Consider the following 87,958-nt stretch of genomic DNA (forward strand, 5'->3'; position numbering starts at 1 on the left):
AAGGCGAGCTGTACCCAGGAAGAGGAGAGGCGGGAACCCATGGGCGTCAATGTCTGGCAAGGTCGGTTCCGGGAGCGTCTGGCCACCTTCGGGTTTTTCGTCTTCATGGGGACGGGCACCTCGGCCTGGTTCTCCCGCCTGCCTTCAGTCAAGGAGATGCTGGGGCTGCAACCCTCCTCCCTGGCCCTGATGACCATCCTGGGCGGGTGCGGTGCCCTGGTGGGGATGGTGGTTTCCGGGGTCCTGACCAACCGGCTGGGTGTGCGCCGGTCCATGCTCCTGGCTGCCTCGACCTGGTGTCTGGGTATGATGATCGCTTCGGCGGCCATCTGGAGGCTTTCCCTGCCCGGGGTGGTCCTGGGGCTTCTCTTCAATTCGGCCGGAATCAGTCTCTGGGGAACGGTCAATACCGTTGAAGCCGGGGCGGTGGAACGCAATGCTGAGCATTCGATTATGTCCAGGTTCCACGCCTCCTACAGTCTGGGTATGTTCCTGGCCCTGGGTCTGGGTTCCTTGATTTCCCATCTGGGTATACCGGTGGTGGTCCATCTCTCGGTCAACGCTGCGGTGACCCTGGTCCTGATAATCTGCTGCCTCCTGATCTGCCCCTCCGACCCCCAGGGTGATGATACGGGACCTGCCGGGGACACTGGTAGGGATGGGGCAGGCGACACCCGCAGCCCCATGCGCAAGCAGGTGGCGGCCTGGGGCGATTCCCTGGTGCTGATGCTGGCCCTGATCAACGTTGCCCTGGAGGCCAGCGAGGGGGCCGTCAATGACTGGAGCAGCATCGGTCTGGTCGATTCCTTCAAGGCCCCGGAGTCCATGGCCAATCTGGCGCCCACGGTCTTTGCGGCGGCGATGATCGTCTCCAGGATGCTGGGTCCCTGGGTCATCGAGCGACTGGGCAACATGGCCAGCCTGTATCTGACCCTTCTCGTTTCGGCCCTCGGCATCCTGGTCTACTCCCTTTCGCCCGTCCTCCTGGTCTCCCTGATCGGGACCGGCATCTGGGGAATCGGCGCCGCTCTGGGTGTGCCCATCGTCAACACTCTGGCCACGCGCGATCCCTCCATGGCGGCCCAGCGGGCCTCGGTCATCTCGACCGCCTATTACGGGGTTTCCTGGATCATCCCGCCAGCCATCGGATTCCTGGCCGACCACACCGGCGTTCGCCCGGCCCTCCTGCCCCTGGCCCTGATCCTGGTCCTGGTCACCCTCCTGGTCAGGCCTGTCAACAGGCAGGACTGACCAGGACCGACTGTCATCAGCGCAGTGGTGCGATTGCGACGGTGAAGAGGTTGACGGCGGCCTGGTTGATTCTGAATGGTACGTCCTGTCTGGTCTCGTCCCCTAAGCGTACCGACCATCATGTTGGGTGGCATGCATTACTGCTACTGCACGTCAGGGTCTGATAAGTGGATGATGATGCCCTTATTCCGGAGGTTTTCCAGGCACTCCTCCAGATATGCCGTGGTGTGCTCCGGGTATATCGGCGAGGTGAGTCGTACGGCCTTCAGCTGGTCGTATGATTTGCAGCGCTGCCCCCGATAGAGGGGGTCGCGCCAATCAGGGTCGGGGTGGTATCCTCTGGAGCTCATCTCATCCATGACCAGGATGTGAAACTGGAAGAGCTTGTATGGTGAATGCCTGAAGACATAATCCACAGTGGCATGCTTACGTCCCCACCCAAGCCCCCTCAGGGCCGTGATTTCCCGATGCTGCCCCAGGAGTTGCTGTCTTGGCAGCAACTCGATCAGGCTCTGATGCCACAGTCGCACATCTGCCCCCGATCCTTGGATACTCAAACCCTCGCAGTTTCCCCCAGCATAGCCGCCCATCGGCTTCAGTCCGGCGATTGCCCCACTCGAAGTGGGCAGGGTCAGTCCGAATTCCCGTCTAGCTGATCAAGTGGTTGTAGAGTTCGGTATCCAATGGCCTCTTCAGGTACAGGTCCATTATGGTGACGGGCGTCATCACCTCACCGTTCGTGTCTGGTTTCCGGGTGAGTTGTGGACTTCCCGTTCCGCGGAGGTGACCGATGTAGTAATACCGGCCCTCATTGGATTCCTGCCGGCGCATGATGAAGACCGGTATAAAGTGGGTGTTCTCCCAGTCCTGGGAGTCCGAGCCTTGCTGCATCCAGACGAACTCCCGCGATTTGGGTGTGTGGCGGTTCTTGCTGTACCAGTGAATCTCCTGGTTGTTCAGGAAACGATCGTTATACTGGCTGCTGGCGTACTTGATGAAGATCGGCATGGTGCCGGTTGTCTCGTCCAGAAAATAACCGCCTACGTTCTGCCCGTTTATCTCTTTTTCCCACCCAAGGAGACGTTCCACATCAGCCAGGGTGTACTTCTGTTCATAAACGAAGCCTCGTTCGGGTTCTCTCCCGGACTTGTCAAGGTTGGCAAAAATGTCTCGGCAATTGAGCAGACCGGTGCGTAGGGTGTCGGCAAAAAAGACCCTGAAAGTCCGGTTGGCACTGAGCATTCTCCTGAACGGTTCGTTCAGACCGACCCCTCCATCGTCTGAAGTGGTGACCAGGGGTGTGTTGCCGAAACGGGTGCGGTTGGTTGCGGTGAAGTAGGAGCAGTCCAGGACCCGCACAGCAGAATCCAGTTGGTTCCGATCCAGGTTGGTATGAGGGAAGCGTTGGGCAATCAGGTCGGCCAGCTCACCCCTGGTGGCCGGTTTGGCAGGTTCCCAAGTGCTTGGGTTGTCCTTATTCAGGGTTTCGGTCTCGAATCCGCAAAGTCGGTCCAGTATCACCAGCTCATGGGGGCGTAACCCGGGCAGAAGAAGCACGGTTGCCATCTTCATGATCTGAGTCTCGGTTCTATCAACAGGCTCCATCTGATCCAGGAACGATTCATGAGTGCCCCTGGACAGACTCTGCTCACGCGAATGGACGAAGGTCAGATAGTCGCCTTTCCTGGAAGCCAGGGTCAGGGGGAGGGAGGGGTCATGGTCGTAGACATCCATCAGCATGGGGATGCGACCGAGCTCGAAACGAAGCTGTCTATACTGCTCGCTCAGTTTACGCATCTCAGACCAGTCGGTCATATCCAGAGATCTGAGCACCCGTTTCTTGGCGATGGGGTCAAAGCTGATCGAAGATAGTCCGATGGTATGGCGTTGCAGGTTCTTGCGGGCCCGGTCACGGTCGCCGGTATTGCCATACAAGGCAACGGGGATCAGGTAGTTATTGGTGTAGTTCCCAATGAAATCTATGACAATGACGCTGTCCTTGTGGGGAAACTTGCGTAGGCCTCGTCCCAGCTGCTGGGTGAAGACGATGCTCGACTCAGTATTGCGGAGCATGACGATCTGATTGATCGCCGGAATGTCAATACCCTCGTTGAAGAGGTCGACGGTAAAGATGTAGTCCAGTTCGCCTTTTTGCAGATCCTCAACGGCCTGTTCACGTTCCTTGTGCGGGGTGGAACCAGTTACGGCCTTGGTGCGGTAGTTGCGGTTCTCGGCTTGTTGATTGACCGCTTGGTTGAAGAGTTCGGAAAGCCTCTGGGCCTCTTCCTGCCTGCTGCAGAAGACCAGCCCGGTGACCTGTTGATGGTAGGGACTGTATTTTTGCAGGATATCAATGATGTAACGCACGCGCCCATGAGTGGCCAGCTGACCGATTTCATAGGCAAGCTGGCCGGCCTGGTCTGCAGTCAGTCCGGCTGCGGGAATGATACCGGCATGTTGTTCATGCTCAGTGGTGAATGAATTCGTGGACGAAACCGGTGAATCCTCCTCGTCCTCATCAGAACCAAGGTACTCACTCACACCGTAGTAATGGAAGGGGCACAGCATGTCCTCATCCAGGGCTCGCTGCAATCTGATCTCGTAGGCTACGTTATAGCCGAAGAGTTGGAAGATGTTGATTCCGTCGGTGCGCTCCGGGGTGGCGGTCATGCCAAGCATGAAATCAGCCTGGTCGAAATGGTCGATGATTCGTTGATAACTGCCGGCGCCTGCATGATGCACCTCGTCAATGAGGATGTAGTCGAAAGTGTCCGGCCTGAACTCCTTAAGGACTTCTGTGCGACTCATGGTCTGCACGGTGGCGAATACATACCGCCTGTCGAATTCCTTGCTGTGCCCTGAAAAGAGTCCCAGGTCCGTCTCGTCACATCCGAGTATTTTCCGGAACGATCTCATGGAATTGTTCAGAATCTGTTCCTGATGGGCGATATAGAGCATTCGCTGCGGTCTGGCCTGTTGAACGTCGAATGCCGAGAGATAGGTCTTGCCCGTACCGGTGGCTGAAATGATGATGGCGCGGTGTTCGCCGCGCTCGCGGAGAGTCTGCAGGTTTTTCAGAGCTTCTTTCTGCATGGCATTGGGAATAACGGTTTCGTTTTCGCGAATCGCGATTAATTCCCGACGTGGTGGTGCATACTTCTTGAAGTCCTCTTCATACGCTCTGATCCAATCGTCGGTCAGGGGAATGGACTCTTGTATCTGGGCATCGATTTCTTCTTTAACCTGGTGCACCAATTCGCCGCTGGCCAGTGAAGAGACCTTCAGGTTCCATTCGCGTTGGGTTCCCAGGGCCTGCTGGGTCAGATTGGAGCTGCCTACATAGAGGTTGTAGCAGGTCTGTCCATCACTCATACGCCTGGTGAAGATGTACCCCTTGGGGTGGAAGGGTTGATCCCAGACAGGGTGAGGGTGTGCTTCGGTGCCTACTTCGTCGGATCGCCATATCCGCACGTCCACCCCGGCGATATCCTTGAGCCTGAGCAGATCCCAGAAGGCCTTCGGGTCATTGAAGTAGTTCTTGGTCGAAGTGATGATTCTGCCGTTGCCGTCACCCTTGGAATCAAAGCGGTCCTTGAACTCCTGGAGGAGGGTGCGTATGGCTTCAGCAGATACGAAAGCCACCGAGATGTCAAAGTTGTCGCTCAGACTCAGCTCCTGGCTGAGGGCCATATCCATGGTGTTCCCATGACGGTTGGCAATTAGCTGCGGGGCGTAGGTTCCTAGACCGTCTGTGCTTGTGTTTGTCTGGAGCAGTCCTGGTTCGACCAAGCCTGTCACTACGTCCTCCAGGAGGGAGGTTGAATCAGGGTTCAGGGAGGCTTGCAAGGTTAGATTGGTACCCGGCTGCGTAGTGTCCGATATTGGTGTTTCGGTTTGCTTGATGCCGGCTTGTTCCTGATGACCGTTCGATGGCATGGACGCTTCTCATCCTTCCTGAGTTCTGGAAGCGAGTATGGCTGCTGCCGGGCGGTCTACTGGTGCCCAGTCCAATCCGTTCAGGTCTTCGGGTTCGGTCCAGCGGATCTGCTCATGCTCTGTCAGGTGTGGGTCGCCTCCGATCAGGTGGCAGACGAATGTGCTCAGCTCGATTCTGCCAAATCCGTAGGAGTAACGGGATGTGCATACCCGTTCATGGACCTCGACCCGGCACCTCAGTTCTTCGCTGATTTCTCGTTCCAGAGCCTGACGTGGAGTTTCACCGCGTTCGATCTTGCCTCCCGGGAATTCCCAATATCCTTCCAGAGATCTTCCTGGTCCTCGTTGTGCGCACAGGATTCTGCCACGACGCATGATGGCAGCACCCACCACTCGCGTGCAGCCATGCTTGTCTTCAGCCTTTTCGACCATGAGGATTTACGGCCTTTCCCGGTAGATGAACCGGATCCAGGATACAACCGATCATCTTCCTGATCTCAACCCGGATCAACAGGAGGCCTATACGGGACCATTGCCTCACTCAAAGCGTGTGGGGTGCTTGTTGGCCCAGGCCAGGGGCCATGCGCCCAGGGCCAGGGCGACAATCATGATCATGGCGCTCAGGCCGAAGAGGATCGTGTAACCGTGGGGGAGGTCGACGATCATGCCCCAGAGCAGGGCGGCGAAGGCTGAGGCGAAGGAGCCGGCCATCTGGATCCGTGAGCAGATGTCGGTGTAGTTCCTGGTGCCGAAGATCGACCGGACCAGGAGGGGGGTCTGTACCGTGGGGCAGGCGTATACGAACCCGAATCCGAAGGCGCCCAGCAGGAGGAGGATGGTCATGGAGGGGAAGGACCACATCAGGAAGACGCCCAGAAGGCCACCCCCGATGCCTATTCCCAGGCCCCAGACGATGTTCCTGTCGTTGATAATGCCCAGGAGGATCTTCCCGACGGCCTGGCCCACCATGCAGGAGGAGGCGATCAGACCGGCGTAGGTCGCCATGGAGGGGATGGATGTCGCGTAGGAGGGGAGGAACTGGTAAATGGTCTGGTTCATCGTGATCAGTCCGCAGAATACGGCCATTGACCAGAAGGCCGGTGAGCGCATGGCCTGGGCCGCGGTCATTCCCCGACCCGGCGGCTGGGCTTCCGGTTCCTGGGTCTTGCATTCAGCAGAATCTTTGTTTTCGGCTCCTGCTTCCTCTTCGACCTCCTCGGCCCCATATGGTTTCAGTCCCATATCAGCCGGGCTGGTCCTGACAACGAAGATGGTGAAGGGGAGCGTCGCCACCAGGATGATCAGGCCGAAGACCAGGTATCCGCGCCGCCACCCGTCCGGTGCCGAGCTGATGATTGAATTCCCCAGCTGGTTGAAGATGGCCCCGCCGATGCCGGTGAAGGCCATGCAGAGACCGATGCAGAAGCCGACCCTCTTCGTGAACCAGGCGTTGATCAGGGTGGGCACGGCCAGGTAGATGATGGAGGGCATCCCCATTCCCATGATCACCCCGCAGATGTAGAACTGCCACATCCGGTTGCAGAACGACATGCACAGGCACCCGATTCCGGCCAGGAGGGTGCTGATGGTCAGGACGATCCGGATGTCGAATCGGCTCATCAGCCGGCCGGCGATCGGCAGGAAGACCACCATGGTGATGCTGAAGAGGCTGAAATATCCGGTGAAGGCGGCCTTGGGCACGTGGAAGTAGCGGCTGACAGGGGTGAAGAATATCCCTGCGCAACTGCAGATCAGAGAGACCGTGATGCCGGTGAACATGATGCCCGAAATGACGATCAGATAATGGTAAGGGCTTCCCTTGGGTCTGACTGGCCTGGTGCATGGGGATTGATCGGATGCTGACATGGCTTCTGGGCCTTTCGTGTGGTCCTGTCCGACTGGAAAACTTCCCGGTCATGGTGGCCATCATGACCCGTCTGGAGGTCGATCCTCTTCGGGAGGCGTCGCAGGGAGGAGGGGTTGCCACTCCACTGATACCCCGTTACCTTATCTCTCGCCCGTGTCAGTATCTTCCGCCGATATCCCCGATGAATCTGCGTCCCCGACGTTCCTGATCGGTATGGTGTGCATGGTGGATTCCGGCCGAGTCATCCCCCCCCCCCCCCCCATTCGCATGCAGTCCTCCTATAAGATGGGCTCCGGAACACCGTGGTTTTGGGACCTGCTGAGGTATCGGAAGGTGAGTTTGTCTGCGATTGCCATGGTGCCGACTAGTTCTTTTCAGTGTCCAGCAGTATCGTACCTTGCGGCGGATTGTGATCTATGGCTCCCACGATCGTGTGGGGCATATACGGTTCCTCCATGTAGGTGATTTCTTCGGGTGTGAGCCGAAGGTCCAGTGCCGCCGCCGCATCGTCGAAGTGACCGGCCTTGGTGGCGCCGATGATCGGTGAGGCAACGCCCTTGGCCCATTGCCAGGCGATGGCCACCTGTGACATGGGAACCCCATGGTCGTCCGCGACCTTGGCCACCCGCCGCACTATGGCCATGTCGTTCTCCTCGGCACGGTCGTACTTGCCGCGAGACACATTATCGGTCTCGCTGCGTAGGGTGTCGGTTGTCCATGTGGGTCGTGTCAGATGACCGGCCGCCAATGGGCTGTATGGCATGAGCGATACCCCCATCTGCCGGCATATGGGTATGAGTTCACGCTCGTCTTCGCGATAGAGCAGGTTGTAGTGGTTCTCCATGGCGGAGAACCGGGTCCATCCGTTATCACGGGCTGCTATCTGCATGTTGTGGAACTGGTATCCGTACATGGCCGATGCGCCCAAAGCGCGTACCTTTCCGGACCTGACCAGGTCGTCCAGGGCCTGCAGGGTCTCTTCGATGGGTGTTTCGTAATCGAACCGGTGGATGATGTAGAGGTCCAGGTAATCGGTGCCGAGCCGTTTGAGGGTTCCTTCGATCTCCCTGTGGATGGCCCTGTCGGAGAGTCTGCCCGCATTGAAGTAGACCTTGGAGGCGATGACGACCCTGTCCCGTCTGGTGGTCCTGGCCAGGGCCCTGCCCAGGTACTCCTCGCTGGTGCCCTTGGAGTATCCGTTTGCCGTGTCGAAGAAGTTGATGCCCAGGTCGAGCGCGTGCCTGACCACGGTCTCACTGTCCTCGGCATTCAGTGTCCAGTCGTGCATGGTTCCGGCCTTGCCGAAACTCATGCATCCCACGCAGATCCGTGATATGTCGATGTCGGTCCCGCCCAGTTTGGTGTATTGCATTGTCATGGCTCCTCGTTTCCTCGGTTCGTTCAGGTTTCCCTCATTCTAAAGAGTTCAAGCCGCTGGAAGTAAAGCCACAGATGGAAAACGACAGTGCGCGCGGATATTCAACAGGTGCATTCATGCAGGAAGGGGATTATCCATGATATTGGTGAATATCCGCATCTGTCCGGTTTGGTATTCCCATGGTTTACGGAACGATGAGGGGTCGGTACGATAGGATGTCGTATCTTCGTGATGGGGGACCGTGCACGGCCATGGGTTGGACCGGATGACGCTTAGCCGCTGTCTGTGCCATACCGGTCGTCGGCATATCCGTTTATCGGTCCGTGCCCCCCCCCCCCTCCCCTATTAGCGTGGTATCTGCGTGTCTGGGCGATTCACGATTCAGGTCGTTTCGGCCAGGTCGGCAGCTTCGGAGGCGCTGACCATCCATCAGGAGGGGACCGGGTTGACGCGGATCGTCATCGCCTTCTCGGATCTCGATTCCTCTGCCCGGGCGTGACAGGGATACCCCGCCTTCACGGGAAGGACCATAGAATCAGATGAACAAGAGCCAAGGGAAGTGTGAGATGGATTTCAAGGATCTACGGTGTTTTCTGGCTGTCATCGCAGCGGGCAGCATTACCGATGCAGCAGCTGATCTCCATATGTCCCAGCCTACCTTGTCGCGCAGGATCATCGGCCTGGAAAAGCATTTGGGCGTCAGTCTGTTCGACCGCAGCGGGAAGCAGATGGTGCTCACGGCTTCCGGTTTCGGTTTTGAACGCTATGCCCGTCGGATTCTTCTGGAGTTGGACCGAGCCCGCCAGGAGGTGAGGGTCGACCCGAACGGACTGTCGGGCGAGTTACGCATTGGTTGTGTGGAATCCGCCGTGTCGACCCGTCTCGCACAGTGGCTTGCCATGTTCCAGCGCCGTAACCCGGCCGTCGGATTCTCCGTCATGTCCGGTACGGGACAAGGCATCAAGGATGAGCTGGATAGGGGAGAGCTGGAATTGGGGTTCGTGATAGAGCCGGTTGAGTCGGCGAAATACGAAGCTGTATCGTTGCCGGTCATCGATCGATGGGGAATCGTCATAGCGGCTGACTCCGACCTGGCCGAAAGGTCTTCGGTTGGGGTCGATGACATCCGTGGGATTCCGTTGGTCGGACCAGACCGCGAGATAGTCCGGAACCAACTGAACACATGGTTGGGTTCAGATATGGAACGATTGGACATCCGCGGGAGTGTCGGCCTTCCTCGGAACGCCTGTGAACTTGTGGTCCATGAGGGGTATGGTTTCCTTGCTATTGAGGGGGGCGTCACGCTTTCGGACCCGAAGCGCATGACCTTCGTGCCCTTCTCACCCTGTTGCACCGTGGGGCACAAGATGATTTGGCGGAAGAATATGAATCCCGGGAGAACGGTTGCCGCGTTCCTGGAATTGGTGACCGAACGAATCCATATAGCGGATCGGTCTGCGAATTCGCGTCGTGTTGACCCGTGCTGATCGATCATCTATGCAAAAATTCAATGCACGGTCATTAACCATCGGTATTGTACATACTTTTTTGAGGACCATAGACTAAAGCCGTTCATGTCCGGAATGCCATCATCATGATGTCCACCGGTTGGCAGCCAGGTGTTCCGGTCCATTCAGCCGGTTGTCCAAGGAGTGGGTATGGCTGAGAAACAAACGGCGGGAAGGGACCAACTCGGGGATTTCGCGCCCCGGTTCGCGGCTCTGAATGATGATGTCCTCTTTGGTCAGGTCTGGTCTGACGAAGAAGACCTGTCCGCGCATGATCGGAGTCTGATCACTATCGCCGCACTGATCGCCATGGGCAGCACCGAGCAGTTGGATGCCCATTTGAATATCGGGAAAAGAAACGGCATCACCAAGGAGGAGATAGTGGCGGAGATAACCCATCTGGCTTTCTACGCCGGCTGGCCCAAGGCGTGGTCGGCCTTCAACCGGGCCGGACGGATATGGTCAGAGGATGATGCCGCCAGGAAAGCAGGTGACTGACATGACGACCGCCGTACTGGTGTTCCACCCCCATATGGATTCGTCACGGATCAATGCACGTTTGATGCGCGAGGCCATGGGGCACGAGAGTGAAGGAATCAAGGTTCGGGACGAATACAAGGTCTGCAATGGCGGGCCTATCGATGTGGCCGAGGAGCAGCGTTATGTGGCTTCCTGTGACCGTATCGTCTGGCAGTTTCCCATGTACTGGTACAGTTGCCCTCCCTTGCTGAAGGAATGGGAGGACGAGGTCCTGACCTACGGATGGGCCTATGGTTCCCATGGTGATGCTTTGAGGGGCAAGGATCTCATGCTGGCGGTGTCGGTCGGTTCCGCAGCTGACAATTACCGGCATGATGGACCTTTCGGATACACGGTCGATGACCTGCTGGCCCCTTTTAGAGCCACGGCGAACCTGATCGGTACCGTGTATCGGGAACCCTTCATTCTGACGGGTGTCACATCCGGACTTGGCGATGAGGACCTCACCAGGGCAGCGGAACAATACCTGCTGCGTCTATCGGAAGGCTGAACTGATCAGGTTTCCGCTTCTTCCGCCGGGGTGTCCTCCGCCGCCCTCATCTCGCGGCTTCGCGGCAGTGAGGTCAACGGGGAGGGGTATTCACCCCTTGTGATGTGTCCGCCCCCGTCATGCCGGCAAGGTCCTATGCCCATCTGTTCCCCTAACCTGCATGGGTCGGATTGTTTCCGGACGGCCTTGATCTACTCCCCATCTCTTCGGTCACGTTTATTCCCGGAGTTGACCGGGTATGACCGGTCAGCCTTGTCGAATCAAAAATGACCGGTGGCGAACATCGATGGCGAATAGTGTCTCCTCGAGACGGTGTTTATTCCGGCATCGGCGGGGGGGGGGGGACTGTCCCGGGCGGTTTCTGTGATTCACGGCAGCCGGGCCGGTCGGAAAGCCCCGGGATGGTTATGTCCGCATCTCCCCGTCCATATCCTGTTTCCGATGTATGCGAACTGAACAATCCCGGCTGTCGAGAGGCTACTGCCTATAGGTTATTCCATGAAGGCGGCGCGCCTCTTCGGGTGTATCCACATCGAGTATGAGGGGTCGGCCCGTATCCATGGCGCGGATGGACCGCATGTCGTCATCGTCCAGGGAGAAATCATCAATGTCATGGTTCTCCAGGATGCGTCGACGGTGCGAAGATTTGGGGATGGCGCATATGTGCTGCTGTGTGAGCCACCGAAGAACCACCTGAGCCGGTGTCTTGCCGTAGTGCTTACCGATGCGGGTCAGGGCGGGATCCGCGAAAAGCTGGTTCCTGCCTTCGGCCAAGGGCGCCCAGGCCATTGGCGCAATCCCGTATTCCGAGAGAAGATGTCTGAGACCGGTCTCCTGGGTGAAGGGGTGGAGCTCAATCTGGTCGACCATGGGAGCGATACGCGACGAGAGGATGAGATCCACCAGACGGTCGGGCAGAAAATTGCAGACCCCGATGGCATGCACCAGTCCCTGGTCGTAAAGTTCTTCCATTGCCCTCCATGAACCCTGGTAATCTCCGTACGGCATGTGAATCAGATAGAGATCAAGGTAATCGGTTCGCAGGTTCTGCAGCGTTTTTTCGAATGACCGCATGGTGCCTTGGTGGCCTTCACGCTGTATCCAGACCTTGGAGGAGATGAAGACATCCGTTCGCGGAATACCGGAATCGCGGACTGCGTCTCCCACGGCGCTCTCGTTTCCATAGCAGGCAGCGGTATCGATGAGACGGTAGCCGATGCCCAATGCCTCCTCCACTGCGTTGCGGCACAGGTCCTCGTCGTCAATCTGATAGACGCCATAGCCCAAGTCCGGCAAGGCCATTCCGTTCTGCAGGTGAATTGTGCCCATTTATCGTCGCCTCCTGACGAATTCAATGGCAATCTATCAGAGCCCTCCGGGGAGGAACAATGCATGTTGCTCATGCGTTCCCATACACGGTGTCTATATTGTGTTGCCGCTCGTCCGCCATCAGATGCTCATCGAGGATCCGTATTTCGACTCCACGGGTGTATGACGGGGGAAAGATGTGTGCTCGACCATGCAGGTTATCGCCCGGCATGGATCCAGACGATTCCGTTCGGTGGGGTGATGTCATTCGCCGGGCTGTGGGATGTCTGTCGCCGATACCGTTACGGCGTGCGATGCGCCTGCCGGATCAGTCAGAGAACACCATGAGGTATCTTGAACAACAAGCCATGTTTCCATGGCATGGGCGAGTGTGATTGCCGGTTCCATGGTGGGGCTTCGATCATGACGGGCATTTCGTCCGGGTACCGTTCCTATGGCGTGGGGACGCACATGGCTTCGTATATCGATATTTGCACGTTGAGCGACTTGAGGTTGTAGGATCGCCGATACAAATCGATTCCGAGGGAGGCACGACGATGACGATTGCCGATAAGACCGTGTTGATTACTGGTGCATCATCGGGAATAGGCGAAGCCACGGCTCGTCTCCTGGCGGGGAAGGGAGCCAATGTGGTCTTGGGCGCCCGCCGGGCCGACAGGCTCGAAAAGATCGTCAAGGACATCACGGAAGCCGGAGGTCGGGCGGAATCCAAGGTACTGGACGTGACGAAGCGGCAGTCCAACGAGGACTTTGTTTCCTTCGCCAAGGACAGGTTCGGCCAGGTGGATGTCATGTTTCTGAATGCCGGGTTGATGCCCAACTCGCCCCTTTCCGCACTGCACGTGGATGAATGGGAGAGGACGGTGGATGTCAACCTGAACGGGGTCCTGTATGGGATTGCGGCCGCGCTCCCGGAATTCGTCGAACAGCGGCGAGGCCAGTTCATCGCCACCTCATCGGTCGCAGGACTGAAGGCTTATCCCGGTGGGGCGGTCTATGGTGCCACCAAGTGGGCTCTCCGCGACCTTATGGAGGTGCTGCGTATGGAATCCGCCCAGGAGGGGACGCATGTCCGTACTGCCACCATCTACCCGGCTGCCATTCAGACCGAGCTCTTGGACACCATCTCGGATGAACGGATGCTTGAGGATATGAACCAGACGTATGACCGTTATCAGATCAGTCCCGAACGGGTGGCCAGGGTGGTGTCTTTCGCCATCGATCAGCCCGAGGACACCGATGTTGCGGAATTCACCGTCGGCCCCACCATTCAGCCCTGGTGAATTTCAGGTCAGCCGTTATCGGTTCTGGTCGGAGAGGGTCAGGTGGATGCCGGCTAAGGCCATGGCCTTGCGGGCTTCGATACCTTGGTCCTCGCTGACCGGTACGGTCAGATTCTCGAAGACGGTGACCTTGTAGCCCTGTTTCACGGCGTCGAGGGCGGTTTCTTTGACGCAATGTGATTCGGCGATACCCACTACGTCCACTTGGTCGACCTCGGCGAGCGCCAGAGCTTCCGCCAGGGTGGGACCGGACGATCTGGCCCTGGAGAACTCCTGCCTGCTCTGGATTCGATCGGTGTTGTCCTCGATGCCTTCGAATCCGGAGTATGCGGCCGAATATTGTCCTTTCTTGAAATGATGGGGGATTCCCAGTTCCCGAATCCTGGGGTGCAATTCAGCCCCGGGTGAGCCGGCTATACCATGCTTGGGCCAGCTGTCCACGAAATCCGGGTGGCCGGACCAATGGGCTCCGGGTTCGATGTGCCAGTCCTGGGTGGTGGCCATATAGGCGTAGTCCCCGGCCTGCCTGTGGACGTAGTCGGCGATCCTTTCGGCGACCTCGTTGCCTCCCTCGACCGCCAGTTCGCCTCCTTCGCAAAAGGTCGGCTGGACGTCCACGATTATCAGGGCCTTGGGCATGGTGATCGTCTCCTCCGTCGAAGTTCACGTCAAGAATCGAAAACGACTGGTCTTCTACTCTACCGGCAGTTTTTGGATTGCGGCGGACTCAACGTCATATCCGGATTGTTTCGTTTTGGTCTTCATGCATATGGACGAGTGCGGGGAATGCGACTGGCGGGAAAGAAGATATGGCATGCAAGGGGACGACGAGGGTATTGGGCGGTCGGCCGGATCCCGATGCCATGGTCACATGCGGCTGCAAGGAATGACGGAAGGCCATGGAACAAGGCAGTATTCGGGAATTCTCGCGGTCTTCGTACGTAGGTGTATTACGAATCGGCGACGGCTCTCGACATCCTCTCATGGGGTCCTCCAAGGAGGATATGTTCCCGCTTGTGCCCGTACCTATGGAGATATATGACTGCCGGCAATGGGTATGATGAGAATGCTGATTCCCGGGTTGATCGCCTGACATCCTGAATGTCGAGTCGGGCAGTGCCGTGACTGGTGCCTCCGTCGTCGACCTCCCTTCATTGCTGTTGGTGGAATGAGCATCATGACACGGAAGGAGGATGCGGATATGAGATTCAACGAGTTTGGGCAACCCATTGGCGAGGCTGTGTCGTATACGGGTGCAAGGTTACCGGAGCCTGTGAGCTTGGTAGGCCGGACGGTTCTGGTGGCACCCTTGGATGCTTGGCAGAAACGGGCTTTTTATCGGCGCATCTTCGGTCCTGACTGCGATGAATCCATCATGACCTACAGCAGTCATCATCTCTACCCTGATGAAACCGCCTTCGATTCCGAGTTCAGGTTGATGACGGCAAGTCGGGATCCTCTGTTCTTTGCCATTCTTCGCAAGCCGGATGCTGCCGACCGCCCTGTCGGCCTGCTCTCGGGCGGAGAATCATTGGTTCCACAGGGGTGGGGCTTGGTCCGCGATTCCTCGAACCTGTTGGGCATGTATGCCCTGATGCGGATACGGGCCGATATGGGCAGCGTGGAGATGGGTCATGTTATCTACACCGGTGAGTTGCAGAGAACCCGGCAGGCCACCGAGGCCCAGTATCTGATGGCTCGGCATGTCTTCGAGAACCTGGGCTATCGGCGTTACGAGTGGAAGTGCGACAGCCTTAACGCGCCCTCGAGATCAGCTGCGTTGAGGCTGGGTTTCAAGGCGGAGGGCTGTTTCAGAAACGATATGGTATACAAGGGCCGGAGCCGCGACACGGACTGGTTTTCCATGACGGATCGTGAATGGCCGGCTGTGAAAGAGAGACTGGAAACCTGGTTGGATGAGGCGAATTTTGATCAGAAGGGCAGACAGAAGCGGCGTTTGCAAGACTGTTGAATAGGGGCAACGCCTCTTTGAGTTCATGACCATTCGAAAGATCTGCATCGGGTTGTGCATGTCGTCGGCTGGAATCGGCTCGCGCTGTCTAGGTCCAGTCGATGATTCGTGGGACGGAATTGAGCATGTCCCTGTCCCGCGGTTTCTGTGCATACACATTGGGGAGTGCCGGCAATGACCGCAGGCTCTTGTGGCCTTGCCGGGAAGGACGACAAGGACAATCCGGATCCGGCTGCCTTGTGCGCGGTCATTCCGCTTCCGCCTATGAAGCCCGGAAGGGTGCAAACAACGACGCATCGTCTGTGATTGGTCGGATGGCATATTCCCACCTTGCAGCACTCATGATTTCCGTGTTCCCGGGTCGGAATGATGACCAACTCCGACAGTCGAGCCGAAAAGGGGAGCCGGGCTTATGAAGCCTTTGTGCTTGAGAAGCATGTATGATTCCTGCGACACACAGAACTCTCGATTCGCCAGGAATGCTGGGGAATACGATGTTCCGCGCCTAAAAAACCCGGACCGCGGTCCGGGTTTTCCGGTGGCGGAGGATACGAGATTCGAACTCGTGAGGGCGTGAACCCAACACGCTTTCCAAGCGTGCGCCATAGACCACTAGGCGAATCCTCCAGGCGATTCCTGGCCATGCGCTCAGGGAGCAGGGACGGCTGCGAATCGCAACTTTGCCATAATAACACGAGGGGCGGAAGGGGGCCAGTCAGCGCGGCGTGAAGTCGACGCCTGTCAAGTCCCCGTCCGGTGCGGCCCGGCAATTACCGGATCTGGTCCATGGGGAGACCCAGGGCCTCGGCCACGCGCTGACCGTAGTCAGGGTCGGCCAGGTAGAACTGCCTGGTCTCCAGGACCTTGATCTCCTGGTCATCAACGGAACCCAGGGCCCCCTTGATGGTCTCGATCAGACGGTCCTTCTCCTCCGGGCTCATCAGCCTGTAGAGGCGGCCGGCTGCGGAGTAGTAGTCCGTGTCATAGGGGCGGGAGTACTCGGTCTGCCCCTGGACGGCATCCCCATGCATGCGCGCATCATGGTCCTCCACGGGGCCACCCTTGCTGTTGGGTTCGTAGTTGACCGAACCGTCCTGACCCTGGGCCATGAAACCGTCGCGCTCGTAGTTGTGGACCTCGTTGACGGGGCGGTTGATGGGCAGCTGCTCGTAGTTGGCGCCCAGACGGTAGCGTTCGGCATCCTTGTAGCCGAAGAGGCGACCCTGGAGGAGCTTGTCGGGCGAGGGTTCGATGCCGGGCACGAAGTTTGCGGGCGAGAAGGCCGCCTCCTCCACGTCATCGAAGTAGTTGGCGGGGTTGGTGTCCAGGACGAACTCGCCGATTTCGATGCGGGGGTAATCCTTCTTGGAGACCACCTTGGTCACGTCGAAGATGTCGTCCTTGTAGTCCAGGCCCTCCTGGTAGGGCAGGATCTGCACGCAGACCTTCCACTTGGGGTAGTCGCCCCGGTCGATGGCGTCGTAGAGGTCGTGCAGGAGGTAGTCCGTGTCCTCGGAGGCGGCCTTGGCGGCGGTCTCGTTGGTCATGTTCTCCACGCCCTGCTCGCTCAGGAAGTGGTACTTGACCCAGAACTGCCCACCCTGGGCGTTCACCCACTTGAAGGTGTGGCTCCCGTAGCCGTTCATGGTCCGGTAGCTGGCCGGGTTGCCCCGGTCGCCCATCAGATAGGTCACCTGGTGGACCGTCTCGGGGGAGTGGGACCAGAAGTCCCACTGCATCTCCTGGCTGCGCAGGTGGGTGGCCGGGTCGCGCTTCTGGGAGTGGATGAAGTCGGGGAACTTCAGGGGGTCGTTGACGAAGAAGACGGGGGTGTTGTTGCCCACCACGTCATAGTTGCCCTCCTGGGTGTAGAAGCGCAGGGCGAAGCCGCGCACGTCGCGCAGGGTGTCGGGGTAGCCCGATTCGCCGGCCACCTGGGAGAAGCGCAGGAGGATGGGGGTGGTCTTGCCCGCCCCGTTGAATACGTCGGCCTTGGTGTAGGCGCTCATGTCCTTGGTCAGGGTGAAGGTCCCCTTGGCCCCGGCCCCCTTGGCGTGGACCACCCGCTCGGGTATGCGCTCGCGGTTGAAGTGGGCCAGCTTCTCCAGGAGCTGGTAGTCCTGCAGAAGAACCGGCCCGCGGGTGCCGGCCGTCTGGCTGTGGTTGTTGTCGCCCCAGGGTTGCCCCTCATTGGTGGTGAGTCTATCGTTCATACCTGCTCGATTCCCTTGACGTCCTTGGACGTGGACGATCGATGGATCCCCTCACGGACCGGGTCTGCGACCCCGCTCCAGGTCGACTCGTCGGTCGCTGATGCGGGACTCTTGTGACGTCCCGATGCCATCCACACTATCCGTCAGGGAAAAGGAAATGATGGATATGCACGCTATATAACCGTCGGATATGTCACGATTCGAATAGGTCACATATGAGGATGCGGTTTATCGGGGAACTGGTCGCCTGAAAGTCGCCGGGGCACTGCCTCCATCCGTCAGGGAAGGACGGCAGGCCATTTCAGGGTATCTGCATCATTCAGAGCATCTGCATCAGTTCGCCCACGTCCTGGATGACCAGCTGGAGATTCAGCCCGGTCAGGACCGCCACGATGATCCAGGCGAGGAAGGCCATCCATCGTGGGTTGGCGTACTTCCCCATGATCTTCCGGGAGGAGGTGAACCAGACCAGGGGGACCATGGAGATGGGCAGGGCCACGCAGAGGAAGACCTGGGAATAGACCAGGAGGCTGTCCAGGGCGGATTCCTTTCCACCAAAGGCCATGGTGCAGATAAGGACGGGGATGATGGAGATCACGCGGGTGACCAGGCGGCGCAGCCAGAGGGGGATCCGCATGCGGATGAAGCCCTCCATGACGATCTGCCCGGTCAGGGTGCCGGTGATGGTCGAGTTCTGTCCGGAGGCCAGGAGGGCCACCGCGAACAGGGTGGAGAGGAGGCCGGATGCCACCGGTCCGGCGATGGTCTTGTCGCCCAGGGCGTTGTAGAGGGAGGTGAAGGTGTCCAGCCCCTCGCCGTGGCCGAAGAACATGGCGGCTCCCAGGACCAGGAGGAGGCAGTTGACGATGAAGGCGGCGGTGAGCTGGATGTTGGAATCCCAGGTGGCGAACCGGACCGCCTTGGAGACCTGACTGTCGTCATTCCGGTCGAAATCGCGGGTCTGGACGATGGAGGAATGGAGGTAGAGATTGTGGGGCATGACCGTGGCGCCGACGATGCCCAGGGCCATGGTCAGCTGCCCCCTGCCCAGGATTGCCGGATTGGGGACGAATCCCTCGAACATGGCCGGGACGTTGGGCCGGGCCAGAACCACCTCGTAGACGAAGACCGCCATGATGACCAGGATCAGGGTGGCCACGATGGCTTCGATCCGTCGGAATCCGATTCTGGTCAGCAGGAGGAGGATCAGGACGTCCAGGACGGTCAGGGCCACACCCAGGACCAGAGGGATGCCGAAGAGGAGCTTCAGGGCTATGGCCCCGCCGATCACCTCGGCGATATCGGTGGCCATGACGGCCAGCTCGGTACAGATCCAGAGGAGGAAGCTGAGTTTGCGCCCGGTGTGCAGCCGAGTGGCCTGGGCCAGGTCCAGGCCGGTCACGATGCCCAGCTTGGCCGACATGTATTGGAGCATCATGGCAATCAGACTGGAAATCAGGATGACGCTCATGAGGAGGTAGCCGTACTGGGCCCCTCCGCCTATGGATGTGATCCAGTTGCCTGGGTCCATGTAGCCCACGGCCACCAGGGCTCCGGGGCCTGAGAAGGCGGCCAGATTCCTCCAGAAGGAGGCGCCGGACTTGGGCACCGCCACCGTGGCGTTGATCTCCTCCAGGGAGCGTCCGTTGGCGGTCTCGACGATGGAGTGACCCCGATTGTGGTCGGCCTGCCCGGTGCTTTTATGGGGCAGGGACTCCACTGCCTGTCTTGCCTCTGATTTCAGCATGGCGCCTTCCTTGAGTCTGACCTGTTTACCGATCGACGTAAAACTTCGACCCTTAGAAGTTTAATGCTGTCACATGAATATTTCCATACCTTTGAAGTGACCAAGCTGTGACCCTGCCGACATCGTGGCAGGCCGCCAGCGTTGCCCGGACCGCTTACCTTCCCAAGATTGGTTGCAACCCCATGTGTGTGCATTCCCGGAAGTGGGGTCAGTCCCGCTCGGGCACGCAGACGAAAGGCCATGAATCACCTTGATATACACTATGCAACATGGATGTCACGCAGCTTTCCGCCAATGCCCAGGACTATCTGAAGGTCATCTGGGACCTGCAGGAGTGGGACGACGGCCCGGTCCAGCCAACCGCCGTGGCGGAGCGGACGGGGATGAAGCAGTCGACCGTCTCCGGCGCGCTCTCCCGCCTGGTCGATGCCGGTCTGGTGGAGCACAAGCCATACAGGAAGGTGGGACTGACCCCGGCCGGAAGGCGCTCGGCCGTCACCATGGTCCGCCGACACCGCCTTCTGGAGACCTTCCTGGTGGAGGTGCTTGATTACAGCTGGGACGAGGTGCACGAGGAGGCCGATGCCCTGGAGCACGCCGTCTCCGACAAGATGATCGAGAAGATCGACCGATACCTGCATCATCCCACCCAGGATCCGCACGGCGATGCCATACCGACCGAAGCGGGGACCATCCCCGACATTCCCCGGACGAAACCACTCTCCCAGGTGGAGGAGGGCCGCACCGTCCGGGTCCACCGGGTCAGCGACGAGGATTCCGGGATGCTCAGATACCTGAGTGACCACGGAATCGGGCCGGGGAGCCTGCTCCAGGTGGTCTGCAAGAGGCGCGAGGAGGATCCGGTCATCCTGCGGTTGGTGACCGACTCAGAAGATCGTCCAGATCGAACTGCTCCGGACGGGAGAGACGAATTGAGGTTGGGGTTGGCCCAGGCGGCCTTGATCCAGGTCGGTTCACCTGGCACAGGTCGGGCCTGAATCCCCTTTCGCGGGGCCGGATGCGCCAAGCAGGTAGGGTGTGGGCCTCCTAGGCCTCCACCCGTTCCGGACCGGAATCGAGCTCCGCCTCCTTCTTGGCCACCCGCTTGGAATCGATCCGGTAGTGGGCGTTGAAGATGCCGCCAGCGGTCAGGACGATCACCAGGCCGGCCAGGATCCAGACGTTTTCGACCTCGTACTGCTCCAGGAGCTCGTAGGCGGAGGTAATCATCTTCAGCCAGCCGGCCAGGGCCACGAAGTACCAGGCCGTGGCCTTATCCAGGAAATTGACGGCCTGGCGGCGCTCGTGTTTGGTATCGGCCGCCTCACGGAGGATATTGTTGCCGCGCATACGCTCCTTATGGACCTTGAGGGGCGGAATCAGCCACCACCAGGGGGAGACCGGCTTCCAGCGCTTGCTGATCTGCTCGAATTCCTCCAGCAGTGCCTTGAACTCCCTGAGCTCCATCAGTCCCTGATAGAGCGGGAAGGAAAAGAGCAGCCAGTCGCCGATCAGGGAGATAACCGCAATGAAATTCGACATGCCCATGAACCTTTCAGGTGTGGTTTGTCATTATTCGGTAATCGTATCTCCCCGGATTGCAGGCGCGGTCCTGTCCGGGCGGAGGGTGCCGGGGGGGGGGCGACCTGCGTGTAGTCTCATATGCAGTTGTGGCCCTACAGGAGGATGGATATGACGTCTCGGACAGTCGACGCGGCAGACTCGGCCAAGCCGGTCGGGTTGGGCCTTCCTTCTGATGCCGCTCTCTCCCGCACGACCCGGCCCGGATTCTCCAGGTCCACCTGGATGGTCCCCATGGCCTCTTTGGCCGGGGTGGTCATGGCCCTTGGGCTGGTCATCGCCTGGTTTCCCAAGACCTGGGAGATGTGGAACCTTCCCATCCAGGCGATCGATGCCCCCTCCCACTACTACTTCATCCGCAAACTCCTCAGGGACGGGCTCTCGGTCGCCTTCGAGCTGAACCCCAACGATTCCTTCTATCCACCCCTCTTCCACCTCCTGGTCTGTGGCCTCATCAAGGTGGCCGGTCTTTTTGGTATCTCCGTCAACATCTTCACCGGCCTCAACCTGGTTTGGATCATCACCTCGGGTCTGGTCTTCCCGGCGGGGATGCTGCTCTGGTGCTCCTACTTCTTCTCCGATCTGCCCAGGCCGCAGGTTGCGGGGATGTGCCTCACGGTGCCGATCCTTTCGGTTACATCGGCCGCCTTCCCGTTCTGGTTCTTCGACGCGGGGCCGCTCTTCGCCTATGGGTTGGCCACTTCCCTCCTGCCCTTCTCCCTCTATGCCGGGCTGAGGCTGATCGATGCGATCGCGGATCGGGGGAAGCGGGATCGCGGGGACAGGGGTCTGGGCTTCCGGGTGCCGGTCAACCTGGTGCTGGTCATCCTGATCCTGCTGGCCCACCCGCGGATCGCCTTCACCTATGTGGTGTTGATGGTCTTCTTCATCCTCTTCAGGCTCTCCTGGAAGTTCATCGCCTGTACGGCAGGATGCGGCTGCCTGGCTGCGGCCCTGTTCGCCGCCTATGTCATGTACCGGGATCACGGGAAGAACTACCTGCACCCGTCCACCTGGTTCCATACCTTCCAACCGACCAGGAGCCTGCCGGGTGCCCTGGGTGTCCTCTTCACGGGGAACCTGTCAGGGCCGGCCGGTCTGATCATGGCGGTGTGCGTCTGCCTGGCTCTGGCCGCCTCGCTCCTGCTGAGCGGTCGGCGTTTCCGGGAGGGGCTGTCGCTGGTCCTCTCCTTCCTTCTGGTCGGAGTGATTTATGTGTGCAGCGCTGCGGTTTCCGGCCCCTTGGCCAATATTCTGACCGCCGCCTGGTATCGGGGGGAGACCAGACCCCTGGCCATGCTGCCCCTGGCGATCGTTCCCCTTCTGGTCTTTGGGGCCCGATGCCTTCTGGATCCGCACCCGGTGAGGTGGAGGCGCGCGGAGGGGGCCCAGCCGACGGACGAATCGGCCGTGGCATCGGATGATTCCGGTGAAGCGAATCTGGTTGCAGGGTGGTCCTCTGGCCTGGTCCGGGACCGGCCTTCGAGGGTGCTCGGGGTCGCCGCGCTCTCCCTTGCCCTGGTTGTGGCCGGGAACGTGTCCAACCCCATCAGGGTGGACCTGGCCCGACAGGCCGAGGCCAATGCCGTCCTGGACAGGGACGACCCGCACGCGCAATTGACCAGGGCCAAGTTCAGGGTGCTGACCACCATCAGGGATCGGGTCGGCCAGGATGATGCGGTGATCATTTCCGACCCCATGAACGGGTCCATGTATGGAATGACCCTGTATGGCCTCAACATGCTCTATCCGGTCTACAACCCCATGGACACCAAGAACGGCAAGGTCTTCGGGGAGGTCGAGCTCTCCTTCGACTCCGGCGACTCGGACCGCCTCCTGGCCACGGTCTGCCCGGTGGACCCCAGCTATACCCGGCACGGTCCCGGTGGTGCCGGCAGGGCCCCGAAGTACTTCCTGACCATGGGGCCCCAGGCGCCCGACCTGCAGATGTTCACCTACAAGGCCCAGTACGACCCCTTCCACAAGCAGGAACTGATCGACGGCTATGTCCGCTCGGGGGCCATGCAGAAGGTGGAGGACTTCGGCACACCCGCCGGTGACGGAGAGCCTTGGGCCCTCTACCGGTTCGCCTGCAGGTAAGAGGGCACCGGTCCTCTCCCCGGTCCGCCTGCACAGGGAATACTTGGTGTCCCTGGACCCTTTTTGCAGATAAGACTGGCTACGCCAAGGTGCCGGCCCCTCTGCATGGGGGATGGGAGGGAGCGCAGGCGGATCATGGCGGCCCCCTCTGCCTGGAGGTATGGGTGACATGGTTTGCGAATCTTTCGTTCTCTTCCTTGCTGGGTCGTGGCTTCATGAGGAAGCGCGACTATTCTGAGAACCTGATGAGACGCGACCTGTGAAGGTTTTCGATGGTGGGGTTGCCTCGCCTCATGGGGGCCGATTGGTCGCCGGAACAAGGAGTGTGACTGGTGTCAGAGTCGGGGATGCGGTGGGAAAGGCATCTGGGCAGGGCCTGCGCGGTCGGAACCGCCATGGCCCTCTTGGTCTTCGTACCGTTCACGGGCGTGCATCGGGCCCAGGCGGCCGGGCTGGAAGGCCGGTCGGGTGATCAGACCTATGCCGCCTCATCCGAGACAGGGGACGCCATTCCCCAGGACATGCTCCCCGACTCCATTGATGATTCCATCCCTGAAAACGCCACAGTGGTGGCCAAGAATGTGGCCGTGACCGACCAGGGTGACGTCAAGGACATCAGCACCGGCGAGCCCGTGACCGATAAGACGGTGGTCGGCACCCCGGACCGTCCGGCCGACCCTCTGGCCAAGACCGGGGGGAGGAGCTTCATCCCGGTTCCCGTCAAGGAGGTCAAGGAGCAGCTGGACCAGTCCGCCCGGACCCGGTCAGCCAAACCGGCCGCCGCCCATGAGCAGACCGGCGGGGATCAATCCGCAGCGGTGCACGATGGTGTCTATCACCCGCAGGGCAGGTCCGGGGCCGTGGCGAAGCCCATGGCCTTGGGCAACAACGGATATGGGGCGCACTGGGGTACCTATCAGGGCACCCAGGCCTTCTTTGAAGGCAACGGCACCCTCTTCGCCCAGCAGGCCAAGGGTGTCGTCGACGTGTCACAGTGGCAGGGACGAATCGACTGGACGGCCGCCCGCAATTCAGGTGTCGAGGGGGCCATCATCCGCATCGGATACGGATGGGGGAACGGCTACGACAATACGGCCCTGTACAACATCAAAGAGTGCAAGCGTTTGGGCATCCCCTTTGGCATCTACCTCTACTCCTACGCCTACGACGGCAATACCGGCTGGGCTGAAGGCGATGGCACGGTGGACCTCCTGCGCCGCGCAGGTGTGAGTCCCGGCGATCTGGCCTACCCGGTCTATTACGACCTGGAGAACTGGGTCTGGGCCGGTCATGCGCCGCCGACCTCCCCGGCCGTGTATGACGGCATCGTCAACGCCTGGTACAACCGGCTCCAGTCCGCGGGTTACAACAAGCTCTCGGTCTACTCCTACACCTTTTATCTGAACTCGGCCCTGAACAGCGGCAACATCCGTTCCAAGACCCACTGGGTGGCCAGTTACGGTTCGCGTACGGGTTTCAACTTCCCCGCCAACCAGCGCTGCTGGCAGTACGCGGATGATGGCAGGGTCGGCGGCATCTCCGGAAGGGTGGACCTGAACGCCTGTGGCAACAAGGATGCCGTTACGGGTGGGGTGGTCCTCTCGCCCTCTGACAGGCTGACCGACATCACCGAGGGCGACTACTACATCGGGTCTGCCTTTGCCGACAGGTATCTGGATATCGAAGGCGGCAGCTTGAATGACGGAGCCCAGGCGGTCATCTGGCTGCCAACGAATGGGGCCAACCAGCTGTATCATGTCAAGCCGGTCGGAAACGGTACATACACCATCATCTCCAAGAACTCGGGCAAGTCCCTGGACATCAGGGGCGGATCCATGCAGCGGGGGACCTCAATCATCCAGTATTCCCTGAATTCCGGGGCCAACCAGCGATGGTCCTTCTACAAGACGGCTGATGGGTATGTCTATATCGTCTCCGCCCTGGGCAACGGGAGGAGCCTGGTTCTCGATATCACCTGCGGGAGTTCGTCTCCCGGCTCCAAGCTCGAGATATGGTCTCCGAACGGGGGGAGAAACCAGCGTTTCAGGCTCATGCAGGCAGCCAATATGCCTTCGGGCAAGGCACAGATCTCCAGCACCTTCGCCCGCGGCAACACCATGGATGTGCCGGGGCAGAGCAGGAGACCCGAGACCGCCATGCAGACATGGAGGCCCAACGGTTGCGATAATCAGCGCTTCATCTTGGAGTACCGGGGGAATGGCCGTTATGCCATCAAGAACGTCCTCTCGCAAATGTACGTGGACATTCAGTACGGATACCAGGGTGACGGGGGCAGAATCATCCAGTACCCACGGACGAACGGAGCGAATCAGCTCTGGTACCTGCAGAAGTATCCCCAGGGATATGCCTTGCTCAGCGTCTCCAACAACAAGGCCATCGATATATCGGGTATGAACAACAATCCCGGTGCTCCCCTCATAACCTATACCTTCCTGGGGCAGGGCAACCAGAAGTGGACCATCAGATAAGTCGGTGACCGTAACCATGGAGGCGAAGAATCCCGCGGCTGTGCCATTCATCCGGCTTGTTGTTCCGGCTATCAGAGGAAACAGACGTGTACGGTATGATTTGAACGTGGTGCTGACGGTTCTTGCCGGTCCCTTCCTTCAGGGGCGTTATGGCAGTGGGCAGGGCATGAAAAGGAGTAACGGGCAATGATAAACGAGTCGACGATTTCCTTGGTCATGCCTTGCCGGAATGAAGCAAGGCATCTGGCTGGAATGGTTGCCGATATACCTGATTTCTATGATGAAATAATCTGCGTCAGTAACAAGTCCAGTGATGATACCGTCAAGCTTGGCCGGGAGCTCGAGAAGAAGTATCCGCGTTTTACCATGCTGATTGATGATCGTTCGGCTTCGGGGATCGGTTATGGATACGCCCATATGACCGGTATCGAGCACTCCAAGAGCGATATCGTGGTGTGCGCTGATTCGGATTGCACCTATCCGGTCGAAGATGTTCCGCAGATTCTTCAGACCATGGAGAAGCGCGGCCTGCAATTCGCCTCATGCACCAGATACCCCGACTCGGCCATTCCATTTACCTTGCAGATGGGTGTGAAGGTGCTGAACTTCGAGATGTTCCTCCTGTACGGGGTGACTATTCATGACTCCCTCTCGGGAATGTGGGTTTTCGAGCGAAAAGTGGTCCCCTCCCTCCATCTGACCGAGGGGGATTGGAATCTGTCTCCCCAGATCAAGCTCAACGCCCATAAGTACCTGGGTCGGTGCTTCGGTGAGGTCAAAATCACCCAGAAGATCAGGCAGGGCGAAACCAAGCAGAGTTATCTGAAGACGGGGTTCGGGCACCTGATGTGGATCGCCAAGAATCGTTTTGTGCAGCGGAAGGGTATCCAGCCCGCCGACTGAGACCATCTCAGGCCTTTCTCCTGGACCGTCTTGGCGGAAGCCATGAAGATGCGCTTCACCTGGTGCCTATGAATCCCTGTCTCGATATACTGGAATCGTGCTCGTCGGCATCCGCTTTCGAGGCGCTATGCAGAAGCGTGTGGGCACGTACCCGGGCCGTTCAGATGGGATAGCGATGAAAGATAGAGCCAAGCATAAATCGGTCATGGACTCTGTGCTGAGACCCGAATGGGTCTTCCTTGTCCTTTTCCTCGTGTTTTCGACGGCTGCCACCCTCCTGGTGCCCATGGGAGCGGGCCCGGACGAACCTAGCCATATCGCCAGGGTCGAGCAGATCGCTGATGGGGTTATGGTGACGCCGACCATCGAGGCCTCCCAGGTTGACCGCGACCTTGCGAAAGTGGCGGACACCTCCCAACCGGTTTATGGCGGTTTCCAGGATTACGGTCTGATACATACGGCTGTGCAGAACATGAGGTCCTATCAGGGGCTGATGAGTCTCTATTCCTTCCCGGCCTGGTCGGCGTCCAACCTTGTTACGGGGGATCGGTTCGGTGAACAGCGGGTTGGTTTCGCTTTTTCCAACAGTGCTGTCAATTCGCCACTGGTCTACCTGCCCCAGGTACTGTTCTTCCGCCTGGCGGGGCTCTTCACCCACAGCGCCTGGTGGCTCATCTTTGCGATGCGGATGGGGGGGATTCTGACCCTGGCCCTGGCCATATTCCTTTGCATACGGGCCATCCCGGTCGGCAAGTGGTTCATGGCCGTCTTCGGCATTCTGCCCAGCACGATTCTGACCAACACGGCCTTGACCGCGGATACGATCACCACGGTCTGTTGCCTGGCCCTGATCACCGCCTTCATGGTTGCATGGATGCGTGAAGGACCGGTATCACGGTTGACCTGGGGCGTATTGGCCGTCTCGTCAGTGAGCATGGGGATGGTCAAACTCAGTTACCTGCCCTTGGTGTTCCTGCTTCTCCTCCTCCCTATGGTGCGTCCCGAGCTCAGAACAAGACGAACCTGGACATGGGTGGGTGGCATCGTCCTGGCCTCCCTGGTCATCTTCCTGGTCTGGTATATGCAGATCGGCGGTGTCAATACGGGCGTCCTGTTCGATTCAGCCGTCAAGCCCGCCCAGCAAAAGAAATTCATCCTTGGCCACCCCCTCTTCTATGCCAAGAACGAACTCAGCCTCTTCCTGATGATGGACTTTTTCCAGGTATCCAACTTCGGCATTCTCTCCATGCGAGGGACTTCCCTGGAATGTGGTTGGATCTATCTCATCTTGATGGCCATCGCCCTGTTCGTGCCTGATCCTCGAGAACGGCCTCTGAACGAGGGGAGGAGTGGCATCTGGTGGGTGATTTCTGCTTTCATACTCGAGTACCTGGTCATGTTCGTGCTCATTTCCACGGCGCTCTACCTTCAGTTCACCCCGGTCGGGGCACCCTACATCGCCGGGGTGCAGAATCGTTACTTCATACCAATCATGCCCCTGCTCCTGTTGAGTGTCCTCCTCATGGCCAGGTGGATCCTCGCTCCGCGGATCGACCCTGAACCAGGTGAAGTGCGGCTTGCGGCGGCCGAGAGCCGGGACCGGGTCCTCATCCGGATCCTCTCCTCTGGGATGGCCATATCGATTCTTGTCATGATGCTGAATCTGCTCAGGGTCGTCTATGACAAGGGGATCATCATCCGATGACCATGCGGTGTTTTGGCCCGCGCTCCCTACAAGTGTGAAGACGTCGACTTGCAGTAGCATGGGATGATATGACAGAGAAACTTGCCTTGAAGAACATTATCGTCACTGGTGGCTGTGGTTTCATCGGTTCCAATTTCGTGCGGTACGTGGTCAGGAACCATCCCGAGGTTCACGTCACGGTTATCGATGCCTTGACTTATGCAGGCAACATCGAGAACATCGCAGGGCTTCCAGAGGATCGGGTGGAATTCGTACACGGGAATATCTGTGATGAGGAACTGCTGAACCGGGTGGTTCCCGGGCATGACGCCATCGTGCACTATGCGGCGGAATCTCATAATGACAACTCGATAGCGAATCCGGAACCCTTTGTCCAGACCAATGTGGTCGGGACCTTCCGCCTGATTCAGGCCGCCAGGAAGTTCGACATCCGTTACCATCACGTCAGTACCGACGAGGTATACGGCGACCTGGCCCTGGATGATCCTGCAAGGTTCACGGAGGAGACCCCCTACCACCCCTCCTCCCCTTACTCCTCGACCAAGGCCTCCTCCGATATGCTGGTCAGGGCCTGGTTCAGGACCTTTGGTCTCAAGATGACCATTTCGAACTGCTCCAACAATTATGGTCCATATCAGCATGTTGAGAAGTTCATTCCCCGTCAGATCACCAATATCCTGGAGGGTATCCGACCCAAGCTGTACGGTGACGGACTCAATGTCAGGGACTGGATCAACACCGAGGATCACTCGTCGGCCGTATGGACCATCCTCACCCAGGGCAGGTTGGGTGAGACCTACCTGATCGGTGCCGATGGTGAGCGCGACAACATCACGGTCTTGCGCGACATCCTGCGGGTGATGGGCAAGGACGAGAACGATTTCGACCACGTCAAGGACCGGCCGGGCCATGATCGCCGCTATGCCATCGACTCCTCCAAGCTCCGCAGGGAGCTGGGTTGGACTCCGGCCCACACGGACTTCGAGTCAGGTCTGAGGGAAACAATCGATTGGTATCGCAGTAATCGGCAGTGGTGGGAGCCTGTCAAGGCCGCCACTGAGGCCCGGTACAGCCAGCAGGGGCAGTGAGACTGAACCCCCGGGGCGGTAGAACAGGATGCTGGGAGGGGTCTATGCTCCTACCTGGCTTTCTGATTCACGAGGAAAGGTAATGACGTACATATGCCTATGGAATTCGAAAAGGAACTGAAGGCGCAAACCACCAATATTCCCGGTCTTCTGGTTTTCGACCTGCCGGTGCACGGCGACAACCGAGGGTGGTTCAAGGAAAACTGGCAGCGAGCCAAGATGACCTCCCTGGGTCTGCCTGATTTCGGCCCTGTGCAGAACAACATCAGTTTCAACGCCAAGAAGGGTGTTACCAGAGGGATTCATGCCGAGCCCTGGGACAAGTTCATTTCCATCGGTGCCGGGGAGATTTTCGGAGCCTGGGTGGATCTGCGACCCGGACGGACCTTCGGGCAGGTCTTCACCACCCGCCTGGATCCTTCCAAGGCCATCTACGTGCCCAGGGGTGTGGGCAACAGCTTCCAATCCCTTGTGGACGGCACCGTGTACACCTACCTGGTCAACGCCCACTGGTCCCTGGAGCAGAAGAAGACCTATACTTTTGTCAATCTCGCCGATCCCGACCTGGACATCGACTGGCCCATTCCGCTGGAGCAGAGTGAACGCAGCGAGGCCGACATGAACCACCCCATGCTCAGGGATGTCAGCCCGATGAAGCCCAAGCGCACCCTGGTCACCGGATCCAGGGGTCAGCTCGGTTCAGCCATACAGCGGTACGTCACTGAGCATAATCTGACTGAATTCGAGTTTACCGACATCGACGGGTTCGATTTCTCCGATTCACGGGCCTACGACCGTTTCGACTGGGACCTGTACGGCACCATCATCAACGCCGGCGCCTACACTGCCGTCGACAAGGCTGAGACCGCAGAGGGCAGGAAGGTGGCCTGGAAGGCGAATGCCCTCGGTCCCTCCCTGCTGGCCCAGGTGGCCCAGCGTCATCAGATCACCCTGGTCCATGTGTCCAGTGACTACGTCTTTGACGGAACCCGGGAGGAGCACGGGGAGGACGAGGACTTCTCCCCACTGAATGTCTACGGGCAGACCAAGGCCGCCGGAGACATAGCCGTGGCCGCCGTACCGCGCCACTACATCATCCGTTCAAGCTGGGTGATCGGTCAGGGGAACAACTTTGTCAGGACCATGATGCGGTTGTCCGACAAGGTGGCTGACCCGGATGACACCCTGGACCAGGTCACCGTCGTCAATGACCAGTATGGTCGATTGACTTTCACCGATGACATGGCCGAGGCCATCTTCCACCTCCTGGATGGACAGGCGCCCTATGGCGCCTACAATCTGACAGGGTCCGGCAGGATCCGCTCCTGGGCCGATATCGCCAAGGAGGTCTTCAGACAGACCAATGGAAATGATGACAAGGTGCGGCCGGTGACCACCGAGGAGTACTACGCCGGTGCCGATGCCCCGATCGCCCCCCGGCCCGTTCACAGCGCCCTGAAACTGGACAAGATCAAGCAAACCGGGTTCCGTGTTCCCGACTGGGAAGACTCCATGCAGAGGTACATCGGCCAGGTCAAGTCCTGAGCATAACTGAATGCGGGGGAACGGCAGAGATACATCCCGACCCTTTCCGGTGCCAAGGGTCGGGTACTAGGCTGTTCCCTATTGTGCCTAGTGTCTGTATGAAGTTCGCAAAGGAAGGCAGCAGTCGATGAAAGGCATCATTCTTGCAGGTGGTTCGGGTACCAGGCTTTATCCGCTCACCACCGTCACATCCAAACAGTTGCTACCTGTATACGACAAGCCGATGATCTACTACCCGCTCAGCGTCTTGATGATGGCGGGCATCAAGGACATCCTGCTTATCTCCACACCACAGGACCTGCCCAACTTCAAGCGCCTGCTCGGCTCCGGGAAACAGTTCGGCATCAACCTCTCCTACACTGTGCAGCCCAGTCCTGACGGGCTGGCCCAGGCCTTCATCCTCGGTGAGGACTTCATCGATGGTGAACCCTGCGCCCTGGTTCTGGGCGATAACATCTTCTACGGCAACGGTCTGGGGAATATCCTCAGACAGGCATCCAGAACCATCGATGGTGCTGTGGTCTTCGGCTACTATGTCGATGACCCCCAGCGGTATGGTGTCGTCGAATTCGATGAGCAGAAGAAGGCCGTCTCCATCGTGGAGAAGCCGGAGAACCCTGCCTCCAACTATGCCGTGACCGGTCTGTACTTCTATGACAGCCGGGTCACTGAGCTGGCCAAGCAGGTCAGGCCGTCGGCACGCGGCGAGTTGGAGATCACCGACCTGAACAGGATGTATCTGGAGATGGGCCTCCTGAATGTGATGACCCTGGGGCGCGGATACGCCTGGCTGGATACGGGTACCATGGACTCGCTCTATGAGGCAGGTGAGTTTGTCCGGACCGTTGAAAGGGCCCAGGGTCTGCCGATTTCCTCCTTGGAGGAGATTGCCTTTGAGAACCGTTGGATTTCCCGAGACCAGCTTTTGGAGTCCGCCAAACGTTATGCCAAGTCACCCTACGGCCAGCATCTCATACAGGTTGCGGAAAACAGGGTGATTTCACGGCCGGATGACTGAGATGGAGACCATGCCCAAGTTTTCAGTGGTGATTGCCGCCTGCAATGTCGAACCCTATATTGGTCAGTGCCTGAGAAGCCTGCAGGCCCAGACCTTCGCGGATTTCCAGGCCATAGTAATCAATGATGCCAGCACGGATGGCACCAGGGACGTCATTGAGGGAATCATATCCGACGACTCGCGGTTCGTTCTCGTCGACAAGACGGAACGGGAAGGGTCGCACCTGGCCAGGAAAACCGGAACGGGCTTGGCCGAGGGGGCCTGGACGCTCTTCCTTGATGGTGATGACGAGCTGAAGGAAGACGCCCTGTCCGTCCTTGAGGCCCATCTTTCCTCCCTGCCTGAGAATCAGCAGCCTGACATGCTTCGCTTCGCCCGGTCCGTCCTGCCCGAGAACCCCGAGTTGGTCGAGGAGGCCAAGACCGTTGAGGCCAGCTTCAACGTGCGCACGGATGGCCTGCTCAGGGGTGGGGAGATACTCAAGTCCGTATTCTCGGATGGCGACGGCCACCAGCGGGGTTCCTGGTCGATTATCTCCATGGCCGTCAAGACGGATGTGCTCCAGAAGGCCTTCGGCGCGACGACGCAAGCGAATCTGGGCAGGATCGAAGACGCCTACGAATTCTTCATCCTGGCCGATACCGCCGAAACCTACGCCTACTTTGATTCGGCTCCCCTATATCTGTATCACTGGGGAAGGGGCGTCACCGGTACCGAAAAAATCACACTTGACTGTTTCGAGCACAACCTCAAGGGGATTGCGGCCACGCTCCATGAGATGGAACAGTACTGCCAGCGTTCCGATTCTCAGGACGTGCAGGATTGCTGGACCTGGCTCTGCCGCAACTTCCCCAGGCACATATCCACCGATATGGTCCTGAGGGTCAGCGTCAAGGATGAGCATGATGCTGCGATTGCCTTCGCCAGGACCTGGGGTAGCCAGGTTGCCTGTGGTGAGTTGGCGCGTCTGATCGGCGACAGGGCCAGGCAGGTGCTGAAGGACGGCAAGGCCATCGGCGTCAAGGATGAGTTGTGGAGATTGCTCGGCTTCTATCAGGAGATCGAGGAGGGTCTTACCTGGTCCAGCCTCAATGATGCCCTCTACGGGGAGTACTATGCCGAGATGATTCACGAGGCATCCGACCTGGTGGATCAGGTGCGCAGCACAGCCGGGGTTTCCCCAGCGCTGACCAAGGCCGCTGTCAAGCGGTTGGCCATCTTCTGCTTCTACGATCCCAAGGGCCACGCGTCCTCCTACATCGAAACCCTGTTGACCGATCTGATGCGTAACGTCACGGATCTGATTGTCGTCGCCAACGGGAGCATGGACCAACCCTCACGCGAGCTCTTCCAACGGTTCACCGACAGGATCATCGTTCGGGAGAACATCGGTCTGGATGCCGCCGCATACAAGGAGGTCATGCTGGGCCTGGGCTGGGATGTCCTGACTCAATATGATGAGGTCATCTGCATGAACGACACGGTTCTGGGGCCTGTCTATCCTTTCGCCGAGATGTTCGCCGAGATGGATGCCCGTGATGTGGACTTTTGGGGGATTACCGCCTACCACAGCGAAACCGTCAACAACGAGTTCATCCCCACCCACCTTCAGGCTTACTGGCATGTCTACCGGAAGTCCTTCATCCAGACCCGCGACTTTCAGGAGTACTGGGAGAACCTGCCGGTGTGGCGCACATACGCCGATGTGACCCATAAGCACGAGATTCCCTTCACCGCCCACTTCGTCGATCTGGGGTATTCCTGGTCGGCCTATGTGGACGAGGAGAAGTATAGGGCTGTTTCCTCTTACCCCCTCCTGTATTCTCCCGTGAATCTGGTCAGGGACGACCGGTGCCCGATCTTCAAGAAGCGTTCCTTCTTCGTGGATTATGACACCATTTTCGACCAGACCGCAGGGCAGCCCGCCATGGATCTGTATGACTACCTGCGCGACCATACCACCTACCCGACCGATCAGATCTGGGATGCCATCCTCCCCAATTACAACATTGAGGACATTCGCAAGGCCCTTCATCTGACTTACATCCTGGCCAACGAGTCGAATGGCGCCGTAACCGATTCGGTCATGAAATCGGCCTTCATCTACCATATCTACTTTCTGGATCTGCTTGATGAGACCTACCGGTACATCAGCAGGATTCCTGAAGAGACCGACATCTACGTCACCACGACCAGCGACAAGATCGACAAGGTCGACCAGTATCTCAAGTCCCGTGGCTTCAGGCGGCCGGTGCATTTCATTCCCGTCCAGAACCGCGGTCGGGATGTTTCCGCCCTCCTTGTGGGAGCCAAGTCGGTCATCCTGGACGGGGGGTATGAGGTCGTGGGTTTCGCTCACGACAAGAAGTCCAGCCAGAACCAGGAAACCGGACATCATGGCACCGAAACCCAGGGGTTTGCCTATAAACTCATGGAGAACACCCTGGGTAGCACCCCCTTCATCCGTCGTGTGCTGAACCTCTTTGAACAGAATCCTCGGTTGGGTATGCTCTCGCCCCTGCCGCCGTATCATGCCCTCTATTTTGCGCATACCCTGCCCGCCGATTGGGGGCCCAACTTCCTGAACACCAAGAACCTGCTTGAGCAGCGACTGCACCTGAGTGCCCCCATGGATGAGTCCAAGGCCACCATGTCGGCCATCGGGTCCTGCTACTGGTTCCGGGTGGCTGCCCTGAAGCCGCTGTTCGCGGCCAACTGGCAGTATGAGGACTTCCTTGCCGAGGGTGAGATGGGTGTGGACGGGTCCATATCGCACGCCATCGAACGCGTCAATGGCTACGTGGCTCAATCCCAGGGGTACTACCCCGCCTGGGTGCTGAATGACCGATACGCCAGGTTGGAGGTCGACTCCCTCCTCTACACGACCAATTCCCTGATCCGGGCTATGGGGCCGGCTCGCAACGGCGAGACCCTGCTGGCCAACTGTGATTCACTCAGGCGGAGCATCAAGCCGTCCCGTCGATACTCTCGGGCTTTGAGAAGGAAGGTGCATCGGGGGCTCCGGATTGTGGCCAAGTACACCGTCAGACCCCTGCCTGAGCCGGTCCAGTCGGTCATCTACCGGACGGCATGGTTTCCGCTGATAACCTACCGTCGTCTACGTGACGGTCTGCGCAGGAGGCTTCGGGGCTGACTTATTGGCGGCCCCGGTCAGGGGCGTTGCTGATAGTAGGAACAGGGCTTGTCCAAATCCACCAGGGCGTTGGCGATATGGTGTGAATCGGCCTCGGCCTCATACCTGACCTGGGTCTGCGCATTGGGAACAAAGCCGTACTGGCTGGTCAGGATGTTATCATACCCGATGGGGAGCCGGATGGTGGTGTCCTCGAAGGGCACGGCGGTATAGGAATCCCAGCTTGATTTCAGCGTCTTCCAGAAGTTCCTGCTGCGGTACATGCCGTACCGGGGGAAGGTGACATAGGTCGAATCATCGAAATCGTGCGATTGACGCATGGTCGCCAGCCGGGATGCGTACTGCTTGGCGTAATACTTCAGCGGGTGCATCTGGATCCAGGCATAGGCCAGGGCACGACGGATGCGATTGGGGTACAGCCAGGCTATGGTGTCGGGGTAGAGATAGGTCTTGCCGAACTTCCGTACGAGGTCGTAGCAGTAGAGCTTTTCGACCGTCTTGTACCAGGATCGGCGCTGCTCCAGGGCATCCGGGGCGCCGTCGATCGGTTCTATGTCGATGAAGACCCCGGTATAGCACTCGGGGAAGCGCAGGAGGATGTTCGAAACATAGGTTGTGCGCTTGTCGTGGAGCTTGATGAAATGGTAATCGGCGTGGTCGCTCTCCAGTCCATCCATGATTCCCAACCAGGAGGGCAGGATGGCGGGCGCCTCACGCTTGAATCGCTCGTAATCCGGCCGGGGCATGTTGATGTCCAGATCGTCGTCCCAGGGGATGAATCCCTGGTAAAGCAACGCACCGACTGTGGTGCCGCCCGAGGAGTAGTATCGCAGACCCAGGCTGTCGCAGGCCTTGACGAACTCCTTGTATACGTTCAGAGCAAGGTCTTGTATGCGCTTGATCTCTTCAATGTCAGATTCCATGGGGTCCATCGTGCTTCATGTCGACTGCCGCATATTTCAGCAGGGCGTAATCGGTGCCCTTGGCATCCTCGCGGATGGAGAAGGAGCAGGAATTCTCCTCGTTGGTGAAGGCCACCATGTTGGTGTGGTCCTCATCGGCCGGGTCCTTGACGCGGAGTGAGGCCGTTATCTGGTAGTTCCCGTTGTTGAACATATGCAGGGGGAGGCTGAAGTGCATTTTCTGTCGCCCCTGGCCTCCCACGCCCATCTTCATGGTACCTGAATCGTAGGGGATCCCGCCCCGCCTCGCGTCGAGCATGGACAGGGCCATGAAGAAGGGCTCCTGCTTGGTGAATTCGTACTCCACGTCGAACTCGAATGATTCCTGGCTGGTCAAGACGACCTTGGATTGTGGTACGCACCTGAGCAGGGGAACCGTGTCGTTGAGACCCTTGGGGTGTCCGTTGGTGCCGATCTTCCCCTGCTTGCCGGACTTGCTGTTCAGGCTTTCCAGATTCTCCTGGGTGTAGAGGTTGGCGGCCTCGTCCTTGTCCCCGTTGACGATGATGCGACCGTCACGGATCAGAATCGCCTTGTTGCAGTATTTCTTGACCGACTCCATCGAATGGGTAACCAGGATGACGGTCTTGCTGCGGTCCTTCTTGATTTCATTGAAGAAGTTGTTGCACTTGGTCTGGAAGGCTTCATCGCCGACCGCCAGAACCTCGTCCAGGACCAGGATGTCGCCCTGGGCCTTGATGGCGACCGAAAAGGCCAGCCGGACCTGCATGCCGCTGGAGTAGTTCTTCAACTTTTGGTCCATGAAGTCTTCAAGCTCGGCGAATTCGACGATGTCGTCATACATGGCCTCGACTTCCTTTTCGGAGAAGCCCAGGAGGGCACCATTGAGGAAGACGTTCTCCCGTCCGGTGAGTTCGGGATTGAACCCGACGCCCAACTCGATGAAGGGAACCAGCTTGCCGTGTACCTGGATGCTGCCCGAATTGGGTGTGTAGATGCCGGAGATGAGCTTGAGCAGGGTGGACTTCCCGCTCCCGTTTCTGCCGACGATGCCCAGGAAGTCGCCCTTGTGCACCGTGAAGCTGATGTCCTTGAGGACTTCCTGGTCGCGGTAGCCCTTGATGCCACGGGTCCAGTTGATAACGGCCTGCTTCAGACCGCTGGCCTGCTCGGTCGGAAGTCTGAAGGACTTGCTGACATGATCTACACGAAGGGCGATATCGGAATCTTGATGAGTCATGGTTAGAGAATCTCTGCAAACTTGTAGTTGTACCGACGGAAGAGCGAGAAGCCGATGCCGAAGATGACCACGGTGATCAGAATCGGGATGATCTGGATATACCAGCTGTTGACCATGGTCCAGACGGTGGGCACGTTCTCCGGGGAGATCAGGTTATGACGCACGTCCATGATGGACTGGGCGGCGGGGTTCATCAGCATCAGCTTGGCGATGGTCTTGCCGTGTTCCGGGCTCATCTGCTCGATCATGGTGATGGGGTAGATGATGGGCACCGCATAGAAGAGGGCCTGCAGGACCACCTCCCAGATATGTTGCATATCCCGGAACCATACGTATAGGGTGGCCAGGATCATGGATACGCCAAGCGCCAGCACATAGAGTTCCCCGATGTTCAGGAATACGAAGACGATGCGCCAGGTGAAGTGTGCGTGGGAAAAGAGACCGAAGATGATGACGACGACCATGTTGATGGCCAGGCTGATCAGGGAACCCACGGTTGCCGCCACGACGGTGATGTACTTGGGGAAGTTGATCTTGCGGAGGATATCTCCCTTGGTGACAACCGACTGCATACCCATGGTGGTCGCCTCCGAGAAGAAGTTCCAGAGGCTGATGCCGCACAGCAGGACGATGGGGTAGGTGGGGGTTCCATCGCTGAACTTCAGGAAGCGCACAAAGACCACGTACATGACGGCAAAGAGCATGAGCGGCTTCAGGACCGACCATGCGACACCCAGCCAGGACCCCTCGTATCGCAGCTTGAAGTCCGTCTTTACCAGTTCTTTGAGCAGGATCCAGGAATACCGGTACCTGCTCACCAGTCGTTCTTTTATTTGCTCCACAAAGAGACCAGTGTATCAGCGGTACAGGTTCTGTGGACCGTACGAGAACCCTTGCACAAGACCCCCATCGAAACACATCCCGGTTCAAGGTCCTTGATAGATTGGGAGCTCATCTTGTGTTGGTAATGGAATTCAATTCAAAGGCGGACCGCAAGGGTCTGTCATGAGTTGCGGCGGGAGTACTGTGATGACCGAGATCCGAATGGGCAGGCGGTTCGACAGGCTGTTCCTCGCGGTGGGGCTGGTTGCCTCGTCGCTGGTGGCCGCCCTTTACCTGGAGATGTTCCATGAGGTGGTCAGGACCGAACATACCTCGGTGGGGACAGGTCTCTTCTACAACCAAATCACTTCACGTGTGGTGTTCAGGGTCCTTATCCTCTTCCTGCTGTGCCTTCTGGTGCTTGGTCTGCTCCTCTTTCCAGGCAGGCGTCTGCTGAGGCTGGCCCATCGGTACAGGTGGCCCCTGGCCATCGCGCTGATCGCCCTTCTGACGGTATGCAGGATAAGCGGTTCCTCAGTGGCCTACATGGCCAACTATGTGGGCGGCGAGACCTTCCGTGGCACCCTCTTCGGCATTCCCCGAGCCATCCGGAGTGATGAGTGGAATGTGTTCACCCCCCTCGCTTTTTCCCAGGCCTACAGCGGTTATGCCGCCACCTCGCCCCTCCCGAGGGCCATGCCTACGAATGTGACCATGGTCTACGCCCAGCCGGCATGGGCCTTGGCTACGATTTTCCGGCCCTTCCTCTGGGGTTTCATCGTGCTGGGCAGCGAGATGGGTCTGGCCTTCTTCTGGAGCGCCCGTCTGGTCCTGCTCCTTCTGGTCTCCTATGAATTCGGGCGCTGGTTCACCCATGATGACCGCTGGCTCTCGGCCGCCTACGGCCTGCTCATGGGATTCGCCCCCATCGTTCAGTGGTGGTTCGCCGTCAATGGCATGGCCGACCTCTTCATTTTCGGACAGGGTGCCGTTCTTCTCTTCGCCAGGTACCTGACGACACCCTCCACCCCGATGCGGTGGTTGGTGGGCTTCCTGGCCGCATACTGCCTGGGGGGATTCATCATGGTTCTCTACCCGGCCTCGCAGGTTCCACTTGTCTACGCCTTTGGCGCTATCTGCCTGTGGACACTCATCCACTACTGTCTTGGACAGCGTGCTGCCAAAATCACCGGTAGTGCCGACGGCAGGTCTTTCGTCGCTCAGGCAGCGCCTCTGGTCACCGCCTGCATCGTGGTTGTCGTTTGCGTGCTTGGGGCCCTTTATCAGGCGCGCGATGCCATTCGTTCAGAGAGCTCCACGGTCTATCCGGGCAATCGCCTGAGTACGGGAGGAGGCATCCTTCCTGCCCTGATGGGGTATGGCGCCAGCATATTCTCCCCCCTGGAGGCCCAGAACGTACATCCGAACGCCCCGGAGCAGGCCCTCTTCTTCAGCCTCTTCCCGGTCGGATTGCTTTTGGGCATATACGCGGTCTGGAAGACCAGGGACGGCCTGTTGGCCGCTCTTCTTGCAGCTGATGCCTTCATCTATATCTATGGAATATGTGGCCTGCCCGAGTGGCTCTGCCGCTTGACCCTGATGAGCAGGGCGACCACGGGCAGGATGAAGCTGGCTGTCGGCATGATTGAACTGATTCTCATCTTCCGGTCAGTCACGGAATTGAGATTGGCCAGAGCCAGACGCCAGAGGGAAACCGTGGTGGCTGAGGCGGGGATGAACGCCCCTGCCGAGCACGGGTCGCCGAAGAGGACGTCACTGCTCAGCAGGCCGGTTCCCGCCATGCTCGCCTGCCTGGCCGGCTCCCTCCTGATCGCAATGGGTGCCGGGTTCTCATCCACCTACCATCTCCGGATGCTCTATCTGGTCATGCTCGTCCTGGTCGTCTTCTTCATGTTGGCCGGTCTCTGGGGAGTCGTGTTCGGCCGCGCCTACGCCAGGCAGGTTCTGGTCTCCTCCCTGGTGGTCGTCGTTCTGGCCGGCGGGTGCGTGAACCCCGTCCAGCAGGGCGCCCGAACCCTGGCCAGCAGCCCGGTCATATCGATGGTGCAGAGCAAGACCATCCATCAGGACTCCGGGGAGGGCGGTAAGGTGGCCGTCCTGGCCGATGATTCCGTGATGGGCCAGGCGCTTATCGCCAATGGCGTTCCGGCTCTCAATTCCCTCAACGCCTTCCCCGCACTGGACCGCTGGCACAAAATCGATCCCAACGCCCGAAAGGAACACATCTACAACAGGTATGCCTACGTTGATGCAGAGGTGACCGGGAAGAAGACTTCCACCTTCTGGTATATCGGCGCGGATCACTTCGGCGTCCGTCTGGCCGTCGATGACCTTCCCAAGGTGGGCGTCACCCACATCCTCACCAAGAAGAATCTGGATACACTGGGTTCAGCCAAGGTTCATTTGGAGAAGATGGGCAAAACCGATGAGTGGAACCTCTACAAGGTTGAACAGGCCAATGGGGTGGACTGAGCAGAAGATGGCCGCAGAAGGGGAAGTGGATGCCTCGACCATGTCGGTGGCGGCGGGGATGGTGACCTACAACCCTGATCTTTCAGACTTGGAGACCAACATTCCGTCCATCCTGGATCAGTGCGGCCACCTGGTGATTGTGGACAATGGTTCGGAACGAATCGAAGCGATGGAAGCCTTGTGTGCACGGTATTCCAACCTTGTCCTGATCAGGAACGGGAGGAACCTGGGAATAGCCGCTGCCTTGAACCAGGTCTTTGCCTGGGCCGGGAACCGGGGCTTCCGGTGGGTACTGACCCTGGATGACGATTCTTGTCCGCCCGGTACGATGCTGCAGGAATATCGCGAGTATCTCGCCCACACCACCGGTAAGCGGGTGGGCATCGTGTGTCCTCTTCTGGAAAATCGCCGGGATGGGACGGTCTTTCACAGTAAACGTTCAGAGGATGAGTGCATCACTTCGGGAAGCCTGACCAGTGTTGAGGCTTGGCGGTCATTGGGTGGCTTTGACGAGTGGCTCTTCATCGACGGAGTCGATTTCGACTTCTCCAGGCGCCTGGTCTCCGCAGGGTATTCGATTGAGGAATGTCGGTCCGTGCTCATGCCCCACCAGATAGGTCAGAGTCGCACCATCCACATCCTGGGGAGAAATCCAATCATCTGGAACCACTCGGCCTTCCGCCAGTTTTATATCCAGCGCAATGCCATCTATATCGACTACAAGCTCGGGACCTATTCCCTGGCCTCGTCTCTGCGGAGGTTCCTCAAAGACCTGGTCTTCGTTCTGATCTGGGAAGATGACAAGCGGGCCAAGGTGTCATCCATGGTTCGCGGGTGGAGGGCCGGGATGGCCAAGATTCGCAGGATGAAGCACCCCTCCTGAGGGTGGGTGGAACAGCGGTCAGGCCATGTTCTTGACGCGTTTGTCGTAGACGGCCTTCTCCAGGGTTCTGATTCCTCGCAGGAGCTGGCAGCGAAGTCGTTGAGCGGGGCTGAGTCCCCGCAGGGCCTCTGCTGTTCTTTCCCTGTCCTGGTTCAGTCTCTCCACTGCCACCTGATCCCCTGATTCGGCGATGGCCCACTGTTCGTACCGCAGGTTTCCCATGAGGGTGTAGTAACTGCGTGCCGGTGTCACTCCCGCCCTGCGGCAGATGGCCATGTTTTCCAGGGCGGCCTGGACATGATCGCTGTAGAAGCCGGCATTTTGCCGCCGATGGGTGACGGAATCCGGCCGTTGCAGCCAGTTGTACAGGTTCACATCGATATCGGCAACCCTGTCCATGCGGCTGTAGAGCTGCCCCGCCACGGCGGTGTCCTGGGCAAACCGTCCCTCGGGGAAGCGGATACCCTCCCAGACCCGGGCGCGATACAGCCGGCACCAGTTGGCTTCATTCAGGTATCGTGCCTCCTCATGTCTGCCGACCAGGTCGCCCAGTATTCTCAGACTCCTGCAAAACACATTCTGGTAGGCGGCCAGTGGGTTGCAGAAGACCGTGACCGATGTGGGGTCGGGAGCCCCTGCCCCCGCACTCTGCCTTATCTGATCCATGCGGGACGGACCGAACTGCTGCCATCGCGCCTTGCTCATATCGGCATCCGTGCTCCTCAGGGCGTGGAGGAGGAGCTCGAGATTGCGGCGGTCCAGAATGTCATCATTGTCGACGAAGGCTATGTATTCGCCCCGAGCCAGGTCCAGGCCGGTGTTCTGTGCCCGGGCTATGCCCCCGTTGGGCTGATGCACCACCCTGACCCTTGGGTCCCTGGCAGCATACTCGTCACAGATTGCGGGCGAGGAGTCCTTCGACCCGTCGTCGATCAGGATTGCCTCCAGATTCCCATTGGACTGGGCCAGTACCGAGTCGAGGCAGGCGGGCAGGTAGTCCTCGGCCATGTAGACCGGAATGATTACCGAAACCAGGGCATTCGGTTCATGAATCATGGTGTCTATTCTACGGAGAAACCCTGATGAGGGCGATTGTACCGGTCCCGCCGATGGTGTAGATTGATGAGTTGTCTGTCCGGTACATGCCCATGCGCGTGGGTGCATTACGGACCAGGTGCTACACCCTCCTGTCACGGAAAGTCCGTGACCGTTAGGTCCAAAGGAGGTGGGTGATGTCTGCGCACAAGTACGAAATGATGTTCATCGCTGATCCGAGTCTGGATGAGCGATCCCTGAAGAAGCTGACTGATCAGTATCTCGAGGTGGTCACCAAGGAAGGCGGGTCCGTCGACAATATCGACGTTTGGGGCCGTCGCAAACTGGCCTACGAGATCGACAAGAACAACGAGGGCAACTACGTGGTCGTCGAGTACAGCTGCGAGCCGGCCGTCAGCTCCGAGCTCGACCGTGTCCTCAACCTGAACGAATCCATCATTCGCACAAAGATCCTTCGTAAGGATGCCAAGTAAAGACAGCCATCGGGCGTTGACGGTTCCTGCGGGGCAACCGTCCGTCACGGGCACGGGAACTGCGCGATGGGAGACCATCCAGGATTCCCGGCAAGAGGAAAGGTCGTGATATGGCAGGAGATACAATCGTCACCGTGGTGGGCAACCTCACTGCGGACCCGGAGGTGCGCACCACCTCCAACGGCGGTACGGTGGCCAACATCACCATCGCCTCGACGCCCAGGCAGTTCAACAGGAACTCGGGACAGTGGGAGGATGGCGAGGCGCTCTTCATGCGTTGCTCGGCATGGGACTCCAACTTCAACCCCATGGCCTCCAACATCCAGGCCAGTCTGACCAAGGGCATGCGGGTCATCGCCCAGGGGCGGCTGGTCCAGCGTTCCTACCAGGACCGTGAGGGCAACAACCGCACGGTTGTGGAGATGCGTCTGGATGAGATTGGCCCGGCCCTGTCGAGGAACACCGCACAGGTGACCAGGAATGCCAACACCGGAGCCCCCAACGGGGGCGGCCGCGGTGGGTTCGCGGGTGCCGGCAATGGCGGTTACCAGGGCGGTTCCTCATATCAGGGTGGAGCCGGTGCGGCAGGTGCCGCTCCCATGGCCCAGCCCCAGCAGGCGCCCCAGGCCCCTGCCCGGGATCCTTGGTCATCCACCGGTTCCGGCGATTCCTTCGGATCCTTCGGGTCCTCGGGGGAGTTCGGCGGCGCTGGGGACGAGCCCGAGTTCTGATACCGATAGCCCAAGGCAAGATTTCATCAGTGTAATAAGGAGAATATATGTCACGCAAGAGGCCGCAACCACCGGTCAAGCCCTTCAAGAAGAAGCCGAATCCGCTCAGGGCCGCCAAGATTCACACCATCGATTACAAGGACGTCGCCCTGCTGCGCAAGTTCATTTCGGACCGCGGCAAGATTCGTTCCCGTCGCATCACCGGCGTCACCGTCCAGGAACAGCGCGAGATTTCCACGGCCATCAAGAACGCCCGTGAAATGGCCCTGCTGCCCTACGCCACCACCGGTCGCTGAGGGAGGATACTGACATGGCAAAGGAAACCAAGGTTATTCTCACCGACACCGTGACCGACCTGGGCCACAAGGGCGACGTTGTCGCCGTCAAGCCCGGATACGCCCGCAACTTCCTGATTCCCCAGGGCCTGGCCTTCGCCTGGTCCAAGGGTGCAGCGGCCCAGATCGAGGCCATGCAGCGGGCCCGCCGCGCCAAGTCGCTGGCCACCCGTGAGGATGCGGTCGCAGCCAAGAACGCCATCGAGGGCCAGAGCGTTGAGATCAGCGCCCGCGTCTCCGAGTCCGGCAAGCTCTTCGGCGGTATCTCCAACGAGGCCATCGCCCAGGCCCTCCGGCCCATGGCCGATGTGGACCCCCGGACCATCTCCGTTGAGTCCATCAAGGCCACCGGCGAGTTCCCGGCAACCGTGGCCCTCCATCCGGAAATCACCGCCAGCTTCACCGTCAAGGTGGTTGCCGGCGAGTGAGCCCATCCCGTGATGAGTCCCGGATGAGCATGAAGATGCCCGGACCCAAGGCCGGTACCACCGGCTCCGGCATCAGGGCTTGAGCAGTATGAAAGGGGTCCCAGACACCTGGTAGGTGCCTGGGACCCCTTTGTTTTCCCGCTCCTTACCCTTGCCTGGGTTTTCTGGACCCTGTCTGGGCTATCTGAACCATTAACCCGGCTTTCTGGAACGGATTGGAATTGCCGGACAGCCCACGCTCAGGACAACCCTTGTGCGGGACAAACCCTCGTGCGGGACAAACTCGCGTACGGACCCCACGTTCAGGACAGTCCATGTTTCAGGACAGTCCCGCCCAGGTCAGGCTGGATCAGCTTGGTCCGCCTTTGTGCAGGTTCCGGTGGGGCTGATCAGAAGTTGCTGCCGTTCCAGCCCCAGTCCGTGGTGGCCGTGTAACGGATGTAGATCCGATCCTCGGGGATGGACAGCTCGGTGTCCAGAGCCTCCATGATGGACCTGGTCAGGCTCTCCCAGGCCGACCTGGGAACGTCCGTGCCGAAGACGTTGACCTCCACGTAGGCGGCGGGCTTGGAGTCGTCGCCGGCGAAGTAGATGGGCATGTCGGACTCGAAGGGGCACATAAGCCACCCCTCGGACTTGCCGGGGACGGCGGTGATGGCCTTGCCGTAGGCGGTCTTGATCCGCTCACGCTGCTCTGCGTTGATCGGGGTGCTGACATGGGTGTGAATGACGGGCATGGTGGTTCCTTCCTGACTGGATTCTCGGCGACCACTGAAGGTGGCTGCCGATACCCCCAATACTAGACGGTGCCGGTCAGCCCCGGGCCTCATCCGAGCAGGTCCGCCAGTCATGGGAACAAGGACCATGGCAAGGAACGGGCTTGCCCTCGGAGCGGTTCAGTCCCATCCGAAAGGACGATGTGTCAGGGACCAGGCGCCCAGCCGGTGGGCCATCGAGGTCTCCTTGACCGGCTTCCCGGGGGCCGGGGCGTCCAGGAGCCACTTGCGGATGATGAAGTTCCAGATGGCCACGACCACGGTGGCCACGATCTTGGCCGCGTTGGAATAGAGGACGTACCTGCCGTGCATGGTGTGGATGGCGTCTGCCGGCAGCATGGCCGTTCCCATCCAGAGGATGATCTCGTTGATGCCCAGGCCGATGACCGAGGAGATGAGGAAGACGACCACCTCCATCCACCGCGCCATGTCATCGCGGTGTTTGAAGACGAACTTCATGCTGGCCAGGTAATTGAAGGCCAGGGAGATCAGGAAGGATATGGCCCCGGCCAGCACATTGTTGAAATGGGCCAGGATGATCAGCAGGTTCATGATGCCGATGTCGATGATGAAGGCGATGGCACCCACGATGCCGAATTTGAAAAGCTGCTCGATCAGTCTGCGCATAAGACACCATTGAACCATCCCCCGGCAACCAGGTGGAACCTGCCGGTGAATTGCACGCAGAAACCTTACGACGTCCGTGCCCGGCCAGGTCGCAGCCAGGTCAGGCGGGACTCAGGCCCTGAGCTCCGTCAGGATGGGCTTCTCGGTGCTGTCCCTGATCTGCCTGAACCCGACGAAGGCGATGGCCAGGGAGGTCAGGGCCAGGGCCGTGACCACCCCGAATCCACCCTGGGAGCCGTACCGGTCGATGAACTGGCCGGCGATGGCGGATCCGGCCGAGGACCCGATGGAGTTCATGGCGCTCAGCCAGGCCATTCCCTCGGTGAACCTGACCGGGGGGACCAGATGGAGCATGAGCTGGTTCCCGTTGATCCAGGTCGGTGCCTGGCAGATTCCGATGACCAGGTAGATGAGCATGATGGTCCAGAGGTCCCGGGCGAACAGGAAGGTGCCGATGCCCAGGTTGACCACCAGGAGGCAGAAGTAGAAGCGCTTCCAGAGGGGGATGGTCCAGCTCTTGGCCCCGTAGAGGAGGGCGCCGATCAGGGAGCTGAAGGAGAAGCAGGCGAAGACGAACCCGGTCATCTGCTTCATGCCCTGCTCGGTGGCGAAGGAGATGATTGAAATCGAGGCGGCACTCTGGAAGGCGCCCAGACCGAACCAGGTGACGCAGACGGCGATCATACCGGAACTCCAGAAGGCGCTCTGTCCATCCTGTCCCTGCAACTCGGCCGCCCTGGCGGCCTGCCTGGCCCGGTACTCCTTGCGGGTGATGCCATGGGCCTTGGCCAGACCGGTCTGGGAGGGAGGCTCCGTGGTGGTGACCGAGAGGAACATCCAGGCACCGACCAGGACGCAGACCCCGGTGAAGGAGAAGGCCAGGACCCCGGAAATGACGGCCAGGATGGAGGCCAGGGGGTTCCCGATGACCCACATGGCCTCGTCAAAGACCCCGGAGAGGGAGAGGGCCTGGTCGGTGGCCTTCCTGTTTCCTTTGAGGAGGTTGGTCCACCGGCTACGGCTCATGGCCCCCCAGGGCGGTATGGCCGCCATGAATGGGGTGATGCAGAAGAGCAGCCAGGCCGGTGCGTGCGAGGTGATCGAGGTGATCAGTGCGGCGGCGGCGATCATCCAGACCACCACGGTCGGGATGGAGACCTGGCGCTGGCCGAACTTGTCGACCATCTTGCCCAGAATCGGACTGACCAGGGCCAGGGATATGGCCTGGACTGCGGTCAGGGCCCCCGCCAGGGAGTAACTGCCGTAGTAGTGCTGGACCGAGATGGTGATGGTCATTCCGACCATGGGGAAAGGCATGGAGGCGATGACCGAGCCGACGGCGAAGCGGGCCGTGTGGGGCATACGCAGGAGTTCCGCGTAGCCTCCGAAAATACGATGGCCGACCTGGCTCAGCGCGGCCTTTACCTGTTGTGGCATTGCTGTTCCTACCCTCTTCCCCTGCTTGTATGCCTCATCTATCCAGCCTCGGTCAAGCATGTCATCGGGCGGCATCGATCCAACCCGGACCTGCACGGATGGCGCTGGTCACCTAGGCGAATCCCCGCATGAATCGGCAGGGAGGGGTTGGATTGACGACTGTAGAAGACTGTTAGACTGGTACCGTCCCGGACCGCTGCAACAGGTCTCGGAACTGGTACCAGTCTATCCCGAGCTCTTGTCCTGGAGGACGTCCCGGGGAGTCACCGGGAGGAGGTCACTTGCCTGCAACGACCATTCATTTCGTCCGCCATGGTCAGGTATTCAACCCCGACCACATTCTCTACGAGCGTCTTCCGGGCTTCCATCTGTCCGAGCGTGGGCGGGGAATGGTCCGGGCCACAGGCAGGTTCATGGCTGAGGCACCCGGGTTCAGGGATATCGCAGCCGTCTATTCCTCCCCCCTGGACCGGACCAGGGAGACCACTGCCATCCTCCTGGAGGAGATCAACCCCTCCAGGAAAGCGTGCGGGCTGGAACCCTTGGAACCGAACTACGACAAACGTCTGATCGAGGCCGGCAACGACTTCCGTGGCAAGCGGATCGGCAGGGGGTCGGGGGCGTTCTGGTATCCGTCGAACCTGAAGCTGGTCCTCGACCTGTCCAAACCGAGCTGGGGTGAGAGCTACCGGCAGATAGCACGCCGTGTTTCGGACTTCGTCTACGAAAAAGTGGGGGAGTACCCCGACGCGCAGATCGTGGCCGTCTCCCACGAGTCGCCCATCTGGACCTTCCGCCACCTCCTGGAGACGGGTCGACCCGAGCACAACATGCTACGTCGCGGCACGGCCCTGGCTTCGGTCACCTCCATCACCCTGGACTGCAGGTCCGGGAAGGTGCTGGGTATCACATATGCGGATCCGGCTGCTGGTGTGTAGCGCCTTTCCCGGTGGCATAGGATGGCAGAAGAACCACAGCGCGGATTGGACCGCGACTCAGGTAAAGGAGCGTGATGATTGTGGTCTACGAGCAGGATCTGGTCGAGGAGCTGGCATCCAGACCGTCAATGGGGGAGGCCGTCCAGGCCGGTGTCGATCTGATTGACCTGTGGCCCCTGACCGATGCTTCCCGGCTCAGGAACGACGCCAGGTATGCCGAGACCCTCCAGGTGCGGATCACCAGGATTCTGGCCCGGATCATGACCGGGCAGGATGTGACCATCCCTGATGCCGAATACGTCTATGAGGGGGCGGAGGATATTCCCGGCCGCCCCCAGGATCTGGTTGATGCCCTCTTGGCCGCGAATGATGCATACGAAGGCATGGTCGGCGGGGCCGCCCAGGGGCAGTCGGGCAAACTGGTCCAGGCCGCCCGGACCCTTCAGGCGGGCTGGAGCCAGGAGGAGACCAAGGCCACCTGTGACCTGGTCGATCGGTTTGGCCGGGAGGTCACTCCGGAGGGGGAGGCCCTGGAATCCTCGTCCGAGCAGGCTGAGGTGGGCCGCCGCCTGGCCACCTCCATGGTGGCCCTGGCCCGGTTGGCCAAGGCCCTGCATGCCGATGCCGATCAGGCGGTCAAAATCCTCCCGGTCCTGCTCTACCTGAATGAGCTCAACGAGCGGATGGGCATCCCCAGGGTCTTCCTGACCGATGACCAGATTCGTCGACTCCTGGGTGAGGCTGTGTCCAAGTCGGTTCAAGACCTGGCGGATACCCTGGCCCCCCTGGTGACCGCCGAGTGGAAGAAGCACCTGGATGAGGTGGTCTGGGACCCGGAGGAGGCCAAGCGCAAGGCCAAGGAGGATGACGAGCGTAAGAGCCGCGAGGCCCTCCAGGCCAAGTTCGCCCATGTTCCCGAGGATCCCGACAAGCCTCCGGTGGAGCTCTGAATTCCAGCCCTGCAAGCGCTGCTTACAGGTAAACCCGCCGAGCCCGCAGATTCCCCTGGCCTGTCGATGACCTGTTTGGTATCGGGGGGTCGTATGGCTGGCAGCTGTTGGCCGGGTAGCCATGCTCCTTTCGGTTCCGGGGCATCAGCATGACCGGTCGAACCTGGCGCCTTTCGGGTTGCTGGGCCGGAGCATGAGGATGATCACGGCAACGAGTCCGCCCAGGCCGATGATGCCTCCCGAGAGGAGGAAGGGGGCATAGGGCATGGATGAGCCGAACAGGGTTGAGGCGAAAGCCACGGCTCCCAGAGTCAGAAGTGTGGTGCCTACAAAGGTGGTGCCCAGAAGCAGGAGGCACCAGAAGCCGGACATGTTGCTGTCATGCAGTCTACGTACGGTGACTGCAATATTGGGAACGATGAGGGCCAGCAGGGCCAGGGTCATCAGTGACGAACCGAAGCCACCGAGAAGTGGGGCCAAGGCGCCGATGGCGACAATGACCAGGAACTCCATCAGAAAGGCCCACCAGTATTCCCCTCGGGATGCGCGCCCGGAGAAGGTCGCATACTTGAGGAAGAACCGCTTGCAGGCATTGACGAAGTCGACACCATACCAGGGTGCGTTGATCGGTGGTTCGCCCGTGTAGGCGTACCCGGCCCCGACGGGGTAGGCAGGGGTCTGCGGAATCTGTGGCCTCGCACCGGGCTGGGGGTAAAGGGGTTCCTGATACGCGTTCTGGGGGTATCCCGCCGGCCGACCATAGGGTTGGCCTTGGTAGGCGGGCTGTACAGGAGTCGGTTGGTATGTCGGCCATGCCGCACCGGATTGAGGCGCTCCCGGGATCTGTTGTCCCCGGTAGGCGGGCTGTACAGGGTCCGGCAGCACGGGCGAGGGCTGCTCCAGGCATCCCGATTCGTTCGGATATGACGGGTAGGTGCCGGGCTCTTCCTGGTGTCCCTGGTTGTCCGTCGGGGTCTGTCCTGCCCCGTACGGTTCCTGGGATGCGGGGTCGGGGGTGCTGCCCGCGGACTGGATGGGTTGGCCCTGATCGGACTGCCACCCGGAAATGGGTTGACCACCCTCGTAGGAGTTGTCTGGTTGGTTCATCGATGCTTCCCTTGCATGTTGAGTACGGTATCCCCTCGAATTGTTTTATATAAAAGGTATACAGACACTATCACATGAGCCTTTTGGCTCCTGCATGCCCTTGTACCCTTCGCCGACGATTGACGGTTTTTCCGCTCCGCTCAATCCTCGCCGGGGCCACCCAGGAGGAGGCGCTCCACCAGGGTGATGAGGGCCAGGAGGATGGCCGTCAGGATGATGATGACCAGGGTGGCCGAGAAGATCAGGGATGTCCTGAAGGAGTTGAAGGCCGACTGGAGCCAGATTCCCAGACCGTTCCGGGCACCCAGGTACTCCGATGTGGCTGCGGTGGCGAAGGCGTAGGCGGCGCTGATCCTCAATCCGCCGAAGACCTGGCGGGCCGCCACCCTCAGTTTCACGTGCCAGAGGGCCCAAGCCTTGGTCGCCCCGCAGTTCAGGGCCACGTCCTGGTAGAAAGGCGGCACCGCATCCAGACCTCGGCAGGTCTGTACGACGATGGGAAAGAGGGCGAATACGGCCACGATGATCACCTTGCCCAGGGGTTCGAATCCGAACCAGATCACGAAAAGGGGGGCGATGGTGATCAGGGGGATCATCTGGGCCCCGGCGATCAGGGGGTAGATGGCATCGTGGAGGGTTCGCCAGGCGTGGATGGCCAGGCCGGTCACCAACCCCAGGACGGAGGCCAGGAGGAAACCCAGGAACCCCTCCATCCCGGTGATGGCCGTGGCCGGAGTCAGGTCGTCAAGGTTATCGAAGGTGGCCTGGACGATCTGGCTGGGGGAGGGAAGGACCTGGTCGGGCACCCTGCCCAGACGCACGGCCGCCTCCCAGATGGCCAGGAGGGCCACCAGGGTCAGGGTCGGTGCCAGAAATCGGGTCCACCCCCGCCTTGGTCCGGTCTCCCTCACTGCTTCGCCGCCTCCTTGACGAACCGGTCGGTCCACAGGTCGGCGGCCTGGGGCGCCTTCCTGGGATTCCCCCGCCTGGCGTCCTTGTAGGTGCCCGCCTTGAACTGGAAGTCCAGATAGCTTTGGGCGTCATTCATGTCGATCATGCCGCTGATGGCCTTCTGACCCGGCTGTTCCAGCCAGTACCCCTCCTTGACGATGCTCTCCATGGATTTCCTGGCCAGCTCCGGGTCGATGTTCGATCCCTTGGTCTCCTGGACCAGGATTCTTGCTGCCTCGTCCGGGTGGGCCAGGGCGTAGTTGTAGCCCTTCATGCTGGCGGTGACGAATTTCTGCAGGGCCTTCCGGTGCCCGGGCTGGTCCAGCCAGGAGCTCCTGACCACGAATCCCAGCTGGTCGGGATTGCCCGGCACTCCCCATTCCGACTGGGTGAAGCAGTGCAGGGCCGGGCCCTTCAGCTGGCTCTCCACCCCCTCCCAGTTGGCGTAGAAGCCGGCGAAGTCGCCCTTGCCGCTGGTCAGGGTGGCGAAGGTGTTGGTCCCGCTGGTCACCCGCTTGAAGTCGCCCCTGCCACCCGCGTACCGGATCATCTGTTTGACCACCGCCGTCTGCTCGGCGGACCCGAAGCTGACGAAGGTCTTGCCGTCGAAATCCCTGGGGGTCTGGATGTCGGTCCGGGAGGCCAGGGAGCACCAGCGTGCCACCGAGTGCTGGCCCAGGTTGAAGACCTGTTTCAGGCTGGACCCCTGGGAGTTGAAGGTGGCCAGGTTGCTCAGCTTGGAGAAACCCACATCGGCCACCTTGTTCTGAACCGAGGTCTCGGCCCCGGCCTGGGCGGTGGGCAGGATCCTGACCTCGACCCCGGCCTCCTTGAAGTAGCCCAGGTGCCGGGCCGTGTAGATGCCCACGTGGTTGGTGTTGGGGGTCCAGTCCAGCATGAAGGAGATGTGGGAGTCGTCATCCGCCTCGGCGTTCCTTCCCGCCCCGCAGCCTGCCAGTGACAGCCCCATGACCGTTGCGCTCGCCAGGGCCGTCAGCCTGAAGACCGGTCCCCGGGGCCCTTTTGCCCGGTCCATGCTTGCCTTGGATTCCCTCATTCCTGTCACCTTGCCTTCCCGGCACTCCCTGGTGCCCATGACCGGTGTGCTGTCTTGACGGGAAGGTGAGGAGCCCGCGCGACGTTCACGACCGGTGCTGCCGATCCATATACGAAACGTGTTGTGACACGGTTGCTGCCACCAACCGCGCGAACAAGACCATTGTAGAACCTACCATAAATGCGCAGCGGGGAAAGCCCGCCGTTGCGGATTGCGGGGGAAGGTCCGTGTGCGATCTCAGGTGAAAGGTTTTATCAACTCACCGTATACTGGTGATGCAAGAGGGAGCCTCTGACCCGGAGACATAGGGGGATGGAGGTGGCGAATGATGAGGTCGCTACGGGACCGACCATATCCGGCCGGGCCGAACCTGTGATTCGCGTGGAAGCATCGAGGGCGGTACAAAGGGGTTGGCGGTCATGGCACGTATAACAATCACCGATGTGGCCAGGCGGTCGGGCATGTCCATATCCACGGTCTCCCAGGCCCTGAACGGGACGGGGCGGATCTCCAAGCCGACCAAGCTCCTGGTCAGGAAGGCGGCTGATGAATTGGGGTACATACCCGACAGCCGCGCACGCTCCATGCGTTCCTCCCGATCCAGGGCGGTCGGACTCCTGGTCCCCGACATTCGCAACGCCTACTTCTCCGAACTGGTCTACGCCGTTCAGGACCAGCTCTACCGGAAGGGGTACGCCCCCCTGATCGGGGTCTCCTCCTGCGAGGAGTCACGGGCGGAGGACTTCTACCGGATCCTCCTGTCCAGGCATATGGACGGGGTCATCGTGGTCCCCGACGGGCCGACCTCGCCCATGCTGACCACCCTCCTCGCAAGTGACTTCCCCGTGGTCTTCGCCGACAGGCCGGAGACGAGCGCCCCCGATGCCCCCCTGGTCGATTCCGATCCGACCCTGGGGCTGGTCGGCGCCCTGAATACCTTGGTAGCCAAGGGGTTCGACCGGGTCGTCTTCGTGCCGGGGCCGGAGGAACGCTCCGCCACCTTCAGGGAACGTGAGCAGGCCTTCCTTGATCAGGCGGCCATCCACCCCTCCCTGCAGGGCCGGGTGGCGACTGACGGGTTCGGCTCCCAGGATCAGGCCAGGACCACCATGCTCTCCCTGGTTGATCAGGGGGTCCAGGCCTTCATCTTCGGATACTCGGGCGACGCCATCAGGGCCATCGCCGTCGGCAATGAGATTCGCGCCGACCACGAAGATATCTGTCTGATCTCCTTCGATGACCTGAAGCTCTTCCGTCTGGTTACCCCCCAGGTCTCCGTCATCTCCCAGCAGGTCGATGCCATGGGGAGGTTGAGTGTGGACATCCTTCTCTCCATCATCGACGGGGGTTCGGGTTCGGACCGGTCTCAGGACGGGCCGGCCATACGGAACCTTCGTACCCGCACCGAGACCAGGTTCATTCCCAGGGGGCTCCTGGCCTGACGGGGAGGGGTGCGCTGGCCTTTGCCCGAGCCCGGAAAACAGCGGAATCCGTCCCCGATCCATCTTCTCCGTGTCGGGGGAGGGGGGTAGCTTTTAGCCATGTGGTGCCAGGCGTTCATCATTGGCGAAAAGGAGTGAGTGAAACAAGCACCTGAAGGCGTTTGCTTGGAATGCAACCGGGTATCACACTTCATCAGTGCAATGCAGCATTGAGGTTTTACCTCATTCAAGGAGGTCGTCCAATGAAGTGGCTGTTGAATTATCTAGGTATGTCGCGAAAGAGTTTCGGCATCTTCCTCGTCATCACGCTTTCGACATGTATTTATTGGTTTTCCAGCATTAAGAGTGTTATTTACGAGCCTTTCCGTCAGGCTCTCGGTGTCAGTAACGCCCAGCTGGGCTTCCTGCTTGGTCTCATCGGTTTTGTGCAGATTTTCGGATATGCCCTTCTGGGGTGGCTCCAGGATCTGCTCCCCATCCGTAAGTTGATTGCGGTTGATCTGTGGGGATACGGTACTTTCGCCCTTATCCTGGGTCTGGTTCCCCATTTGCCCTATTGGTTCCTGGTTCTTGCCTTCGTCGCCTTCGGTTTCTTCGGTGATGCCATCTACTGGCCCACCATCCAGAAGTCGACCAAGGGTTTGGCCACAGAGAGGACCCAGGCGGCTGCGTTCAGCACCCAGGAGTGCATACGGTCGGCCATCGGGCTTGTGCTCAACGCCTGCACCCTTGGACTGTTCACCCTGGGTGGTTCGAAGATCTTCGGCGCCCGCATCGCCATGTGCGCCTACCCCATCTTCATGATGCTCTTCTCCTTCGTGGTTCTCCGGTTCATACCGAAGGATTTCCTCCATGAGCAGGGCAGGAGCGAGGGCAGGGCCAAAAACGAGAACGGCTTCAAGATGGTGCTTCAGGCCATGAAGCTCCCGATCGTCTGGACCACAGGGTTCGGCGCTGCAGCCACCTACCTGATCTATGTGGCAGCCAACACGTATTTCCTGCCGTTCGTCCAGGCATCCTTCAAACTGTCGGATGCCGCCGCGGGTCTGTTCGGCATCGTGAATTCCGGTCTGATGGGTCTGATCGCCGCCGCCCTGTCCGGCGTGCTTGCCACCAAGCGTTTCAGCACCACCCCGCAGTGGATGGCCCTGCTGTATGTCATCGTCGGCCTGGTCTGTGTCCTGGTCCTGGTCACTCCGCGCAGTTCCGGATGGATGATACCTGTCGTGGTCCTGTGCTGCCTGGTCACCTTCGTCTGCGTCGCCTTGAGGGCCGTTTATTATGCCCCCATCGGTGAGTACGGTGTGGATTCGGAGATTTCCGCGACAGCCATGTCGATCGCATCCTTCATCGGCTACTGTCCCTCCTTCTTCGCCTACATGCTCTTCGGCGCCATCATCGATGGTTTCGACACCCAAAAGGCCTATAACATCATCTTCGGTATGCTGGCGGCCTTCAGCGTTTTGGGCATTGTTGTCTGCCTCTTGGGCAACAGGGTCATTCTGAACAAGCGCAGGCTTGAGCAGGCCGCCTCTCCGGTCGTATCATGAGGGGCTTTCCAGACGGGATTTTCCAGCAAAGGAGCAAAGAATGAAATTTCAACACTTGGGAACCGCTGCCGCAGAACGTATCCCCGGAATCTTCTGCAAGTGTGACCTCTGCAAGTATGCCCGGAAGGTGGGTGGCAAAGAGATCAGGACCCAATCCCAGGCCCTGGTCGACGATGCCGTCCTTCTGGACTTCCCGGGCGATACCTATTTCCACTTCATCAAGGAGGACTTCGATCTTCCCTCCATTACCCAGCTTTTCATAACCCACTGGCATTCCGACCATTTCTATGGCGAGGATCTGGCATACCGAATGGATTCCTATGCCGATGACAATCCCACCCATATGGATGTCTACGGTTCCGAAACCGTCAAGGGGTTCTATGAGCGGGCCTTCTTCCTGGAGGAGCACTACGACTACAGCAAGCTGACCTACCATGCGCTCCATCCCGGTGACGCGGTCACCGTCACCGCCGGGAACGGGAAGGAGTACACCGTCCATGCCTTTGAGGCCCGGCATGGTCACCACTTCGGCGATTGTCTCTTCTACGGACTGACCGATGGGCGCTCCAGCCTGCTCTATGCGCATGACACGGCCTATTTCTATGACTCGACCTGGAAGGACATGGAGGAGGCGGGGCTCAAGTATGATTATGTGTCCCTGGACTGCACCCACGGCCTGACCGCGATGAATTCCGACGTGCATATGAACTTCGCCGACAATCTCCGTGTCCGTGACCGGATGGTCGGGAAGGGGCTGGCGGACTCGGACACCATATTCGTGTCCAACCATTTCTCCCATCACGGTGATGCCAGCTATGAGCAGATGCAGGCGGCCGCCGTCAAGGAGGGGTTCATCAGTTCCTATGACGGTATGGTGACCGAAATCTAGGTCCGTCGGGGGTATCGGAATCGGTCGTGCCATGGCTGGTGCGACCGATTTCCTTTGCCGCCGACAGAGGGGTGGGATGGACAAAAACCTGGGCGTGTTGTTGGGTGGCATGACATCAAGTGAGGGGTGCCCCTCGATTTTTCCCGATATGCCGCGGCTTTGTGCCTGGACGGGTTTTCCAGGATATGTGATTCAAGTCACAATCTTCATTGTTACACTATATCTAGTGCTCCTTTTTCGGTTCTCCACTAGATATTGGGGCACGAGGTGGTAGAGTGGTCTTGTCATCGCAGATGACAAGGATGTAGTTCGCGCCCTTGAAGGGTTGTGCGGACGTCGGTTTTTTAGCAATGCGAGGAGTGGCGATGAATACGCAGGTGGTGGCAAGCCGTGCAGAGGAGGAGGGCATCTCCGAGCATGACTCGGTCAATGGCATTCTGGTCGAGAAGCGTGACGGCCGAATCGTCGATTTCGACCCCGTCAACATCATGAATGCCATCGAGGCCGCCTTCAAGGACGTCATGGATGAGGTCGGTCCCGACGACCGCCAGGGGATCCGCAGGATGGCCCTGACCGTCCAGTCGGAGATCCACGACCGGTACACCAACCCGGTCAAGATCGAGGACATCCAGACCCTGGTCGAGCATGCCCTGGTCAATGCCCATCTCTACGAGATCGCCCGTTCCTACACCTCCTACCGCCTGGACCGCGACATCCAGCGCGCCAAGGCCACCGACGTGAACGAGGCCGTCCACCGCCTGACCAGCAAGGACGAGACCCTGGTCCGGGAGAACGCCAACAAGGACGCCAACGTCTACGCCACCCAGCGTGACCTCCTGGCAGGGGCCGTCTCCAAGGCTTCGGCCTTCAGCATGCTGCCCAAGGATGTCTCCAACGCCCACATGAAGGGCGACATCCACTTCCATGACGCCGATTATTCGCCCTTTACGGCCGAGACCAACTGCTCCCTGCCCGATTTCGGCGACATGCTGGAGCACGGGTTCGAGCTGGGCAACGCCATGATGGACTCGCCCAAGTCCATCGGCACGGCCGCCACCCAGATCACCCAGATCATCAAGGACATCGCGGGATCCCAGTACGGCGGCCAGACCGTCAACCGCTGCGACGAGATGCTCGACCGCTACGCCCGCCTGGACTACAAGAAGAACTATGCGATGGCCGAGGCCGTCCTGCCCGACGAGGAGCCCATCGAGGTGGCCAAGGAGGTCGTCCGCGGGCTCAAGGCCCGCGAGGCCGACTGGCTCCACCTGGATGACCGAACCCCCATCGGTGAGGATTCCCCCTTCGACCTGGATGCCCCCGAGATGATCCGCCTGCGTCAGGTCTATGCCAAGATCCTGACCCGGAAGAACATCTACGATGCCATGCAGACCATGGAGTACCAGATCAACTCCAACCGCGTCTCCAACGGGCAGACCCCCTTCGTCACCGTGGGCTTCGGCCTGGGCACCTCCTGGTTCGCCCGCGAGATCCAGCGTTCCATCTTCCTGATCCGCATCCGGGGCCTGGGCAAGGACCGCCACACGGCCATCTTCCCCAAGCTGGTCTTCACCATCAAGCACGGCCTGAACGCCGACGAGGGTGACCCCAACTACGACATGAAGCAGCTGGCCCTGGAGTGCTCCACCAAGCGTATGTACCCCGATGTGGTCTTCTATGAGAACCTGGTCAAGATCACCGGTTCCTTCAAGGCCCCCATGGGCTGCCGCTCCTTCCTCCAGGCCTGGACCAACCCGGAGACCGGCGAGGATGAAGAGGACGGACGCATGAACCTGGGCGTCGTCACCGTCAACATCCCCCGTATCGCCCTGGAGTCCCGCGGCGACAGGGACCGGTTCTGGAAGATCTTCGACCAGCGCATGGAGGTGGCCCACCACGCCCTGCAGTTCCGCATCATGCGCTGCAAGCAGGCCACGCCCATCAACGCCCCGACCCTCTATCAGTTCGGCGCCTTCGGCAGGTTGAAGCCCACCGACAGCGTCGACACCCTCTTCCGCAACAGCCGCTCCACGGTTTCGCTGGGATACATCGGTCTCTACGAGGCCACCAGCGTCTTCTACGGCAAGGATTGGATGCAGGACCACACCTGGGATCCGGAGGGCAAGGAGTTCGCCCTGAGCATCGTGCGCCGGATGAACCAGCTCTGCAAGCAGTGGGAGAAGGCCGAGGGCTATCACTATTCGGTCTATTCCACCCCGGCCGAGTCCCTGACCGATCGCTTCTGCCGCATGGACAAGGAGAAGTTCGGTTCCGTCGAGGGCGTGACCGATCACGACTTCTATACCAACAGCTTCCACTACCCGGTATGGCTGCGCCCCACCCCCATGGAGAAGCTCACCTACGAGCGTGACTTCCCCTATCTGGCCTCGGGCGGGTTCATCAACTACTGCGAGTTCCCCTCCATGCAGCAGAATCCCAAGGCCCTGGAGGCGGTCTGGGATTATGCCTATCAGATCGGCATCGGCTACCTGGGCACCAACACCCCGATCGACCACTGCTTCGTCTGTGGCTACGAGGGTGACTTCGAACCCACCGAGGAGGGTTTCAAGTGCCCCGAGTGCGGCAACGACGATCCCGAGAAGTGCAACGTGACCAAGCGCACCTGCGGTTACCTGGGCAATCCTGTTCAGCGGCCCATGGTTCACGGACGCCATGAGGAGATCGCCCATAGGGTCAAGCACATGGAGGGCGAGACCGGCCATGTGGTCCTGAAGGACGGCACCACCAAGGAGTGGTTCGACGACAAGGCCGAATAGGCCTTGATCAAGCAGTTCAAGAATCAGTACTGATGGCGGGCCATGCAGTGATGGCCCGCCATTTCCGTGTCCGGTGACCAGGCCGGACGGATTACGGAGGACGGCAATGGGCAAGCAGGGTGTCATGAGAAAGACCGGTGCCGCGGGTCATCGTGATTTCGCAGCCGACGAGCGGGGTCGGGGCCCGGGAATCCCCTCCCTGCTGACCAACAACCCCAAGGCGGGTCAGTGGGATGGGCGTCAGCTGAGCCGGGGCATCATCGCCGATTACAAGCGGTTGGTCATGACCGACGGGGAGGGCATACGGTGCTCCCTCTACGTCAGTGGCTGCCCCTTCCGCTGCCGGGGGTGTTACAACTCCTCCATCTGGGACTTCCGGGCGGGCCACCCCTACACCCAGAAGCTGGAGGACCAGATCATCAAGGACCTCTCCCTCTCCTATGTGCAGGGCATCACCTACCTGGGCGGGGAGCCCCTCCTCAACACCCCCATCCTGCTCAGGCTCTCCAAGCGGATTCGCCGGGAGTTCGGCCATGACAAGGACATCTGGTGCTGGACGGGCTACACCTGGGAGGAACTGAACCGGCCCGGGGAGACCCCGGACAAGGCCGAGCTGATCTCCTACCTGGACATCCTGGTCGACGGCCGTTATCTGGAGGACCAGAAGAACACCCTCCTCCAGTTCCGCGGGTCGTCCAATCAGCGCATCATCGACGTGCCGAGGTCCCTTGAGGAGGGGCATCTGGTTCCCTGGGCCAAGATTCACGACCAGACCAGGTTCATCCCGGAGACCTACAGCAGGAACAGGGACCAGGAACAGAAGCGGGGCTGACCGGGGGCGATGCTGGCCCTGCCCTGCCGGGATCGTCCGCGGCCTGTCCCTGAACGTCGCCTTGCCGGGGCACAATGGTGGCTATGACTGATGAGCATGATCACGACTCGAAACCCGAACTGCCCAAGGACCTGAGGGTACGGTTCTGCCCCTCTCCCACGGGCACCCCCCATGTGGGCATGGTCCGCACTGCCCTTTTCAACTGGGCCCAGGCCCGTCATTCCAAGGGAACCTTCGTCTTCCGCATCGAAGACACCGATGCCCAGCGCGACAGCGAGGAAAGTTACCAGCAGATCCTGGATGCTCTGAGGTGGCTGGGTCTGGATTGGGACGAGGGTGTTGAAGTGGGTGGCCCCGACGGCCCCTACCGCCAGTCCCAGCGTGGCGACATCTACCGCAAGGTGGCCCAGCGGCTCCTGGATGCGGGGTACGCCTACGAGTCCTATTCCACCGCTGACGAGATCAGGGAGAGGAACGTGGCCGCCGGCCGCCCCGAGGCCTTCGGGTATGACGGGTATGACCGCAATCTGAGCGAGGAGGAGCGCCTGGCCTTCCGCGACCAGGGTCGCAAGCCCGCCCTGCGCATCCGCATGCCCGATGAGGACGTGGCCTTCGACGACCTGATTCGCGGCCGCATCGAGTTCAAGGCCGGGTCCGTCCCCGACTATGTGATCGTCCGTCCCAACGGGGACCCCCTCTATACCCTTACCAACCCGGTTGATGACGCCATGATGCGGATCAACGTGGTTCTGCGTGGGGAGGACCTCCTCAGCTCCACCCCCAGGCAGATCGTCCTCTACCGGTACCTGATCGAGCTGGGCGTGGCCCAGGCCATGCCCCTCTTCGGCCACATGCCCTACGTCATGGGTCAGGGCAATAAGAAGCTCTCCAAGCGCGACCCCGAGTCCAACCTCTTCCTGCACCGGGAGCATGGGTTCATCCGTGAGGGGCTCCTGAACTACCTGGCCCTCCTGGGCTGGTCGATCGGCCCCGACCGGGACGTCTTCTCCATGGAGGAGATGGTCGAGCACTTCGACATCCGCGACGTCAAGGCCAACCCGGCCCACTTCGACATCGACAAGGCCATCGCCATCAACGCCGAGCACATCCGCATGCTGGAGCCCCAGGACTTCCTGAACCGTTCCCTGCCCTACCTGAAGAGGGACGGACTGGTCTCCGCCGAGACCTGGGACGACCTGACCGATCATGAGCGCCGGATCCTGGCTGCCGCTGCCCCACTGGTCCAGCCCAGGGTCCGTCTCCTGGGCGAGGTCTCCGGGATGATGGGGAGCCTGCTCAGCGATGCCGACTACATCGAGCCCGACCCGGATGCCCGCAAGCAGCTCAAGGACTCTGCCGGAGCCGTTCTCGACCTGGCCCTGCGGACCCTCCAGGAGGTGCCCGAGCAGGATTGGATCACCGACCACCTCCATGATCTTCTGACCCAGGCCCTGGTGGACCAGGGTGGCTACAAGCCCCGGCTGGCCTTCGGTCCCGTCAGGGTGGCCGTCTCCGGTCGTCGGGTTTCGCCGCCCCTCTTCGAATCACTGGAGATCATTGGCAAGAGCACAACACTCCAGCGTTTGACCAACTTGCGTCGGCACCTCTGAGCGGGTATATTGTCTTTTTGTTGTGCTGCTGACCTGTTGAACCGGGTCGGTGCGCTGCGGAAAAGTGAAAGCCCCCGTCGTCTAGCGGTCTAGGACTACGCCCTCTCACGGCGCCAACACCGGTCCAAATCCGGTCGGGGGTACGATATGCGGTAACCGTCCAAGCGGGTATTGCATAGCCAATTGGGGTATGGTGTAATTGGCAACACAGGTGATTCTGGTTCATCCATTCTTGGTTCGAGTCCAGGTACCCCAGCGAGCATTCAGCCGCGGTCTTTTCTATGAGGCTGCGGCTTTTCCGTCCTTGAGACCTTCTTCTGCCAGTGCCGGATGATAGACTTGGTTTTCTGACGGGCTTGCGCTGTCCGATTGTCATAAAGGTCACATAATTGGCTTTTTGTTTGGCCTGCAAGTCCAGCCTTTCGGGGCACCCGCACCGATACCATGGAGGTACCGGGTTGGCGGGGAGTCAGTAGGATGGAGATTTTCCCGGTTGTCCCAGAAACCAGCTGTATTGGACCGACTGCACAAAGGTTGTGGAAGATTATGAAAACTATCGCCGTGTTGGGCGCAGGATATGCCGGCATGCGCGCCGCAAAGAAGCTGGCGCATGCAAATCTCGATGCCCGCATCATCCTGGTCAATCGGAACCCCTATCACTATGAGGCGACCCAGCTCCATCAGGTTGCCGCCGGCACCAAGGAACCGGCCGATGTGACCTTCGATATCCGTAAAGCCGTCTCCCCCAGAATCGAGGTGCTCATCGACACGGTGACCGGCATCGATCAGGACAAGCGGCAGGTCGGCCTGGGGAAGCATGAGCCCCTCCGGTACGACTACCTGATCAACGCCCTGGGCTTCGAATCCGAGACCTTCGGCATCAAGGGGGCCGAGGAGAACGGCTGGCCCCTGGTCGACATCGACACGGCCCTGGCCGCCAGGCGCCGCCTGGAGAACACGCTGGCCAATTACAGGAACAGCCACGACCCCAACGACCTCCATGTGGTGGTCTGCGGTGCCGGCTTCACCAGCATCGAGTACCTGGGGGAGCTGGTCTACAGGATGCCCAAGCTGGTCGCCAAGTACGACCTGCCGGCCGACCAGGTCAAGATCATCTGCGTCGAGGCCTCGCCCAAGATCCTCCCCATGTTCTCGCAGAACCTGGTCGACTGGGCGGTCAACTACCTGAAGAAGAAGGGCGTCGAGTTCCATACCTCGACGGCCATCACCGAGGTCAGGCCCGGAGCCGTGGTCAGCAACGACCAGGAGTTCAGGGCCAACACGATCATCTGGACCACAGGGGTGCGTGGTAGCCACATCATTGCCGATTCCGGCTATAATCAGAAGCGTAACCGTGTTGTGGTGGAGGATGACCTCTCGCTCACGGACCATCCCGAGGAATTCCTCATCGGCGATGTCAGCGCAGTCCCTGATCCTGAATCGGGCAGGCTCTTCCCCACCACGGCACAGATTTCGATTGCACAGGCTGATACGGCTGCCGCCAATGTCATCGCTAGGGTGCAGGGGCGTCAGACGCAACGGTTCAGGTTCAAGAGCATCGGCACCGTCTGCTCCCTGGGCCCCCAGGTCGGCGTGGCCGAGATCGACATGATGGGCAAGTGGAAGTTGAAGGGGGCGGTGGTCGGTATCGTCAAGAAGATCGTCAACGACCGTTCCGTTCTGGAACTCGCCAACGTCAAGACCATGTTGGAGAGCAACTGATTCGGCCTGTTCATCTGAACAAGAGAAAGTATTCGGAAGGCGAGGAAGATGCTTAACGTTCTGGGGTTGTCGCGATTCCAATTCGCGATGACGACCGTATTCCACTTCTTCTACGTGCCCCTTTCCATTGGCCTTGCCCTGTGTGTGGCCATCATGGAAACCCTGTACGTGGTCAAAAAGAAGGAAATCTACAAGAAGATGACCAAGTTCTGGGGGAAGATCTTCCTTCTGAGCTTTGCTGTCGGTGTGGTGACCGGCATCATCCAGGAGTTCCAGTTCGGCATGAACTGGTCCAACTATTCCAGGTTCATGGGCGACATCTTCGGCGCCCCCCTGGCCATCGAGGCCCTTCTGGCCTTCTTCATGGAGTCGACCTTCATCGGTGTCTGGGTCTTCACCTGGAACCGCTTCAAGCCGGCCGTCCATGCGGTCTTCATCTGGCTGACCTTCCTGGGTTCCTCGGTGTCGGCCATCTGGATCCTGGCCGCCAACAGCTTCATGCAGCACCCCACCGGCTTCGAGATCAACAAGGCCACGGGCCGGGTCCGCATGACCAGCTTCTGGGATGTTCTGGGCAACCCGCAGCTCTGGCGCGAGTTCCCGCACGTCTTCTTCGGAGCGGTGCTGACCGGTGGCATGGTCCTGGTCGGCATGAGCGCCTGGGGTCTCCTGCGCGCCCACAAGCAGGAGCAGGCCGGTAAGGCGGAAGCCGCTCCCGCCGTTGAGGGGGGCGGGTCCGAGCAGGTCAGTCAGCGTGTCTTCTACACCCGTTCGATCAGGCTCAGCGCCATCATCGCCCTGATCGGTTCGATCCTGGTCATCATTGCAGGCGATCTTCAGACCTCCTTCATCATCGACGACCAGCCCATGAAGTTCGCTGCCACTGAGGGCATCTACGAGGACACCAAGGATCCCGCCCCCTGGGCGGTGGTCTCCCTGATCAACGAAAAGGACAAGACCTCCAAGGGCATCGAGATTCCCGAGATGCTCTCCCTCCTGTCTTACCACAGCACCTCCGGCTCGGTGAAGGGCATGAATTCCGTCAACGAGCAGCTCCACCAGCAGTATGACGGCAAGTTTGGCAAGGACATGAACTACTACGTGCCGGTCACGACGCTCTTCTGGAGCTTCAGGTTCATGGCCGCGGTGGGCTTCGGCGTCCTGCTCCTGTCCATCCTGGTGCTCTGGTTCACCAGAAAGTCCAAGGACACCCTATGGTCCAGCAACTGGAAGCTGTGGATCCTGGGCATCTGCACCTATCTGCCCTTCGTGGGCAACACGGGTGGATGGCTGATCACGGAGCTGGGACGTTACCCCTGGCTGGTCTACGGTTTGCAGACCATCGCCGACGGGGTCTCGCCCACGGCCACGGTCCCCAACCTCCTGTTCACCAACATCGTTTACTTCCTGCTCTTCCTCTTCCTGGGAGGGGTCATGATCTTCTACTCGCGCAGGGTGCTCCACCAGGGCCCTGACTACCAGGGTGAAGGCCTCAGCCTACCTGTGCAGGCCAGCAGGAACGAGAGGAGAGTGGCATTAGCATGAGTATCCTACAAGGTTTATGGTTCTTCGTCATTGGCCTGTTGTTCGCCGGATTCCTCCTGCTTGAGGGATTCGACTTCGGTGTGGGCATGGCAACCCGGCTGGTCGCCCGCGACGGTGACGAGCGCGCCACCTTCATGAGGGCCATCGGCCCCCACTGGGACGGCAACGAGGTCTGGCTGATCACCGCCGGAGGCGCCATGTTCGCAGCCTTCCCGCTCTGGTATGCCTCCCTCTTCTCCGGGTACTACATTCTCCTCTTCCTGGTCCTGGTCGGCCTGATCCTGCGTGGCGTCTCCTTCGAGTTCGCCAACCACGCCCTGACCTCGCGTGAGCGTGGGGTCTGGCAGTGGGCCAACTTCATCGGCTCCGTCTTCGCGCCCTTCTTCCTGGGCATGATGCTGACCAGCCTGATCCAGGGCATCCCCTTGGACAAGAACGGTGACGCCTGGCCCGGGTTCTTCGGTGTGGTCAACTGGCTCTCCGTCGTGGGTGGCGTGGCCGTCGTCTTCTTCAGCTTCGTCCACGGTCTGCACTTCCTCAGCCTGAAGCTGGGCCCCATGGATTCGCGCCGGATGCTCAACATCAGCGAGAAGGTCTACTGGATCGCCTACCCGGCCCTGGTCGTCTTCGTCCTTCTGGCCATCTTCAGGACCGACTTCTACACGGCACGGCCCATCTCCACCTGGCTGATCACCGTGATCATTCTGGCGGCGACCATCTGTGGCCACGTGGCTGTGACCAGGAAGCGTGGCGGGTTCGCCTTCACGGCCTCCGGCATCACCCTGATGGCCATCATCGCCTTCATCTTCAACGGGCTCTTCCCGCGGGTGATGATCGGGACGGATCCGGCCACGAGCATCATGATCCAGGACGCCTCGGCATCCCCCTACACCTTGAAGATCATGACCGTGGTCCTCTGCATCTTCCTGCCCATCATGCTGGCCTACTTCATCTGGAGCTACTTCATACAGCGCAAGCGCCTGGCCACCGATGGCGCCCATCTGTCCGTGGCCGGTCCTGCCGCGGTCAGCGCGACCGTGGTCCGGTAGGGGGCATCGGCACAGTTCACGGAACCGGCTTCGATTCAGGGTTGAGGTGTCTCAGTGATTGACAAGAGTCTCTTCCGGTTCGCCGGAATCAGACGGATCATGGGCCTCCTGGCCACGCTTTCCCTGGTGCAGGGACTCAGCGTGGTCGGTCAGGCCTATGGCCTCACCCTGGCACTGGTGCAGATCTGGCACCTGCATGGCCTCCACACCCTGGTCAGGCCGGTTCTGATCTTCTTCACGGCCTTCGCCATCCGCCAGCTGTGCGACGTGGCCAAGCAGCGGGTGGCCACGGACTACGCCGACTATGTCGTCGGCGAGCTCAGGCCGCAGATCCAGCGCAAGGTCTTCCGTCTGGGGCCCGCGGCCCTGGCGCAGCGGGGGACGGGCTCGGCCGTGACCATGCTGATCGACGGGCTGGATGAGGTCAGGACCTACGTTTTCACGGTCCTCCCCAAGATGATGGACATGGTCTTTATCCCCCTGATGATTCTGGTGGTGGTCTGGATCCAGGACACGGTCAGCGGCATCGTCCTCCTTCTCATGCTCCCCCTCCTCTTCTTCTTCATGGCCATCCTGGGCATGGCCGCCCGTGACAGGTCCAACAAGCAATACGCCCAGTTCCGCAAGCTGAACACCCGGTTCATGGATACGGTCCTGGGCCTGCCCACCCTGAAGATGCTGGGGATCAGCGAGGAGTACGAGGACGAGATCTACTCGGTCTCCGACAGGTTCCGCAAGCGGACCATGAGCGTGATCCGCGTGGCCATGACCTCCACCTTCGCCCTGGACTTCTTCGCCACCCTGGCCATCGCCATCATGGCCGTCTTCCTGGGCAACAACCTGATCGACGGAACGGTGGCCCTCTTCCCGGCCCTGCTGGCCCTGATCCTGGCCCCCGAGTATTTCATGCCCATCCGGCAGTTCGGCGACGACTACCATGCCACCCTGAACGGGAAGAACGCCCTGAACGACATCGTGACCATGCTGGACACCCCCGAGCCCGACCACCTGGACGACCTGGACTGGCAGGGGTGGGACAGCGACAGCCACCTGACCGTCGAGGGCATGGACTTCGCCTACCCGGGGCCCAAGCCCGAGGAGGGGCAGGCATCCGGCGGCTCGCAGATGGACGCCATCGCCAAGTCCAGCGGCAAGAAGAAGCGAAAGGGCCGCAAGAAGTCCGCAATCGACGCCACACCCGTTCCCGCGCCGGGCCGGGACCTGGATTCGACCCGGACCTGTGGGGACGGGGCCGAGGAGGGCGCCCGTCAGCCCGATGCCCTTCACCATGTCTCCTTCAGCCTGAGCGGGCTGACCAAGGTGGCCGTGGTCGGGAGGTCCGGGGCCGGAAAGTCCACCCTGATGAACCTCCTGGCAGGCTTCAACATTCCCCAGGCAGGCAGGATCGACCTGGACGGACGGCTCCTGGAGCACTTCAACGCCCGCGCCTGGCAGGGCCACATCAGCTACATCCCGCAGAACCCCTACATCTTCAGCGGCACCGTGGCCGACAACATCCGCTTCTATGATCCGGATGCCGACCAGGCCGCCGTGGCCCGGGCGGCCGACCAGGCGGGTCTGACCGACTGGGTGGAGACCCTTGCCGAGGGTCTGGAGACCAGGATCGGCGAGGGGAACCGCGGCATCAGCGGCGGCCAGGCCCAGCGCATCGCCCTGGCCCGGGTCCTCCTGGACAGGACCCGTGAGATCCTCCTCTTCGACGAGCCCACGGCCCACCTGGACATCGAGACCGAGTACGAGCTGAAGAAGACCCTCCTGCCCATCATGGAGGGGCACCTGGTCATCTTCGCCACCCACCGCCTGCACTGGCTGGCCGACGTGGACCAGGTCATCATGCTGGACGGTGGCCGGGTCGTGGCCCAGGGCAGGCCGGAGGAACTGATGGGGGAGGGCGGTCCGCTGGATGCCCTGATCGAGGAGATGGGGGGTAACCAGATTGCCGACTACCAGCAGGACTGAGGGCGGCCAGGCGGCCTCCACCAGGGCCGGGCGCCGCACCAACTATCTGAACATCTGGCACAGGGACCACTGGTTCTGGCCCTACCTGCGCCAGAACAGGGGCCGGCTCGCCCTGATCTTCCTCCTGGGCACCATCACCTTCGTCTGCGCCGCGGGGCTCATGTTCACCTCCGGCTTCCTGATCAGCCGGTCGGCCCGGCACCCCTACAACATCTTCGCGGTCTATGTGCCCGTGGTCCTGACCAGGGCCTTCGGCATCGGTCGCCCGACCTTCAAGTACCTGGAGCGGATCAAGAGCCACGACTGGGTGCTCCGGGTGGTCTCCAAGCTGCGGGTCCAGCTCTACCGGACCCTCTCCAAGGACGCCGCCTTCCTCAACGAGCACGAGCGGACCGGCACCGTTCTGAGCATGCTCTCCGACGACCTGGACCACCTGGAGAACTTCTACCTGCGCACCATCTTCCCCACCGTCGTGGCCTACCTGATGTGGCTGGTGGTCACCATCGCGGTCGGGGTCTTCTCCTGGATCACCTCCCTCCTCCTCTTCCTCCTCTTCGCCCTGATCCTGATCCTGGTCCCACTGGTTTCCCTGGCCTACTCGGACAGCCGGTATGCCGAGGAGAAGTCCATGCAGCAGGACCAGTACACCAGGGTCGCTGAGAACTACATGGGGCTGGGCGACTGGGTCATCACGCACCGCCAGGACCGGTTCGTCGACACGGCAGCCGATGACTTCCGGGGAATCGCCCGTGAGCGGCACGATCAGAAGCGCTTCGAGCGGTGGAGGAACCTCTGCATCCAGATGATCTTCGCCCTCATGGTGGTGGCCCTGATCATCGGTGGCGACATCCTCATGACCGGCTCGACCTCGGTGGCCGACTTCGCCGCAGCCGTGGTCCTCTCGGTCTTTCCCCTGGTCGACTGCTTCATCGTGGTCTCCCAGGCCGTGGCCGAGGTTCCCCTCTACACGGATTCCCTGAACCACCTGAACGATCTGACCAACCGGGTCGAATCCCGCCAGCGGCCCCGGACGGACCAGACCAGGCTGGACGGCCCGGTCCGCACCATCGACTTCGACCATGTCAGCTTCTCCTACGGGCCGGATGACCCCCTTCTCCTGGACGACTTCTCCCTCCACATCGAGGCCGGGCAGAAGGTGGCCCTTCTCGGGCCCAGCGGTGAGGGCAAGACCACGGTCCTCCAGCTCCTCCTGGGCGACCTCCGGCCCTCCAAGGGCAGGATCCTGGTCAACGGTACCCCGGTGGACGCCCTCCAGGACCAACGCCCCGAACTCTTCGGCTACCTGAACCAGCAGGCCTTCCTCTTCAACACGACCATCGCCTCCAACGTCCGTCTGGGCGCCCCCGAGGCCACTGACGACCAGGTCCGGCAGGCTCTGAAGGCGGTGCAGCTGGACCAGTACGTGGAGTCCCTGCCCGAGGGGATCGACACCCCGGTCGACGAGGCCGGCAACCGGCTCTCCGGTGGGCAGCGGCAGCGCCTGGCCCTGGCCAGGATCGTGCTCAAGCGCACCCCGATCGTCCTCCTGGACGAGCCCACCATCGGGCTGGACCCCATCACCGAGCGGCGGCTGATGGAGATGATCTTCCGGGTGAGCCAGGGCCGCACCCTCTTCTGGGTCACCCACCACCTCCAGGGTCTGGAGGACGCCGACCAGGTCATCTTCATGGAGGACGGGCACATCGCCATGCAGGGTTCCCCGGTCGAGCTCTACCGGACCAACCCCCGATTCAGTGAGTTATATCGCATGGACGTTGGTGACTTGGACAAGGGTGGCTCGCGAGCGATATACCCGGAGAAATAGTCAGATTCGGATGCAACGGACTCCTGGAGAAAGAACATCAGGGTGTTCTCCGAGTTAAGGCAACGGTCAGGAATACGGATCTCCGCCGGCTTCGGCCTTGAAACTGGTTGTTCGCCCACCCATCGGTACCGGTCGACCTGCCCGGCGGAAACCCGCCTCGGAATCGGGGGTGGGCCGCCGCCAGGCGGATCTTGAATCAGGGTTCGGATCTGCCTGGATGCGCACCGCTCATCCCATCCGATGGATTCTCCGGAAAGGGAGGACCATGTTCACCGTTCCGGGCTTATCCAGATTCCAGTTCGCCATGACGACGATATTTCATTTATCCCATGCCCCTAGTCCATCGGTCTGGCCCTGGCGGTCGCCATCATGGAGACCATCTATGCGGTGACCGGGAAAGAGGTCCGCACGACCATGACCGAGTTTCGGCAGGGGGCATCTGTGTCATCGCCCATGGCGACCTGCAGGGCGAGTTCATCGTTACCGACCAGCCAATGAAGCTGGCGGCCACCGAGGCCATCCACGAGGACACCGGCGATCCGGCCCCCCCCCCCCCGGCAGGCCGCGGCCCTGATCAATGAGAAGGACAACAAGGTCGAGTGGTCGGTCGGGATTCCGGGTGCCATGCCACAGTTGGCCCAAGGAAAGAAGACCGGTGCCGTCGAGGGCGTGAACACGGTCAACGAGGAGCTGCACGAGAAGTACGATGCCAAGTACGGCAAGGACATGAACCACTACGTGCCCGTCACCACCCTCTTCCGGGTATTCGGGCTCATGGTGGCCCCAGGGTTCGCCTTCGCCCCTGGAGCCATTTACGATGAACCCGGCGGCTCAGACCTGGCTGGTCAGAGCCTGGACCAGCTCGTCCAGCAGGGTGCGGACGTCCCTGTTCACCGGGGAATCTTCCATGGCCTGGGCGGCCCTGCCCAGGTAGTCTCGGGCCGTCTGCCTGCTCTCCTCCGCCAGTTCCGGGTGGCCCTGCAGATAATCGAGCACATCCTTGGGGCTGTCCGATTCGATGACGGCCCTGAAGTCCTTGTCCCGCTTGAGCCCCAGGAGGACGGGGAGGGTGTAGATGCCGTCACGGATGTCTTCCAGCTTGGGCTTGCCGGTGTCCTTGTCCAGGTCGAAGTCGTTGATATCGTCAATGATCTGGAAGGCCATGCCCAGGTTCCCGCCGAAGGTCCGGGCGGTCTCCTCCATAGCCTGGCCTGGCCGGAGGCAGGCCAGGCGGATGCCGGTCAGGCAGGCCAGGCGGAAGAGGGCCGCGGTCTTGCCGGAGATGGTCTTGTCGTAGTAGTCCACGGTGATGTCGGTGTGGTGGCGTCCGGACTCCTGGTAGAGCTCGCCGCCCACGATTTCGCAGACGGTTCCGGCCTGCTCGCGGATGAAGTCGGTGTTCGGGGCGATCTCCGCCATGATCTCCATGTACCGGGAGAGGATCAGGTCGCCCAGATAGATGGCCGCCTTGTTGCCCCGAATGGTATGGACCGTAGGCTGTTTGCGCCGGATGGGGGCATCGTCCAGCACATCGTCATGGACCAGGGTGGCCAGGTGGAGCATTTCGATGGCGGCGGCCCCGGTGATGACCCGTTCGTCCACGGGTTCCCGGGTGGGCCTGCAGGCCCTGGCGAAGAGGATGACCATGGCGGCCCGGATCATCTTGCCATGGTTGTCCAGCAGCCTTCGGTAGTCGTCCCGATAGGGCTCGACGTGCGTCTGCTCCTCATGAAGACGGGCCACAACCCGCTTCATGTCCTCACGCAATAGGAGCTCTTGCCCTTCTGCCATGGAGAACCGCTCCCTCATACTCATCGATGAATGCACCGTGCTCAATATATCAAGCCATTCCGTCATAACCAGCATGATTTGCAGGCCGAATCTACCTGATGGCCCCGAATGTGGGGAAAATAACATCCTTGTGGCCGAAGCGGGAGGTATGCCTCCTGTGGCTATGGGCTCACGAACAAGTGAAGTAGTCTGGATGGTATGAGTCAGCACAACCACTCCGCCCGGGTCTCCCGTGTGGAATCCGGGGAGGACGATGGCCGTCCCCTGTCGGTATCCGCCCGGCTGGGGCGTCTGCAGTTCCACCACTCCGGCAAGTTCAGGCTCCTGCAACTGGCCGATGTTCAGGAGGGGCCCAAGGTCTCCCAGGATACGGTCAGGCTGATCGCCGCCGCCTGCGATGCCGCCCGGCCCGACCTGGTCATCTTCACCGGCAACCAGGTGGCCGGGTATGACACGGCCTACGAACGGACCTTCCGGAAGCGGCGCTGGAGCACCCCGCTGGATGGGGTCTACTCGGCCGGTCTGAGCATGGGGGGAGCGCTCGGTCTGGGCGGCGCCTCCCTGGGCAGGCCCAACGGTGCGGGCACGGGTGCCGGGTCAGCCGCCCCGTACGGCGCGGCATCCCGGGGTGCCGGGGCGAACGGTGACGACAGGGATGCCGAACAGGTCCGCCATCGGGAGCTCAAGCACACTGAAGACCTGGTCCGCAGGACCGCCGAACTGATCACCGGCCCCCTGGTGGAGCGGGGGATTCCCTTTGCCGTGACCTACGGAAATCATGATTTTCAGTGCGGGCTGGATACCGACCAGATGGATGCCATCTACCGTGAGTTCCCCGGCTGTCTGAATCCGGAAGCCACCGCGGCCCGGCCCGACCGCCCCTACGCCCTGCGCGGTTCCGTCCTTCCTGATCAGGAGGCCTTCGTCTGCCAGCCGGGCACCTTCGCCCTGCCCGTGGCCGACATGGAGGGGAAGGGCAGCGTCATGGGGCTGGTTCTGCTTGATTCCGGCGACTACGCCCAGTCCGGCGGGTACGGGTCTCCCTCCCGTCAGGCCCTGGAATTCCTGGGATCCGTCCCCCGTCTGGTGGGCAACCGGTCCATGGTCTTCCAGCATATGCCCCTGCCCCAGTTCTATGATCTGCTCAAGCCGGTCTCATCCACTACGGCCTACGCCGTCCAGGGGTATCGGCGTTTCGACTCCCAGTGCTACATCCTTGATGAGTCGCGCACCTATGCCGGTTCCTACCTGGGGGAGGGGGTGTCCTGCCCCGATGAGGACAGCGGCGAGTTCGACATCCTGACCAGGGACCGCGGCTTCTTCGCCCTCTTCGCCGGCCACGACCACCGCAACGGGTTCGTGGGGCAGACCGGGGGGATTGTTCTGGGGGCCACGCCGACCTGCGGATTCGGGGCCTACGGCCCGGTGCCGCGCAAGCGGGCGGCCAGGCTCTTCGAGTTCGACATTCGCCACCCCCATCATCCGCGCACCCAGCTCCTGGAGTTCGGTGACCTGGTGGGCAGGCCCAGCTCCCATAAGGTCTATACCTTTGCCATGAGCCATGTGCCCACATCCACCGGAGACGCGGTCAACCTCCTGCGCAGGCCCGGCTTCCTGGCCGGTGGGCTGACGGCCCTGGCGGGACTGGTGGCCTCCTGGGGGTCATCAAGGCACAAGTAACGGTGCCCGGGCCGGTGGGTCGGTAGGCCAATGAGCCGGCGGATGGGCGGGTCGGCCGCTGATGGGTCCGGGAGCCTCGCCTTGATGCCGTCAGGCCCGGTGGCCGGGACCGGAGGATGCCCGTTGCAGGGCCTCGGTCAGGTACTTGCCGGCGGCCATGACCAGCGGCGCATAGTGGCGCCCCGGGGTGGTGGACATCCGGTTGACGGGTCCAGAGATGGAGATGGCGGCCATGACCTGCCCGGACCCGTTGCGGATCGGGGCGGAGATGGAGCAGACGCCCTCCTCGCGCTCGTTGATGGACTCGGCCCAGCCTCGCTTGCGGACGGCTGCCAGCTTGGCCGCATTGAACTTGGCGTGGCGCAGGCCCTGGTGGAGGCGCTCGGAGTCCTCCCAGGCCAGAAGGATCTGTGCGGCGGATCCCGCCTCCATGGAGAGGAGGGCGCCGACCGGGATGGAGTCGCGCAGGCCCGAGGCCCGTTCCACGGCGGCGATGCAGACGCGCATGTCGCCCTGGCGACGGAAGATCTGGGCCGATTCACCGGAGCGGTCGAGCAGGGTCCGCAGGATGGGCCCGGCGGCCGTCAGGAGACGGTCCTCACCGGCGGCGGCTGCCAGCTCGGCGAAGCGGGAACCCAGGATGAACCGGCCGTGGGCGTCACGCAGCACGAAACGGTGGCGTTCCAAGGCGATGGCCAGGCGGTGGGCCGTGGGGCGTGCCAGGCCGGTGGTGTTGACCAGCTGGCCCAGGGTCATGGGCCCTGATTCCAGGGTGTCAAGAATCTTGACTGTCTTGTCCAGAACGCCGACGCCCGAATGGATCTCACCATCATGGGACTCCTGCGAACCCATGGTCTGATGATTGAGATCGGGTGTCGTTTCCTGGGGCCAATCCTGTACCCCTCTTACGTTCTTGGCTGGTTCGGTCATGGTTGCATTATGGCATCTCAGTATGTGAAATGCAAAAGTTCATAAGGGCAGCGGAGTTTCATACTCGGGGTAGATGCCGGATGGGGACCTGTTCAGGGCTTGGATCCGGCTTATGGGCATTGGTCCGAGGAGGCGTTATGGGACAGACACTGGCGGAAAAGGTCTGGGCCGATCATTTGGTCAGCAAGGGACAGGGGAGTGAACCCGACCTGATCTACATCGACCTGCAGCTCATGCACGAGGTGACCAGCCCCCAGGCCTTCGAGGGGCTGCGTCTGGCCGGCCGTGGAATCCGTCACGTCGACCAGGTCATCGCCACCGAGGACCACAACACCCCCACCGTCGACATCGACCGGCCCATCGCCGACAAGATCTCGGCCCTCCAGATTTCGACCCTGGAGAAGAACTGCAAGGAGTTCGGGGTCCGCCTCCACCCCTTGGGCGACGCGGACCAGGGCATCGTCCACGCCTTCGCTCCCATGCTGGGCCTGACCCAGCCTGGCATGACCATCGTCTGCGGGGATTCCCACACCTCCACCCACGGTGCCTTCGGGGCGCTCGCCTTCGGTATCGGCACCTCCGAGGTGGAGCATGTCCTGGCCACCCAGACCTTGAGCCTCAAGCCCTTCAAGACCATGGCCGTCAATGTGGAGGGGAAGCTCCCCGAGGGGGTCAGCGCCAAGGACATCATCCTGGCCATCATCGCCAAGATCGGCACGGGCGGCGGCCAGGGGCACGTACTGGAATACCGGGGCCGGGCCATCCGCGACCTCTCCATGGACGCCCGTATGACCATCTGCAACATGTCCATCGAGGCCGGGGCCAGGGCCGGCATGATCGCCCCCGATCAGACCACCTTCGACTATCTCAGGGGACGCCCCCATGCACCCGAGGGTGAGATGTGGGAGAAGGCCATGGAGTATTGGAAGACCCTGAAGACCGATGACGATGCGGTCTTCGACAAGGAGGTCAATCTGAACGCGGCCGATCTCTCGCCCTACGTGACCTGGGGGACCAACCCAGGTCAGGGTCTGCCCATCAACTCCCAGGTGCCCGTGCCCGAGGACATATCGGACGCGGCCAAGCGCCAGGCCACCCAGGAGGCCATCGACTACATGGGCCTCAGGCCCGGCATGTCCATCAAGGACATCGCCGTCGACACGGTCTTCATCGGGTCATGCACCAACGGGCGCATCGAGGACCTGCGGGCTGCGGCCTCCATCATGAAGGGGAACCACAAGGCCAAGAACCTCCACCGGGTGCTGGTGGTGCCGGCCTCATCCAGGGTGCGGCTCCAGGCCGAGGCCGAGGGGCTCGACAAGATCTTCAAGGACTTCGGGGCCGAGTGGCGCAACGCCGGCTGCTCCATGTGCCTGGGCATGAACCCCGACCAGCTCACCCCGGGCGAGCGGTCCATATCGACCTCCAACAGGAACTTCCAGGGGCGCCAGGGCAAGGGAGGGCGCACCCACCTGGCCTCACCCCAGGTGGCAGCGGCAACGGCCATCAAGGGCACCATCTCAAGTCCGGCCGACCTCTAGGCCCAGGGCTCCGGCAGTCAGGTATTTCGAGGCAGGAAATTCGAGGTAATCATGGAAAAACTCACCGTCATCACGGGGGTCGGGGTGCCCCTTCGTCGCTCCAATGTGGACACGGACCAGATCATCCCGGCCGTCTTCCTGAAGCGCGTCAAGAAGACCGGTTTCGAGGATGCCCTCTTCTACGCCTGGCGTAGGGATCCGAACTTCCTCCTCAACCGGCCCGAGTACGCCAAGGGGCAGATCCTGGTGACCGGGCCCGACTTCGGCATCGGGTCGTCTCGCGAACACGCGGTCTGGGCCCTGCGCGACTACGGGTTCAGGGTGGTCATCGCCCCCCGCTTCGCCGACATCTTCTACGGGAACACCGCCAAGAACGGTGTCCTGGCCGCCATCATGTCCCAGGAGTCGGTCGAACTGCTCTGGAAGCTCCTGGAGCAGGAGCCCGGCATGGAGATGACCGTCGACCTGGATTCACGGACGGTCATCTGCGCCGACGTGGTCCTGCCCTTCCAGGTGGACGACTACGTGCGCTGGCGCCTGATGAACGGGTACGACGACATCGACCTGACCCTGCACCACGAGGATGACATCGTGGCCTACGAGAAGATGCGGGCCGAGCGCTTCCCCTTCAAGCCCACCACCCTGCCTGCCAAGCACCTGCCCGAGCAGCCCATCGCATCCGCCAGGGAGCAGGACGTCGACTGGGACGGTCCCCTGGCCAAGAAGGGCATCATCTGATTCCGGACCCTCCTGCCCCCCCCCCCCCCGACGCGGTAGCCCAGGGCGCCGGCGCCACCATGCGCTGACGAGTGAAGGTCGTATGGTCACCCCTGTCCGTGGTGTGATTTCCAGTGTCGTGCTGCGGTTTTTGGCCTTGTTGACCCCTAGTATGGACGTAGAGGCGTGTTCCATCGCAACAGGGGAGGTGCCATGCGGCACGGTGCCATCGGCAACAGCAGGGATCAGGTCTGGTACAGGGTCAACGGCCTCAGCGCCTTCGCCCTGATATACGTGTCGATCGAGACCCTGATCGACCTGATCGGCGCCAAGGTGGTGCTGCCCGGAATCTTCCCCGACATGACCGCTGCCCGGCTGGATGCGCGGTACGGCGACGGGCTCCTCCTCTTCTCCGTTGTGGTGGCGCTGATCGTAGCCCTGATCAGCCAAAGGAAGGTCATATTCGGGTCTGCCCAGGCAGACGAGGGCAGGGTCCAATGGCTGACCGTGCGGCGAATAAACCTCCTGGTACTGGTCATCAGCCTCACTCTTCTCTTCGCGGCCCAGCTGGTGGCCACGGCGGCCCAGTCGGGCTTGGGCGCCCTCATATCGTCCACGAATCTGCACTCGCCCGGCCAGGCCGGTGACACCTCGGATCCCTCGACCTCGGCGATCATGCTCTTCTACGCCTTCCTCTTCGGGCCCCTGGCCGAGGAGGTGGTTTTCCGTGGGGTGATCATGAACGGACTGCGCCCCTATGGCAAAATCTTCGCCATCGTCACCTCGGCCCTCCTCTTCGGCTTCATGCACGGCAGTCTGGTCCAGGGGCTCTTCGGCTTCCTGACGGGGCTGGTCCTTGGATACGTGGCCATGGAGTACGGCCTGGTCTGGTCCCTGGTGCTTCACATCTTCAACAACGGGGTCTATTCCGGCCTCCTGCCCCGGGTCATGCAGTCGGTCCCTGAAGGGGTCCGAATCGGTGTCGGGGTGGCCATCCTGGTGGTGCTTCTGGCCGGAGTCATCGGCATGGTGGCCAAGGTCCGCCCGCTGGTTGGTTACTGCCGCAGGAACAGGGCCCCCAAGGGAATCTACGCATCCTGGCTTGCCCCCTGGTGCCTGATATTCCTGATCCTCTGCCTGGGCATGGCCGTGGGTGAGCTGATCCCCGGCTGGCTCTGACGGGGCAGCCTACCGGGTTTCGGCCCTGTCCGTCTTCCTCGTGTCATTCTCCCCGTGTGTCATCTGTGCCGACGCCGGGTTAGTCTTGGAACAGTGGGTTGACTGTTGGGGAGGAATGCCGGCCAATGAGACATGCGTATGAGCAGGGTTCGAGCAGCCATACAGAGGCTCAGCGGACCGCAGGCGCAGACCGGAAGGGGCGGGGTCCCTCCCGGAGTTCATGGACCGAACGTGAATTCGCAGAGAAGAACCACGCCAAGCACTGGGAACAAGGTGACGATGCCGATCTGGAATTGGAACGGCAGGGTCGTTCCGTAGCCTGGATTCCCGATGACAGGTTTCCTGATGACAGGGTCTCCGAGGGCGGGGACCGTACTGGGGACGTTGCGGAGAATCGCGGCTCCCGGGCGACGGGCCTCCCATCCGTCGGCAGGACTGCCGGGAGGGTGCGGTCGGTTTCCTGGTCGGGAAGGGACGGGAGGCATGATGGTGGGTCGACGAAGGCGAAACCGGTAAGGGGCAAGGCGGCGAAGACCAGAGCCGTCAAAGCCGCATCAGTCAAGGCCAAGCCCGCCAAGGCCACACCGGCGAAAAAGAAGTCCCCGAAGGCGCAATCAGCAGCGCTCCCCGTCGAGAGGAAAGGCACACCCACGAAAAATACATCAGCCAAGGGCAAGGATGCGAAGAGGAAATCCGCGAAGGGCAAGGCTGGCAAGAAGAATTCCACCAAGGGCAAGTCCGTGAAGGGAAAAAACGCGAACGAAAAGGCCCTGAAGACGGAAGCAGAACAGGCGCAACGGTCGGGGTGGAAGACGGCTCCCGCAACGGGCCGGCCTTTCGATTCCGGAAGGACCGGGGCCGATCCCTTCAAGGGTGATGTCGGTTCCTTGGACTCCGGAATTCCCCTTCCGCTTCGATCCAATCCCGAGGAGATCCTTCCCCTGGCCGATGATCCGGTCGGCACCGGTGATTCCTCACCGATCCTTCCCCCGGCCGATGATCCTATGGATGTGGGGGATACGGGCTCGGAATCAAACCTCGGCCTTCCCCTTCCCGATGAGCCTGCGGGTTCGGGAACCGCTGTCCCAGGATCGGCTCCGCTGGATTCGTGGCGTCCGGACCATGTCGAATCCGAACCGGCATCCAACCAGGCATCCGCACCGGAACCCGCTGTTGAACCCAGGCGGACCTTCGGACCCGAGTCGGCATCCGGATCAGTGCCGGCCTTCGAGTCCGGGCCCCCGCCTGTATCCCGGCATGAATACAAGCCCTTGGATGGCTCCGATCTCCAGGGCCCGTCAGAATCCGCAACCAAGGCCACGGTTCAGTCCGTGGCCCAGTCCGCAGCCGCATTCCAGCCAACAACCAAGCCATCAACCACGGTAGGACCCCAAACCAAGACCGGGGCGAAGGACGATGAGGCCGGGGCCAGGGCTGGCATCGAGTCCGGGAATGTCGCTGGCGAGCCGGAAAAGGCCAGTGACGAATCGAAGAAGGGTGGCGGCAAACCGAAGTCGGGGAGGAGGCCCCACCGGTCAAAGCCGAAGAGGTCCCGGTTCGCCTTCGGTGCTCGCGGAGCGGCCGCCAGGGCAGGTCATGGCAATGGCGGGTTCTCCGGTGAAGCGGACATAACCAGTCCCCGGAAGGTGGTCGGCGAGTCTGGCACGGCTGCCGAGCCCGACAAGGTTGATGGGTCCGACAGGATTGTTCAGCCCGGCTGGATGGGTGAGCCTGATAAGACCACCGAGTCCGGCAAACCTGCCGTTTCGGATGTGGCAGGCAAGTCCACCGATGCCGGGGGGACGCACGGGGCCAGACCCAGGGTGACCGTCAACGAGGCCGTCAACGCTGTTGTCGGTCAGAGCGCCTTCGCCTTCGTGTACCTGGCCATCACCATCATGGTGGTCATCCTGGGCGACAGCGTGGTGGTGACATACCTGCGCGGCAAGATAAGCGACCAGGCACAGAGCTTCCTCCTGGGTGGAGGGCTCTACCTGCTCTCCTGCCTGGTGGTCCTCGTCTACGTCTTCTTCAGCGAGCGTCGGACCCTGACCGGTCATGAGCTCCACGGCGACGACCAGGTACGTTGGATTACCGGGCGCGGGATCCGGCTCTGGCCCCTCATCCTCGCCCTGGCCCTCCTGCTGGTCGGCCAGGCCCTGGCCGATGGCCTGAATCTGTGCTTGCAGGCCTTGGTGCCCATGTTCCATATCTCTCCCGCCATCCTCATGAGCCCCCTGACGAGCCTGTCCGGGTCGTCGCCCATGCAGGCGTACGCCCTCCTGGTTCTGCCCCTGACCGAAGAGATCATTTTCAGGGGCGTCATCATGAACGGGCTGAGGCGGTTCGGTCGGGTCTTTGCCATCGTCACCTCGGCCTTCCTCTGCGCCTTCATGCAGGGCCAGCCGACACAGATGATCTGGGCCTTCCTGCTCGGTCTGGTGCTGGGTGCCCTGGCCATGGAATACGGGCTGGTCTGGTCCATTGGCGCCCACATCCTGGCAAGCGTCGGGTATTCGGGTTTGGTGGTGCCCTGGCTCTCCAGGGCTCCCGTACAGGTTCGGGGTGTGGTGGCCCTGGTGGCCGGTCTGGTCGTCCTGGCCGGATTGGTCATCCTGATCAGGAAGTTCTCCTCGCTCCTGGCCTACGCCCGCCGGTACCGGGCCCCCAAGGGGATCTATGCCTCCTGGCGGCAGTCCTGGTTCGTCCTCTACTGCCTGTGCAGTCTGGCCGTGGCGGTCCTCCAGTACTTGTAGGGGTGCTGCACCGGGTTTGGGCCGCAAGGAGGGTCGTTCGCGGTAGGATTGAGACATTTGGTCGGGAAACACGGGGGTGGAACGCCCCTCGGTGGCCCGGAAGGGTGTGTGGCATGCAGCAGGCAGGGATGAATGCAGGGACCGGGGCCGCCGGGAGCCCGAATCAGGGGCAGGCTGCCGTTCCCGTGGCAGGTCGCCGTGGCGTGTCGGGCTGGGCCGACCCCGGCTGGTTGCACTCGGCGCGCCATGTGCTCGGCAATCAGGCCGGCTTCCTCATCCTCTACCTGGTGGTCATCCAGGTCGGGGGGTTTCTTGCCGGACTCGTGGCCCAGTGGGAGTGGAATCTGCTGACGGACCCCGTCCCCCCGCACAGGGACATGGAGTATATCTACCAGCAGACCGACGTCAGGTATGCCGGAATGGTCAACATGATGGCGGGCCTGTGCGGTCTGGCCTTCCTGGTGCTGGTGCGCCGCCGCCAGATCACCGACGGGGGGCCGGACGGGATCTTCCACCGTTCGGTGAACCGGATGACCTGGCCGGTATTCCTGGGTTGCTTCCTCCTGCTTTTCGCGGCCCAGACCATCGCCTCGATCTACGGGATCGGCCTGGACTGGACCACCAAGACCATGGGTCTGACCTCCATCAGCACCACCAGCGAAGCCATTGAGGCGGCCAGCGGCTCCATCCCCATGTTCCTCTACACCTGCTTCGTGGCGCCCGTGGTCGAGGAGGTCGTCTTCAGGGGGGCGATCCTGAACTCACTCAAGCCCTATGGCAGGGTCTTCGCCATCGTCACCACGGCCACCATGTTCGGCTTCTTCCATGGCGACCTGACCCAGGGGCTGTTCGCCTTCGCCGTCGGCCTCCTCCTGGGGTACCTGTCATGCGAGTACTCCATTTTCTGGTCCATCCTCCTGCACATCGGCAACAACCTGGTCATCAGCCAGATCGGGGATGCGTTGGTCTCCCACATGAGCCAGAACCTGGCCAACTATGTCGGCCTGCTTGAGCTGATCGTCGGTGGACTCTCCATGGTCGTGGTCATCTACCTGGGCAGGCATCGGATTCGGGCCTTCATCACGGCCAACCGCACCTATTCGAATGCCTACGCCGCCTGGGCCAACCCCTTCTTCGTCATCCTGCTGGTGCTGGAGGGGCTGAGCATGGTCTGGTTGCTCGTGGCCTGAGCCTGTTCTACGCCTTGGGGCGACAATTCACGTTGCCCCCACACCCCGTATGGCAAACTGACAATGTACGTGGTCTGACCAGGTGGAGGTGCCCCCGGTCCGGAGCCGATAGGATAAGGAAGCCGAAATGTCCAAGGTGAATTCCGAGAATGATCTACTGCACGTGGTCGGCGGCAGGCCGCTCCATGGCAGCATCCAGGTGCGTGGGGCCAAGAACTTCGTCAGCAAGGCCATGGTCGCCGCCCTCCTGGCCCCCGGTGTCTCCGTCCTGAAGAACGTGCCCGAGATACGCGACGTCCAGGTGGTCTCCGACCTGCTGCGTCTGCACGGGGTCGGGGTCGACGTCAAGCCCTGCGAGGGCATCGTCACCATCGACGCCAAGCATGTGGAGCTGGCGGACGTGGCCGATGTGGACACCCTGTCGGGCTCCTCCCGCATTCCGATCCTCTTCTCCGGGCCCCTCCTGCACAGGCTGGGGGAGGCCTTCATCCCGGCCCTGGGCGGATGCCGCATCGGCAGCAGGCCAATCGACTTCCACCTGGAGACCCTGCGCAGGCTGGGGGCCAAGGTCGACAAGGAGCACGAGGCGGGCATCCACATCACGGCCCCCGACGGCCTGCACGGGGCCAAGATCCATCTGCCCTACCCCTCGGTCGGCGCCACCGAGCAGACCCTTCTGGCGGCCGTCCTGGCCAAGGGGAAGACCGAGCTCTCCGGGGCCGCCACGGAGCCGGAGATCATGGACCTGGTCGCAGTCCTGCAGAAGATGGGTGCCCAGATCTCGGTGGACGTGGACCGGACCATCCGCATCGAGGGGGTCGAGTCCCTGAAGGGCTACACCCACACCTCCCTGCCCGACAGGATCGAGGCCGCCTCCTGGGCCTCGGCGGCCCTGGCCACCCACGGCGACATCATGGTCAGGGGCGCCCAGCAGCCCGACATGATGACCTACCTGAACGTCTTCCGCAAGATCGGCGGAGAGTTCGACGTGCGTGACGACGGCATCCGCTTCTGGCACCCGGGCGGCGACCTGAAGCCCGTGGCCATCGAGACCGACGTCCACCCCGGGTTCATGACCGACTGGCAGCAGCCCCTGGTGGTGGCCCTGACCCAGGCCAAGGGCCTCTCGATCGTCCATGAGACCGTCTACGAGAACCGGTTCGGCTTCACCCGGCCCCTGATCCAGATGGGCGCCACCATCCAGCTTTACCGGGAGTGCCTGGGGTCCCTGCCCTGCCGTTTCCAGCAGCAGAACTTCGAGCATTCGGCCGTCATCTTCGGGCCCACCCCCCTGACCGGCCAGGACATCGACGTGCCGGATCTGCGCGGCGGTTTCAGCCACCTGATTGCAGCCCTGGCGGCATCCGGCCCTTCCACGGTCCGCGGCATCTCCCTGATCGACCGCGGCTATGAGGACTTCCGCGACAAGCTGACCGCCCTGGACGCCCAGATCGACTAACCCCCCCCCCCCTGCTCGTAATGGAATCATGGTTATTCCCGGCCCCGCCGGCGTGGTTCCGCTGCCCAGGGGGCACAATGATGACATGGCTTCCAAAGGCAAACCGTCACCGCGTTCAGCGGTCAAGCCCCTGTCGGACCGGCAGGTGGCCCTCCTGGGCGAACGGCACCATCTGGTGGACCCGACCCGGTACTATCCCACCGGTCACCGGGCTCCTGACCTTGATGAGATAGACGGGCAGCATCCCACCGGCACCACCCGTCTCCTGCGCGGGGTCTCCGACGTGATGCGCGGATCCTGCAAGCTCTATGCCTGGGGTCTGGAACAGGTGCCCGAGAAGGGGCCCTTCATCACGGCGGCCACCCATGTGACCCAATTCGATGTTTTTGTCCCCATGATGTCCCTCTTCCACCTGGGCCGCCGCCCCCGGTACATGGCCAAGGCGGAGATGGCCCACTGGCCCCTGATCGGCAACTGGTTCAGAATGGCGGGCATGCAGCCGGTGGAACGCAGGTCCGGCAAGGCCCGCCCCATCGAGGAGGAGTCGATCAGGATCATCACCTCGGGCAGGCCACTGACCATCTGGCCTGAGGGGACCGTGACCCGTGACCCCCTGAAGTGGCCCATGTCGCTCAAGCCCGGTGTCGCCTTCATCGCCCTGGAGTCCTCGCGGCAGCTGGGCAGGATGGTTCCGCTCTATCCAAGCATCACCTGGGGGGCGGCCTCGATCAACCACAAGTGGCCCTGGCCCCGGAAGAACGTGGTCATGTGTTACGACCGGCTCTTCGACTACTCCGACCTCCTGGAGGGCATGGACCAGTGGGGTCCGGAGCCCCCCGGGGAGGCCATGCACACCCTCTGCGTCCGTCTGCGCGATCGGATGGAGGAGGTCATGGCCGAGATCCGCGGCGAGGAGCCCCCGGCCGAGGGGTACTTCGATTACGTGACCATGACCCGTCGGCCCAGAAGCGAGCAATAGGGCCGAAACCCACCTTCAATTCCGCCTCCCCGGCCCAGGTGTCATAGGATGGTGGAGACAAGAGATGAGGCATCTGGTCGGCGTTCCTGTGCGCACGGCATTATGCAAAGGAGAATGATGGCGAAGATCACGGTATTGGGAGCGGGTGCCTGGGGTACCGCCTTCGCCCAGGTACTGGCCGACGCAGGCAACCAGGTGGTCATGTGGGACATCGACCCGGATGTGGTGGACGAAATCACCCTGAAGCACTCGAATGCACGCCGCCTGCCGACCGTGCAGAGGCTGCCCGACGCCGTCAGAGCCGAGGGCGACCGTGCCCGGGCCGTGGCCGGTGCCGATATGGTCGTGGTCTCCATAGCCGCCCAGCACGCCCGTGAGGCCCTGGAGGGGTTCAAGGGACTCCTGGGGCCCGATGCCATCGTCATCTCCCTGATGAAGGGGATCGAACGGGGGAGCGACCGGCGGATGGACCAGGTGGTCTGCCAGACCCTGGACCTGGACCCGGCCCGGTTCGCCGCCGTTTCGGGGCCCAACCTGAGCAAGGAGGTGGCCGCCCGCGAACCGGGCGCCACGGTGGTGGCCAGCGCCGATGCCGACACCGCCATGAGGGTGGCCCGGGCCTGCACCACCGACTACTTCAAGGCCTTTGTGTCGGATGACGTGATCGGTCTGGAGATGTGCGGATCCCTGAAGAACGTCACCGCCCTGGCCGTGGGAATGTCGCGGGGGGCGGGATTCGGGGAGAACTCGGCCGCCATGATCCAGGCCAGGGGACTGGCCGAACTGACCGCCCTGGGAACCGCCTGCGGGGCCAAGGCCAAGACCTTCGCCGGCCTGGCCGGAGTGGGCGACCTGGTGGCCACCTGCGGGTCGCCCCTGAGCAGGAACTACACCTTCGGCTTCAACCTGGGCCAGGGCAAGAGCATCGAGGAGGCCACCCGGGTCAGCAAGGGCGTCGCCGAGGGCGTACCCACCACCGATGCCGTCGTGGCCCTGGGCAGGCGCTACCAGGTGGCCACGCCGCTGGCCACGGCCATGAGTCACGTGCTGGACCAGGGCCTGAGCTGCCGGGGCATGATCGAAGAGCTGTTCGGCGGGGAGATCACTCCGGAGTAGGTTCCTTCTCCCTGGTGCATCAGGGCATCCACGTAGGCGCGGGGCCGCTGGGCCACAAAGCCGCGGAGTCACGAGACCACGAGATCATGGTCCGGTTCGTGCCAAGCTTGTGGATGAGCTGCACCGGTGGCCCACTGGGGCCCTCTCAGGGGATATCCTGCTGTGTGAATGATGTATCCGCCCGGGATGCCTGCGTCGGGTTCCTTCCAGCCGCACCGGAACCGGGTAGTGGTACATGCCCAGCATGAGGAAAGCCGAGGAATGATGGCCAGGAAACGTGTAGTGGTGCTGTATGGGGGCCGTGCCGACGAGCATTCCATATCGTGTGTATCGGCGGCCGGTGTGCTCAATGCCATCGACACCGACCGGTACGAACCCATCCCGGTCGGCATCACCAAGGACGGCCGGTGGACCGTGGGCGGCGAGGACCCCAGGCAGTGGAGTCTGCATGGCTCCGGACTGCCCACCGTGGAGGTGGGCGAGGGAAGCCGGCCGGTCATCCTCGACATGGCCCGTGGCAGGGACGGCCTCATGATCGGCGACCATGCCGACCTGGTCCCGGGCGCCGACCTCTCCAAGCCCTCGGGAGCCCTGGAGCCCCTGGGCCATGTCGACGTGGTCTTCCCGGTCCTTCACGGCCCCTACGGGGAGGACGGCACCGTCCAGGGCCTCCTGGAGATGATGGGGCTGCCCTACGTGGGGTGCGGGGTCCTGGCCTCGGCCGTCTGCATGGACAAGCACTACACGAAGATCCTCCTCAGCCAGGCCGGCATCCCCGTGGCCCCCGGCATCACCATCGACTCCCGTGCCCACCGCTCCGGCGCCGACCTCCTGACGGCCGTGGAGGAGGCGGGGCTCCACTACCCCCTCTTCGTCAAGCCCTCCCGTGCCGGTTCCAGCTTCGGGGTGGTCAAGGTCGATCAGGCCGGTGCCGATGCCCTGGCCGCCGCGGTCGAGGAGGCCTCCAGGCACGACTGGCGGGTCCTGATCGAGGAGGGTGTCGAGGGGCGCGAAATCGAGTGCGCCGTGCTCGCCCCCGACGGGGAGGCAGAACCCCGCACCGCCTGGCCCGGCGAGGTGGTGCTGGACAGGGCCGACCAGGATGACGCCTTCTACGACTTCGACAGCAAGTACATGGACTCCACCGCCTCCCACGTGGAGGTGCCCGCCGACCTGCCCGCCGAAACCCTGCAACAGGTCCGCGACCTGGCCTCCAAGGCCTTCAGGACCGTGGACGGGACCGGCCTGAGCCGTGTCGATTCCTTCGTGACCCCCGACGGCAGGGTTGTGGTCAACGAGATCAACACCCTGCCCGGTTTCACCCCCATCTCCATGTATGCCAAGGCCTGGGAGGCCACCGGCATCACCTACACCGACCTGATCACCGACCTGATCGAGGGCGTCTCGGCCTGACCGGTCGCCTCAGGGCGTCGGCTGTGTGAATGGTGGCCGCGTAGGGGTCATTCACTCCCTGGTGTCAGGGTGTCCGCATCGTCCGGTTCGCTAAGCGTCTCGGCCTCCTGGACCAGGTAGTCCTGGCCGGCCAGGGCGCGGGTGGCGGCATCCTGCATGTCGGAGGCCATGACGCCCTGCCGGGCGAACATGACCACCTGGCCTTTGATTCCATAGGGGGTGAATCCCTGGAACTGGACGATGGGCGGGTTGGCGGGCATGGCCATGCCCTGGGTGGCCTTGGATACGGTTTGGGCGATGGAACGGGAGGCCCGGGTCATGTCGGCGTCGCCGCGCAGGGTGAGGGGGACCGTGGTGGCCGCCTCGCCCGCCTCGGGGATCTTCTCCAGGGCCGTGGTGTTGAGGATGGAGTTGGGGATCAGCATCTGGCCGCCGGCCCGGTCCACGATGATGGTGTGGCGCCAGGTCACGTCGCGGACCGTGCCCGTGGTGCCCTGGATGGTGATGATGTCGCCGGGCTGGATGACCTTGCTGACCATGAGCCCGAAGCCCCCGACGATGTTGGCGATCGTGTCCTTGAGCCCGAAGGAGAGGGCCAGTCCGCTGACGCCCAGGGCGGCGACCACGGTCGAGGGGTTGATGCCGAAGACCGGTTGGAGGACCGTGGCCGCGGCGAAGATCCAGATCAGGGCCCGGACGATGTTGATGAAGATGGATGCGCTGGGAAGGTTGGTCCGCTCCAGGGCGCGCCGCATGGCCGCAGCCACGATCCTGGAGACCAGGGTGGCACAGGCCGCCACGATGACCAGAAGGACGATCTTGCCGAGGTTCTGGCGGAACCAGTCGACGACGGCATCGCCGAAGCCGGAGATGGCCTGCTCGGACCGCCCCATGGGGTTCCTGTCCGGTTCGGTGGGCCCCGCCAGGGAAAGGGTGCCGAGGGCCTTGCCGGCCATGGGCGGAAGTCCACCCGCAATAAGGGTCATCAGGTTCATCGCGCCCCGTCCTTCTCCGTGCTCCCGGCGGCATCCGTCAGGGACTTGTCCATCCACATGTGCGGGCATCCCTCGTCCAGATCGTGGATGCCCGTGTCCTTGTACCCGAGGGATCTATAGAAGTCTGCCACACGTTCCTGGGCGTGAAGTGTGAGTCGGTCGGCCCCGTGGCTCCGGGCGGTATCCTCAGCCTTGCCCACCAGACCGGCCCCCAGATGCCGGCCGCGGTAGGGTTTCAGGACGGCCAGGCGCCCCAGGGTCCAGGTGTTCCCCCGGTCGGGGAAGATACGGCAGACTCCGGCGGGGTCATCGTCTTCATAGGCCACGATATGGAGACTGACATCGTCGGTGCGATCGAATTCGTGATGGAAGCCCTGCTCATCCATGAAGACCGCCCTGCGGATGGACCTGGCGTCTTCGGGAATGCGCTCGCTCACCTCATACCGCATGCTTCCTCCTTGTCGGGGCCCTTGATCATCTCCAATCTACCAAGGTGGCCTGCCAGCGGAAACCGAACCGTCCCTGTCCAACAGGTTGAGTGGTGGGGGTGGGTGTGGGGTGGAGGCGGCCCGCCGTGGGGTGTGTTGGTGGCGGGTCGTCTCCTGGGCCGGGATGGGGAGATCCCTTTGGTGTGGCCCCTTACTCGTGTGAAGTGTTGGTGGTGTGT

69 protein-coding genes and 3 tRNA genes are annotated in these 87,958 nt (G+C 61.2%); 47 read left to right on the plus strand and 25 right to left on the minus strand.

Annotation, left to right across the window (positions count from 1 at the left end):
• The first annotated feature begins 39 nt into the window (after positions 1-39).
• The gene (locus tag AACP59_RS07175; protein WP_339350520.1) at positions 40-1,251 is read left to right on the plus strand and encodes an MFS transporter; all 1,212 of its coding nucleotides are present in this window, start codon (positions 40-42) and stop codon (positions 1,249-1,251) included.
• Between the two features lie 143 nt (positions 1,252-1,394).
• On the opposite strand, the gene AACP59_RS07180 is transcribed toward AACP59_RS07175, so the two are convergent.
• From AACP59_RS07180 to AACP59_RS07200, 5 genes are all read right to left on the minus strand, one after another.
• Entirely contained in the window at positions 1,395-1,781 is a 387-nt protein-coding gene (locus AACP59_RS07180) for a TIGR02328 family protein (protein ID WP_339350521.1), read from the minus strand.
• A 118-nt stretch (positions 1,782-1,899) separates the two neighbouring features.
• Entirely contained in the window at positions 1,900-4,947 is a 3,048-nt protein-coding gene (locus AACP59_RS07185; protein WP_339350522.1) for a DUF3427 domain-containing protein, read from the minus strand.
• Positions 4,948-5,196: 249 nt separating this feature from the next.
• The gene (locus AACP59_RS07190) at positions 5,197-5,619 is read right to left on the minus strand and encodes a (deoxy)nucleoside triphosphate pyrophosphohydrolase (RefSeq protein ID WP_339350523.1); all 423 of its coding nucleotides are present in this window, start codon (positions 5,617-5,619) and stop codon (positions 5,197-5,199) included.
• Positions 5,620-5,724: 105 nt separating this feature from the next.
• The gene (locus AACP59_RS07195; protein WP_339350524.1) at positions 5,725-7,053 is read right to left on the minus strand and encodes an MFS transporter; all 1,329 of its coding nucleotides are present in this window, start codon (positions 7,051-7,053) and stop codon (positions 5,725-5,727) included.
• Positions 7,054-7,418: 365 nt separating this feature from the next.
• Positions 7,419-8,432 carry an aldo/keto reductase gene (locus tag AACP59_RS07200; protein ID WP_339350525.1) on the minus strand — a complete coding sequence of 338 codons (1,014 nt, stop codon included), beginning with the start codon at positions 8,430-8,432 and terminating at the stop codon, positions 7,419-7,421.
• Between the two features lie 361 nt (positions 8,433-8,793).
• On the opposite strand from AACP59_RS07200, the gene AACP59_RS07205 reads away from it, so the two are divergent.
• The 4 genes from AACP59_RS07205 to AACP59_RS07220 all read left to right on the plus strand — a co-directional run bounded on the left by AACP59_RS07205 (position 8,794) and on the right by AACP59_RS07220 (position 10,970).
• On the plus strand, positions 8,794-8,931 hold the full coding sequence (locus tag AACP59_RS07205) for a hypothetical protein (RefSeq protein ID WP_339350527.1): 138 nt from the start codon (positions 8,794-8,796) through the stop codon (positions 8,929-8,931).
• A gap of 40 nt (positions 8,932-8,971) precedes the next feature.
• Positions 8,972-9,919 carry a LysR family transcriptional regulator gene (locus AACP59_RS07210; RefSeq protein WP_339350528.1) on the plus strand — a complete coding sequence of 316 codons (948 nt, stop codon included), beginning with the start codon at positions 8,972-8,974 and terminating at the stop codon, positions 9,917-9,919.
• Between the two features lie 171 nt (positions 9,920-10,090).
• Positions 10,091-10,438 (plus strand): carboxymuconolactone decarboxylase family protein, encoded by a 348-nt coding sequence (locus AACP59_RS07215; RefSeq protein ID WP_297317370.1) that lies wholly within the window; start codon positions 10,091-10,093, stop codon positions 10,436-10,438.
• Position 10,439: 1 nt separating this feature from the next.
• Complete coding sequence (locus AACP59_RS07220) at positions 10,440-10,970, plus strand: NAD(P)H-dependent oxidoreductase (protein WP_339350594.1); 531 nt, start codon at positions 10,440-10,442, stop codon at positions 10,968-10,970.
• 477 nt (positions 10,971-11,447) lie between these two features.
• Here AACP59_RS07220 and AACP59_RS07225 read toward each other — a convergent pair whose 3' ends face one another.
• Positions 11,448-12,299 carry an aldo/keto reductase gene (locus AACP59_RS07225; protein ID WP_297317372.1) on the minus strand — a complete coding sequence of 284 codons (852 nt, stop codon included), beginning with the start codon at positions 12,297-12,299 and terminating at the stop codon, positions 11,448-11,450.
• Positions 12,300-12,835: 536 nt separating this feature from the next.
• On the opposite strand from AACP59_RS07225, the gene AACP59_RS07230 reads away from it, so the two are divergent.
• Positions 12,836-13,582 carry an SDR family oxidoreductase gene (locus AACP59_RS07230; protein ID WP_339350529.1) on the plus strand — a complete coding sequence of 249 codons (747 nt, stop codon included), beginning with the start codon at positions 12,836-12,838 and terminating at the stop codon, positions 13,580-13,582.
• A gap of 15 nt (positions 13,583-13,597) precedes the next feature.
• Here AACP59_RS07230 and AACP59_RS07235 read toward each other — a convergent pair whose 3' ends face one another.
• Positions 13,598-14,221, minus strand: coding sequence for an isochorismatase family protein (locus tag AACP59_RS07235; RefSeq protein WP_297317374.1), 624 nt, complete (start codon positions 14,219-14,221; stop codon positions 13,598-13,600).
• A gap of 538 nt (positions 14,222-14,759) precedes the next feature.
• Between AACP59_RS07235 and AACP59_RS07240 the strand changes: the two genes are divergently transcribed.
• Positions 14,760-15,554, plus strand: a complete 795-nt coding sequence (locus AACP59_RS07240; RefSeq protein WP_339350530.1) for a GNAT family N-acetyltransferase — start codon at positions 14,760-14,762, stop codon at positions 15,552-15,554.
• 539 nt (positions 15,555-16,093) lie between these two features.
• Here the strand turns inward: AACP59_RS07240 and AACP59_RS07245 are convergent.
• The 3 genes from AACP59_RS07245 to AACP59_RS07255 all read right to left on the minus strand — a co-directional run bounded on the left by AACP59_RS07245 (position 16,094) and on the right by AACP59_RS07255 (position 19,514).
• Positions 16,094-16,181, minus strand: a tRNA-Ser gene (locus AACP59_RS07245).
• Positions 16,182-16,324: 143 nt separating this feature from the next.
• Complete coding sequence (locus tag AACP59_RS07250) at positions 16,325-17,767, minus strand: catalase (protein ID WP_297317143.1); 1,443 nt, start codon at positions 17,765-17,767, stop codon at positions 16,325-16,327.
• Between the two features lie 319 nt (positions 17,768-18,086).
• Positions 18,087-19,514 carry an Nramp family divalent metal transporter gene (locus tag AACP59_RS07255; protein ID WP_339350532.1) on the minus strand — a complete coding sequence of 476 codons (1,428 nt, stop codon included), beginning with the start codon at positions 19,512-19,514 and terminating at the stop codon, positions 18,087-18,089.
• Between the two features lie 269 nt (positions 19,515-19,783).
• On the opposite strand from AACP59_RS07255, the gene AACP59_RS07260 reads away from it, so the two are divergent.
• Entirely contained in the window at positions 19,784-20,512 is a 729-nt protein-coding gene (locus tag AACP59_RS07260) for a metal-dependent transcriptional regulator (RefSeq protein WP_297317145.1), read from the plus strand.
• 49 nt (positions 20,513-20,561) lie between these two features.
• Here the strand turns inward: AACP59_RS07260 and AACP59_RS07265 are convergent, their stop codons facing one another.
• Positions 20,562-21,056: a hypothetical protein gene (locus AACP59_RS07265; RefSeq protein ID WP_297317146.1), complete on the minus strand. Its 495-nt coding sequence runs from the start codon at positions 21,054-21,056 to the stop codon at positions 20,562-20,564.
• Positions 21,057-21,206: 150 nt separating this feature from the next.
• Here AACP59_RS07265 and AACP59_RS07270 point away from each other — a divergent pair, with 150 nt between their 5' ends.
• The 8 genes from AACP59_RS07270 to AACP59_RS07305 all read left to right on the plus strand — a co-directional run bounded on the left by AACP59_RS07270 (position 21,207) and on the right by AACP59_RS07305 (position 35,097).
• Positions 21,207-23,195: a DUF6541 family protein gene (locus AACP59_RS07270; protein ID WP_339350534.1), complete on the plus strand. Its 1,989-nt coding sequence runs from the start codon at positions 21,207-21,209 to the stop codon at positions 23,193-23,195.
• Positions 23,196-23,527: 332 nt separating this feature from the next.
• On the plus strand, positions 23,528-25,684 hold the full coding sequence (locus tag AACP59_RS07275; RefSeq protein WP_339350536.1) for an RICIN domain-containing protein: 2,157 nt from the start codon (positions 23,528-23,530) through the stop codon (positions 25,682-25,684).
• A 216-nt stretch (positions 25,685-25,900) separates the two neighbouring features.
• Positions 25,901-26,587, plus strand: coding sequence for a glycosyltransferase family 2 protein (locus tag AACP59_RS07280; RefSeq protein WP_297317158.1), 687 nt, complete (start codon positions 25,901-25,903; stop codon positions 26,585-26,587).
• Positions 26,588-26,762: 175 nt separating this feature from the next.
• Positions 26,763-28,292, plus strand: coding sequence for a DUF2142 domain-containing protein (locus AACP59_RS07285; RefSeq protein ID WP_339350537.1), 1,530 nt, complete (start codon positions 26,763-26,765; stop codon positions 28,290-28,292).
• Positions 28,293-28,360: 68 nt separating this feature from the next.
• Positions 28,361-29,380, plus strand: coding sequence for a dTDP-glucose 4,6-dehydratase (gene rfbB / locus AACP59_RS07290; protein WP_297317150.1), 1,020 nt, complete (start codon positions 28,361-28,363; stop codon positions 29,378-29,380).
• Positions 29,381-29,473: 93 nt separating this feature from the next.
• Positions 29,474-30,925, plus strand: a complete 1,452-nt coding sequence (locus tag AACP59_RS07295; RefSeq protein WP_339350539.1) for a sugar nucleotide-binding protein — start codon at positions 29,474-29,476, stop codon at positions 30,923-30,925.
• Positions 30,926-31,052: 127 nt separating this feature from the next.
• Positions 31,053-31,943, plus strand: coding sequence for a glucose-1-phosphate thymidylyltransferase RfbA (rfbA, locus tag AACP59_RS07300; RefSeq protein WP_267430760.1), 891 nt, complete (start codon positions 31,053-31,055; stop codon positions 31,941-31,943).
• A 10-nt stretch (positions 31,944-31,953) separates the two neighbouring features.
• Complete coding sequence (locus AACP59_RS07305; protein ID WP_339350542.1) at positions 31,954-35,097, plus strand: rhamnan synthesis F family protein; 3,144 nt, start codon at positions 31,954-31,956, stop codon at positions 35,095-35,097.
• A gap of 17 nt (positions 35,098-35,114) precedes the next feature.
• On the opposite strand, the gene AACP59_RS07310 is transcribed toward AACP59_RS07305, so the two are convergent.
• The 3 genes from AACP59_RS07310 to AACP59_RS07320 are packed head-to-tail and all read right to left on the minus strand — an operon-like array spanning position 35,115 to position 38,102.
• Positions 35,115-36,020, minus strand: coding sequence for a LicD family protein (locus tag AACP59_RS07310; RefSeq protein ID WP_339350543.1), 906 nt, complete (start codon positions 36,018-36,020; stop codon positions 35,115-35,117).
• Positions 36,010-37,260 (minus strand): ABC transporter ATP-binding protein, encoded by a 1,251-nt coding sequence (locus AACP59_RS07315; protein WP_339350544.1) that lies wholly within the window; start codon positions 37,258-37,260, stop codon positions 36,010-36,012. The genes AACP59_RS07310 and AACP59_RS07315 overlap by 11 nt, the downstream gene beginning before the upstream one ends.
• Positions 37,261-37,262: 2 nt before the next feature.
• Positions 37,263-38,102 carry an ABC transporter permease gene (locus AACP59_RS07320; protein WP_297317155.1) on the minus strand — a complete coding sequence of 280 codons (840 nt, stop codon included), beginning with the start codon at positions 38,100-38,102 and terminating at the stop codon, positions 37,263-37,265.
• A gap of 187 nt (positions 38,103-38,289) precedes the next feature.
• Here AACP59_RS07320 and AACP59_RS07325 point away from each other — a divergent pair, with 187 nt between their 5' ends.
• Together AACP59_RS07325 and AACP59_RS07330 are read left to right on the plus strand one after the other, a co-directional pair.
• Positions 38,290-40,575, plus strand: a complete 2,286-nt coding sequence (locus AACP59_RS07325) for a DUF7657 domain-containing protein (protein ID WP_339350546.1) — start codon at positions 38,290-38,292, stop codon at positions 40,573-40,575.
• A complete protein-coding gene (locus tag AACP59_RS07330; protein WP_339350548.1) occupies positions 40,562-41,458 on the plus strand; it encodes a glycosyltransferase family 2 protein in 897 nt (298 codons plus the stop codon). The genes AACP59_RS07325 and AACP59_RS07330 overlap by 14 nt, the downstream gene beginning before the upstream one ends.
• 18 nt (positions 41,459-41,476) lie before the next feature.
• On the opposite strand, the gene AACP59_RS07335 is transcribed toward AACP59_RS07330, so the two are convergent.
• Positions 41,477-42,514: a glycosyltransferase family 2 protein gene (locus AACP59_RS07335; RefSeq protein WP_297317157.1), complete on the minus strand. Its 1,038-nt coding sequence runs from the start codon at positions 42,512-42,514 to the stop codon at positions 41,477-41,479.
• A gap of 176 nt (positions 42,515-42,690) precedes the next feature.
• On the opposite strand from AACP59_RS07335, the gene rpsF reads away from it, so the two are divergent.
• From rpsF to rplI, 4 genes are all read left to right on the plus strand, one after another.
• Positions 42,691-42,987, plus strand: a complete 297-nt coding sequence (gene rpsF, locus AACP59_RS07340; protein ID WP_297317023.1) for a 30S ribosomal protein S6 — start codon at positions 42,691-42,693, stop codon at positions 42,985-42,987.
• Between the two features lie 110 nt (positions 42,988-43,097).
• Positions 43,098-43,718 carry a single-stranded DNA-binding protein gene (locus AACP59_RS07345; protein WP_297317024.1) on the plus strand — a complete coding sequence of 207 codons (621 nt, stop codon included), beginning with the start codon at positions 43,098-43,100 and terminating at the stop codon, positions 43,716-43,718.
• Between the two features lie 47 nt (positions 43,719-43,765).
• Positions 43,766-44,014, plus strand: coding sequence for a 30S ribosomal protein S18 (gene rpsR, locus AACP59_RS07350; protein WP_297317025.1), 249 nt, complete (start codon positions 43,766-43,768; stop codon positions 44,012-44,014).
• A gap of 14 nt (positions 44,015-44,028) precedes the next feature.
• Complete coding sequence (rplI, locus tag AACP59_RS07355) at positions 44,029-44,481, plus strand: 50S ribosomal protein L9 (protein WP_297317026.1); 453 nt, start codon at positions 44,029-44,031, stop codon at positions 44,479-44,481.
• Between the two features lie 389 nt (positions 44,482-44,870).
• Here the strand turns inward: rplI and AACP59_RS07360 are convergent, their stop codons facing one another.
• From AACP59_RS07360 to AACP59_RS07370, 3 genes are all read right to left on the minus strand, one after another.
• On the minus strand, positions 44,871-45,218 hold the full coding sequence (locus tag AACP59_RS07360) for a phenylpyruvate tautomerase MIF-related protein (RefSeq protein ID WP_339350550.1): 348 nt from the start codon (positions 45,216-45,218) through the stop codon (positions 44,871-44,873).
• Between the two features lie 159 nt (positions 45,219-45,377).
• Entirely contained in the window at positions 45,378-45,884 is a 507-nt protein-coding gene (locus AACP59_RS07365) for a GtrA family protein (protein ID WP_297317028.1), read from the minus strand.
• Between the two features lie 111 nt (positions 45,885-45,995).
• Entirely contained in the window at positions 45,996-47,321 is a 1,326-nt protein-coding gene (locus AACP59_RS07370; protein WP_297317029.1) for an MFS transporter, read from the minus strand.
• A 281-nt stretch (positions 47,322-47,602) separates the two neighbouring features.
• Between AACP59_RS07370 and AACP59_RS07375 the strand changes: the two genes are divergently transcribed.
• The gene (locus tag AACP59_RS07375) at positions 47,603-48,259 is read left to right on the plus strand and encodes a histidine phosphatase family protein (protein ID WP_297317030.1); all 657 of its coding nucleotides are present in this window, start codon (positions 47,603-47,605) and stop codon (positions 48,257-48,259) included.
• 74 nt (positions 48,260-48,333) lie between these two features.
• The gene (locus tag AACP59_RS07380; protein ID WP_339350553.1) at positions 48,334-49,209 is read left to right on the plus strand and encodes a hypothetical protein; all 876 of its coding nucleotides are present in this window, start codon (positions 48,334-48,336) and stop codon (positions 49,207-49,209) included.
• 144 nt (positions 49,210-49,353) lie between these two features.
• Here AACP59_RS07380 and AACP59_RS07385 read toward each other — a convergent pair whose 3' ends face one another.
• From AACP59_RS07385 to AACP59_RS07395, 3 genes are all read right to left on the minus strand, one after another.
• Positions 49,354-50,316 carry a DUF805 domain-containing protein gene (locus AACP59_RS07385; protein ID WP_339350555.1) on the minus strand — a complete coding sequence of 321 codons (963 nt, stop codon included), beginning with the start codon at positions 50,314-50,316 and terminating at the stop codon, positions 49,354-49,356.
• Between the two features lie 140 nt (positions 50,317-50,456).
• Positions 50,457-51,227: an ABC transporter permease gene (locus AACP59_RS07390; protein ID WP_339350557.1), complete on the minus strand. Its 771-nt coding sequence runs from the start codon at positions 51,225-51,227 to the stop codon at positions 50,457-50,459.
• Complete coding sequence (locus AACP59_RS07395; RefSeq protein WP_339350596.1) at positions 51,224-52,324, minus strand: ABC transporter substrate-binding protein; 1,101 nt, start codon at positions 52,322-52,324, stop codon at positions 51,224-51,226. The genes AACP59_RS07390 and AACP59_RS07395 overlap by 4 nt, the downstream gene beginning before the upstream one ends.
• A gap of 419 nt (positions 52,325-52,743) precedes the next feature.
• On the opposite strand from AACP59_RS07395, the gene AACP59_RS07400 reads away from it, so the two are divergent.
• The 13 genes from AACP59_RS07400 (at position 52,744) to cydC (ending at position 69,545) form a co-directional block, all read left to right on the plus strand.
• Positions 52,744-53,766 carry a LacI family DNA-binding transcriptional regulator gene (locus tag AACP59_RS07400; RefSeq protein WP_339350558.1) on the plus strand — a complete coding sequence of 341 codons (1,023 nt, stop codon included), beginning with the start codon at positions 52,744-52,746 and terminating at the stop codon, positions 53,764-53,766.
• A 242-nt stretch (positions 53,767-54,008) separates the two neighbouring features.
• A complete protein-coding gene (locus tag AACP59_RS07405) occupies positions 54,009-55,316 on the plus strand; it encodes an MFS transporter (RefSeq protein WP_339352932.1) in 1,308 nt (435 codons plus the stop codon).
• A gap of 40 nt (positions 55,317-55,356) precedes the next feature.
• The gene (locus AACP59_RS07410; protein WP_297317037.1) at positions 55,357-56,205 is read left to right on the plus strand and encodes an MBL fold metallo-hydrolase; all 849 of its coding nucleotides are present in this window, start codon (positions 55,357-55,359) and stop codon (positions 56,203-56,205) included.
• A gap of 365 nt (positions 56,206-56,570) precedes the next feature.
• Entirely contained in the window at positions 56,571-58,982 is a 2,412-nt protein-coding gene (gene nrdD / locus AACP59_RS07415; RefSeq protein WP_297317038.1) for an anaerobic ribonucleoside-triphosphate reductase, read from the plus strand.
• A gap of 106 nt (positions 58,983-59,088) precedes the next feature.
• Entirely contained in the window at positions 59,089-59,814 is a 726-nt protein-coding gene (gene nrdG / locus AACP59_RS07420) for an anaerobic ribonucleoside-triphosphate reductase activating protein (protein WP_297317039.1), read from the plus strand.
• 83 nt (positions 59,815-59,897) lie between these two features.
• Positions 59,898-61,424: a glutamate--tRNA ligase gene (gene gltX / locus AACP59_RS07425; RefSeq protein ID WP_339350560.1), complete on the plus strand. Its 1,527-nt coding sequence runs from the start codon at positions 59,898-59,900 to the stop codon at positions 61,422-61,424.
• A 70-nt stretch (positions 61,425-61,494) separates the two neighbouring features.
• Positions 61,495-61,567: transfer RNA gene (locus tag AACP59_RS07430), tRNA-Glu, on the plus strand.
• A 41-nt stretch (positions 61,568-61,608) separates the two neighbouring features.
• Positions 61,609-61,680 (plus strand) — tRNA-Gln (locus AACP59_RS07435).
• Between the two features lie 290 nt (positions 61,681-61,970).
• On the plus strand, positions 61,971-63,146 hold the full coding sequence (locus AACP59_RS07440) for an NAD(P)/FAD-dependent oxidoreductase (RefSeq protein WP_339350561.1): 1,176 nt from the start codon (positions 61,971-61,973) through the stop codon (positions 63,144-63,146).
• 48 nt (positions 63,147-63,194) lie between these two features.
• A complete protein-coding gene (locus tag AACP59_RS07445) occupies positions 63,195-64,691 on the plus strand; it encodes a cytochrome ubiquinol oxidase subunit I (protein ID WP_297317042.1) in 1,497 nt (498 codons plus the stop codon).
• Positions 64,688-65,740, plus strand: coding sequence for a cytochrome d ubiquinol oxidase subunit II (cydB, locus tag AACP59_RS07450; protein ID WP_339350563.1), 1,053 nt, complete (start codon positions 64,688-64,690; stop codon positions 65,738-65,740). Before AACP59_RS07445 ends, cydB begins: the two co-directional genes overlap by 4 nt.
• A 54-nt stretch (positions 65,741-65,794) precedes the next feature.
• Positions 65,795-67,720, plus strand: coding sequence for an ABC transporter ATP-binding protein/permease (locus tag AACP59_RS07455; RefSeq protein WP_339350565.1), 1,926 nt, complete (start codon positions 65,795-65,797; stop codon positions 67,718-67,720).
• Complete coding sequence (gene cydC / locus AACP59_RS07460) at positions 67,698-69,545, plus strand: thiol reductant ABC exporter subunit CydC (RefSeq protein WP_339350567.1); 1,848 nt, start codon at positions 67,698-67,700, stop codon at positions 69,543-69,545. Before AACP59_RS07455 ends, cydC begins: the two co-directional genes overlap by 23 nt.
• An 831-nt stretch (positions 69,546-70,376) precedes the next feature.
• Here the strand turns inward: cydC and AACP59_RS07465 are convergent.
• A complete protein-coding gene (locus tag AACP59_RS07465; protein WP_339350569.1) occupies positions 70,377-71,336 on the minus strand; it encodes a polyprenyl synthetase family protein in 960 nt (319 codons plus the stop codon).
• A gap of 198 nt (positions 71,337-71,534) precedes the next feature.
• Between AACP59_RS07465 and AACP59_RS07470 the strand changes: the two genes are divergently transcribed.
• Entirely contained in the window at positions 71,535-73,016 is a 1,482-nt protein-coding gene (locus AACP59_RS07470; RefSeq protein ID WP_339350571.1) for a metallophosphoesterase family protein, read from the plus strand.
• 90 nt (positions 73,017-73,106) lie between these two features.
• On the opposite strand, the gene AACP59_RS07475 is transcribed toward AACP59_RS07470, so the two are convergent.
• Positions 73,107-73,868 carry an IclR family transcriptional regulator gene (locus AACP59_RS07475; protein ID WP_297317050.1) on the minus strand — a complete coding sequence of 254 codons (762 nt, stop codon included), beginning with the start codon at positions 73,866-73,868 and terminating at the stop codon, positions 73,107-73,109.
• A gap of 215 nt (positions 73,869-74,083) precedes the next feature.
• Here AACP59_RS07475 and leuC point away from each other — a divergent pair, with 215 nt between their 5' ends.
• From leuC to AACP59_RS07520, 9 genes are all read left to right on the plus strand, one after another.
• Positions 74,084-75,487 (plus strand): 3-isopropylmalate dehydratase large subunit, encoded by a 1,404-nt coding sequence (gene leuC / locus AACP59_RS07480; protein ID WP_297317048.1) that lies wholly within the window; start codon positions 74,084-74,086, stop codon positions 75,485-75,487.
• Between the two features lie 51 nt (positions 75,488-75,538).
• Entirely contained in the window at positions 75,539-76,225 is a 687-nt protein-coding gene (gene leuD / locus AACP59_RS07485; protein ID WP_339350572.1) for a 3-isopropylmalate dehydratase small subunit, read from the plus strand.
• 165 nt (positions 76,226-76,390) lie between these two features.
• Positions 76,391-77,383, plus strand: a complete 993-nt coding sequence (locus AACP59_RS07490) for a CPBP family intramembrane glutamic endopeptidase (RefSeq protein ID WP_297317317.1) — start codon at positions 76,391-76,393, stop codon at positions 77,381-77,383.
• Positions 77,384-77,508: 125 nt separating this feature from the next.
• Positions 77,509-80,139 (plus strand): CPBP family glutamic-type intramembrane protease, encoded by a 2,631-nt coding sequence (locus AACP59_RS07495; RefSeq protein WP_339350574.1) that lies wholly within the window; start codon positions 77,509-77,511, stop codon positions 80,137-80,139.
• Positions 80,140-80,252: 113 nt separating this feature from the next.
• Positions 80,253-81,329 carry a CPBP family intramembrane glutamic endopeptidase gene (locus AACP59_RS07500; protein WP_297317319.1) on the plus strand — a complete coding sequence of 359 codons (1,077 nt, stop codon included), beginning with the start codon at positions 80,253-80,255 and terminating at the stop codon, positions 81,327-81,329.
• Positions 81,330-81,456: 127 nt separating this feature from the next.
• Entirely contained in the window at positions 81,457-82,788 is a 1,332-nt protein-coding gene (murA, locus tag AACP59_RS07505) for a UDP-N-acetylglucosamine 1-carboxyvinyltransferase (RefSeq protein ID WP_297317320.1), read from the plus strand.
• Between the two features lie 85 nt (positions 82,789-82,873).
• A complete protein-coding gene (locus AACP59_RS07510; RefSeq protein ID WP_297317323.1) occupies positions 82,874-83,767 on the plus strand; it encodes a lysophospholipid acyltransferase family protein in 894 nt (297 codons plus the stop codon).
• 117 nt (positions 83,768-83,884) lie between these two features.
• Complete coding sequence (locus AACP59_RS07515) at positions 83,885-84,883, plus strand: NAD(P)H-dependent glycerol-3-phosphate dehydrogenase (protein ID WP_339350576.1); 999 nt, start codon at positions 83,885-83,887, stop codon at positions 84,881-84,883.
• A 264-nt stretch (positions 84,884-85,147) separates the two neighbouring features.
• Positions 85,148-86,296 (plus strand): D-alanine--D-alanine ligase family protein, encoded by a 1,149-nt coding sequence (locus AACP59_RS07520; protein ID WP_339350598.1) that lies wholly within the window; start codon positions 85,148-85,150, stop codon positions 86,294-86,296.
• A gap of 47 nt (positions 86,297-86,343) precedes the next feature.
• On the opposite strand, the gene AACP59_RS07525 is transcribed toward AACP59_RS07520, so the two are convergent.
• Together AACP59_RS07525 and AACP59_RS07530 are read right to left on the minus strand one after the other, a co-directional pair.
• On the minus strand, positions 86,344-87,189 hold the full coding sequence (locus tag AACP59_RS07525) for a mechanosensitive ion channel family protein (protein WP_370465996.1): 846 nt from the start codon (positions 87,187-87,189) through the stop codon (positions 86,344-86,346).
• 98 nt (positions 87,190-87,287) lie between these two features.
• The gene (locus tag AACP59_RS07530) at positions 87,288-87,740 is read right to left on the minus strand and encodes a GNAT family N-acetyltransferase (protein ID WP_339350579.1); all 453 of its coding nucleotides are present in this window, start codon (positions 87,738-87,740) and stop codon (positions 87,288-87,290) included.
• Between the last annotated feature and the right edge of the window lie 218 nt (positions 87,741-87,958).

This window comes from Bifidobacterium indicum, from assembly GCF_036987015.1.
Classification (GTDB): domain Bacteria; phylum Actinomycetota; class Actinomycetes; order Actinomycetales; family Bifidobacteriaceae; genus Bombiscardovia; species Bombiscardovia indica.

Bases quoted from the DNA above. Each gene is read 5' to 3' on its own strand.
- AACP59_RS07175 (WP_339350520.1), top strand. From the start codon at position 40: ATGGGCGTCAATGTCTGGCAAGGTCGGTTCCGGGAGCGTCTGGCCACC.
- AACP59_RS07185 (WP_339350522.1), bottom strand. From the start codon at position 4,947: ATGGATATGGCCCTCAGCCAGGAGCTGAGTCTGAGCGACAACTTTGAC.
- AACP59_RS07190 (WP_339350523.1), bottom strand. From the start codon at position 5,619: ATGGTCGAAAAGGCTGAAGACAAGCATGGCTGCACGCGAGTGGTGGGT.
- AACP59_RS07195 (WP_339350524.1), bottom strand. From the start codon at position 7,053: ATGTCAGCATCCGATCAATCCCCATGCACCAGGCCAGTCAGACCCAAG.
- AACP59_RS07200 (WP_339350525.1), bottom strand. From the start codon at position 8,432: ATGACAATGCAATACACCAAACTGGGCGGGACCGACATCGACATATCA.
- AACP59_RS07210 (WP_339350528.1), top strand. From the start codon at position 8,972: ATGAACAAGAGCCAAGGGAAGTGTGAGATGGATTTCAAGGATCTACGG.
- AACP59_RS07215 (WP_297317370.1), top strand. From the start codon at position 10,091: ATGGCTGAGAAACAAACGGCGGGAAGGGACCAACTCGGGGATTTCGCG.
- AACP59_RS07220 (WP_339350594.1), top strand. From the start codon at position 10,440: ATGACGACCGCCGTACTGGTGTTCCACCCCCATATGGATTCGTCACGG.
- AACP59_RS07225 (WP_297317372.1), bottom strand. From the start codon at position 12,299: ATGGGCACAATTCACCTGCAGAACGGAATGGCCTTGCCGGACTTGGGC.
- AACP59_RS07230 (WP_339350529.1), top strand. From the start codon at position 12,836: ATGACGATTGCCGATAAGACCGTGTTGATTACTGGTGCATCATCGGGA.
- AACP59_RS07235 (WP_297317374.1), bottom strand. From the start codon at position 14,221: ATGCCCAAGGCCCTGATAATCGTGGACGTCCAGCCGACCTTTTGCGAA.
- AACP59_RS07240 (WP_339350530.1), top strand. From the start codon at position 14,760: ATGACACGGAAGGAGGATGCGGATATGAGATTCAACGAGTTTGGGCAA.
- AACP59_RS07250 (WP_297317143.1), bottom strand. From the start codon at position 17,767: ATGAACGATAGACTCACCACCAATGAGGGGCAACCCTGGGGCGACAAC.
- AACP59_RS07255 (WP_339350532.1), bottom strand. From the start codon at position 19,514: ATGCTGAAATCAGAGGCAAGACAGGCAGTGGAGTCCCTGCCCCATAAA.
- AACP59_RS07260 (WP_297317145.1), top strand. From the start codon at position 19,784: ATGGATGTCACGCAGCTTTCCGCCAATGCCCAGGACTATCTGAAGGTC.
- AACP59_RS07265 (WP_297317146.1), bottom strand. From the start codon at position 21,056: ATGTCGAATTTCATTGCGGTTATCTCCCTGATCGGCGACTGGCTGCTC.
- AACP59_RS07270 (WP_339350534.1), top strand. From the start codon at position 21,207: ATGACGTCTCGGACAGTCGACGCGGCAGACTCGGCCAAGCCGGTCGGG.
- AACP59_RS07280 (WP_297317158.1), top strand. From the start codon at position 25,901: ATGCCTTGCCGGAATGAAGCAAGGCATCTGGCTGGAATGGTTGCCGAT.
- AACP59_RS07285 (WP_339350537.1), top strand. From the start codon at position 26,763: ATGAAAGATAGAGCCAAGCATAAATCGGTCATGGACTCTGTGCTGAGA.
- rfbB (WP_297317150.1), top strand. From the start codon at position 28,361: ATGACAGAGAAACTTGCCTTGAAGAACATTATCGTCACTGGTGGCTGT.
- AACP59_RS07295 (WP_339350539.1), top strand. From the start codon at position 29,474: ATGCCTATGGAATTCGAAAAGGAACTGAAGGCGCAAACCACCAATATT.
- rfbA (WP_267430760.1), top strand. From the start codon at position 31,053: ATGAAAGGCATCATTCTTGCAGGTGGTTCGGGTACCAGGCTTTATCCG.
- AACP59_RS07305 (WP_339350542.1), top strand. From the start codon at position 31,954: ATGCCCAAGTTTTCAGTGGTGATTGCCGCCTGCAATGTCGAACCCTAT.
- AACP59_RS07310 (WP_339350543.1), bottom strand. From the start codon at position 36,020: ATGGAATCTGACATTGAAGAGATCAAGCGCATACAAGACCTTGCTCTG.
- AACP59_RS07315 (WP_339350544.1), bottom strand. From the start codon at position 37,260: ATGACTCATCAAGATTCCGATATCGCCCTTCGTGTAGATCATGTCAGC.
- AACP59_RS07325 (WP_339350546.1), top strand. From the start codon at position 38,290: ATGACCGAGATCCGAATGGGCAGGCGGTTCGACAGGCTGTTCCTCGCG.
- AACP59_RS07330 (WP_339350548.1), top strand. From the start codon at position 40,562: ATGGGGTGGACTGAGCAGAAGATGGCCGCAGAAGGGGAAGTGGATGCC.
- AACP59_RS07335 (WP_297317157.1), bottom strand. From the start codon at position 42,514: ATGATTCATGAACCGAATGCCCTGGTTTCGGTAATCATTCCGGTCTAC.
- rpsF (WP_297317023.1), top strand. From the start codon at position 42,691: ATGTCTGCGCACAAGTACGAAATGATGTTCATCGCTGATCCGAGTCTG.
- AACP59_RS07345 (WP_297317024.1), top strand. From the start codon at position 43,098: ATGGCAGGAGATACAATCGTCACCGTGGTGGGCAACCTCACTGCGGAC.
- rpsR (WP_297317025.1), top strand. From the start codon at position 43,766: ATGTCACGCAAGAGGCCGCAACCACCGGTCAAGCCCTTCAAGAAGAAG.
- rplI (WP_297317026.1), top strand. From the start codon at position 44,029: ATGGCAAAGGAAACCAAGGTTATTCTCACCGACACCGTGACCGACCTG.
- AACP59_RS07360 (WP_339350550.1), bottom strand. From the start codon at position 45,218: ATGCCCGTCATTCACACCCATGTCAGCACCCCGATCAACGCAGAGCAG.
- AACP59_RS07365 (WP_297317028.1), bottom strand. From the start codon at position 45,884: ATGCGCAGACTGATCGAGCAGCTTTTCAAATTCGGCATCGTGGGTGCC.
- AACP59_RS07370 (WP_297317029.1), bottom strand. From the start codon at position 47,321: ATGCCACAACAGGTAAAGGCCGCGCTGAGCCAGGTCGGCCATCGTATT.
- AACP59_RS07380 (WP_339350553.1), top strand. From the start codon at position 48,334: ATGATTGTGGTCTACGAGCAGGATCTGGTCGAGGAGCTGGCATCCAGA.
- AACP59_RS07385 (WP_339350555.1), bottom strand. From the start codon at position 50,316: ATGAACCAACCAGACAACTCCTACGAGGGTGGTCAACCCATTTCCGGG.
- AACP59_RS07395 (WP_339350596.1), bottom strand. From the start codon at position 52,324: ATGAGGGAATCCAAGGCAAGCATGGACCGGGCAAAAGGGCCCCGGGGA.
- AACP59_RS07400 (WP_339350558.1), top strand. From the start codon at position 52,744: ATGGCACGTATAACAATCACCGATGTGGCCAGGCGGTCGGGCATGTCC.
- AACP59_RS07405 (WP_339352932.1), top strand. From the start codon at position 54,009: ATGAAGTGGCTGTTGAATTATCTAGGTATGTCGCGAAAGAGTTTCGGC.
- AACP59_RS07410 (WP_297317037.1), top strand. From the start codon at position 55,357: ATGAAATTTCAACACTTGGGAACCGCTGCCGCAGAACGTATCCCCGGA.
- nrdD (WP_297317038.1), top strand. From the start codon at position 56,571: ATGAATACGCAGGTGGTGGCAAGCCGTGCAGAGGAGGAGGGCATCTCC.
- nrdG (WP_297317039.1), top strand. From the start codon at position 59,089: ATGGGCAAGCAGGGTGTCATGAGAAAGACCGGTGCCGCGGGTCATCGT.
- gltX (WP_339350560.1), top strand. From the start codon at position 59,898: ATGACTGATGAGCATGATCACGACTCGAAACCCGAACTGCCCAAGGAC.
- AACP59_RS07440 (WP_339350561.1), top strand. From the start codon at position 61,971: ATGAAAACTATCGCCGTGTTGGGCGCAGGATATGCCGGCATGCGCGCC.
- AACP59_RS07445 (WP_297317042.1), top strand. From the start codon at position 63,195: ATGCTTAACGTTCTGGGGTTGTCGCGATTCCAATTCGCGATGACGACC.
- cydB (WP_339350563.1), top strand. From the start codon at position 64,688: ATGAGTATCCTACAAGGTTTATGGTTCTTCGTCATTGGCCTGTTGTTC.
- AACP59_RS07465 (WP_339350569.1), bottom strand. From the start codon at position 71,336: ATGGCAGAAGGGCAAGAGCTCCTATTGCGTGAGGACATGAAGCGGGTT.
- AACP59_RS07470 (WP_339350571.1), top strand. From the start codon at position 71,535: ATGAGTCAGCACAACCACTCCGCCCGGGTCTCCCGTGTGGAATCCGGG.
- AACP59_RS07475 (WP_297317050.1), bottom strand. From the start codon at position 73,868: ATGGGTTCGCAGGAGTCCCATGATGGTGAGATCCATTCGGGCGTCGGC.
- leuC (WP_297317048.1), top strand. From the start codon at position 74,084: ATGGGACAGACACTGGCGGAAAAGGTCTGGGCCGATCATTTGGTCAGC.
- leuD (WP_339350572.1), top strand. From the start codon at position 75,539: ATGGAAAAACTCACCGTCATCACGGGGGTCGGGGTGCCCCTTCGTCGC.
- AACP59_RS07495 (WP_339350574.1), top strand. From the start codon at position 77,509: ATGAGACATGCGTATGAGCAGGGTTCGAGCAGCCATACAGAGGCTCAG.
- AACP59_RS07500 (WP_297317319.1), top strand. From the start codon at position 80,253: ATGCAGCAGGCAGGGATGAATGCAGGGACCGGGGCCGCCGGGAGCCCG.
- murA (WP_297317320.1), top strand. From the start codon at position 81,457: ATGTCCAAGGTGAATTCCGAGAATGATCTACTGCACGTGGTCGGCGGC.
- AACP59_RS07510 (WP_297317323.1), top strand. From the start codon at position 82,874: ATGGCTTCCAAAGGCAAACCGTCACCGCGTTCAGCGGTCAAGCCCCTG.
- AACP59_RS07515 (WP_339350576.1), top strand. From the start codon at position 83,885: ATGGCGAAGATCACGGTATTGGGAGCGGGTGCCTGGGGTACCGCCTTC.
- AACP59_RS07520 (WP_339350598.1), top strand. From the start codon at position 85,148: ATGGCCAGGAAACGTGTAGTGGTGCTGTATGGGGGCCGTGCCGACGAG.
- AACP59_RS07525 (WP_370465996.1), bottom strand. From the start codon at position 87,189: ATGGGGCGGTCCGAGCAGGCCATCTCCGGCTTCGGCGATGCCGTCGTC.
- AACP59_RS07530 (WP_339350579.1), bottom strand. From the start codon at position 87,740: ATGCGGTATGAGGTGAGCGAGCGCATTCCCGAAGACGCCAGGTCCATC.